The 81,482-nt window shown below is 53.7% G+C and carries 64 protein-coding genes, 1 tRNA gene and 3 pseudogenes; 23 read left to right on the top strand and 45 right to left on the bottom strand.

Going from position 1 to position 81,482, the window contains the following annotated elements; translation table 11 throughout:
• On the bottom strand, window positions 1-157 hold a 157-nt coding region (locus tag QQZ17_RS26305), incomplete at its 3' end, for a transposase (protein ID WP_284554217.1).
• Window positions 158-219: 62 nt separating this feature from the next.
• Here QQZ17_RS26305 and QQZ17_RS26300 point away from each other — a divergent pair.
• Window positions 220-1,053: pseudogene (locus QQZ17_RS26300) on the top strand (porin); the annotation flags it as partial.
• A 149-nt stretch (window positions 1,054-1,202) separates the two neighbouring features.
• On the opposite strand, the gene mnmH reads toward QQZ17_RS26300, so the two are convergent.
• The 7 genes from mnmH to ppiB form a co-directional block, all read right to left on the bottom strand.
• A complete protein-coding gene (gene mnmH / locus QQZ17_RS26295) occupies window positions 1,203-2,273 on the bottom strand; it encodes a tRNA 2-selenouridine(34) synthase MnmH (RefSeq protein ID WP_152405597.1) in 1,071 nt (356 codons plus the stop codon).
• A 97-nt stretch (window positions 2,274-2,370) separates the two neighbouring features.
• Entirely contained in the window at window positions 2,371-3,438 is a 1,068-nt protein-coding gene (gene purK / locus QQZ17_RS26290; RefSeq protein WP_152405596.1) for a 5-(carboxyamino)imidazole ribonucleotide synthase, read from the bottom strand.
• Complete coding sequence (gene purE / locus QQZ17_RS26285; protein ID WP_152405595.1) at window positions 3,435-3,944, bottom strand: 5-(carboxyamino)imidazole ribonucleotide mutase; 510 nt, start codon at window positions 3,942-3,944, stop codon at window positions 3,435-3,437. Before purE ends, purK begins: the two co-directional genes overlap by 4 nt.
• A 114-nt stretch (window positions 3,945-4,058) precedes the next feature.
• Complete coding sequence (locus QQZ17_RS26280) at window positions 4,059-5,000, bottom strand: DUF1848 domain-containing protein (RefSeq protein ID WP_152405594.1); 942 nt, start codon at window positions 4,998-5,000, stop codon at window positions 4,059-4,061.
• The gene (locus QQZ17_RS26275; protein ID WP_152405593.1) at window positions 4,997-5,833 is read right to left on the bottom strand and encodes a hypothetical protein; all 837 of its coding nucleotides are present in this window, start codon (window positions 5,831-5,833) and stop codon (window positions 4,997-4,999) included. The genes QQZ17_RS26280 and QQZ17_RS26275 overlap by 4 nt, the downstream gene beginning before the upstream one ends.
• Before the next feature lie 90 nt (window positions 5,834-5,923).
• Entirely contained in the window at window positions 5,924-6,646 is a 723-nt protein-coding gene (gene lpxH, locus QQZ17_RS26270; RefSeq protein WP_152405592.1) for a UDP-2,3-diacylglucosamine diphosphatase, read from the bottom strand.
• A 2-nt stretch (window positions 6,647-6,648) separates the two neighbouring features.
• The gene (ppiB, locus tag QQZ17_RS26265; RefSeq protein WP_042324369.1) at window positions 6,649-7,143 is read right to left on the bottom strand and encodes a peptidylprolyl isomerase B; all 495 of its coding nucleotides are present in this window, start codon (window positions 7,141-7,143) and stop codon (window positions 6,649-6,651) included.
• A gap of 174 nt (window positions 7,144-7,317) precedes the next feature.
• On the opposite strand from ppiB, the gene cysS reads away from it, so the two are divergent.
• Entirely contained in the window at window positions 7,318-8,703 is a 1,386-nt protein-coding gene (cysS, locus tag QQZ17_RS26260) for a cysteine--tRNA ligase (protein ID WP_152405591.1), read from the top strand.
• Between the two features lie 91 nt (window positions 8,704-8,794).
• Here the strand turns inward: cysS and QQZ17_RS26255 are convergent, their stop codons facing one another.
• From QQZ17_RS26255 to folD, 5 genes are all read right to left on the bottom strand, one after another.
• The gene (locus tag QQZ17_RS26255; RefSeq protein WP_152405590.1) at window positions 8,795-9,319 is read right to left on the bottom strand and encodes a metal-dependent hydrolase; all 525 of its coding nucleotides are present in this window, start codon (window positions 9,317-9,319) and stop codon (window positions 8,795-8,797) included.
• A gap of 72 nt (window positions 9,320-9,391) precedes the next feature.
• Window positions 9,392-10,408: a Mal regulon transcriptional regulator MalI gene (malI, locus tag QQZ17_RS26250; protein WP_152405589.1), complete on the bottom strand. Its 1,017-nt coding sequence runs from the start codon at window positions 10,406-10,408 to the stop codon at window positions 9,392-9,394.
• 84 nt (window positions 10,409-10,492) lie between these two features.
• Window positions 10,493-11,992, bottom strand: a complete 1,500-nt coding sequence (locus QQZ17_RS26245) for a PTS transporter subunit EIIC (protein WP_046477120.1) — start codon at window positions 11,990-11,992, stop codon at window positions 10,493-10,495.
• Window positions 11,993-12,240: 248 nt separating this feature from the next.
• On the bottom strand, window positions 12,241-12,453 hold the full coding sequence (ybcJ, locus tag QQZ17_RS26240; RefSeq protein WP_042320912.1) for a ribosome-associated protein YbcJ: 213 nt from the start codon (window positions 12,451-12,453) through the stop codon (window positions 12,241-12,243).
• A gap of 1 nt (window position 12,454) precedes the next feature.
• Window positions 12,455-13,321 carry a bifunctional methylenetetrahydrofolate dehydrogenase/methenyltetrahydrofolate cyclohydrolase FolD gene (folD, locus tag QQZ17_RS26235; RefSeq protein WP_042320909.1) on the bottom strand — a complete coding sequence of 289 codons (867 nt, stop codon included), beginning with the start codon at window positions 13,319-13,321 and terminating at the stop codon, window positions 12,455-12,457.
• Window positions 13,322-13,566: 245 nt separating this feature from the next.
• Between folD and QQZ17_RS26230 the strand changes: the two genes are divergently transcribed.
• Window positions 13,567-13,643 (top strand) — tRNA-Arg (locus tag QQZ17_RS26230).
• An 82-nt stretch (window positions 13,644-13,725) separates the two neighbouring features.
• Here QQZ17_RS26230 and QQZ17_RS26225 read toward each other — a convergent pair.
• The 8 genes from QQZ17_RS26225 to QQZ17_RS26190 form a co-directional block, all read right to left on the bottom strand.
• Window positions 13,726-13,995: a hypothetical protein gene (locus QQZ17_RS26225; RefSeq protein WP_152405588.1), complete on the bottom strand. Its 270-nt coding sequence runs from the start codon at window positions 13,993-13,995 to the stop codon at window positions 13,726-13,728.
• 188 nt (window positions 13,996-14,183) lie between these two features.
• Window positions 14,184-15,563 carry a hypothetical protein gene (locus QQZ17_RS26220; RefSeq protein ID WP_152405587.1) on the bottom strand — a complete coding sequence of 460 codons (1,380 nt, stop codon included), beginning with the start codon at window positions 15,561-15,563 and terminating at the stop codon, window positions 14,184-14,186.
• A complete protein-coding gene (locus QQZ17_RS26215; protein WP_187696678.1) occupies window positions 15,560-16,303 on the bottom strand; it encodes a fimbrial biogenesis chaperone in 744 nt (247 codons plus the stop codon). Before QQZ17_RS26215 ends, QQZ17_RS26220 begins: the two co-directional genes overlap by 4 nt.
• Window positions 16,304-16,358: 55 nt before the next feature.
• Window positions 16,359-18,956 carry a fimbria/pilus outer membrane usher protein gene (locus QQZ17_RS26210; protein WP_152405585.1) on the bottom strand — a complete coding sequence of 866 codons (2,598 nt, stop codon included), beginning with the start codon at window positions 18,954-18,956 and terminating at the stop codon, window positions 16,359-16,361.
• A gap of 88 nt (window positions 18,957-19,044) precedes the next feature.
• The gene (locus QQZ17_RS26205) at window positions 19,045-19,638 is read right to left on the bottom strand and encodes a fimbrial protein (protein ID WP_152405584.1); all 594 of its coding nucleotides are present in this window, start codon (window positions 19,636-19,638) and stop codon (window positions 19,045-19,047) included.
• 116 nt (window positions 19,639-19,754) lie between these two features.
• Complete coding sequence (locus tag QQZ17_RS26200) at window positions 19,755-20,330, bottom strand: hypothetical protein (RefSeq protein WP_152405583.1); 576 nt, start codon at window positions 20,328-20,330, stop codon at window positions 19,755-19,757.
• 816 nt (window positions 20,331-21,146) lie between these two features.
• Window positions 21,147-21,581: a VOC family protein gene (locus QQZ17_RS26195; RefSeq protein WP_152405582.1), complete on the bottom strand. Its 435-nt coding sequence runs from the start codon at window positions 21,579-21,581 to the stop codon at window positions 21,147-21,149.
• A 214-nt stretch (window positions 21,582-21,795) separates the two neighbouring features.
• Complete coding sequence (locus QQZ17_RS26190; protein WP_342395162.1) at window positions 21,796-22,215, bottom strand: glyoxalase; 420 nt, start codon at window positions 22,213-22,215, stop codon at window positions 21,796-21,798.
• A gap of 238 nt (window positions 22,216-22,453) precedes the next feature.
• Between QQZ17_RS26190 and QQZ17_RS26185 the strand changes: the two genes are divergently transcribed.
• Window positions 22,454-23,332 carry an AraC family transcriptional regulator gene (locus QQZ17_RS26185; protein WP_235922532.1) on the top strand — a complete coding sequence of 293 codons (879 nt, stop codon included), beginning with the start codon at window positions 22,454-22,456 and terminating at the stop codon, window positions 23,330-23,332.
• A gap of 106 nt (window positions 23,333-23,438) precedes the next feature.
• Here the strand turns inward: QQZ17_RS26185 and QQZ17_RS26180 are convergent.
• The 4 genes and pseudogenes from QQZ17_RS26180 to cusR form a co-directional block, all read right to left on the bottom strand.
• Window positions 23,439-23,777 (bottom strand): annotated as a pseudogene (locus tag QQZ17_RS26180) (autotransporter outer membrane beta-barrel domain-containing protein); the annotation flags it as partial.
• 369 nt (window positions 23,778-24,146) lie between these two features.
• Window positions 24,147-24,692 (bottom strand): bactofilin family protein, encoded by a 546-nt coding sequence (locus QQZ17_RS26175; RefSeq protein WP_187696677.1) that lies wholly within the window; start codon window positions 24,690-24,692, stop codon window positions 24,147-24,149.
• Window positions 24,693-25,442: 750 nt separating this feature from the next.
• A complete protein-coding gene (locus tag QQZ17_RS26170; protein ID WP_152405580.1) occupies window positions 25,443-26,882 on the bottom strand; it encodes a Cu(+)/Ag(+) sensor histidine kinase in 1,440 nt (479 codons plus the stop codon).
• The gene (cusR, locus tag QQZ17_RS26165; protein ID WP_152405579.1) at window positions 26,872-27,555 is read right to left on the bottom strand and encodes a copper response regulator transcription factor CusR; all 684 of its coding nucleotides are present in this window, start codon (window positions 27,553-27,555) and stop codon (window positions 26,872-26,874) included. Before cusR ends, QQZ17_RS26170 begins: the two co-directional genes overlap by 11 nt.
• Before the next feature lie 170 nt (window positions 27,556-27,725).
• On the opposite strand from cusR, the gene QQZ17_RS26160 reads away from it, so the two are divergent.
• From QQZ17_RS26160 to QQZ17_RS26135, 6 genes are all read left to right on the top strand, one after another.
• Window positions 27,726-29,108, top strand: coding sequence for an efflux transporter outer membrane subunit (locus QQZ17_RS26160; RefSeq protein ID WP_152405578.1), 1,383 nt, complete (start codon window positions 27,726-27,728; stop codon window positions 29,106-29,108).
• A 27-nt stretch (window positions 29,109-29,135) separates the two neighbouring features.
• Window positions 29,136-29,480 carry a cation efflux system protein CusF gene (gene cusF, locus QQZ17_RS26155; RefSeq protein ID WP_152405577.1) on the top strand — a complete coding sequence of 115 codons (345 nt, stop codon included), beginning with the start codon at window positions 29,136-29,138 and terminating at the stop codon, window positions 29,478-29,480.
• Window positions 29,481-29,512: 32 nt separating this feature from the next.
• Window positions 29,513-30,775, top strand: coding sequence for an efflux RND transporter periplasmic adaptor subunit (locus QQZ17_RS26150; protein ID WP_152405576.1), 1,263 nt, complete (start codon window positions 29,513-29,515; stop codon window positions 30,773-30,775).
• Between the two features lie 11 nt (window positions 30,776-30,786).
• The gene (locus QQZ17_RS26145; protein WP_152405575.1) at window positions 30,787-33,933 is read left to right on the top strand and encodes a CusA/CzcA family heavy metal efflux RND transporter; all 3,147 of its coding nucleotides are present in this window, start codon (window positions 30,787-30,789) and stop codon (window positions 33,931-33,933) included.
• Window positions 33,934-34,470: 537 nt separating this feature from the next.
• On the top strand, window positions 34,471-35,166 hold the full coding sequence (locus QQZ17_RS26140; RefSeq protein WP_152405574.1) for a flagellar brake protein: 696 nt from the start codon (window positions 34,471-34,473) through the stop codon (window positions 35,164-35,166).
• Between the two features lie 87 nt (window positions 35,167-35,253).
• Window positions 35,254-35,769, top strand: a complete 516-nt coding sequence (locus QQZ17_RS26135) for a helix-turn-helix transcriptional regulator (protein ID WP_284554216.1) — start codon at window positions 35,254-35,256, stop codon at window positions 35,767-35,769.
• 169 nt (window positions 35,770-35,938) lie between these two features.
• On the opposite strand, the gene QQZ17_RS26130 is transcribed toward QQZ17_RS26135, so the two are convergent.
• The 3 genes from QQZ17_RS26130 to QQZ17_RS26120 form a co-directional block, all read right to left on the bottom strand.
• Window positions 35,939-45,253, bottom strand: a complete 9,315-nt coding sequence (locus QQZ17_RS26130) for an autotransporter-associated beta strand repeat-containing protein (RefSeq protein WP_152405572.1) — start codon at window positions 45,251-45,253, stop codon at window positions 35,939-35,941.
• Window positions 45,254-45,450: 197 nt separating this feature from the next.
• Window positions 45,451-46,023 (bottom strand): helix-turn-helix transcriptional regulator, encoded by a 573-nt coding sequence (locus QQZ17_RS26125; protein ID WP_152405571.1) that lies wholly within the window; start codon window positions 46,021-46,023, stop codon window positions 45,451-45,453.
• Window positions 46,024-46,535: 512 nt separating this feature from the next.
• Window positions 46,536-47,711 carry a DnaJ family molecular chaperone gene (locus tag QQZ17_RS26120; protein WP_152405570.1) on the bottom strand — a complete coding sequence of 392 codons (1,176 nt, stop codon included), beginning with the start codon at window positions 47,709-47,711 and terminating at the stop codon, window positions 46,536-46,538.
• 298 nt (window positions 47,712-48,009) lie between these two features.
• Here QQZ17_RS26120 and QQZ17_RS26115 point away from each other — a divergent pair, with 298 nt between their 5' ends.
• The 7 genes from QQZ17_RS26115 (at window position 48,010) to QQZ17_RS26085 (ending at window position 57,499) form a co-directional block, all read left to right on the top strand.
• Window positions 48,010-49,095 (top strand): YncE family protein, encoded by a 1,086-nt coding sequence (locus QQZ17_RS26115; RefSeq protein ID WP_152405569.1) that lies wholly within the window; start codon window positions 48,010-48,012, stop codon window positions 49,093-49,095.
• A gap of 63 nt (window positions 49,096-49,158) precedes the next feature.
• The gene (locus QQZ17_RS26110; protein WP_152405568.1) at window positions 49,159-51,342 is read left to right on the top strand and encodes a TonB-dependent receptor; all 2,184 of its coding nucleotides are present in this window, start codon (window positions 49,159-49,161) and stop codon (window positions 51,340-51,342) included.
• A 116-nt stretch (window positions 51,343-51,458) separates the two neighbouring features.
• Window positions 51,459-52,847, top strand: a complete 1,389-nt coding sequence (gene pheP / locus QQZ17_RS26105) for a phenylalanine transporter (RefSeq protein ID WP_152405567.1) — start codon at window positions 51,459-51,461, stop codon at window positions 52,845-52,847.
• Window positions 52,848-53,037: 190 nt separating this feature from the next.
• Window positions 53,038-54,276 (top strand): MFS transporter, encoded by a 1,239-nt coding sequence (locus QQZ17_RS26100; RefSeq protein ID WP_152405566.1) that lies wholly within the window; start codon window positions 53,038-53,040, stop codon window positions 54,274-54,276.
• Window positions 54,277-54,291: 15 nt separating this feature from the next.
• Complete coding sequence (locus tag QQZ17_RS26095) at window positions 54,292-55,317, top strand: sugar phosphate isomerase/epimerase family protein (RefSeq protein ID WP_152405565.1); 1,026 nt, start codon at window positions 54,292-54,294, stop codon at window positions 55,315-55,317.
• Window positions 55,310-56,452 (top strand): Gfo/Idh/MocA family protein, encoded by a 1,143-nt coding sequence (locus tag QQZ17_RS26090; protein ID WP_152405564.1) that lies wholly within the window; start codon window positions 55,310-55,312, stop codon window positions 56,450-56,452. Before QQZ17_RS26095 ends, QQZ17_RS26090 begins: the two co-directional genes overlap by 8 nt.
• A gap of 75 nt (window positions 56,453-56,527) precedes the next feature.
• A complete protein-coding gene (locus QQZ17_RS26085) occupies window positions 56,528-57,499 on the top strand; it encodes a LacI family DNA-binding transcriptional regulator (protein WP_152405563.1) in 972 nt (323 codons plus the stop codon).
• A gap of 1 nt (window position 57,500) precedes the next feature.
• On the opposite strand, the gene QQZ17_RS26080 is transcribed toward QQZ17_RS26085, so the two are convergent.
• The 4 genes from QQZ17_RS26080 to QQZ17_RS26065 all read right to left on the bottom strand — a co-directional run bounded on the left by QQZ17_RS26080 (window position 57,501) and on the right by QQZ17_RS26065 (window position 60,525).
• A complete protein-coding gene (locus tag QQZ17_RS26080) occupies window positions 57,501-58,748 on the bottom strand; it encodes a mechanosensitive ion channel family protein (protein WP_152405562.1) in 1,248 nt (415 codons plus the stop codon).
• A gap of 75 nt (window positions 58,749-58,823) precedes the next feature.
• Window positions 58,824-59,477, bottom strand: a complete 654-nt coding sequence (gene nfsB, locus QQZ17_RS26075; RefSeq protein ID WP_152405561.1) for an oxygen-insensitive NAD(P)H nitroreductase — start codon at window positions 59,475-59,477, stop codon at window positions 58,824-58,826.
• Window positions 59,478-59,575: 98 nt separating this feature from the next.
• Window positions 59,576-59,944, bottom strand: a complete 369-nt coding sequence (locus QQZ17_RS26070) for an MmcQ/YjbR family DNA-binding protein (protein ID WP_152405560.1) — start codon at window positions 59,942-59,944, stop codon at window positions 59,576-59,578.
• A complete protein-coding gene (locus tag QQZ17_RS26065; RefSeq protein WP_152405559.1) occupies window positions 59,944-60,525 on the bottom strand; it encodes a TetR/AcrR family transcriptional regulator in 582 nt (193 codons plus the stop codon). Before QQZ17_RS26065 ends, QQZ17_RS26070 begins: the two co-directional genes overlap by 1 nt.
• Window positions 60,526-60,717: 192 nt before the next feature.
• Between QQZ17_RS26065 and QQZ17_RS26060 the strand changes: the two genes are divergently transcribed.
• From QQZ17_RS26060 to QQZ17_RS26050, 3 genes and pseudogenes are all read left to right on the top strand, one after another.
• Window positions 60,718-61,851 carry an MBL fold metallo-hydrolase gene (locus QQZ17_RS26060; protein WP_152405558.1) on the top strand — a complete coding sequence of 378 codons (1,134 nt, stop codon included), beginning with the start codon at window positions 60,718-60,720 and terminating at the stop codon, window positions 61,849-61,851.
• A complete protein-coding gene (locus tag QQZ17_RS26055; RefSeq protein WP_284554215.1) occupies window positions 61,848-62,189 on the top strand; it encodes a RamA family antibiotic efflux transcriptional regulator in 342 nt (113 codons plus the stop codon). Before QQZ17_RS26060 ends, QQZ17_RS26055 begins: the two co-directional genes overlap by 4 nt.
• Before the next feature lie 134 nt (window positions 62,190-62,323).
• A pseudogene (locus QQZ17_RS26050) lies at window positions 62,324-63,922 on the top strand (alpha/beta hydrolase-fold protein).
• On the opposite strand, the gene QQZ17_RS26045 reads toward QQZ17_RS26050, so the two are convergent.
• Together QQZ17_RS26045 and QQZ17_RS26040 are read right to left on the bottom strand one after the other, a co-directional pair.
• On the bottom strand, window positions 63,851-64,099 hold the full coding sequence (locus QQZ17_RS26045) for a DUF1158 domain-containing protein (RefSeq protein WP_152405557.1): 249 nt from the start codon (window positions 64,097-64,099) through the stop codon (window positions 63,851-63,853). The pseudogene QQZ17_RS26050 and the gene QQZ17_RS26045 overlap by 72 nt on opposite strands.
• A gap of 69 nt (window positions 64,100-64,168) precedes the next feature.
• Window positions 64,169-65,284, bottom strand: coding sequence for a YbdK family carboxylate-amine ligase (locus QQZ17_RS26040; protein WP_152405556.1), 1,116 nt, complete (start codon window positions 65,282-65,284; stop codon window positions 64,169-64,171).
• A gap of 142 nt (window positions 65,285-65,426) precedes the next feature.
• Between QQZ17_RS26040 and QQZ17_RS26035 the strand changes: the two genes are divergently transcribed.
• The gene (locus tag QQZ17_RS26035; RefSeq protein ID WP_152405555.1) at window positions 65,427-66,125 is read left to right on the top strand and encodes a GNAT family N-acetyltransferase; all 699 of its coding nucleotides are present in this window, start codon (window positions 65,427-65,429) and stop codon (window positions 66,123-66,125) included.
• A 43-nt stretch (window positions 66,126-66,168) separates the two neighbouring features.
• On the opposite strand, the gene betA is transcribed toward QQZ17_RS26035, so the two are convergent.
• Genes betA through betI form a run of 3 tightly spaced genes read right to left on the bottom strand, consistent with a single transcriptional unit; the run spans window position 66,169 to window position 69,939 of the window.
• Window positions 66,169-67,845: a choline dehydrogenase gene (betA, locus tag QQZ17_RS26030; protein WP_152405554.1), complete on the bottom strand. Its 1,677-nt coding sequence runs from the start codon at window positions 67,843-67,845 to the stop codon at window positions 66,169-66,171.
• Between the two features lie 13 nt (window positions 67,846-67,858).
• Entirely contained in the window at window positions 67,859-69,331 is a 1,473-nt protein-coding gene (gene betB / locus QQZ17_RS26025; RefSeq protein ID WP_152405553.1) for a betaine-aldehyde dehydrogenase, read from the bottom strand.
• A gap of 17 nt (window positions 69,332-69,348) precedes the next feature.
• On the bottom strand, window positions 69,349-69,939 hold the full coding sequence (betI, locus tag QQZ17_RS26020) for a transcriptional regulator BetI (RefSeq protein WP_102602324.1): 591 nt from the start codon (window positions 69,937-69,939) through the stop codon (window positions 69,349-69,351).
• Between the two features lie 127 nt (window positions 69,940-70,066).
• On the opposite strand from betI, the gene QQZ17_RS26015 reads away from it, so the two are divergent.
• Together QQZ17_RS26015 and QQZ17_RS26010 are read left to right on the top strand one after the other, a co-directional pair.
• Entirely contained in the window at window positions 70,067-72,100 is a 2,034-nt protein-coding gene (locus QQZ17_RS26015; protein WP_152405552.1) for a choline transporter, read from the top strand.
• Window positions 72,101-72,326: 226 nt separating this feature from the next.
• Complete coding sequence (locus QQZ17_RS26010; protein WP_046477188.1) at window positions 72,327-72,479, top strand: Hok/Gef family protein; 153 nt, start codon at window positions 72,327-72,329, stop codon at window positions 72,477-72,479.
• Between the two features lie 109 nt (window positions 72,480-72,588).
• On the opposite strand, the gene QQZ17_RS26005 is transcribed toward QQZ17_RS26010, so the two are convergent.
• From QQZ17_RS26005 to QQZ17_RS25970, 8 genes are all read right to left on the bottom strand, one after another.
• Complete coding sequence (locus tag QQZ17_RS26005) at window positions 72,589-73,374, bottom strand: SDR family oxidoreductase (RefSeq protein WP_152405551.1); 786 nt, start codon at window positions 73,372-73,374, stop codon at window positions 72,589-72,591.
• Between the two features lie 35 nt (window positions 73,375-73,409).
• The gene (locus tag QQZ17_RS26000) at window positions 73,410-74,207 is read right to left on the bottom strand and encodes an SDR family oxidoreductase (RefSeq protein WP_152405550.1); all 798 of its coding nucleotides are present in this window, start codon (window positions 74,205-74,207) and stop codon (window positions 73,410-73,412) included.
• 53 nt (window positions 74,208-74,260) lie between these two features.
• Window positions 74,261-75,328: an ABC transporter permease gene (locus tag QQZ17_RS25995; RefSeq protein WP_046477194.1), complete on the bottom strand. Its 1,068-nt coding sequence runs from the start codon at window positions 75,326-75,328 to the stop codon at window positions 74,261-74,263.
• Between the two features lie 17 nt (window positions 75,329-75,345).
• On the bottom strand, window positions 75,346-76,890 hold the full coding sequence (locus tag QQZ17_RS25990) for a sugar ABC transporter ATP-binding protein (RefSeq protein ID WP_152405549.1): 1,545 nt from the start codon (window positions 76,888-76,890) through the stop codon (window positions 75,346-75,348).
• 1 nt (window position 76,891) lies between these two features.
• On the bottom strand, window positions 76,892-77,512 hold the full coding sequence (locus tag QQZ17_RS25985; protein WP_152405548.1) for a DUF2291 family protein: 621 nt from the start codon (window positions 77,510-77,512) through the stop codon (window positions 76,892-76,894).
• Window positions 77,513-77,555: 43 nt separating this feature from the next.
• Complete coding sequence (locus QQZ17_RS25980) at window positions 77,556-78,491, bottom strand: D-ribose ABC transporter substrate-binding protein (RefSeq protein WP_042320820.1); 936 nt, start codon at window positions 78,489-78,491, stop codon at window positions 77,556-77,558.
• Window positions 78,492-78,630: 139 nt separating this feature from the next.
• Window positions 78,631-80,151 (bottom strand): FGGY family carbohydrate kinase, encoded by a 1,521-nt coding sequence (locus tag QQZ17_RS25975; protein ID WP_152405547.1) that lies wholly within the window; start codon window positions 80,149-80,151, stop codon window positions 78,631-78,633.
• A gap of 350 nt (window positions 80,152-80,501) precedes the next feature.
• A complete protein-coding gene (locus QQZ17_RS25970) occupies window positions 80,502-81,452 on the bottom strand; it encodes a sugar-binding transcriptional regulator (RefSeq protein WP_042320815.1) in 951 nt (316 codons plus the stop codon).
• Window positions 81,453-81,482 lie beyond the last annotated feature (30 nt).

Genomic DNA, 81,482 nt, shown 5'->3' with positions numbered 1-81,482 from the left:
TAGTGGAAGAATCCGGACCGTACTTCTTTATCCAGGCGTAAAGGCTGTGGGTGGTGATATCGAGACGTGTTGCAACGCTGGCAACAGAATAACCGCGATCAACAACCTGTTTGACTGCTTCAATTTTAAACTCTTCGGGATAACGCTTACCGCTCATGGGCACCTCTCTTTAAGCCATCTTAAATGACTCTGAGGTGTCTGTTAAACCCGTGGCGATTCAACATTCCGGCGCAGTTCAACTGGGACAACCACTATGCAGACGGCGCACACGACACCACCCGTCGTATGCTGTACACCGGTCTGAAGAGTAATACCTGGGGTACGCTGACCTTCGGTCAACAGAACAGCATCTACTACGATGTGGTCGGTGCAAAAACCGATATCTGGGACTACGACATGATTGGTCAGGCACCGGGTAACGGGATTAACGGCGACTACGACGGTTCTTACCGTTCCCGCAAGATGCTGAAATATAAGAAAACGGTTGGCGATGTTGATCTCTACGCTTCTTACCTGTTCAGCGATGACTACAACCCGAACAATGGTCTGAACTACAAACGTAAAGGTGGCGGTTCACTGGGTGCGGATTATCATATTACTGACGATCTGAGCTGGGGTACGGCGTGGAACTACACCCGTGCGGAAATACGTGGTAACAGCAACAAAACGTACGATCAGAACATCGTGGGTACCGCACTGAGCTGGACGCCGGATAACTGGACCTTCTCCCTGGGCGGCGGCTGGTACCAGAACTTTATGACCACCAAAAAAGTGTCTGTTAACGATTACTTTGCCGGTGATGCGTGGGGTCTGGAATACTTTGCAGGCTATAAATTCCCAATCAACCAGTATGCGTTGAAATCCGTTCAGCCGTACTTCATGGGCGATCGCATTGAATACGTGAATGGTCGCAATTACCTGCGTACCGACAACGGGGTGGGTATCAGCTTCCAGCTGGATTACGGTTTCCGTGTTGATTACGAACACGTCTTTACCTCCAGCACCGACAACCTGGGTGATATGAACCTGGTGCGTCTGCGTTACGACTTCTGAGTCTGATGCTGTGCCCGGTGACGCTGACGCTTACCGGGCCTGGAGGACTGGAGGGCGGTAGTGATTTGTGTTCCGGATGACGCTGTCCTACAGGACTGTGGTGATTTGTAGGCCGGATAAGACGCGTGCGCGTCGCCATCCGGCAATTTTTAGTGGCTCAGCCACTGAGCAACCTCTTCAAATGTCCCGCGAAAAACAACCTTCCCGGCTTTCTTATCCAACTGATAGCGATACATCGGATCGTAATACTCTTCCAGCAGCGGCACTAACCAGCTGAAATGCGTCTCGGTGCTGCCGGTTCGACGCTGCTCATCCAGCGCCACGTCCAGCTTTGCGGTCAACTCGTTGAATCGCTGTAAACCCAGACGCCGCTTAATTGCACAAAGCCCATGATGCAGATAGTCGCTGTATTCCCGCCATCCCTGCTCTTCACCATACGCATGGGTGAAATCATGATGCATTCGCACAAAATACTCTTCACGCAGGCGCTCAAGACGCCGCTCGAACGGATCGTCAATCACGGCGATAATGGCCTGGGCCATGCGCTCGCGCAGACATTCCGGCAGATGGTTAGAGCCAATCATCCGGCCTTCATCTTCCAGCACCCAGCGCGTGGCCTGCTTTTTGAGAAGCGTCACCGCCAGTAGATTTTCGAAACTTGCCTGACTGAGCTGGGGTTCCAGGGTGCGGCCAAAAGAGGAGCCGCGATGACGGGCCAGGCCCTCGAGATCCACCCCATTTTCCTGCTGTTGCACCAGCTGCGTTTTGCCATTGCCGGTGCAGCCGCCAATCAGCACAATCGGTTTTTGCACCTGTTCTTCCGTGGCGGCAATCGCGGCTTGGCGTAGCGCCTTGTAGCCGCCTTCGATCAACGGGTAATCCACGCCTGACTCGCGTAGCCATTGCTGGACAATGTGGGAGCGCTGACCGCCCCGGGCGCAGCAGAGGTAGCCCTGCGGGTGTTGCCGGCAGGCTTCGCGCCAGGCATCCAGACGCTGCTGGCGAATGTCACCGCAGACAAGTTGATGGCCGAGTTCAAGCGCGGCTTCCGGCCCCTGGCGTTTATAGCAGGTACCCACGGCGGCGCGCTCGTCATCATTCATTAAAGGCAAATTTATCGCACCCGGCATTGCGCCCTGTTGAAATTCAACCGGCGCGCGGACATCGATTAAAGGCGTATCGGCGGTAAGGATCGCGCGATAGTCCGTTCCATCGTTCATGTTAAATCCTGAAAAAAACAAACAGCAATGGGCGGGATTTTACGCGCTGAAGGAGAGGGCGGGGAAGCATAAGTTAAACTTCCCCGCGATATAAGGCTTATTTGAGCTGAGTTTGTGCCCAGAGGATACCGCTGGCGTATTCCGTCGGCAGCAGCGGGGAGAGCGCTTCCAGCGTGGCGCTCAGGCGCGCAGTGTCGCTGTCGGTCAGATTCAGGTGACCGACTTTGCGCCCCGGACGCACTTCTTTGTCGTACCAGTGCAGATGCACTAACGGCAGTTTCAGCCAGTCGTAATTGAGGTCGCTGCCAATCAGATTCACCATCACCGACGGACTGTCGACCACCGGTGCCGGTAGCGGCAGACCGGTAATCGCCCGCAGATGCAGCTCAAACTGGCTGATGCTGGCACCGTTTTGCGTCCAGTGACCGCTGTTATGCACGCGCGGGGCCAGTTCGTTGATCAGCAGCCCTTCCGGAGTGACAAAACACTCCATCGCCATCACGCCGACGTAGCCCAGTTCCTGCATGATAGCGGAAAGCATCGATTCGGCCTGCGCCTGCTGTTTCGCATCAGCCCGCGGGAAGGCGACGCTGGTGCGCAGAATGCCGTCCTGATGCAGGTTACGCGTCAGCGGGTAGAACACCGTGCTGCCGTCATGCGCGCGCGCGCCGACGAGGGACACTTCACCCGAGAAGTTGATACCCTGCTCGACAATGCATTCGCCGTAGTTGTCATCCGGCAGTTGATCGGTTTCACTGGTGCGTAAACGCCACTGACCACGGCCGTCATAACCGCCGACGCGACGTTTCACAATGGCCAGTTCGCCTAAACGGTTAAAAATGGCGGGCCATTCGCTTTTGTCCGCCAGCAGTTGCCACGGGGCGGTCGCCAGGTCGAGCTTATCGAAAAGCTGTTTTTGCGTCAGACGGTCAGCAATGATCGGGAAGACATCGCGGTTCACGAAGGCCGGATGACGTGCCAGTTCACGCGTTAAGGCGGTTTCCGGCCAGCGCTCGATTTCTGCGGTGATTACGCTCTGCTGAAAAGGGACGGCGGCCGGTTCCGCATCCAGGCCAACTGGCCAGACGGCGATGCCCAGCGGTTCACCAGCCTGACGCAGCATACGTCCTAACTGACCGTTGCCCAGTACGCAAACCTGTTTCATGCCGCACCTCGCGGATCCGGATTCTCCAGCACCTCATCCGTTTGCGCGTTGCGCCAGTCGGTCAGGCGCTGATGCAGTGCTTTATCGTGCGTCGCCAGGATCTGCGCTGCCAGCAGTGCTGCGTTAGCCGCACCCGCTTTACCAATCGCCAGCGTACCGACCGGAATGCCGCGTGGCATCTGTACGATAGAGTACAGACTGTCGACGCCGCTTAGCGCCGCGCTTTGTACAGGAACACCCAGTACCGGCACCAGCGTTTTCGCCGCAATCATACCTGGAAGATGGGCCGCGCCACCCGCGCCAGCAATAATCACCTGATAGCCGTTCTCTTCAGCGCTTTCGGCAAAGCTGAACAGTTTATCGGGGGTGCGGTGGGCAGAAACCACTTCAACGTGGTGCGGGACGTCCAGGATTTCAAAAATTTCGGCGGCGAACTGCATGGTAGCCCAGTCACTTTTGGACCCCATCACGATGGCGACACGCGCCGGATTATTGCGGGAAGACATGCGTCTGAAAACTCCTGTGGTGCGGGACACACTGCTTTTGAGGCCACAAAGAATAGCACGTTATATCGGCAAGGAAAACGGTTGCGTGCCTGGATTTTAAGGCCTTTGACGGCGTCAAAATAGTGTTGGCTGGAAACGTACCGGTTCTAGCAGAAGCGGATCAACCCCATCTGTACCCCCTAACAAAAAAGGACTCTCTGGAGAGTGCTTTTTGAAATTGCTGTTGGCTTGATTCTGATTGTAGGTCGCGTAGCAATACTGACATCCATGCAGACAGGTGTTGTAGGTACCGATGTCTATGCTCTTCACACATCCACAGGCCTCACGTTGACCTGAATCTTTGCTATTAGGTATGAATAAGCCAAATAAGTCATTAATTAGCGCCTCATCAATACACTTACCGTGCTGAATGCCTTGCCCGGTAAGATTGACTTCTTCGGCGCAGGAGTAGATATCCAGTCCGTGTTGTCGGGCAATTTCTGATAATCTTTGCGACAGCGTTAAACAGAGTTCATGGTTTTGTGTGATATCGCTGTATATGAGCGAATCAATAGCCTTAAGGTTTTTTTCCGTCTTTTGATAAAAATCAGCAAAGCTAATCACGACGCGTCGGGTATGACCTTCTAATTCGGTGGCGATCTTACTGAACAGGCGAACATGTTCGTCAAAAGGAAGAAGGTTTGAAAAAAGAATAGGGTCATAACGCCAGATGACTTTTTCAGCGCCAATCTTTTCTGACAGTCGTTTAAAAACCTCGAGTGCTTTATGCGGATTTAAGGTTTTAGACTCAATCAACCGCGGATATCCGGTGAGGGTGAACTGGAAGTAAAAACGGTGGCCGATCTCCGAGAGTTCATCAAGATAAGGGAGCAGTTTCGTAGGATTGCGTGTCCAGAATACGATCGCATCAACATCTTCAGGAAGCAATGACACCCGAGAGACCTGGTGATAGTTAAAGGGATTCCGGGTCAGCAAAAAACCCGCGCGAATGCGGTTCATTAACCACTCACTGTAGAAAGCGGGTATATCGGTGCGACGGCTGGCGCTAATGATCATCGCGTATATTCCAGTATTTGATAGTCAAGATATCTGTTCGTTAAGATAGGATAATCTCTGACCTTGCATCTACATTCATTATCTTTGTCCTGGCAAAGTACTATACATTCTTTTGGATAATCAAAGTGGACATCTATCGCTTTTAAACCCGTATTGGCATGCCCCATGTATTGAGTGACGGTGTGTTTATCCGCTGTCTGAAAATCATGGCGGATTAATTCATTATGGATGTGTTCGAAAATATTGACATGTGCACTGGTTTGATCAAGTGAAGTATTGACATAAGAATTGAGGAAGTAGAGTTTATCTTTTTTAGTTTTTGAAATTTCCTGAGCGAGGTGTTCAATATCTGATGACTGCTCAATATCCTTAATTGATTTCGGGAAAATAAACACATCAAATTTCCCCAGAATCTTAGTGCTGATTTGATTAACAGAACGCAATGTCAGATATAAATTGTCATTTCCTTCTGGCAGTAGTCGCCGAGCTTTCCAGCGACATACATCATAGCCATAATAGTTAAAGTTAATGCCATCAAGGTTATGAAGGAGGGCAAAGTAATCGGGATATAACCCACACCCCATAGAGGCAATATTGACGTCGGTTACGTTATTTTTACTTAGCCTTTTCTGAAGTGAGTTGGCTAAAATACAGTACTCAAAATAATAAGCAGGGAGGTATTTTAAAGCATATATTTTTTGGTATACCTCGTCATCATAGTTACCATTTAAAGGTAAAAGTTCTGAATGGTCACATAAAAAACCATCTCTCATTAAGCTCCGATGAAAACTAAGTACCGTAGTACGGATAAAATCCTGATCAATATTCATCATTACCCTTAATTCTTAAATTTGTTTTAGCATAGCCATCCAGACTTAGAGGGTAATGATCTGGGTCATTATTTTATAATGAGGATGTTTTTTTCAAAACGGGAAAGCGATCAGCTCCACATCGTCCGGCGTGACTTTGACCATCGATCCTTCACTATGCCAGGCACCTAATACGACGCGGAAGGCGGGTTCGCCGTTGACGGTGAGCGCGTGAACATCAGGGCGGTGGGTATGACCGTGAATCAGCCACTGGACGTGGTGTTTTTCCATCTCAGCGACAACCGTATGTTTGTTGACGTCCATGATCTCCAGTGATTTGCTGCTATTGGCGGCTTTGCTGTTGGCTCGCATCCTGGCGGCCACATGCTTACGTATAAACAGCGGCAGGGCAAGGAACAGCGTTTGCAGCCAGGGCTGATGGACTTTCGCGCGAAACGCCTGATAACCCGCATCGTCGGTACACAGCGTATCGCCGTGCATGATGAGTACCCGTCGACCGTACAGATCGAGCACGTTTTCCTGGGGGAGCAGCGTCATGCCGCTTTCACGGGCAAAGCGCTTGCCAATCAGAAAGTCACGGTTGCCGTGAATGAAAAAACAGGGGACGCCGGATTCGACAACCGCTTTAATGGCGGCGGCCATTTCATGGTGTAGCGGGTTGGGATCGTCATCGCCAATCCAGGCTTCGAACAGGTCGCCCAGGATATACAGCGCGTCAGCCTGACGGGCTTCACCGGCTAAAAAACGCAGAAAACCGGCGGTGATCGCCGGTTCTTCCGTGCAGAGATGAAGATCTGCAATAAACAGTGTCGTCACAATTACTCGCTGACGGTCACGTTTTCGATAATCACGTCTTCTTTCGGTACGTCCTGGTGCATGCCGCTGCGACCGGTAGACACGCCTTTGATTTTGTCTACAACGTCCATACCTTCAACCACTTCTGCAAATACACAGTAGCCCCAGCCCTGCATGCTTTCGGCGGAGAAGTTCAGGAAATCGTTGTCGGCTACGTTGATGAAGAACTGCGCCGTCGCGGAGTGCGGAGCCTGAGTACGCGCCATTGCCAGCGTGCCACGGGTATTTTTCAGACCGTTGTTAGCTTCGTTTTTGATAGCGTCTTTGGTGGCTTTCTGTTTCATGCCAGGTTCAAAACCGCCGCCCTGAATCATAAAACCGTTAATCACACGGTGGAAAATGGTGTTGTTGTAAAAACCTTCGCGACAGTAGTCCAGGAAGTTTTTAACTGTTTCAGGCGCTTTATCATCAAACGTTTTGATTACGATATCGCCGTGATTAGTGTGGAAAGTAACCATTTTTGCATCCTGTTCCGATATAGTGGTGCTTTAACCCAACGAAGGGTCAGAGTTAGGGAGGTGTTATAGCATAACCGCACGCTGCGATCACCTCGCAAAGTGTGCTGCTTCCCGTCCCAATTATGGGTATTATACAGACTTTGTTATCCACACACGTCTTACACGGAATCTTCGATGTTAAAAATCTTTAATACACTGACGCGCCAAAAAGAGGAATTCAAACCTATTCATGCCGGGGAAGTCGGCATGTACGTGTGTGGTATTACCGTTTACGATCTCTGTCATATTGGTCATGGCCGTACGTTTGTGGCGTTTGACGTGGTTGCTCGCTATCTGCGCTTCCTGGGCTACAAGCTGAAGTATGTGCGTAACATCACCGATATCGACGATAAAATCATTAAGCGCGCTAATGAAAATGGCGAAAGCTTTGTTGCACTGGTGGATCGTATGATCGCCGAGATGCACAACGATTTTGATGCGTTAAATATTCTGCGTCCGGACCTGGAGCCGCGCGCGACCCACCATATCGCCGAAATTATCGAAATCACTGAACAGCTGATTGCCAAAGGCCATGCCTATGTGGCGGACAACGGCGACGTGATGTTCGATGTCCCGACCGACCCGAACTACGGGCAACTGTCACGCCAGGATCTGGATCAACTGCAGGCCGGTGCGCGCGTGGACGTGGTGGATGTGAAGCACAACCCGATGGACTTCGTGTTGTGGAAAATGTCCAAAGAGGGCGAGCCGAGCTGGCCGTCACCGTGGGGCGCAGGCCGTCCTGGCTGGCACATTGAGTGTTCCGCAATGAACTGCAAACAGTTGGGTAATCACTTTGATATCCACGGCGGCGGTTCTGACCTGATGTTCCCGCACCACGAAAACGAAATTGCCCAGTCCACCTGCGCGCATGACGGTGAGTATGTGAACTACTGGATGCACTCCGGGATGGTGATGGTTGACCGCGAGAAGATGTCCAAATCGCTGGGTAACTTCTTTACCGTGCGTGACGTGCTGAAATACTACGACGCGGAAACCGTGCGCTACTTCCTGATGTCCGGCCACTATCGTAGCCAGTTGAACTACAGTGAAGAAAACCTGAAGCAGGCGCGTTCTGCGCTGGAGCGTCTGTACACCGCGCTGCGCGGGACGGATAAGTCTGTCGCACCCGCCGGTGGCGAGGCGTTTGAAGCACGTTTTGTTGAGGCGATGAACGACGATTTCAACACGCCCGAAGCATACTCCGTGCTGTTCGACATGGCGCGTGAAGTGAACCGTCTGAAGGCAGAGGATATGGCCGCAGCAAATGCGATGGCGTCTCACCTGCGTAAGATTTCTGGTGTGTTGGGGCTGCTGGAACAGGATCCGGAGCTGTTCCTGCAAAGCGGCGCACAGGCGGACGACGGAGAAGTCGCAGAAATTGAAGCGTTGATTCAACAACGCCTGGATGCCCGTAAAGCCAAAGACTGGGCGGCTGCGGATGCGGCGCGCGATCGTCTAAATGAGATGGGCATTGTGCTGGAAGATGGTCCGCAGGGAACCACCTGGCGTCGTAAGTAATTACCTGAATTGCCGGATGGCGGCTAACGCCTTATCCGGCCTACGATGGAATGATCGGTAGGCCTGATAAGCGTAGCGCCATCAGGCACTATTAATGACGTCTATACCACCACAGCACACCCATCATCATCACTCCCGGTAGCCATACCCATAATAATTCCGAAAATATCACCTGGTGCCCGTACGGCGTGGCATAACGTGATAACGCAAACGGCGCGACCTTAATCACCTGCCACGGCGCGAAGAAGCGTTCGTTTGACCACGGCCACAGCCAGCCTACGCCTTTGCCACCGGTGGTTACCGAATCCAGCAGGCTGTGCGACAACAGCGAAACCGTCAAAAATAACCAGCAGCGCATTAACCCGGCTTTAAACCATCGTCGCCCCACCCACACGCAGAGTAGCGGAACCAGTAACGCGAACAGTAGCGAATGGGTAAATCCGCGATGTCCGAACACGTTTCCATAGGACACCCCGAGTTTAAACGAAAGCACGTCGGCATCCGGCAGCATCGCAAGAGCGATCCCGACAAACAGTAAACGTGGGGGGATCACTTTCAACCCCAGACCCAGTCCAAGGCAAATCGGGACGGCGGCGTGGGTAATAATGGTTGGCATTGTCATTATCCCTGGCAAATCATAGCAATATAGCAGCGACAGGCGTGGAGGCGTGGGTGGTGAATTCCGAATTTATGCCGACTCGCGCACAACGAGTTGACCAGAAAGCGTAATACGCTGGATTTGTAGATCTGGTTCTTTCAGTTTGCGCATCATAAGGACCGCCGCCTGGCGTCCGGTCTCTTCACTGGCCGATGAAACATAGGTCAATGACGGTGACGTCAGATTTACGTGCAGCATATCTTCAAAACCAATCAGCGCCACCTGCTGGGTCAAAAATACGTCTTTACCGAGGGTACGTCCAACCTGATGAATGCCGGAGATAGAGCCAATCATCGCCGCGGGTGAGTGGCAAAGCAGAGCGGTGATCGTGTTATTTTGTTCCAACAGATGGCGGGTGGCAATGCTGGCGGCGTGGGTATCATCGTCACAAGCAGGAGTCGATTCTTCTTTATAGACCATGCCATTTTGTGCCAGCGTATTGCGAAACCCCTGTAATCTCTGTTGGCGAATCAGACAGTCTGGTCGACCGCCAATATAGCCAATGCTGCGGTGCCCGCGTTCAATCAGATAGCGAGTGGCAAGGCTCGCCGCCTGACGATTATCGCGCATTACCAGATTGCAGTTTTCTTCAATCAGCGATTGCGATACGACAACTAATGGTAAAGGGCACTGGCGCACCTGTTCAGGTAGCGCTGTACGGGTGGGGTCCGACGACAGATAAATGACGCCAGCCACACCTTGCTGCTTGAAAGAGAGAAAACAGCGCTCCAGGCTTGTCCGATCATCCTGTGGCTGACCCAGGAAAACCATAAAGCCTTGCTGTTCCAGCTCCTGAACAATGCTTGCCATCACCTTGATGGAAAAGCTGTCGCTGAAATCGCGCAGGATCAGGCCGATCAGATTGGACGTGCTGGCGCGAAGATTCGCTGCGGCGATGTTATGAACATAGCCAAGCGTATTGATGGCAGCATGGACCTTCTCAATCGTTGCCTCTGAGATTTTCCCTTTCTGGCGTAACACCAGCGAGACGGTCGAAACCGAGACGCCCGCCTGCTTTGCGACATCAATAATGCTGACTTTCTTCAAAATCGCTCCCTGAAAATTACCGGTTATCAGCCAGATACGACAACGTCTCCCAGCGTACAGGAGACGTGTCATTCAGGCATCTTATTATTTGCCAATCATCGTGGACATGGTCTGGGCGATAAACTGTGCTCTCGCACCGAAAATCACCTGGATGCCGTTGTCGCCGACAAAGACCACGCCGCGCGCGCCGAGGCCGTTGAGACCGTCTTTATCGACCTCGTCGCTTTTCGCCACTTCCAGACGCAGACGGGTGATACAGGAACCGACGGAGTCGATGTTCTGCGCGCCGCCCAGCAGGCCGATGATTTCAGTGGCAATTTCTGTATCCGTTTTGTCGTTCGCATTGGCGGTCACTTCGGTACGGCCTGGTGTTTTGATGTCGAAACGGCGAATAACAAAGCGGAAGGTAAAGTAGTAAATCAACGCCATCGGCACGCCGATGATAATGGCGTTCAGGAAGTTGGTCTGATAGCCATTGAAGGAGGGCAGGATGCCAAACGACAGGTAGTCGATGAAACCGGCAGAGAACGACTTGGCAATATGCGCATGCAGCAGGTACATGGTCATATAGGCCAGCCCCGCCATAATGGCGTTGAAGACGTACAGAATTGGCGCCACGAAGATAAAGGTGAATTCAACCGGCTCGGTAATCCCTGTCAGGAAGCAGGTAAGCGCTGCCGAAAACAGAATACCGGCCGCAATTTTCTTATTCTTCGTGTGCGCTTCGTGATACATCGCCAGACAGGCCGCAGGCAGGGCAAACAACATCAGCGGGAATTCACCCTGCATGAATTTACCGGCGTTCTGATAGGTATCACTACTGAAAGATTTGACCCCTTCCTCCAGCATTTTGAACCAGATTGTCTGGTCGCCGTGGATCACCTGACCGGCCTGAGTGGTGTAATCCCCAAAGGAGTACCAGAAGGACGGATACCAGATGTGGTGTAACCCGAGCGGGATCAGCGCACGTTCAACCAGGCCAAAGATAAAGGTTGAGACCGCCTGATTATCGCCGTTGACGACCACCGAAAGCGCATCGATACCGGACTGAATGTGTTGCCAGACGTAGGGCAGCAGCAGTCCCAGCACAAAGGAGAGAAACGCGGTGGCGATCGCCACAAAACGTTTACCGGAGAAGAAACCGAGGAACTCCGGCAATTGCATGGTGTGAAAGCGGTTATAACACCAGGCGGCGAGAATACCGCAGATCAGACCGCCAAAGACGCCCATTTGCAGGGTTGGGATACCGACCACCATGGCGTATTTTCCGCCCTGGGAGGCCATCTCCGGCGTGATGCTCAGCACCGTGCTGATGGTGATGTTAGTGACAAACACCGAGACCGCCGCCGACAGCGCCGCGATACCCGATTCAGAGGCAAGACCGACGGCAGAGCCGATGGCGAACAGCATCGGCAGGTTATCAAAGATAACGCCGCCCGCGTTCATCATCAGCGGCAGATGGAATTTATCCCCGAAGGCCAGCAGCAGGCCCGCAGCAGGAAGCAGTGAAATTGGCAGCATTAAAGCGCGGCCAATCATCGATAATTTAGACAACGATTTAACAAACCCTGATATCAGACTCATGCTGATTTCCCCCGAGTAGCGCTTTTTTAGCGCTGTTATTGTAAGTAGAACGTTATAGTAGAACGTTCTACTTATCGTGCTGAAGGAGTGAGTTTCGCGCAACTTAAATTTCACGCTTCATCAAATGAAATGGTGATTCTTTGAAGTTGATCGATAATTAACCGTTATGGTCGTAGGGAGATAAAGAAAGAGAAGAGGGGCCTCAACCCGACATCCCGGAGGAGAGATCGGGTGAGGTGTAAGATAGCTCAGGCCGTTACGGTGATCGTCTGGCCGGCAAAGCTGACGGTTTGACCGGCCACGATTTTGCAGCGTTTGCGGGTTTCCACCGCGCCATCAACCTTTACCTGCCCTTCGGCAATGGCAATTTTCGCCTGGGCGCCGCTTTCACTCCAGCCTTCCAGTTTCAGCAGATCGCACAGTTCAACGTGAGGATGCTTGCCTAAAGAAAATGTCGCCATGTTAGTTGTCCTGAGGATCGTGATATTCAACGCACGCCTGTAGCGTGTTTTCGATAAGGGTGGCGACCGTCATTGGTCCCACGCCGCCCGGTACGGGCGTAATGTACGAGGCTCGCGCGGCAGCGTCGTCAAACACTACGTCGCCGACAACCTTGCCATTTTCCAGACGATTGATGCCGACATCAACCACGATAGCGCCTTCTTTGATCCACTCACCCGGAATAAAGCCCGGTTTACCGACGGCAACAATCAGCAGATCGGCATGCTCAACGTGGTGACGCAGATTTTTGGTGAAGCGGTGGGTCACCGTGGTGGTGCAACCGGCCAGCAGCAGCTCCATGCTCATGGGGCGCCCCACGATGTTAGAGGCGCCAATCACGACCGCATTCAGACCGTAGAGATCGATGTTGTAACGCTCGAGCAGAGTGACAATCCCGCGCGGCGTGCAGGGGCGCAGACGCGGGGCGCGCTGGCACAGGCGACCGACGTTGTACGGATGAAAACCATCCACGTCTTTATCCGGATCGATACGTTCCAGCACTTTGACATTATCGATGCCTGCCGGAAGCGGCAACTGCACCAGAATACCGTCGATGGTGTTGTCGGCATTGAGCGTATCAATCAGCTCAAGCAGTTCCGCCTCGCTGGTGGTTTCCGGTAGGTCATACGAGCGGGAGACGAATCCCACCTCGTCACAGGCTTTACGCTTGCTTGCCACATAAATCTGTGAGGCCGGGTTGCTGCCTACCAGGACTACAGCCAGGCCCGGGGCTCGACGTCCGGCGGCAATACGCGCCTGAACTTTTTGAGCAACCTCAGAGCGCACCTGCTGCGCAATCGTTTTACCGTCAATAATCTTTGCTGCCATCAGAGAGAGGATTCCATCTGTTACTACACGTCAAAGGGGATGGCGCTATTTTGTCAGAAGTGAAGACGGTTGTCAGTTACCGCTTTCTGTCAGGGTGGTTTTAAGCGGCGATCCGCCTGGAGGGGGAGGGGACAGGAAAAGCAGGATGCTCACAACTCAAGCAGTTGAGAGGAAAGCCATTGACCGTTAAGGTTGTGAACGTATAATACCGACCAGTTTTGTATCAGTCCGCATTGCAGTTCACTGCTCCCTTAGCTCAGTTGGATAGAGCAACGGCCTTCTAAGCCGTCGGTCACAGGTTCGAATCCTGTAGGGGGCGCCATTTCGAACAAACGTTAGTGGTCATTCCCTCCTTAGAATAAGGCGCGAGGGTTCCATTTTAAAACAGCTTAGATCCTTGTTAACTAAAATGTTTCATTGGTTTTCTTGCACCTAAGTTGCGAAAGAGTCGGTTTTGCACCATTGGTAACCTCTTCTGAGGTGATATCAAATAAATACGCCTGTCGCTTAACTGCAGCGTCCACTCTGTACAGTGCCGTCAAATAACCAGCTTGATATTTGTCACAGCATCCCCTGCCAGAAGATTGTCTCTCTGTCATTGTTTCGGTGATTAAATCCTGTAAAATCTCTGCTGTGGTGATATAAAAACTTTCATATTTGTTAAATTCGGTCATCCCTGGAACCTCAGCCCCGTTGTCATTCGAGGAAATATAAACTCCGGCTTCATGCAGTACTGCCGAATAAAGTGTTTTGGTAGTCTGATGACAAAAATATTTTAGCCGCTCTTTACAAGTGAAAGATGACTGAGGCCGCAGGCATTGAGCGACCGGATAATATCTGAAACGTTATCGTCTACATGCCATCAATAATAGGTCACAAACATATTCACCTTTCCGGTCACCGGGCCGGTGTAGTTATTGCCACCGCGAGTAACGGGTCCCCGCTGGACATAGCGCACCCCGAAAGAAGCCGTGTCCGGACTGGTGAATCCGGTATCAGACGGGTCTGTTTTTATGTTACCTTTTGCCCCGACATTGGTTCTATATACAGTGGGAGCTTGACCTGTCTGGTGGACATCCAGTCGGTTGCCGCCGTAGGTCATCTCCAGTTCCAGTCCGTCAATTGGCTGACCGCCTGCGCTGTCATACAGACTGATATTGCGGTTTGAAAGCGGGCTGGCCCCGGTATCCTGAAAGCTGAATTCCACATTATCAACTTTACCGGAGCACTCAAGGTTAATGCCGACTGGCGTGGTGTCGCCGGTAAAGGGTAACCCACCTCCGACAGAAACAGCGGGAGACGTTCTGTTCACCCAGTATCCTATATTCACCTGATAGTCCGTTGCACCACGTAGTCTGCATGATGGAAGTTGTATCGTAATACCAGCGCCACCAAGATAAACACCTGGATTAGTGAATCCATGCTCCGTCGGAGATAATGATAAAGCCCCGGCCCCCGGGATACTTAAAGGACCTGAGTACGTAACATTTCCTGTTTTAACCAGTTCACCCCTGACCGAGAAATAAACGCGACCTGATAATATTTGCGTTATATTATAAGGACTGCCGGGAACGTTGCTGGCTGCAAAAGTACCGGAGTGCAGTTCCGCCAAAAAATAACCTCTGAGACCGTTTAGTATAATTTCACTACCCGCAGAGGGATTGTGAAGGTCCACGCTATTATAATCTCTAATATCGAGACCTGCCTCATATCCTCCGCCCGTCATTGCAAAGTTATTATTCTGGTAATACGTATCCTCTGATATTTTTACATAAATTTTTAAACCGATACCGTCCACTGATGTTTTGTAGATGCCCGGAGATGACAGGATACTACTGTCATTAATTAATAAACCTGTTATAAAAAAACGAGGAGAATTCGTTCGGACTCCGGTATTCGACCTGACAGTATTTGAGCCACTGGTCACACCGGAAGACTGACACTCAAACCCAAACCGGGGTAAAAATTCCTCGTATCCCCAGGAGTGCAGTACTGTTCCGACAGGTAGGTGATTATCCACAATGAGCGCCAGCGGCCGCTCGAAAGGCCTGTTGCTGGGGTAGGTAAACGTGCAACTACCGGCAGGTTGTCCATAGGCGGCGGGATACTGGTTGTCATCCCAGGTATAATCAAAATGATAGGTATAAGCCGCAACAGTCTCCCTGCACAACCCGGCCAGTATCAGTACCGGCAGTAGCGCCCGTGCCGGCCGCCGCCACAGCTTCATCCCTGCGTCCTTCATAACTGTACCTCTGTTGTCAGCACATCCGTCTCACCGCCGTAGTCATTCATCGCACTGTATGTCAGCGTCGCCCGTTTTCCCTTTAGCCTCTCTGGCACCGTGTAACATCGGCTTCCCAGCGGCAGTGTCATCTCTATTCTGTCCTCCGGCGTCACCCCCGCACCTCCGCCCGCCTTCAACTCAAGGCGACCGAAGCTCACATGGTACGGTGTTGGATTGTCCGCCTTCAGGCAGCTACCACCATCCTCCACCGTCCAGCGTAACGACTTCACTGCCTCTGACGCCTCTCCCTTCAGTCCCGCCGGACGCACAAACACCTTTAGTCGGTTACGGATGGCGATAATCAGCTTGTTATCCTTACTGTCCTTCGCCTTCGGCGGGATTTCCTGTATCGACAACCAGTACGCCGACTCACGGTCCTGCGGGATTTCCGCGGGGAGCACTACCAGGCGCAGACGTCCGTCCTGACCCCCACCCACCTTCATCACCGGCGGCGTCAGGACCAGGGGCAGGTTGTTCTCGTTTCCCTTCAGGTCTTCCAGCCAGGACTGGACGAGATAGCTTTCCTGGCTCTCGTTCTTCACTTCTATTGCCGTCTCTTTGTCTGCGGCATACGCCACTATCCGCGTCAGTGCTGGCCGCACCGCCGCCGCAGCATCTGCCGGAAGGATCCATACGCCTGTCAGAACGGCAATACCTGCCGCCTTCTTCATTCTGTTTACCGTTGTCTGTGACATCATTTCCTCCTTTACTGACCCTGCCACGGGGTTCCCGCTTTTCATCCGTTCTGACTCGTTACCGGCAGTTCACCGGTATCCGCGTGTGCCACTGTTCTGCTGCCGGTTTCGGCAGACTGAACCGGCACTGCCGTTTTTCCTGACCCCATGACACAATGAGCGTCTCATCCCGCCGCGCATCGAGTCCCGTCAGGTAGGTCAGCCCGTTATTGCCCACAATGCCCGCCTCTTCATTCTGACCTTCCACCCTGACCATGGCACCCACCGGCACCGTGTGCGACCCGCCGATAACCACCATCGCCCGGCGGCCCACACGTGTGGCGAAGCGCAGCAGGATCGCCGCCCCCTCCGTTGGCACCACCTTCCGTCCGGTCTCCGGCAGTTCAACCGTCTGCGCGTCCGTGGTGTCCAGACTCACAGTGTTATAACGATAAGGACTCAGATGGTTGATGATCGCACGGCCCCACCGGTCTGTTTTGTTCCCCCCCGGCACACCGATATCTGCTGCGCCCGGCGTCTCCACAATACCGATGGTGTCCCCCATCCGCGGTGCCAGAATTGCGCCTCCCTTATACAGCAGCACCCCGCCCGACATCCCCGCCGAGAACTGGTCCGCGTATGAACTGTGGCTGAGTGTGGAGTTCAATGAGGCCAGGGATGTGCGGTACCCTAGTGAGGCGGATTCACTGTAACGGTTACGCGGGTCCTTCTGCACATTCAGCCCCCAGTTGAAGGGGCTGGTCTGGCTGCTGCCTGACAACCCCAGTGACTGGCTGTAGTGCTGGTCACTGTCACGCACAAGGTTGTAACTGGCCTGGACGTTACTGCTTCCCCGGCCCAGCGGCATACTGACGCTGAGGTTGAGCATATTGTCATCATAGTCACCGCCGTTTTTGGTATACGAATATGACAGGCTGACACTCGCCTTTCCCAGCATGAAGCCATAACCGGCAGACGCGCTGGTACTCCGACGCGAGGTGCCGTAGTAACGGTCCTGACTCAGGGTAAGATACAGGCTGCCGTAGTCCTGCATCCCCTGGTTGATGTTGACCTCAAGCCGGCTCCGGCGCCGTTTGTTCCACAGGGCATCCCCCGACTCGTAGTATTCATCCGGCTTATAAAGGGTCCCATCGTAGCCGTATGCGGGTTCCCGCTTACGGTACGTATTGCGGCCGGTGAATTCGTCAAAGGAGAGAAAGTGCTCAGAGCGGTACTGGTAGCCGAGAATGCGAAGACCGGTGTTTGTGCTGTCAAACTGTCTGGCATACAGCATGCGTACCGCACTGCCGTTACGGGTTTCCCTGTCCTCTCCCCGAGTAAGTGCCAGGGAATAACGCGACTGCGCCAGGTCCAGCGCGAAAGCGCCGATGCGCCCCACGTTCCAGGCAACTCCCACGGCAAGGGACTGGTAATGCGCCGCCCCCAGTCCAGTGGTGTTGAGCGTGAATGCTTCAAACCCCCGCTCCAGACTGACTGCCCCCAGCAAGGGGCGGTCACTCCCGCCGCTGTTCCGGTATTCCCCCGCGGACAAGCTGTAACGCATTGCCCCCGGTCGTATCATGTTCGGCAGCGAGGTATAGGGCACGGTGAACTGCTGGCGAGTGCCGTCCGTTTCTTCCACCGTCACTTCGAGGTCGGCCCCCGTCTGTCCGGCGTACATGTCATCAATGGCAAAGGGACCGGGCGTCAGCGTCCGACTGTCGATAATGTGTCCTCGCTGGCGGATGATAAGTCGGGCGTTGGTGCGGGCGGTTCCGCGGATAACGGGGGCATAACTGAACTGCGATTCCAGCATCATGCGCTCGCTGGTCCGCAGGGTGACGCCCCGCAGGGGAATGACCCCCATGATATTGCCGGCGGTGTACGTGTAGATATCACCAACGGAGAGTCGTGCCCGCAAGGGTATGATGTTGCGCTCCGCATACAGCCGGTCGTGATTTTTCTGCCAACCCTGCCAGGGATTTTTGATGAAGGTGTCAAAACTGTACAATCGCCAGGGGCCGGCACTGGCCGTGCTATTCAGGCTCACGAAGGCACTATTGCGGGTATTGTGATCGTCAGAATGCCTCGAATTTTTCTGTCGGCTGCTGTAGAAATACCCGCTGTAAGCCGTTCTGAGCGCCGGCGTGCCGTCATCCCAGAGGACTGGCGGCACCATCTGAAAGCGTTGACTGCTGACCGCTTCCTGGGGCAGGGTCAGGCGCAGTTGCTGGCGCGCATCATCGTAGAATACCCGGGCGGCAGGAATGCGCTGTGCGGGATCGTCGCAGACGGCGGGGCGGGTATCGTCGTTATCGTCCTCTTTTAGTTTGGTCTGCCAGTTGTCATACAGCTCCGTCTTCACCCCTGCTTCACTAAGGAGATAGCGGGTCAGGCAGGGCCTGACCTCCCCGGATTCGTGGTCAGCGACAAAACGGATATCGCGGGCGTCCACAATGCGGTCATTCACCACCACCTCGACGTGCTTCATTCCTGGCGTCAGCGTGTTTTTGTAGCGAAAGATATCCGGCGATGCGCCGTTTTTATCCCGGCGCAGGAAAATACTCTCATACTCGCGGTCGCTTTCCTCCGCCTGGGCGACACAAGAAAACGACAGCAATACGGATGCAGCCAATAATGACAGTGTGTGCCTGGCAGCTGAGCTTCCCTGAGTCATGCACTTACTCCCTCACGAGTCTTGTCCTGTCCTCTGCCGCCGGGGTAGTCAACTGACCACCCCGGGGTATGTGTCGTGGTTACGCCTGTCAGAAATAAGAAATCACGAAATCCGCCACGCCGGTGACATTCCCGGCAGTGACGCCAGTTGACAGTGACTTGTAGGCCGCTTTGTAGTTCAGTGTCAGCGGTCCCGGAGTACCGACCGGCAGGGCCAGACCCGGGTCGGTGTTCGTCCCGCCGTTCAGGTCAATCTGGGTGACGCCACTCTGCTGCATAATGGCCACCGCAACATTGGTGGCCGGAGTGGTGGCTGCCGTATTAGCCATTACGTGTGCATCACCTGCCGGACTACTGGCGGTGGTGAACAGGGTACGGACGTTGTTCAGACCCGCAATCGCGGCGCAGCCGGTGAGTTGGATGGAGAACGGGGTCTGACCGGCGTAAGTGCCGGCTGCCGTGTTCAGCGTGTCGGCAGTGACTGGTGGCAGCGTCAGCGTGGCGTTGATGGGCGTGCCCGGTGTGCCGGCCACAGTGGAGTCTGCCGTGACAGAAGCGATGGCAGTACAGGCCGAGTTGGTCACTGTACCGTTAAAGGTGATGGTGCCGTCCGCTGCCTGAACAGCGGCGCTGCCCAGGGTCGTAGTAATGGCGGTGGCCAGAAGATATTTCGTCAATTTCATAAAACAAACTCCATGTTATTAACACACACAAATTACCTGCCGGAGACGGTTCCGGCGGGTCACATATTCCGGATGCCTGCGAGAAGCATCTTCCGGTTAACGTCGGATAATTCCCGTCATCTGCTGGTGATGAAACAACATTCCTGGCAGAAAATCCCTGTCATATCCCGGCATAGCAGAACGCCGGTGGCGTGGCCGTCACTGAGACCATACGTTTTCATGGTGCTGAGTTTCAGCGCGTAGAGGTATTTCGTGGTCACTTTCATTTTCTCCTTGAGGAGAGGAAGTGAATATCCGCGACACAGATAGTGAAACAGAAGGCGCTGTGACTGCGTAATACCCCGCTGAATAGGTTCGCTGGCAGCTGCGCGGGAAAGAATATCTGCCAGGGTATATTGTCCGGTACGAAAAGGAATTACCCAGGGGAATTTCCTTTGATTCTGATACCGTCCATCATTTTTAGTCCGCAGCAGAATAATCACCCGACAGTATGCTACCCAGGGTGACTGCAATATGTGTTGCCGTCGGGTAATATCAGCAATATTAACGACCACAACATCACCGCTCTGTGGGTGTTTTTTATCAGATAACATACCTGCGTGATGAAGAATGCGCTTTTTTCTTCCGGGGAGATTAATTCCAGAAACGCCCTGAAGAAAAAAAGAATCATCAGAGATAAAGTGATATTCCATTATAATTCTCCCTGCCCGTAATTTTCCCTGTGTCAGGGATTTTCAGACGGAAGTGTAAAACGATAATTTGCGAATTTAACAATCGTTTTAAACGATCGATACTTACCTATGCAATAGTTAACGCATATCGATCTGCGACTATCGATCGTTATAGTCGATTATTTTAAGAGCTAAAAAAAACCGATTACAAATGAGAAAATAACATGGAAAAATCTTATAAAATAGCCAAAATTATTTAATAAAAACCATGGTGTAATTTCTTAAGTCACACTCTGTAACCCCTTAAAATACAGGAGTCAGTACAGATAAAATATTCCACGGATAACCATTACGAGCAGCCACGCTGTCCGGTGGAATGTAAGGGAAGGTATTGGTGAAAAACACGACAGCAGGAGCGCGGAAAGGAAAAGTAATAATGATTAACGTTCTCAAATAAATGGATACAAAACAGAGTAATTTATTGCTGATTTCATGATATAAATCAAATTTCCATTTCTTAAATGGTTTTTCGGACGGGCATTTTTTAACAACGTTATGACGTCATTGCAGTGTCTGATTGCTGTAATCTTTATCATTTCTGGCAGGACTGTAATGGGCCGCATACCATATTATTATGTTTTCTGTTCGAATCCTGTAGGGGCGCCATTAGAACTCAACGATTAAACCATTTCCTCCAGCCTCCATATTTCCTTCATGGGACATATTTGGGGCATCGTCGTTAAAATCGAGTCAACTTGAGGCTCGAAACCGTCTAAGACCTCCAGTTTATCCAATTCCATTTGGGAAACACGGTCTGAGCAACCCTGAACCTGATACCTAAAGGCTGAAGCTGATTTCCACTGATGGTGTACTGCGCTGCGCCTCACCATGATAGACGGCTTCAATGTTGTTACCATCCGGGTCAAGTACGAAAGCCGCGTAGTACCCAGAGTGGTAACGGCGTTCGCCAGGTGCTCCGTTGTCACGTCCCCCATGCGTCATTGCTGCATGATAAAAGGCATCCACCATCTCACGATCGTTGGCCTGGAAGGCCAGATGATGACGTCCTGTCGGTACTCCCAGTGCTCCTGCGCTTTTCACCGACGATACGACCAGTTCGTCTGCCCAGAAATAATCGTCCGTTGTGCTTACGATCGGGATTTCCAGTGTCGCCAGGACGGCAGTGTAAAACGCTTTGCTGGCGTTAAAGTCGTTAACCACGAGCTGGATATGGTCGATAAGTCTGCCACGATGGAGTTGATACGTTTTCATAAATTCATTTCCCTTCCTTTTACCGTCATTTTTGCTGGTATTTATTCTTTATCAGGAAAAAACAAATCTCAATTTTATCTTTCGGCGATTTCTTATCTGTTCCTATTAATACGGAGAGTTAAACGTTCATCACCATGACAGAAAGACCATCCGGAAAACCGGATAGTCTTTTTGCGCTTTGGAGATATAGAGGCACGTAGCCCGCATTTACTCGCTATTCCGGTTCTGACGCCTTGCGTAAAAACGGGGTATACGATACTGCCATGATGATCCCTTCCGGACTGAGAAAGCGGGTGACCGTTTGTTCCCAGGGTTCCTCCTGCATACAGGTCAACAAGTTACATCCACTTTCCTTTAAAATATCGGAGGCGGATTGTATGTCGTCAACTTCAAATTCGAGCCAGGCCTGGGGAACAGGTAAACTGGCAGGCCATTCAGATGAACCAAAACAAGAGAGGGCCACTTTATCCAGCGGCCAGACGGCAAAATACTTCATGCCAGGGATGTTTTGCGAATGCAGATATCCGTCATAACCGTCAATAGTTTCAAGCGGCAGTTGCAGTATGTCTTTATATAAAGACGCACTTTCCTCTGGATTTGTCGTGACGGGACCAAACCCGGCGACAAATAACACATTAATTCCTTTCAGGATGCTGGACATAGTCACCTCATAGTTTTGAAGCGTGATTACATTGTTATGCACGAACCGCACAATAATAAAATTTCTGCAGTTGATGAGGAGAAAGGTACAATATAATCCTGACTCCTCGTTGTAAAAAAGGGACATTTCTATGAGGGAATATCAAAATTTACCGCGTCGCCGCCCAGAGGCTGCATCAACAACGCGTTGCTACCGCGTCATCTGAACCGCAATGAACACCTTCTCAGGCGGACTGAAACACATTGTCGGTAACCGACACTGCGCGGCGACGCAGCTCTTTTTCGCGCCGTCTGAGCCGTTACGTCACATCGTTTCCCACTATACCGTGCAATTACGCTGCGATTGTGAGCCACAGCCACAGCAGCCATTGACGATTGTTCCTGACGCCAGCGGCTGCCTTGTTTTCACTCTAACTAACGGGCGTCTCCAGCAGCTCTTTTGGGGGCCTGGCAGCCAACCGCACCAGGTTTCGCGGGACTTCAACACGATCGCCATGCGGATTCTGGTTGAGTTTCTGCCCGGTGGCGCGTTTGGGCTTTTGGGCAGTATGCCTTTATATGAATTACAAAACAGGCAGTATCTTCTGGGGACCATCGCCCCTTCTCTGGAACGGTTATTTCTTCCTGTTATCGAATTGCATCACGAATCTTACCCGCTTCTGCTTCAGGCCATCGACGAAGTATTAGTCCGTCATGCAGGCATAGCCACTGAAAACATGCTATTGCAGCAGGTACTTGCTTGTTCTTCCTCCGTGTATGGCATGCTTCGTCTTAATGCTCTGAGCGATATAACATCTTACAGCACCCGACATATCAATCGGTTATGCCAGGCGAGAATCGGCTTGTCGTGGAAGTCGTTTGTCAGAATCCTCAGAATCAACGAAGCGTGTCGTCGCATCAATCGGGGAGGGGATGTGCTCCGAACTCTTGCCTGTGATCTGGACTATCACGATCAGGCTCACTTTACCAAAGACTTCAAAGCGCTCTGTGGGGTAACGCCATCCGACTATCAACGGAACCTGTCGGACTTTTATCACGAAGAAACGAAATTGTGTGCGCATTTGCCTGACAGGTATGCCCATTGCAAATAATCAAGACGGCATAACCCGCTTTTTATACCTCATGCGGATAAACCCCCTTTGACCCGCAATGAAGAGGGGGCGAAGGATCCGCCCCCTGGTTCATCAATGTCGTTTATCAGAACGACGCTTTAATGCCCAGTATCGCTGAGGTATCGCTACAGCCCTTATCACCCACCTGCTGCGCAACGTTACCCCACAGCGTCACATTTTTAGTCAACTGGCCTTCAACACCGGCTTTCACTTCACCAATGTTGCGGCTGCCGGCTAAATTCACATCCTGACTGCTCAGCGAGGCGCCGAAGTCTTTGGTGTTGTGGATCCAGTTCACCTCCACAAACGGCTGGACGTTGCGGTCTTTGCCCGCATCCAGCCTGTTGTGACCGTGACCATACAGACGGACGCCGACATGAGACTGCAAATTACCATCGCCTTTGCCTTCAACACGGGTACCGTTGGCTTCCTTTACAAGAGACGGGTATCGCGTTTAATTAACAACGCTGTGGAGCCACCTCATTTCAGGATGATACCTGGGCTGATTCTGCTGCAGAGCAAAAGAAAAGGAGGGGGATCGGTGTTGTTGCCAGGCGATTTGTTCGTAGAGGGGGTATTAACATAGGCTTCTCGCTCAATGCGACCTGTATAAGAAGTCTTAGCGTAAGATCTTATCCGTTACCCAAGAGGCCTCTGGTGGGGTCAGGGGTATTTGGTTTTGCTATTACTCATCAATCCGTTGTTGTCTAAACTGGAAAGAGGTAGGGCTTGTCTTTCTGGGCTGCGTAGGCCGGATAAGGCGTCGCCGGCATCCGGCATACCGATAAATACATTATTCTCTATGAAAATTTGAGATATCGATCGTATTTTCTTTCACTGCATCCATCGCAGAAATAAACGCATTTTCATGATCTTCCTCTTCCGCACGCGGTAGAGAGTTACCGTAAAAACGCCCATTTTTATGGATAGCCAGAGAATCACTTTTCACCTGACCATTCACAACACCCTGTGCATTAATACTGACCTCGCCACCAATACAGTTTCCATTCAGCACGCCATCAACGGCGATAGCGTAAGCAATAATGTCACCTTCAACGTGTCCACTTTTTAGAATATGGACAGTTTTCTCTGAGCGAATAATGCCGTCTATACGACCGTTAACGTGAATATCGCTGGTTGAGTTCAGTTCGCCCTTAATAATGCAGGTTTCAGGAATGACAGCAACGGAGGGACTCATCTGCACATTGTGCGAGGGTTTTACGGTGAGTTCAACGTCGTCGCCCAGGTAGGAAACCTGGGATGAATCAAGAGAAGATGCAATGTTAATATCTGCGTTGGTATCAGCAAACGCTGTGTTTTGCGCTTTACGTTTAAACATGGTTCGGATCCTCATCGATGATGAAAGTAAATAAACGGCATAAATTAAACCGCAGCTTAAAATAATTACAGCAATAATCTTCCATCGCGATTTTAACGTGATGTAAAAGTGTTGATCACCTACGCCGTAATGTATAATGAGGTAAAGCCAAAGCCCCCAAACAAGCCACAGGAGGTTATATTGCATAATCTTTCACGTAATCTCCTGTTTGTATTTATCACTGTTAATATGTATTGCAACGGTACCATTCAGCGATTCATTCCACAATGAAAAACAAACTATGTTTTATTTTGGTTGCAATAATTAAAATTTCATCTATTTAAAAAATATCAACGCAACATTAACAATAATGAAAAAAAAGAGGGCTGAATAGTAAGCTCCTGATTGTTCATTGCAAGGTCTGAGATAATTTTTCCCAGGATGCTTAAGGATTATTAAAAGAGTAATTTTTCGGATTTTTTTTCTTTTTCAGTAAAAAATTTTGTGCAGTAGTTTGAAGTTTTGGCGATGAAGTACCGTCAGGGCAGGGATTGCCCGCTGGATACCGTGCAATTTTTCTCGGGCAGAAGAGCGAAGAATGACGGTCAACCACGTTGCCACAGAGGCTGATTTGCAAAGGTCAGAATGTGATTTAAATGTGATAAAAATGTAGTGATGAAAAATGAGTCAAGATAAGCGGCTGTTTTTTTAGGATGAATCCTGGAGTCTACAGTGCTTAAGATGGGCGCAGCGTGAAGAGGTGCAGGCCAGTCAGACCTGCTCTTTCGGCAAACTCAGAATAAAACGGGTAACGCTGGCATCCGAGGTCACCGACACTTTTCCGTGGTGCGCTGTCACAATGGATTTCACGATGGCCAGGCCAATACCGCTCCCTTCTCCTTTGCGCTGGCGGGACGGATCGACGCGATAAAAGCGATCAAATAACCGTGGCAGATGTTCGGCGGGAATAGGCGTTCCCGGGTTTTCAATGATGATGTGCACCTGGTCGTCCGCCTCTTTCAGTCGGACGGTGATCGTCTGACCCGGCGGCGTGTAACGCATCGCGTTGGAGAGGAGATTGCTTATCGCCCGGCGCAGCATACCGGGATCGCCGGAAACCAGGCAGGGACTCCCTTCAAAATGCAGTCCGACCTCCCGCTCTTCCGCCAGCGCTTCAAAAAAGTCGAACACTTTACCGACTTCATCTGCCAGATTGAGCGCTTTTTTCTCCGGGATCAGTTGGTTGTTATCGGCCTGCGCCAGAAACAGCATATCGCTGACCATTTTCGCCATATGACTAAATTCTTCGAGGTTGGAATAGAGCACCTCTTCCAGTTCCTTCTGACTACGGGGCTGGCTGAGAACAATTTCCGTCTGCGTCACCAGGTTGGTGATAGGGGTTCGGATCTCATGGGCAATATCGGCAGAGAAATTGGACTGGCGGGTAAAAACGTCCTCAATACGCTCGATCATGTGATTAAAAGAGAGCACCAACCGTTCCAGTTCAATAGGGACCGATTGGGGATCCAGACGTACGTCGAGATCTTTCGAAGTGATGTTTTGAATTTGCCGACTGACGCTGCGGATCGGTTCGTGGCCTTTATAAACGGCAAACAGCACGATAAAAATGATCAACATGCTGATGATCGAGGCGGTCATGATCAGCTTGTTTTTCAGGTCGTTAATGTAATGCAGATGAAAATCGATCGATAGCGCCAGATACAGGGTATAGGCCGGTTTACCCTCAACCAGCGGCCCGACCGGCAGGCGGATCATGCGCCAGGTGGAATGCGTACCGTGGCCTGCCATCTGCATCGACGGACCATTAATTAAATAAACATTGCCACCCGGAACAGTTTTATCCGGCGTGGCTTGGGTAAGAAACTGCCGGATATCCGGCACATGAGGGGAATGAAAGAGCGCCTGCTGGTTGGCATCTTCCAGCGAAATGATCACGTTTGAGTAACCGGCCACGACGTTTTTCAGGATCTCCAGACGACGGGATTCCGGTTCGTCGGAAGGGCTGAGGATACGTTCAAGGGTGGCGCTAATTTCGGTTAAGTCGTTAATGTCCTGTTCGGCAAAATGCACTTTTACTGACTGGACCATTATCCAGGTAAAGGCAAAAAAGGAGGCAATGGTCGCGAGGCTGATAAAAAAAGTCAGACGCGTCGCCAGCGAAAAAGGTCGGGAAAGTCGCTTACTGACCATCCGGCACCTCGAGCACATACCCCACGCCACGCACGGTCTGAATCAGCTTAGGTTCAAAGTCGTTATCAATCTTACCGCGCAGACGCTTCACGGCCACGTCAATGGCGTTGGTGTCGCTATCGAAATTCATGTCCCACACCTGAGAGGCAATCAGCGAGCGGGGCAACACCTCTCCCTGGTGGCGCAGAAAAAACTCCAGCAGGGTAAATTCTTTGCTGGTGAGCGTGATGCGCGTTCCGCTACGACTCACTTTGCGACTCACCAGGTCAACCGTCAGATCGGCCACCTGAAACTGGCTTTCGACAATCACCGCCGCTCCCCGGCGCAGCAGCGTTCTGACGCGCGCCAGCAGTTCGGCAAAAGCAAATGGCTTAACCAGATAATCATCTGCCCCTAACTCCAGTCCTTTCACCCGGTGTTCGATCGTGCCCAGCGCGGTAAGCAGCAGAATCGGCATACCTTTATTGGCGGTGCGCAGCATCCGGACGATGTCCCAGCCGTTGACGTCGGGCAGCATGATGTCAAGAATGAGCAGGTCGTATTCACCGGTCATCGCCAGGTGGTAACCATTCAGACCATTGTCGGCAAGATCGACAACAAAGCCTGCTTCCGTCAGCCCTTTGGTCAGGTATTCACCGGTCTTTTTCTCATCTTCGACAATCAAAATCTTCAACACGTCCTCCTTCACCACGCGAATGTCATGGGGCCCCTCAATTCTAGAGAAGCCAGATCGGATAGCAATCGCATTCTGGGAAAATGACAGCTTTGTCATTTTGCTGTCACGGGTTGAACAGAGAGCACCAGGTAAAGTTGCTGATATCAACCCACATGAAAATCAGGCTTATGCGTAATTTTAAGCTCCTCACGCTCTCGATGGCGTTACTGCTGGCAGGATGTTCACTCGCACCAGACTATCAGCGTCCGGCGCTCCCGGTGCCGCAACAGTTTTCTCTGAGTCAGAACCAACTGGTGGCGTCGCCAGCGGGTTATCAGGACAGCGGTTGGCGGCAGTTTTTCGTCGATCCGCAGGTGAAAACGTTGATTGATGAGGCGCTGCGCAGCAACCGTGATTTACGCATGGCGACGCTGAAAGTGCAGGAGGCGAGGGCGCAATATCGGGTGACCGATGCCGATCGCTATCCGCAACTGAACGCAGAAAGCAGCGGGAAATGGAGTGGAAAGCTCAAGGGCGACACCCGCAGTACGCGTGAATACGAGGCCGGGCTGAATCTGAGCTTTGATCTGGATTTCTTTGGTCGACTGAAAAACATGAGTGAAGCCGACCGACAGAACTTTTTTGCCAGCGAAGAGGCGCGCCGGGCGGTGCATATCCTGTTGGTGTCCAACGTGGCGCAGAGCTATTTCAATCAGCGTCTGGCCTTTGCACAGCTCCAGGTGGCGCAAGAAACGCTGAGTAATTACGAGCGCGCGTATGCGCTGGTGGAAAAACAGCTGGTCACCGGCAGTACTAACGTGCTGGCGCTGGAGCAGGCGCGCGGCGTGATCGAAAGTACCCGCAGTGACATCGCCAGGCGTCAGGGGGAACTGGCGCAGGCAAACAACGCGTTGCAGCTGTTGCTGGGGAGCTACGGCACGCTGCCGGACGATACGCGACACAACGTCGGCGATCTCAACGGCGTGACGTTACCGCCGTCGCTCTCATCACAAATCCTGTTGCAGCGTCCGGACATTATGGAAGCCGAACATGCGCTGATGGCGGCGAATGCCAATATCGGCGCGGCGCGGGCGGCATTTTTTCCCTCTATTACGCTGACCAGCGGGATCTCCGGCAGCAGCAGCGATCTCTCTACGCTGTTTTCAGCGGCAGGCGGGATGTGGAATTTCATTCCGAAGGTGGAGTTACCCATCTTCAACGCCGGGCGTAATCAGGCCAACCTCGATCTGGCTGAAATCCGCCAGCAGCAGTCGGTGGTCAATTACGAGCAGAAGATCCAGAACGCCTTCAAAGAGGTTGCCGATGCGCTGGCGCTGCGCCAGAGCCTGGCCGATCAGATTCGCGGTCAGCAGCGTTACCTGTCTTCGCTACAAATCACCCTTCAGCGTGCCAGAGCGCTCTATCGCAACGGGGCGGTGAGCTATATCGAAGTGCTGGACGCCGAACGTTCGCTCTTTGCGACGCAACAAACCCTGCTTGACCTTAATTACGCCCGGCAGGTTAACGAAATTACGCTCTATACCGCGCTTGGTGGCGGTTGGCTGGAATAAATCAAATGACATCATGGGAGATTAAAAATGAACACGGTATTTAAAGCAGTCGTATTCGCGGTTTTCTCTACGCTGGCGATTAACGCCCAGGCCAATGAACATCATCACGGCGATATGATGAGCGCCATGCCTGCCGCTGAACAAAGCCCAGTGGTCAGCGCCAGCGGCGTGGTGAAAAGCGTTGATATGGAAAGTAAAAAAGTCACCATTGAACATGGTCCCATTCCCGCGCTGAACTGGCCGGCAATGACCATGCGTTTTACCATCACGCCGCAAACGCAGCTCAACGATATAAAAGCGGGCGATAACGTGGCGTTTACGTTTATCCAGCAGGGCAATCTCTCTTTATTGCAGGATATTAAAAGCCAGTAATTTTCTCTTATTTTAACGTTGAGCATGACCTCATGAAAAATATCGCGCTAATTATCGGCAGCATGATGGCGGGCGGCATTATCGCCGTGGCCGGCTATATGTATTTCGCCGCCGCGCACCCGTCGGCGAATACACCACCTGCCGCGGAAAAAGAAGCCCGCAACGTGCTGTTCTGGTACGACCCGATGTACCCGAATACCCGCTTCGATAAACCCGGCAAATCGCCCTTTATGGATATGGATCTGGTACCGAAATATGCCGATGAAGAGTCTGCCAGCACCGCTGCGCCGGGAGTCCGGATCGATCCGACGCAAACGCAAAACCTCGGTGTGAAAACCGAGGCCGTGCGCCGGGGTCCTCTCACGTTTGCACAAACGTTCCCGGCCAACGTCAGCTTCAACGAGTATCAGTTTGTCATCATGCAGGCGCGGGCCGCCGGATTTATCGATAAAGTCTGGCCGCTGACCGTGGGCGATAAGGTGAAAAAAGGCGCGCCGCTGCTCGAGCTCACCATTCCTGACTGGGTGGAAGCACAGAGTGAATATCTGCTGCTCAAAGAGACCGGCGGTACGGCAACCCAGGTTGAGGGGATTCTGGAGCGACTGCGTCTGGCCGGGATGCCGGATGCGGATATTCGGCGTCTGACCACAACACGCAAAATTCAGACCCGTTTTACCCTTACGGCACCCATTGACGGGGTGATTACCGCCTTTGATTTACGCGCCGGCATGAACATCGCCAAAGATAACGTAGTGGCGAAAATTCAGGGGATGGACCCGGTGTGGGTCACTGCCGCCGTGCCTGAATCCATCGCGTGGCTGATTAAGGACACGTCACAGTTTTCGCTGACCGTTCCGGCGCGTCCGGATAAGTCATTCACCGTCCGCAAGTGGACGCTGCTGCCCAGTGCTGATGCCACCACCCGAACGCTGCAACTGCGTCTGGAAGTAGAGAATCCTGACGAAGCGCTGAAACCGGGGATGAACGCCTGGCTCAATCTGCAAACGGCCAGCGAGCCGATGTTGCTGATCCCGTCTAAAGCGCTGATCGATACTGGCAGCGAACAGCGGGTGATCACGGTGGACGGTGAAGGCCGTTTTGTTCCGAAGACAGTCTCTGTCTTCCAGGCTTCGCAGGGGATGACGGCGATCCGTTCCGGGCTGGACGAAGGCGAGAAGGTGGTTGCCAGCGGCCTGTTCCTGATTGATTCAGAAGCCAACATCTCCGGTGCGTTGGATCGCATGCGCGCACAGCAGCCGTCGGCGACGCCCGTTCATGCGGCCCATGCGCACTGAGGAGAACGCAGATGATTGAATGGATTATTCGTCGCTCGGTTGCCAACCGCTTTCTGGTGATCATTGGCGCGCTCTTTCTCAGCGTCTGGGGCACCTGGACTATCGTCAATACGCCGGTGGATGCGCTGCCCGATCTGTCCGATGTGCAGGTGATCGTCAAAACCAGCTATCCGGGGCAGGCGCCGCAGATTGTCGAGAATCAGGTCACCTATCCGCTGACCACCACCATGTTGTCCGTGCCGGGCGCGAAGACGGTGCGCGGCTTCTCGCAGTTTGGCGACTCGTATGTCTATGTCATTTTTGAAGATGGCACCGATCCGTACTGGGCCCGTTCGCGCGTGCTGGAATATCTCAACCAGGTGCAGGGTAAGCTCCCGGCGGGCGTCAGCGCGGAAATGGGGCCGGACGCCACCGGCGTGGGCTGGATATTCGAGTATGCGCTGGTCGATCGCAGCGGTAAGCACGACCTGGCGGAGCTGCGATCGCTGCAGGACTGGTTCCTGAAATATGAGTTGAAAACCATCCCCAACGTGTCTGAAGTGGCCTCCGTAGGCGGCGTGGTGAAAGAGTATCAGGTGGTGATCGACCCGATGAAACTCGCTCAGTACGGCATCAGCCTGTCGGAGGTGAAGGGCGCGCTGGATGCCTCTAACCAGGAGGCGGGCGGCTCGTCGGTGGAACTGTCGGAAGCGGAATACATGGTCCGCGCCAGTGGGTATCTACAAACGCTGGATGACTTTAATCACATCGTCCTGAAGTCAGGGGAAAACGGTGTGCCGGTGTATCTACGCGATGTGGCGAGAGTGCAGATTGGCCCGGAAATGCGCCGGGGGATCGCTGAACTCAACGGTGATGGTGAAGTGGCCGGCGGGGTGGTCATATTGCGTTCCGGTAAAAACGCGCGTGAGGTGATTTCGGCGGTTAAAAGTAAACTTGAGACGCTGAAAAGTAGCCTGCCGGAAGGCGTGGAAGTGGTGACCACCTACGATCGCAGTCAGTTGATTGACCGCGCCATCGACAACCTCAGCACTAAGCTGCTGGAAGAGTTTATCGTCGTGGCGCTGGTCTGCGCGCTGTTTCTCTGGCACGTGCGTTCCGCGCTGGTGGCGATCATCTCGCTACCGCTGGGGTTGTGCATCGCTTTTATCGTGATGCATTTCCAGGGGCTGAACGCCAACATTATGTCGCTTGGTGGGATCGCAATCGCAGTGGGGGCAATGGTGGATGCCGCCATTGTGATGATCGAAAACGCGCATAAACGACTGGAAGAGTGGGAACATCTGCATCCGGGCGAAACACTTGATAACGAGACGCGCTGGAAGGTGATCACCAACGCCTCCGTGGAGGTTGGCCCGGCGCTGTTTATCAGTTTGCTGATCATCACGCTCTCTTTTATTCCCATCTTTACCCTTGAGGGGCAGGAAGGACGCCTGTTCGGTCCACTGGCGTTCACCAAAACGTATGCAATGGCGGGCGCGGCGTTTCTGGCGATCGTGGTGATCCCTATTCTGATGGGGCTGTGGATCCGCGGTAAAATTCCGGCGGAAAGCAGCAACCCGCTCAACCGTTTTTTGATCCGCATCTACCATCCGCTATTGCTGAAAGTGCTGCACTGGCCGAAAACCACACTGCTGGTGGCGGTGCTCTCGATCCTGACGGTTGCCTGGCCGCTGAGTAAAGTGGGAGGCGAGTTCTTACCGCAGATTAACGAAGGCGACCTGCTGTACATGCCTTCCACGCTGCCGGGGATTTCGGCGGCAGAAGCGGCAAGTATGTTACAGAAAACCGACAGGCTTATCATGACCGTTCCGGAAGTTGCCAGAGTCTTTGGTAAAACCGGGAAAGCGGAGACCGCCACGGATTCGGCACCGCTGGAAATGGTGGAAACCACCATTCAGCTTAAACCGCAGGATCAGTGGCGTCCGGGCATGACGATGGACAAAATCATTGAGGAACTGGACAAAACCGTCCGTCTGCCGGGGCTGGCAAACCTGTGGGTGCCGCCGATTCGTAACCGTATTGATATGCTCTCGACCGGGATTAAGAGTCCGATTGGGATTAAAGTCTCCGGTAACGTACTGGCCGATATTGATGCAATGGCCGAGCAGATTGAAGAGGTCGCCCGAACCGTTCCTGGCGTGACGTCCGCGCTGGCCGAGCGTCTGCAAGGCGGTCGCTATCTCAACATCGACATTAACCGTGAAAAGGCTGCCCGTTACGGCATGACGGTGGGGGACGTGCAGTTGTTTATTACCTCCGCCATCGGCGGGGCGATGGTGGGGGAGACCGTTGAGGGGATTGCCCGTTATCCCATCAATCTACGTTATCCGCAAAGCTACCGTGACAGCCCGCAGGCGCTGCGCCAGTTACCGATCCTGACGCCGATGAAGCAGCAAATTACGCTGGGAGATGTGGCCACAATCAACATCAAGCCGGGACCCTCGATGTTGAAAACCGAGAATGCACGACCCACCGGCTGGATCTACATTGACGCGCGTGACAGGGATATGGTTTCCGTGGTCAACGACCTGAAAAAGGCGATTGCCGATAACGTCCAGTTGAAGCCCGGTACCAGCGTCGCGTTTTCTGGTCAGTTTGAGTTGCTGGAGCGGGCGAACCATAAGCTGAAGCTGATGGTACCCATGACGCTGATGATCATCTTCGTCCTGTTGTATCTGGCGTTCCGCCGCGTCGGGGAAGCGCTGCTGATCATCACCAGCGTGCCGTTTGCGCTGGTGGGCGGGATCTGGTTCCTGTACTGGATGGGGTTCCATCTGTCGGTCGCGACAGGAACCGGGTTTATCGCGCTGGCGGGGGTGGCAGCGGAATTTGGCGTGGTAATGCTGATGTACCTGCGCCATGCCATTGAGGCCGATCCGGCGCTGGACAATCCGCAGACGTTTAGCGCAGAGAAACTGGATGAGGCGTTGTATCACGGCGCGGTGTTACGGGTACGGCCCAAAGCGATGACCGTGGCGGTGATCATTGCCGGTCTGCTGCCTATTTTATGGGGCACAGGGGCCGGTTCGGAAGTCATGAGCCGGATTGCTGCGCCCATGATCGGCGGCATGATTACGGCTCCGTTGCTGTCGCTGTTTATTATCCCAGCAGCTTATAAGTTGATGTGGATGCGTCGTCACCGCAAAATATCACATTAATACCTGCATTATCCGGCCTGTTGTAATCGAGCAGGCCGGATAAAATCACACCTTATGGTATACTTTTTATTCTATCCGACATATTCCGCAATACTGTAAGATGCTTTTTCTGATGATGACGTTTATCCCTTTCTGAATCCCCATCTATTATTTTCTTATTCCCCTGATATTTAATTTTACCGTTACTCCTCAGCAGGTTGTGCATAAAAAACACAAACGTTCATCTTTTATTACGAAAGGTGTAAACCTCTATTTTATATTTCAGGATCGTGCTGTTCATCGCATTTCATTCATTTTTATTATCAAATTTTCGTTAAGTTAGTCCTCTTTTGCGCATAATGCGGGCCACTTTTACACTTCTCTGAATGTTTTTACATATCAATTAATCAGTAAAAATAGCTAAAAACTTAATATCATGCGAAATATCTGAAAGATAATCCCTTATGGTAATCAAAAACCATGAATCGGAGTCATTTTTAGCCATTTATCATTAAACATGAATGAGAAATACCTGAAATATAAAATAAGGATTTTACTATGGGATTTGGGATGGCAAAGGACAATAAATTTGAGATCGTGGCCATTATTCGTGAAGAGCTTCTCAGAAAAACCAAGGTGGAACTGAAATTTAAAGATACCAGCGTGGTCACTCAATTAGAAAAGGTTGACTTCGACTACTTTGTGATTGCCAACAATAGCGAAATCCCACTCTCTCCCATTCAGTCTTTTATCTTGCACAGTAACAGCGGCATTATCAGGTTTAATGCCAGATTCAGTCAGTCACTGACCGATAAACTGGAGTGCGGGCTGGCGTATCGCATCCCGGAGGTGATCTTATTAGTTCAGCGCCGCCAGCACCAACGCTTCTCCTTTTTAAAAGGGTATCAATTTTACTGTTCTGGGCGCTATAAAAATGGTGAGAATTACTCGCTGCAGATTAAAAATATCTCTCGCGGCGGTTGTGCACTGATTGCACAAAAAGTGAATGCCCGCTTTCTTTATAAAAATGCGCTGATCAAAGGGGCATCCCTCGATTTTGAACAATTTGGTTGTCTGCATAGCGATCTCCGGGTTGTCAATGTCGTTACCATTAATGAATTTGATGATAATAATCAGCTTTATTCCTGTCAGCAGATCTCCTGCAAATTTGAATTTAAACATCCCCGTGAGGCGTTGGATGTCGAGAAGGTTATTATTCATTTTTTGATGAGTAACAAATTGAAAAGTTTATAAGGGAGGGTGAACTTTATGTTGATGTGTGGAAATGAAGATTTCGTCGGCAGCAGTGTTTCAACGTATTTAAAGAGTAAAAATGCTGAGGTGACGAGTGTACCCTGGCAGGTGATGGTGGATTACTCCGCACGTTATCGCCATCGGTTGATGATTTTTAATATCATCAGCCACGAACAGTCTTACGCGGATTTTGTGAGTTATTTAAATAAGAGCCGTTTTAAACTCTACGATAATGCGGTGGTGGTGATTGCTGATAGCCGTCTGGCCGCGTTGTGCATTGAGTTGCTGTATGTCGAAAAGGCCATTGTGTTGACCGATAAATCACCACTGCGTGATTTTGGTCGACTGACAACCCTGACGGAGGAGTGCTGGAATCCCCGCGTATTCCGTTCGCAAAAACGACTCAGCGATCGTGAACAACAAATCCTCAGTTTGTTGGTGAGCGGGTATTCGCCAAACGAGATATCGGATCTGATCAGCGTGAGCTATAAAACGATACAGACCCATAAAATGAGGATCATTGTTAAGTTGGGTCTGGCCCATTCTACTGCACTGAATAAACAGATCGTCAGATTCAACCATCCGTTGTCTTTTTTATCCTGAGTTTGTTATCAGCCTGATGGCGCTTCGCTTATCAGGCCTACAGGTGTCACGAGTAACGTGTTGATATTCCAAAGCCTGTAGGCCGGGTAAGGCATAGTCCCAGTTCGACACGTTGTCAGCAATCTGAAATCCCTCCGTATCACAGAGGGATTTTTCATATCAGACGCTATCAGAACGACTTTTTAAAGCCAATGGAGGCATTGACTGGCGCTTCCACCTGCGACTTATGCCCACCGTTGTTGAACTGCGTTCCCAGTTCGCCGTACACCTGCAGGTCGCGGTCGATGTTCCAGCTCAGACCCGCTGCCACTTCGGTACTGGAATACTGCTGCGAGGATTCCAGCGTCGTGGTCGCAACCGCATTGCTGAAGTGCGTTTTGTCTTTCGATCCCAGTCCCTGCCACAGGTTGACGCGACCATAAGGCTGAATCTTGCCGTGGCGGGTGTCATAGTCGGCCTTCAGTCGCAACCCTACGCGGGCGGTAAAGGCATCGGCGGTATCGAGTCTGACTTTCGTCTTCGTCGCACCGCCCAGCGTGCTGTCATCAAAATCGCTGTACTGATAGATCAACTGCGCCTGTGGTTCCAGACTCCACGCGCTTGCCCCTAAACGGAACGCTTTTCCGATTTCCGTCGAGGCGGTCAGCGTGTGGCCCTTCACGGTATGGGAACCATTGTTTCCGGATGCTGACAGGCGAGCATCATGGTTTCCGTATTGCAGGACGTTATCAATGTACATGCCATTAGTGGAGAACCAGGTGGCATAACCGCCCAGGTAAAACGCGTTGTCGTCAATATTACCGCCTTTACCCGCGCTGCCCGCCTTACTGCCTTTGACGCTGCTGTCGATATCCAGAATGCTGGTGTACACACCGGCTTTCCAACTGGCATCCGCGTAGAGGTCAACCCCCGCCTGAATCCCCATCGTGTGGCTGGTGGTTTGCGTGCCGGTGACATCGTCCAGTTTGGTTTTACCGGAGTAGCCGATCATTCTCGCCCACGCTCGGTTGTCGTCATCCAGACCCGGTCGCACATCATCCCCCATTCGCTGGTGCATGTTACCTAACAGGCTCAGGTCACCCTGACGCACCACGCTGGCGAGACCCGAGTAGAGCATGGTTTCCGGACGATATGCGCTGCGCAGATACCAGTTTTCGCCCTGTCCCTTCGTGTTGCCGGCGTACAGCTGGTATTCAAACGCCCCGGCGGACATACGGTGACTGGCCAGATGGAAACCGTCGCGGGTCGATTGCGCCGTGGTGGTGGCACCGTTCTTCGCCGTCACCACTTCGATCCCGTCACCTACCGTCGGTGCGCCCAATCCGGAACCGTCCACCTTCAGCAGCGTGCTGCCGCTCACCTTACCGCCATCGATCACCAGTCGATCCGCAATGCCCTGACCGCTGTTGCTCTGCGCGGCGGCTAATTCAAGCGTCCCGTTTTTGCCGCTGTAATCGCCTTTTACCGTTAACGCGGAGCCAACCGCCACGCCCGTCAGCGACACGTTGCCGCTGTTGGTTAATCCGGCGACCGTCTGGTCGTACCCTTGCGTTTTCAGCGCGGTGTCGCTTGCCACATAGTGATGAGACGCGGCGCTCAGCGTATTGGCGCCACCGGCTTGCAGAACGCCACTGGCGACAAGCGTTGCCCCTTTGTAGCTATTCGTTCCTTCCAGCGTGGTGGTGCCGCTGCCGGTCTGGTGGAACTGTCCTTCGCCGCTGATGTTGCCACTCAGGGTGTAGCTGTTGCAGCGTTTCACATTCAGTATGCCGTCAGCGATGATATCGCCCTGTACGCTGCCGATCTCACCGCCGTTACCCAACTGCAACGTTCCCTGCACGACGTGGGTACCGCCGGTGTAGGAGGTGTCCAGCGTGAGCATCAGCGTGCCCTGACCCGTTTTTGTTAACTGACCGCTGCCTTCAACGTCGGTCAACAGCGCGACGTTGAAGCCGTTGGTGTCGAAGGTCCCGCCGCCGGATTCCAGCGTCACCTGACGCGCGGTATTAAACGCATCGCCATATTTCAGCGTGCCGCCATTAAAGGCGATCCCGGTATTGGCAGCGCCGAGGTTTTTATCGCCGGAAACCTGCAGTGTCCCTGCCGTAATGGTCGTGCCGCCGCCGTAAAGGTTATCGCCGGTCAGGATCAGCGTACCAAGATCGCTCTTATTGATGCCGCCAGTGCCGCGGATCTGGCTGTCGATGGTGGCGGTATAGCCTGCGCCATCGACGGTGCCGTCGCCGACGCGAATCAGCGTATTGGCGGTGTCGGTGGTGATGGCATCACCCGCCACGCGATAGCCATCGGTGGCAAACTGCGCGCCGCTGATGATCACATCGCTCAGGCTGTTATCCACGGTGACGTTGCCTGCCTCCCCCTGGAAGACGGCAAAAGCGGCATCGGTGAACGGGGCGTTCAGGGCGCCTTCCGGCGTGGATTCATCGGTGGTCCAGTTGTCGTTGCCATGGCTGGATTGCCAGATACCATCGCCGCCGTTGATCACGCCGTTGTTTTTCAGTTCGCCGTTTTCACCGCCGGTGCCGTCCCAGAAACGCAGGGTCAGACCGCCGTGATTCACCAGGTTGACCTGATTTTTCACCGACGTCTGCACGTACAAACTGTCCGCCGCCGCCGGGGCGTTGGCAATGTCCATTACGTTGTTGGTCAGCGCGCCGGAGTAGTTAATGACGCGATAAACACCGACATCGAAACTGCCGCCGGGTGAGGTTGCAATGTTGAGCTTGCCGTCGAGCACCAGATCGCCGTTGACGTTAATCAGGTCGTTGAAGGCGCCGCCTGGGGTGTACGCCTGACCAAACTGATAGTCCAGTTGCGACAGGTCATTCAGGGTCAGCGAACCGGTGGTCAGTTTGCCGACGCTGTTGATCGTGGAACCGGCTGTAATATGGCCGTTATCCGCCACGTTCACCGCGCCGCCAATAATGCCGTTACCGCCGAGCGTCGCACCCGTTTTGACCGTTACGTCACCGGTCGCCGCCGCCTGGTTACCGTTGACCAGCAGTACCCCTTCATCGACCGATGTGGTGCCGGTGTAAGTGTTGTCGCCCGTTACGGTCAGCGTCCCGTCACCGATTTTCACCAGGTTGCCGTGGTCACCGCTGATGATGCCGCTGATGGTGTCATCCAGCGCCAGATTGCCGAGGGAGAGGGTTTTATCGCCCAGTTCAACGTTACCCGCGCCGGAAAGCGAACCGATAGCGGTCGCGCTGTCGACGTGGCTGACATCGACGTTGCCGCCGGACTGGTTTTTCACCGTGGTCATTTGTGCCAGCGCGCGACCGGCAAAGGACATCAGTCCGTGGTTGGTCACGGTTGCATTACCGCCGCTGGCATTCTCTTCCAGCGCCAGCGTACTCTCTTCAGACACGTTAATGGTCGACTGTCCTGCCGTTGCATTGTCTGCGATCAGCGCCTTTGCTTTGCCATTCAGATTCAGCGTCGCACCTGCCGCAGTGACCGTGTCTTTCAGCGTTAACAGGCTGTTGGTAATATCCAGCGTCAGCGATTGCAGGCTGGTTGCTGCGCCGCTGACGTTCAGCGTTGCGCCTTTCGTCACGCTCACCGTGCTGCTGGCATTGCTGCCAAATACGCCGGTCTGGCTGGCATTCACCGTGACGTTATGAGTCTCACCGGTACCTTCAATCAGCGTCGTGCCCTGGTAGCTGTTGGCCCGATCGAGCGACAGCGTGCTGGCCGCATCACGGGTACTACTGGTGACTTTCAGGTTGCCTGCACCGACTATCTCGCCGACAGGGGAGAAGTGATGCGAATTCAGATCGAACACGGCAGCCGCGCCAGAGGTGCCCAGGGTGAGGGTGCGCTGGGTGGTGAAATCTGCGCCCAGCTGTAACGTTGAACCGTTGTTGATGGTGACGCCGGTCCCGGTCTGGCCCAGGTTGTTATCCGCCGAGATTTGCAGCGTACCGCCGTCAATGCGCGTGCCGCCACGATACGTGTTGTCACCGCTCAGAATCAGACGGCCCTGGTCGGTCTTGACCAGCACCAGACTATCCGCACTGTCACCTTCGCGGATCGTTGATTCGATCGTCGCGGTAAAGTTTGCACCCGCACCGCCAGAACCGACGCGCAGCATCAGCTCATCGCTGCCCGCAGTGGTCGCCCACGCGTTCAGCGCGTCGCCTTTGATGATATAGCCGTCCGCGTCAAACTGTGCGCCGGAGAACTGAACGTTACCCGCACTCCTGTCGACCTCGACCGTGCCGGCGTTGCCGGTAAAGACGGCGAAGGCTTTTTGCGCCCACGGTGCGTTGCCGATTCCGTCCTGTTGCGTCCAGTTGTTATCGCCCTGGCTTCCGATCGCCATCCATTTGCCATCGCCACCGTCGATTTTTCCGTTGCCTTCAATCCCGGTTTTACCGTGGTTTTCACCCGTCTGCGCGCCGTCCCAGAACTGCAGCGTGACGCCGTTGGCATTGACCAGGTTGACCTGTTTATCCAGCACCGTCTGGACAAAAATGTTGCTCTTATCCTGACCCGCCGGGACGTCGCCAAGCTCCAGCGTCTGGTTGTCGAGCGTGCCGCCATAGTTATAGAGACGGTAGACGCCCGGTCCAAACGTGCCGCCAGCGCTTTGGCTGACGTTCAGCGTCCCGTCAAGCAGCAGATTGCCGGCAACATCGACCAGATCGTTTTGTGCGCCGCCAGGCACGAAGGCCTGCCCCAGCTCAAATGCAGAGGTGGTTTTGTTGCCCAGTTGCAGGCTTCCGTTGATCTTCAGCGTACCCGCGCCGCCGTCGCCTGCGCTGAGCGTGGTGGCATCATTCATCACGACGTCGCCGCCGAGGGTTCCGGTGCCACCCAGTGTTGCAATGCCATTCACGGTTGTCATGCCCGTTGCGGCTGACTGATTACCGTTGATCAACAGCGTGCCGTTGTCGACGGTGGTCTCCCCTTTATAGCGGTTGGCGCCGGTTAAACGCGTAATGCCTTTACCGATTTGTTCCAGCGCGCCGATACCGGAAATCACCCCGTTAAGCAGAACGTTGTTACTGCGGTTAACGGTCAGAATACCGTCATCAACGATCTGCGAAACCGGGTTGATACCGCCCGTCGTGCCTCCCTGACCCAGATGTAATACACCGCCCTGATTGATGGTGGTCGAACCGCTGTAGCTGTTGTCGGTGGTGAAAACCGTCGTGCCGCCCGTTGCGCGGACAAAGTTGCCGCTACCGCTGATAGTCCCCTGATAAATCTGGCTGTCGGCACCAGTGCCCTGGGTATCAAAGATGATATTGCTGGCGTTGCCGCTGGTGGTGATGTTGTAGTTGCCAATGGTTGCGCTGGTATTACTCACGTCCCGATGGTCACCTGTGCGCAGCGTCGCACCGTTGTTAACGGCGAGGGTGCCGTCGGTCAGCGTCAGACTTTCAACGATACGCATATCCGCCTGCGCGCCCGTCAGCGTTAACGTATTCCAGCCGCTGCCGATGTTGGTTCCCAGGCTGAGGTCATCCGCCAGCAGCGAACCGACATTACCCGTGGTATTCGTGAAGGTGAGGGCGTTGCCCGTCCCGGCGAGCGTGGTGATGTGACGCGTGTTCGTCAGCGATACATTACCGATGTTGGCCTTGTTGTTGGTTGTCCCCGCGAAGTTCACCTCTCCGGCAAACGTTCCGCTGTTCCAGATAAAGCGGTCGCTACCGGCACCGGTATTGATGACGCCGCGCGTATTGCCGCCGCTGATGTTGATGGTGTCGTTGCCGTTGCCGGACTGAATCGCGACGGCCTGGTCTGTAGCGGCGAGGATCGTCCCGGTATTGGTGATAGTTTTGCCGTTGTTACCGCTGGCATCCACCACCGGACCGTTCAGGCTGTTGGAGGTGATGTTGCCGCTGTTGGTAAGGGTGGAAACGTCTTTTGCCAGAATCGCCGAACCGCCCGTCGCGTCCTGAACGGTGATATTGGCGCGGGTGGTCAGACTGCCGTTGGTACGAGCATCGATCCCGTTCCCTGTGGCATCGTCGTTGTCGTTGTGCACCAGTACCGTGTAACCGGTGCCGATAGTCAAATCGCCGGTAGCGTTGTCGCCGTTCTCCTTCATGAAGGCAAAGCCTGAACCAGAGCCGGTGACGTTGAGCATATTGTTGGCGCCATCTTTCACGTTCAGCGCCACGCTGGTGCGGATCCCTGGGCCGTTGTTGGCGTTAATCGTGACGTCGTTTAGCGTGATATCCGAGCTTTCGGCATGGTTCTGAATCCCTGCGCCGCTGCCCAATGCGCTGATGGTGACGCCTTTGGCCGTCAGCGATCCGGCCCCCGCTTCAAGACGAATACCGTCCGCCGTGCCGTTGGTCGTAATGGTATCGGCTAAGCCACCGCTTCCCGCAGTCATATTCAGCGTTGCGCCATTGGTCAGCAGCACGCCAGCAGTGCCGTCATCGACCTCTATTGCACCCAGCTTTTTGATTTGTGCGTCTTTACCGGAGGCGCGAACGCCAATCCCGTTGCTGACGTGCAATACCTGGGAGGCGTTGTTGCTCAACCGTCCCCCTTCCTGCACGTCGACGCCGATACTGTTTTTACTGGCGAGATCGATAACCGCGTCCTGTTGCAGAACGATATTGCCCAGATTTTTCGCCACATAGGCGATGACGTTCAGCCCATCCACGGCGGATCGAATGGTGGCACTGGTGTTGAGAACGGTCTCGACGGGGGCGTTCTGTTTGCTACCGTTCAACTGATGCGCCTGCCCATCGACAATCCCGGCGGTGGTGTTTGAGCCGGTCAGTTCGATAAGGGTCTTATCGCTGATGGTACCTGCTGCGCCCCCTTCCAGCAGCAGGGCAGCAGCCCCGTTACCGCTAACGGTGAACGTCGCTTCACCCGTATCTACGGTGCTGCCTGTACCGGTTGCATAGACGCCAATGGATTTTTCACCGGTTAAGGTCATCTTGAGTGTAGACGACTGATTATTCTCCGGATTGATCGTATCGCCGGCAAAGTTTGCACCGTTAGCAATGCGGAACAGCGTCGTGCGCGCCTGGCCGTTGTCATTCATATCGGCTTTGCCGATATTGGCGGTCGCACCGTTGCCGTACAGGTAGTAGCCAATTTGATCGCTATTTTTGAACAACGGACTGCTGGTGCTGTTAATGTTTGCCACCGCATTATCGCGGACGTGAACGCCAATATTGCCGATGGCTTCCAGCGTGATCGTGGAAAGCACATCGACGACAGCCTGAGAAGTCGTACTCCCCTCAGCCCAGATCGCATAGTTACGGTTCGACGTGCCGCCGTCGCCTGCAACCGTGATTGTTCCCGTATCGCTGGACGTGACATGCGCGTTCTTCGAGCTGGCGGTCAGATGGATACCGATGTTGTTGTGGCCATTGACGTTAATCTCGCCGTCGTTGCGGATCTGCTGGCCGTTTTCGCTGCCGCTGTCGCGTACCGAAATACCGAAGTTCGGGCTGGTGCCGGACGACGAGTCACCATTGAGGGTGATTTTACCCGTGTTGATCACGTTCCCGGTGGCGTTGCCGACCAGGATCCCGGCGGCGTTACGTACCCCTTTTCCAAGGGTGATCGTTCCGTCATTGGTGACATCGCCTGAGCTTCTGGTCAGGATCCCGGCGCTGGGACTTGCGCCGCCTGCCATATTGACATCCTGCGAGAGGTCACTGGCCTTACGCCCAAGATAAATGGTGGCACCAGGAGCGTTTGCGAAGGTGGCATTACCAGACACTTCAACGCCGTAAGCCGTCCCCTTACCGAAAGCGTCGCCGTTACTCCGTCCCTCCACGACGTTAATCTCACCCTTGTTGGTCCCATGGGTTTCACCGGATAACTGCATACCGATAGCGAGCGTCAGAGAACTGTTGGGTTTATCCGTAGACCACGGATCGGCTGCCGCCGCAGTCCCGTAGTTGTTGGTCGTAATCGCCTGGTTAATCGTCCCTTCGTTTACCACGGTGCTGTTTCCCAGCCCCTGCATGCCGTAGGCGCCGTAACTGTTTACGTTCTGATTACCATCTTTATCGATAAACAATCCGGAATTGATCGTGCCACGGTTCGTGGCACTGGCGTCACTGGCCAGCATGCCAATCGCCAGCCCCTGCCCGGTAGAGGTCCGCAGAACGTTCAGTGCACCCTCATTGAAGATAGAACCACCGTCATCGGCCTTCATTGCCCCATTGATACTGCCATCGACAGCCAGAATTGCTCCCGGGGCCAATGTGCCGGTGGTGTTTTGTCCATTGGCGTAGATAGCATGCAGTTCCCCTGTGCCTGCCGTGGTGTTGTTGGTGTGTGCCAGCCCGTCAGTCCAGACATCGTAATCCCAGGTTAACAGGTCGGCATTGGTGCTGGAGGTCAGCAGTTGATTGATGAGACTGGCGTAGTAAGTCTGTGCGTCAGAAACTTTACTGATTGCACCAGAATCCAGCCACAGCTGGATCTGGCTGATATTTTGCCCGTCGGGTGTTTTGGCGCTCTCACTGCCAGCGCCAATCAGCCAGTTGTTGAAATTCGCCAGATCCGCCGTGTTTTTAATGGAAAAGGTGCGGTTACCTGTTTCAACAACCTTGCCTTCTTCATCGTAGCCGTAGGTCATTAAGGTAATGTCTTCGCCAAACACGGTGGTTTGTTTTGAGCCGGCGTAGGTTTTGGTCGGTACGACCGGTGCCGCACCAAACTGGATGTAGTTATCGGATTGCCAGTTGACCTTGCTGTTTGGTTCCTGTGCTTTGAGCAGAGAAGAGTCTTTTGCCAGCAGACGGATATCATTTTCTCTTACTTTCAGTGTGTTATCACCAATGTTGAGATTGGCGGTTGCGCCATTTTTGGCAAGGGCAAAGCCAAACTGCTTATAGATTTGCGACACATTGGCATCAAACGTGTTGAGCACCGCATCACCAATCTGCGAGACGCTAATGAAACTTGCCAGGCTTGCGGTATCAAACACCTTCAGGGTTGAGGTTTTTTCTGGATCGGCCGGGTCAATCACCTGAAATTCCACGCTTTGCTGTGGGGTAGACGACTGTGTATGACTGAGGTATTCCGCCAGTTCCTCAATGGTGGTGATAGATTTTTGCTCGTTGGTGAGGCTGGTGGCGGTGAGCGTAATTTTGCCGCTTTCCAGCAGATCCCGGATGGTGGACGACTCCACAATGCCGGTCTGTCCGTAGGCGATGTTGGGGATCGCGCCGGTAACATTCAGTTCGCTGCCGCCGGTGTGGTTTTCATATAAAAAACCGTAGTTGAAGACGTCCTGATGGACGCCGGCGGAGATGCCATCCTGGTAATCCACGGCGATATCGCGAGTACCATCGGTCACGATCGGCGCAGCGACGGCTGTGAGCGAAACGCCAGCGAATAAACCGGCAACGATCTGCAGTCCGGTTTTACGTGAGCGACTTTTTTTCTTCCCCTTTGATAATTCGGAGGCGACAACCCAAAGCCCGAGTGCCGCATTCCATATAATATTGTAAACCTTATTCATAATAACCTCGTCTGCATTTCTGTTTTTTTGTTGGTTGGTGCGCTACGCTTGTGGTTAGGGTTGGCTCACGATGAGTGCTGCCTGGGTTGTCAAATTTTGGGAAAAGGAGACCCTTCCGCAGGGCGGAATAATTCTTAGTGATTGAACGCGCCTTAAATAATCGTCATTCGTCCGTGTCTTATTTCCTCGGTTGATGGTTAACGATAATGGAAAAGCCTGTATTTCAGATGGGTGTTGCTGTGACCCAGTTTTTTGGCAATATTGCTTTTATAAGTACCGATTGTTTTTTCGCTTTTATGTGCAATATTGGCGATTCTGGTCAGCGACCAGCCCCGGGAATACATCATCATGACGTTAAATTCATTAATGCTCATGGCATTGTCCAGCGGACGGCTCACGTTCGTGTTCTTGCTGCTAATGAGGTGAATCACCCGGCGGTGCAGTGCGTCAAGGCTCAACGCGTGGTCGAGAAAATGCATCTGCATGCCGCAAATAGCCTGGAACACCGCAAAGGTTTCGGCATCCGTCAGCACGAAAAGCATCAATGATGAACGCGAGGAGAGACGGCGAATGATGCTGGCGTATTTCAGAATATCTGTCCGTTCGGGATGAATGATGAGGTAATCATTATTCTGGACCGAAGGAATAGAGGAGGGCGGTAAGTGGGTTGCGTAATACTGCATGCCATAATAGATTGATGTCCCGCGCAGGATATTTTTCATGCCAAGCCAGGTGTAATAATTGTCACCGAAGAAAATAGCTTTTGACATAAAATTCTCCTTGAATTGGCTATAGCATCCTGCCCCTCTTGACATTAAAGAAAAGGGTTTATTCCCTTGTCCGGGAATCAGTTTAAATTCACATTTTTTATTGGGATTATTCTCAATTGAAATATTACGCTTTGTTAAAATTTAAGATAAATCGTTTATTTCGACTTCGGGAGAATGATTGATAGTTTTCACTTATTGATTGATGTAAACAGGAGGGAAAATAATGAGGAATATGCGGGGTTGTCTTAAAAAATAACGGAAACAAAAGAGGAGGGAAGGTGCGCTGTCAGGTGGGGTGGGATAAGCGTGACGATCCAGAGTATCGTGCGTTAAGAATATTCCTGGTTAATGTTGCAATGGAGAAGTTCAGATAGGTGGTAACGGTTGAATATTTTACATTTATTGGTTGATTGTTTTGGTAAATTACTTTTAATGTGAAATTAAATTTCTAAATTATCGTGATTATCATGATTAAGCTTTGTTTTTGATTATTTGTGCTGAGCAGGCAGGCCTTAACCCGCCAACAGATCCTGCTCAACGTGTTTGACCTGATTCTCCAGCGTGTCGCGCAGCTCAGCCAGTGCACGCTCCTGCTCCGAAAAGTACGCCTCTTTATCGCGAAGCGATGTCGCCAGACGCCAGGCATTTTCCGCTTCCAGCTCGGCTATCTCTTTCAGCAGCGCGTCAATCTGGATCCGCAACTGTTGGATTTTCTGCCGCAGATGGTCGAGATTGTTCAGCCGATCGCTGGCCATCATCGGCTCAAGACCGCTTTGTAGCTGGGTGAGCAGGGCACGAATGGCCGCCAGATCGGCGTTTTGTCGTGCCAGATTAAGCTGCACCATCATCTGATGCGCTTTTTCTTTCAGTTCGTCGGCGACAACGTCCGGATGACACAGACGGCTGGCCTGACGCCACAGGCGCTTAAGTTCATTGCGCTCGTCTGCGGAAAGACGTTGATCGCGTGCGAAGCGGTGCTGGGCATCCTGCTGCTGTTCCTGATATTCCTCATATTCATGCGCCGCTTCTTCCTGCGCCTGCCGCGTGTCACTGTCGTCCTGGCGGGAAAAATCGGCTTCCAGTTCACGGATCTCGGCGAGCAGATCGGTAATCAGCTCCGTTTGCTGCTGGATGCGCTGACGAATGTCGACCGCAGAACGAGAGGTCGAGTCCATGCCCATCCACTGCTGCTTGAGCTGTGCTAACCGATCGATTGCCAGCGAGATGTACTGCTGACAGGAGAGGTAATCTTTCTCGCGGCGTCTGCGCTCCGCTTCTTGTCGGCGCTGGGCGCTAGCCGCGAGCTGTTTACGCAGCTCCAGAATACGGCTCATTAACGGCCCGAGGCGCAAATGATACTGGTCGTTGAATTCATCCAGAATCTGAATACGGGTATTGCGGGTGTCGATCAGCTCGCGCAACTGACTTTCCAGCGCTTTAAGCTCCAGTTTGCTGGCAGCAATCGCCGGATCCTGCCAGCTGGTTATTGCGCGCTGATTTTGCAACCAGGTGGCAATTTCACGCATTGCATCACTGAATCGGCGCGTCTCGATAGCCTGGGCAATTGCCGTTATTACGGGATCGCCAGATTCCCGCTGCAGATGCACAAGCTGCTGCTGGATTATCTCTTCATCCTCAAGTTCGATGGCGCTTTTAATGATTTCGAGTCGTTTGATGATTTTATTCATGACACCGTTGCCTGGCGTGACCGACACATGAATGACAATATTTAGGTTAAGTCATTCGTTTGAAAAATATAAAAAAAGTGCAAATCGCATTCTGTGGCCTGCGGGGCCTGTTCGTCCAGAATAATTCGCAGAAATTATCGTTCATCTACCATTTTCGTTTGAGCTCTCACAATTCGAACCTCTGTTTCATTAAGGGTATTTTTTGTGCGAAATACGCTTGCTTCGAAAAAGAGAATAAGTATAGTTCTCATTCTCTTTATTGTTTAATGCGTATCTTTTTTTGGTAAGGAACCCAGGAATGAAAAAAAACATAACCGCCCTGGCAGTGCTGATCGCGGCGGCATTAAGCGGTTGCGCGGCCACAACGCCCGCCACCACGGCGACAAATACCGTTGAAAAAGTGGAGACGCCAGCAGTGGCGACCGATACGTTAAAACGCGCTCTGGCGGATGGCCTGTATGAGATGGCGTTAAATCCAGCCGGGGACGCGCTGTATGTCGCCAGTGCCGAAGGTTTTAAAGATGTTCAGGGCGGGGTGGTCTATAAACTGGATGCCAAAACGCTTAAGACAATCGGGCGCAGCCATACGGATCTGAAAAACTTTGGCATGGCCATTTCACCAGACGGCAAAACGGTGTACGTCACCAACTCGCTGGACGGTGGCCTGAGCGCGTTGAATACCGCGGACGGCAAAGTCAAAAATCGCGTCCTGTTCCCGGAGCGGAACCCGGAAGGTTTCCCGTATGGCGCCCGTCAGGTGCTGCTGCATAACGGTCTGCTGTATATCGGCGCGGTCGCCGATCCCGCAGTGATCTGGGTGGTCGATGCCGAAACGCTGAAGCTGAAAACGCGCATCAAAAACACCGGTAAATGGATGACCGGTCTGCACTACTCCGAAACGACTCAGCGCATCTACGCCGCGAATGGCGGTGGCGAGATCCTGGTCATCAACCCGCGTAACCAGCGCGTTGAAAAACGCTGGAAGCCGCTGGGCGACAAACCGGCGCTGCTGTTGAATATGGCGGAAGATCCGCAAACCGGGCGTCTGTTCGTGACCGACAATTCCAAAGCGAAAACCACGCTGGTGCTCGATATCCACACCGGCAAGGTGCTGAAACAACTGGAAGTGGGTGACTCGCTATCCGTTAAATTCAACGCCAAACGCCACGAGATTTACATCACCCAGCGTGATTCCGGGAAACTGCTTAGCCTCAACGCGACCGATTACAGCGTGAAGAAAAGCTGGGATCTGCCGCCGAATCCAAACAGCCTGCTGCTCTCAGCTGATGGTCAGACGCTGTATGTCACTGTGAAACAGAAATTTAATAAAGATCACTCAACCGATGCGCCGGACAGCGTCGTACGTATTGAGCTGAATAAATAATAAAAACCAGCCGGGGGACGCCTGTCGCCCCCCGGCACATTGACTCCTTTTGATGGCATTCACATGAACAACACCAAAACAATTCTGGCGCTGACGATTGGCGCGATCTCTGGCACGGCCTGGGCGGCGGACACCGCGAAAAAAGCGGAAGAGACCATCGTGGTCCAGGCGACAACCAATAATGATTTCAAACCGGGTGGCGACACGCTGCTACCCGCGTTTCTCGACGGGCAGGTTGCCAACGGCGGTAGGCTGGGGATGCTAGGCCAACAGAGCGCGATGGATGTGCCCTTCAACGTCATCAGCTACACCTCTAAACTGGTTGAAGATCAGCAGGCAAAAACCATCGCCGATGTCGTAGCAAACGATGCGGGCGTGCAGTATGTCCAGGGCTACGGCAACAGTGCGGAAAGTTTCCGTATCCGCGGCCTGAAGTTTGATGGCGATGACATGACCTTTGGCGGCCTTTCCGGCATCTTACCGCGTCAGGTGGTGGATGCGCAGATGGTGGATCGCATCGAAATCTTCAAAGGGGCAAACGCCCTGATGAACGGTGCTGCAAGCTCCGCCGTCGGTGGGATGATCAACCTTGAACCGAAACATGCAGGCGATATCCCGCAGGCCAAAGTGGGCGTGGATTACACCTCAGATTCACAGATTGGCACCACGCTGGATGCCGGTCGTCGCTTTGGCGACAACGACCAGTTTGGCGCACGGGTGAATCTGGTCCACCGTGAAGGCGAAACCCGAATTCAGGACGATCGCCGCCGTACTACGCTGCTCTCCACCGGTCTGGACTACAAAGGCGATAACTTCCGCACCTCGCTGGACGTGGGTTATCAGAAGAAAACCTTCCACGGCAGCCCAACCAGCGTCAACATTTCTGCGGTCGATTTCATCCCGACGCCGCCGAAAAATGACCGCAACTTCTCGCAGAAGTGGGCGTACAGCGATATCGAAAACGAGTTCGGTATGTGGCGTAGTGAATACGACATCACCGACAACTGGACTGCCTATACCGGTCTTGGCGCTCAGCACGCGCACGAGGAAGGTCTCTACAGCGCGCCGAAACTGCTGGATAAGAGCGGTACGGCCACTGCCAGCCGTCTTGATACTAACCGTATCAGCGACACGGTGAGCGGCATGGCGGGGATTCGCGGCAACTTCGATACTGGCTTTGTCTCGCACAAAGTGAACGTCGGCTACTCGGCGCAAAGCAAAAACGAAAAAATCGCGTGGAAGATGTCCAAAGCGGCGGATAACCCGTATACCAACATCTACCATAACAGCGGCGTTGATGCGCCAGCCAGTACCAACTCAAACGGCAAGGGCGGCAACTATAGCGATCCACTGACCAGCGGACGTACCCGCACTCAGGGCTGGTTGCTAAGTGATACGTTGGGCGTGCTGGATGACACACTGCTGTTTACCGTCGGGGCACGCCATCAGAAAGTGGTCATCCGGGGTTATGACAAAGTCACCGGCGCGGAAAATGTCGCCGACGGTTTCGACGGTAGCCGCTGGATGCCTACTTACGGTGTCGTCTACAAACCGTGGGAGGAGATCGCTTTCTACGCCAACCACACCGAAGCGCTGCAGCCGGGTAAAACGGCGCCCAACACCGCAACCAACTATGGCCAGAGCACCGGTATCGTCCATTCTAAACAAAATGAAGTGGGCGTGAAGGCGGACTTCGGGCGCGTAGGCGGCTCGCTGGCGCTGTTTGAGATCAAGATGCCTTCGGCGATCCTTGACAGTGAAACCAAACATTATGGTCTGGATGCTGAACAGCGTAACCGTGGCGTTGAGCTGAATGTCTTCGGCGAACCAATGCTGGGAATGCGTCTGAACGCCAGCGCCACCTGGCTGCAGGCGGAGATGACCAAAACCAACAATGGCCTGAATCAGGGCAACGATGTTATCGGCGTGCCGAACTTTTACGCCGTGCTGGGCGCCGAGTATGACATCAAACCGATTGAGGGGCTGACCGCCACGGCTCGCGTGAACCACTCTGGTTCTCAGTATGCAGACCTGGCCAATACCAAAAAGCTCGACAGCTTCACCACTCTGGATCTGGGCATGCGTTATCGCTTCGCGCTTAACCAGAACCAAAATCAGATGACCGTTCGCGCGGGCATCGACAACGTCACCAACGAAAACTACTGGGCCAGTGTTGATGATTCCGGCACGTACGTCACCCAGGGCGAACCGCGCACCGTTAAAGTGTCCGTTGGTTACGAGTTCTGAGTTCCACCTCGTTATCAGGGGCAAGGATGCCCCATCCATTCCCACGCCTTTAACTTGCTACCTCCAGCATGAAGTGTTAAAACGTGCCCCTTCTAAAAAAGAGACAGGGGTAGGACGTGAGAGACGCGTCATCCGCTTCAGGCAACGGTCGTTCTGAAGCGTCGTCGGAACAGACTCCGACGCTGCAACGTGGTTTGCAAAATCGACATATCCAGTTAATCGCCCTCGGCGGCGCAATTGGTACCGGGCTGTTTTTGGGTATCGGTCCGGCGATTCAGATGGCGGGTCCGGCAGTACTGCTGGGTTATGGCATCGCCGGGGTTATTGCCTTTCTGATCATGCGCCAGCTCGGCGAAATGGTCGTCGAAGAGCCGGTATCGGGCTCTTTCGCTCACTTTGCCTATAAATACTGGGGGCCGTTTGCGGGCTTCCTGTCAGGCTGGAACTACTGGGTGATGTTTGTGCTGGTCGGGATGGCTGAACTGACGGCCGCCGGTATCTATATGCAGTACTGGTTACCCGACGTTCCCACCTGGGTCTGGGCCGCGGCCTTCTTTATTATCATTAACGCCGTCAATCTGGTGAACGTCCGTCTGTACGGCGAAACTGAATTCTGGTTTGCGCTCATTAAAGTACTGGCGATTATCGGCATGATCGGCTTTGGCCTGTGGCTGCTGTTCTCGGGTCACGGCGGCGAGCGGGCGACCATCGACAACCTGTGGCAGCACGGCGGTTTTCTGGCGACGGGCTGGAAGGGGCTGATTCTGTCGCTGGCGGTCATTATGTTCTCTTTTGGCGGGCTGGAGCTTATCGGGATCACTGCGGCAGAAGCCCGTGATCCGCATAAAAGCATCCCCAAAGCCGTCAATCAGGTGGTGTACCGTATTTTGCTGTTTTACATCGGTTCGCTGGTGGTTCTGCTGGCGCTCTATCCGTGGGTGGAAGTGAAATCCGACAGTAGCCCGTTTGTGATGATTTTCCACGATCTGAACAGCAACGTGGTGGCTTCAGCACTGAACTTCGTGATTCTGGTGGCATCTCTGTCTGTTTATAACAGTGGCGTTTATTCCAACAGTCGTATGCTGTTTGGTCTGTCAGTTCAGGGCAACGCCCCGAAATTTCTGACCCGCGTCAGCCGTCGTGGCGTGCCGGTGAACTCACTGCTGCTCTCGGGCGCTATCACTTCGCTGGTGGTGCTGATTAACTACCTGCTGCCGAAAGAGGCTTTTGGCCTGCTGATGGCACTGGTGGTGGCAACGCTGCTGCTGAACTGGATCATGATCTGTCTGGCGCATCTTCGTTTTCGTGCTGCGATGCGTCGCAAAGGGCGCGACACCCAGTTCAAGGCGTTGCTCTATCCGGCGGGGAACTACATCTGTATTGCCTTCCTGGCGATGATCCTCGTGCTGATGTGCACTATCGACGACATGCGTCTGTCAGCCATGCTGCTGCCGGTGTGGGTCATCTTCCTGTTTGTGGCGTTTAAGCTCTCCCGCAAAAAGTAACCCTGTTGATGCCCGGTGGCGCTTTGCTTGCCGGGCAGACAAAACTGTTACCCGCCACCACCGCTCTCCACCTTTATCGTGACCCTTCTCTCAATTCTGTTTCGATCCACAGGATCTTTATTTTGTAATCGATTACTTTTCATCTGATGGCAATTTGTAATCGATTACTTTTTAAAGGGCGAGGCTCAAAATGGTGTCAACAACGGAAAGTAGTGGAAAGGCGATAGGGCAGCACCGGCTGCTGGTACCCCGACTGTCGCTGATGATGTTCTTACAGTTTTTTATCTGGGGAAGCTGGTCGGTGACGCTTGGTCTGGTCATGACGCAGCACGACATGTCTTTACTGATTGGCGATGCGTTTTCCGCAGGGCCGATCGCCTCTATTCTTTCACCGTTTGTGCTCGGTATGCTGGTGGATCGCTTCTTTGCCTCGCAAAAGGTGATGGCGGTGATGCATCTGGCCGGGGCGGTGATTCTGTGGTTTGTGCCGGGGGCATTGATTGCCCAAAACGGTGCGCTGCTGATTGGCCTGCTGTTCGGCTATACGCTGTGCTATATGCCAACGCTGGCGCTGACCAATAACATCGCGTTTCACAGCCTGACGAATGTCGATAAAACCTTCCCGGTGGTGCGCGTGTTCGGCACGATCGGCTGGATCGTGGCGGGGATTTTTATCGGCGTCACCGGCGTTGCGTCCAGCATTACCATCTTCCAGGTGGCGGCGGTCAGTTCCGTGATACTGGCGTTGTATAGTCTGACGCTGCCGCATACGCCAGCCCCTGCGAAGGGACTGCCGGTACAGGTGCGCGATCTGTTCTGCGCCGATGCGTTTGCGCTGCTCAAAACGCGCCACTTCTTTATCTTTTCGCTTTGCGCGATGTTGATCTCGGTACCGCTCGGCACCTATTACGCTTACACCGCCTCTTATCTGGCGGATGCCGGTATTGCGGATGTTAGCACCGCCATGTCGTTCGGGCAGATGTCAGAAATCGTCTTCATGTTGGTGATCCCGCTGCTGTTCCGCCGCCTGGGCGTGAAATACATGCTGCTGATCGGCATGCTGGCGTGGTTCGTTCGCTATGCGTTTTTTGCGCTTGGCGTGAGTGAAGAGGGGCGTTTCCTGCTGTATCTCGGCATTCTGCTGCACGGTGTGTGCTATGACTTTTTCTTTGTTGTCGGCTTTATCTACACCGACCGCGTGGCGGGTGAAAAGGTAAAAGGCCAGGCGCAGAGCATGATCGTGATGTTTACCTACGGTATTGGGATGCTGCTGGGCTCGCAGATCTCCGGCGCGCTGTATAACCGGTTGGTTGCCGGACAAACCGTGCCGCAGGCATGGGTGACATTCTGGTGGATCCCGGCGGTGGCGGCCGCGGTGATTGCCCTGATTTTCCTGTTCTCGTTCAAGTATGACGATGACAAGGCGTAATTTTCTGGAGGTGGTATGAGGACGATTAAAGGGCCGGGTATTTTTCTGTCGCAGTTTATCGGGGAGCAAGCGCCGTTTAACTCGCTGGAGGGGCTGGCAGGTTGGGCGGCCGGCAAGGGCTATAAAGCGGTGCAGATCCCCTGCCATCAGCCGCAGATTTTCGATCTGGCAAAGGCGGCGCAGAGTCAGGCCTATTGCGACGACATAAGCGGTAAGCTGGCGGAGCACGGTCTGGTCATCAGCGAACTATCGACCCATCTGGAAGGGCAACTGATGGCGGTAAACCCGGTTTACAGCGACGCCTTCGACCACTTTGCGCCAGCGGCGGTGCGTGGCAACGATGTGGCACGCCGGGCGTGGGCCGCGAAGACGCTGAAACAGGCGGCGGCCGCATCGGCAAAGCTGGGGCTCCGCGCGCATGCTACGTTTTCCGGTTCGCTGGCCTGGCCGTTTTTCTACCCGTGGCCACCACACAATGAAGCGCGTTTTCAGGAAGCATTCAGCGAACTGGCAAACCGCTGGCGACCGATTCTGGATACCTTCGATGCGCACGGGGTGGACGTCTGTTTTGAGCTGCATCCTGGTGAGGATTTGCACGATGGCGTCACGTTCGAACGTTTCTTGCATCTTCTGGACAACCATCCGCGCTGCAACATTCTTTATGATCCCAGCCATATGCTGTTGCAACAGATGGATTACCTGGCCTTTATCGACATCTACCATTCGCGTATCAAAGCGTTTCACGTGAAGGATGCGGAGTTCCGGGCGAACGGGCGCAGTGGGGTATACGGCGGCTATCAGTCGTGGATCAACCGGGCAGGGCGATTTCGCTCGCTGGGGGATGGGCAGATCGACTTCAACGGTATTTTTAGCAAGCTGACGCAGTATGACTTTGACGGCTGGGCGGTGCTGGAGTGGGAGTGTTGCCTGAAAGACAGTGATACCGGGGCCAGCGAAGGCAGCGAATTTATCCGCCGCCATATCATTCCGGTCTCCGGACGGGCGTTTGATGATTTTGCCGCCGGGGGTGCCAATGATTAACGTCGGCATTATTGGCAGCGGATTTATCGGTCCAGCGCATATCGACGCGCTGCGCCGACTCGGGTTTGTGCAGGTGGTAGCGCTGTGCGACGGCAGTCTTTCCCAGGCCCAGGAAAAAGCACTGGCGCTGAACGTGCCGTATGCCTACGGCAGCGTTGAGGAACTGCTTGCGCATCCGAATCTGCAGGTGGTGCATAACTGCACGCCAAACCATCTGCATGCGCAGATCAACCGGCAGATAGTGCAGGCAGGCAAGCATGTCTTCTCTGAAAAGCCATTGTGCATGACGCCAGAAGAGGCGCGCGAACTGGTGGCGCTGGCGGAAGAGGCTGGCGTGGTACATGGCGTCAGCTTTGTCTATCGCCAGTTTGCCATGGTGCGCCAGGCGGCCAGCATGATGCACGCAGGAAGCATCGGGCGACTGTTTGCTACTCATGGCAGCTATCTGCAGGACTGGATGTTGCTGGAAACCGACTACAACTGGCGCGTGGACGCCGCACTCGGCGGGGCGTCGCGCGCGGTGGCGGACATTGGTTCCCACTGGTGTGACACGGTGCAGTTTGTTACCGGACGACGCATCACGGAGGTGATGGCCGATCTCGCGATTGTCTGGCCGACGCGCAAGGAGAACGTCGCGGGTAACCAGACCTTTGCTCACGACCCGAACGCCCGGTATGAAGATAAACCGGTGAACACGGAAGATTTCGGCTCGGTGCTGTTCCGCTTTGACGATGGCAGCAAGGGCAGTTTTCGCGTCTCACAGGTGAGCGCCGGGCGTAAAAATCGCCTGACGTTTGAAATCAACGGCAGCGAGCGGTCCGTGGCGTGGGATCAGGAGGTACCGCAGCAGTTGTGGGTGGGGCATCGCGCGCAGGCGAATCAGATCCTGACCGATGATCCTGCACTGATGAACCGTGATGTCGCCGACAGCGCCCATTTCCCCGGTGGGCATATTGAAGGCTGGCCTGATGCCTTCAAAAATATGATGGCGCAGTTCTACCGGGCCGTTCAGGCAGGCGAAATGGCGAAAACGCCGCAGTTTGCCACCTTCCACGACGGTGCGGATGTGATGTATATCATTGATGCGATAGTGAAAAGCCATCAGCAGCAGCGCTGGGTGCGCATTGAGCGATGACGCGTTGCCCGGTTCGCCGGGCAACAAATTTATGATAGCCTGCATAAAACGCTAACCGCAGGATGTGTCGTCGTTATGTCTATTCAGAAAATCGCTCAGTTGGCCGGGGTTTCGGTGGCGACGGTGTCGCGTGTGTTGAACAACAGCGACAGTGTGAAAGCGAAAAACCGTGAGCGGGTTTTGCAGGCAATCAAGGAGAGTAACTACCAGCCCAATCTGCTGGCACGTCAACTTCGCACCGCGCGTAGCCATATGATTCTGGTGATGGTGTCCAACATCGCCAACCCGTTCTGCGCGGAGGTGGTCAAGGGCATTGAAGCGGAGGCCGAGAAAAACGGCTACCGTATCCTGTTGTGCAATTCAGGTTCTGATATCGATCGTTCCCGCTCAGGGTTAAGCCTGCTATCGGGTAAAATCGTCGACGGTATTATCACCATGGACGCCTTCTCCCGGCTGCCGGAACTTGCCGAGTTAATCGGTAACGCTGCCTGGGTTCAGTGTGCGGAGTATGCCGATGCAGGGAGCGTTTCCTGTGTCGGGATCAACGATGTGGACGCGTCGCAGTATGTGGTGAGTCAGCTCGCCGACAGCGGGCGTACGCGGATTGCCTTGATTAATCACGACTTAAGCTACAAATATGCCCGTCTGCGCGAGCGCGGTTATAAGAGCGTGATTCATCTGCGCGAGCTGGATTATCAGGCGGTGGAATATGCCAGCGACCTCAGCTCAGCGGCCGGAATGGCGGCGATGCAAAAGCTGCTGAAGGAGAACCCGCCGGATGCGGTGTTTGCCGTTTCCGATACGCTGGCGGCAGGGGCGTTGCGCGCTATTGAGCAGGCGGGACTCCGCGTACCGCAGGATATTGCCGTGGTTGGGTTTGACGGCACTGAACTGTCTGAGATGGTGTCGCTTACCACTATTGAACAGCCGTCGCGGGAGATTGGCCGCAAAGCGGTCACCTTACTGCTCAACAAAATTGATAATCCGGATGCCCCAACGGAAAGGGTCATGATGGACTGGCGCTTTATTTCGCGCGCCAGTACCTGATCTATTGGGTGAAGGCTCCCGCCAGCGAGCGAATGTCATTGCCGGTGGGCGACTGGTGAATACGTAAGCCGAACTCTTCCACCACCGCAAAAATATGGTCGAAAATATCGGCTTGAATACTTTCATATTCCAGCCAGACGACGGTATTGGTAAAGGCGTAAATTTCGATGGGCAGACCGTGATCGTCCGGTGCCAGTTGACGCACCATTAAGGTCATATCTTGACGAATGCGCGGATGGTTGCGCAGATATTCGTTCAGGTAGGCGCGGAAAGTCCCGATATTGGTCATCCGGCGATGGTTTAATACCGATTCTGGCGCATCCAGTTGTTGATTCCATTCGTCGATTTCCTGATGGCGCGTATCCAGATAAGGCTTCAGCAGGCGCGCTTTATACAGTCGCTGCTTTTCATCATCATCCAGAAAATGAATGCTGGTGGCGTCAATACTGATGCTACGTTTAATACGCCGACCGCCGGAGGCCGACATGCCGCTCCAGTTTTTAAAGGAATCAGAAACCAGTGACCAGGTGGGAATGGTGGTGATGGTATTGTCCCAGTTGCGGACTTTCACCGTTGTCAGACCAATATCAATCACCGCGCCGTCAGCGCCGTATTTCGGCATCTCCAGCCAGTCACCCAGTTTCAGCATGTCGTTAGCGGAAAGCTGAATACCGGCAACCAGCCCAAGAATCGGGTCTTTAAATACTAACATCAGCACGGCCGCCATCGCGCCCAGACCGCTAATCAGAATCGCCGGGGACTGACCCATTAACAGCGAGATCACCAGAATGCCAACGATAATCGCGCTAATCAGTTTAATACCCTGAAATATGCCTTTGAGCGGAAGCTGAGAGGCTGCTGGGAATTTTTGCGCCAGATTTAAGATGACATCCAGTAATGAAAACAGCGACAGCAGGGCATACATCATGATCCACAATTGCGCGCAGGTGGTCAGAATTTCTGCCGCTTCACTGCCTTTTTGCAACCATAGCGCCGCCTGAATATTGACGATAATCCCCTGCAGGGTAAACGCCAGACGATGGAATAACTTGTTCTGGGTAATTATTTGTAGCCACAGACGGGAACTGGCGATGGCACGTTTTTCGAATGTGCGCAGTACCACCCAGTGCAAAATAATATGCACAATGACGGCGGTGAGAAAAATAATACCGAAAATCACCACCAGCGAGGTGGTGTGATTCATTTCAATACCCGCTAAATCTTCAACCTGGGTAATTAATTCCTGCATAATTTCTCCTTTATAAAACAGCGGTCAATGATGACCGCTGAGGGGAAATTATGCAAATGCAGGGCGCTGGGTGAATTACACCTCTGTCAGCGTGGTTTCCAGCGGCAGGCGAGATTTTGGCAGCGAGGCGTTGAAATCTTCGACGCTGTGATGACCCACAGGAACCACGACCACACTGGTGAAGCCTTTTTCTTTCAGGCCAAATTCCGCATCGAGTATGGCGGCGTCGAACCCTTCGATCGGTACCGCGTCCAGACCCAGTGCGCCAACACCTAACAGGAAGTTACCGACGTTCAGATAAACCTGTTTTGCCATCCAGTGCGCATCATCTTTCAGGTCTTTACGGTGCATGTCGGCAAAGAATGTCCGACCTTTGTGGTTGGCGGCTTTCGCTTCGGCAGAGGCAAAACGACCATCGGCCTCTTCCTGATCGACTACACGCTCCAGCCACGCATCGTCCATCGCCGTTTTAGCGCAGAACACCACAACGTGCGAGGCATCGAGCATTTTACGCTCGTTGAAGACATAGCTACCGGTGGCAGATTTTGCCACGCGCGCTTTGCCTTCCTCGGTGCTGGCAACGATAAAGTGCCACGGCTGAGAGTTAGTGCTGGACGGACTGAACTGCAGCAGCGTTTTGATTTTTTCTGCTTCTTCAGCGGTCAGTTTTTTACTAGGGTCGAATGCCTTGGTGGAGTGACGCTTTAAGGCCACTGAAACGATATCCATAACTACTCCCGGTTGGTTTTAATACCCGCAGGTTACAAGGTTCTCTGGAAGATGATAAGAGAGAAAATGCGAAAACAGTTATCGGCTTTCGCGACCAATCAGGCAGGGCGGATCCGTTTTTGGTCGCGTTTGGCCAGGCCATCGACCACTAAATTCCACGAATCATTAACCAGTTCGTCCAGTAATGACTCACTGATATCATCGCCGGGGGCGACGGAAATCCAGTGCTTTTTGTTCATATGGTAACCGGGGGTAATGCTGGGGTAAATTTGCTGATTTAGCAGCGATTTCTCCGGATCGGCTTTCAGATTAATCACCGCGCGGCGGTTAAATTCGGTAACGATCATAAAGATCTTGCCGCCGACTTTAAACACGTCGTACTCCGGACCGAACGGCCAGCAGTGTTCGGTAAACGGAAACGCCAGCGCCAGACGGCGCGCGCATTCGTACAGCGTTTTTTCATCCATTATGCTTCCTCACGGGTGAGGGCGCGCCACATCGCTTCAAAGCCCAGGGAGATAAATTCGCTGGCGCGAGCCGGTTCGCGAGCGGCAAATTCCATTGTCGTTTCTGCCAGCGTTAAAAATAGCGCATCGCCGAAGGCGCGATAATCATCGGACATAAAGACCGGCAGCACCGAACGGTGGCAGAGATCGCGTAGCTCAGGAAACAGATCGTCGGCTTTCTGTTCCGTCTCTTTGGTGATTTTTTCGCTGACCGCTAACTGGCGAATGGCGCGATGCCCCAGCGTATGGTTGAGACCCCAACTGATATAGTTGCTCCAGATGTAAAAGGTCAGCACTTTGGTATCCGTCAGTGAACGATCGAGGTTCTCGATCAGCGACTGGCAAAGACCTTGTTTAAGATGAAGATAAAGTTCGTTGATTAACTCGTCTTTTGTCGCGAAATAGCGAAACAACGTTCCTTCTGCCACGCCTGCGTTGCGGGCTATCACAGCGGTCGATGCCGCGATCCCGGATTGCGCAATGGCCGTGGTTGCAGCCTCCAGTAATGCCTGTTTTTTGTCTTCACTCTTCGGACGAGCCACTACACTTTACCCTTAAGATTGTTTAAAAAGATGATTGAAACACGGCCTTTGCAGCGCCGCAACGGTGAATGTCAAAGATTGAAAATCATCTTGACGCGAAACTTCCGATTTCTATAATGAGTGCTTACTCACTCATAATCAAGAGTCAGCCGCGCAAACCATCGGACAGGGGCGCGTTTTACAGGTCAGGATATGAAGCCTCTCTCCGTGTGTGTGGTCGTTATTATGCTCATTGCCAGTGCAGCAACGTTACCGTTTGTCCTTAATGCGGGCTTCGGCCAGGCGCCACAGGGCGCTCAGCTTAGTCAGGTAGAGCAATCTGCGAACTACCGTGATGGGCAATTTCATAATCAGGTGCCAACGCCGGGCTATACCGGAAACAAAAGTATGCTCGCAGCATGGTGGGAGTTTCTGGTCGCGAAGCGTGAAAATGCGCGGCCAGCCCGGCCATTACCCCTGGTTGCCACCGATCTCGCCAGCCTGCCGGTTGAGCAGAATACCCTGATCTGGATGGGGCACTCCTCGTGGTATCTGCAACTGGGCGGCAAACGTATTCTGATTGACCCGGTTTTCAGCAGCTATGCCGCACCGTTTTCGTTTCTCAACAAAGCGTTCGCCGGGGAGTATCCGTGGACGGCGCAGGCGATGCCGGAGATCGACCTGCTGATCATTTCTCACGATCACTATGACCATCTGGATTACGCCACCATCACCGCGTTAATGCCGAAGGTGAAGCGCGTGCTCACGCCACTGGGCGTTGGCTCGCATCTGCGTTACTGGGGAATGAATGGCGACATTATTGAAGAACGTGACTGGAATCAGTCTGTCAGGGTCGACGATTCACTGATGATTCACGTGCTGCCCGCGCGGCATTTCTCCGGGCGCGGTATCAAGCGCAATCAGACGCTGTGGGCCAGTTTTCTGTTCGAAACACCGGAACAGAAAATTTATTACAGCGGCGACTCGGGCTATGGGCCGCATTTCAGGGCAATTGGCGAACAGTTTGGCGGCATCGATCTCGCCATCATGGAGAACGGCCAATACGATCAGGACTGGAAGTACATTCACATGATGCCGGAAGAGACCGCGCAGGCCGCTCTGGATTTGCGGGCAAAAGCGATTTTACCCGGTCATGCCGGACGCTTTGTGCTGGCAAAGCATAGCTGGGATGACCCCTACAAACGTCTGGCACTGGCCAGTCGAAATAAAGCGTACCGTCTGCTTACCCCGATGCAGGGTGAACCGGTGAAGCTGGACGATTCAGCGCAACGGTTCACAACATGGTGGGAAAAGGCAACACATTTGCAGGAGAGGAGTTCCGAATGACCATTTCTGCTCAGGTTATCGACAGCATTGTCGAGTGGATTGATGATAATTTGAATCAGCCGCTGCGTATTGACGAGATCGCACGGCATGCGGGCTACTCCAAGTGGCACTTGCAGCGTCTGTTTTTGCAGTACAAAGGGGAGAGCCTGGGGCGCTACATTCGCGAGCGTAAACTGCTGCTGGCGGCGCGGGATCTGCGCGAATCCGACGCAAAAGTGTATGACATTTGTCTGCGCTACGGGTTTGACTCCCAGCAGACCTTTACCCGTATTTTTACCCGCACGTTTAACCAGCCGCCGGGTGCCTACCGCAAAAAAAACCACAGTCGGGCGCACTGATCCTTTCCTGGTAGCGAGAGCTATCAGGAAAGGTTTCCCCTGCCTTAGCGTCTCTGCACTTGCCTAAATATTATTGCAAATAATTCCCATTTACATTAGCGTGGCTAACAAATTTCATAAGGAATGGTTGGCCAATGAAGATGGCATGGAGTGGTTTGCTTCTTGGGCTGGGGACGGTGTCGGCTCAGGCAATGCCGTGTTCGACACCCTCGGTGCAGGGGGAGCAGCAAGGGAAGTTTGATGCCAGTGGGGAAATCTGTTTTGTTCTCCCCGCCCTGAATGAAAACTATGTCTCCGCAACGCTTTCCGGCATTACCGATGCCCGGTTGCTCGATGGTCAAAATCGACGCATTCGTACCCTGCTGGAAGGTGGTCCTGCCGATGGTGAGCATCAACTGCTGTTTTCACTGCCTCAACAACAGGTTACCTCGCTGGTGCTGCACGGCAACGAAGGGATGCGCTGGCGTTTCTCCTGGCAGATGAAAGAGACGCCGCCATTACCGCGTACTCAGCGTGTGGCCCCGGTCAGTCCCGTTTTGCAGCAACTGGAAAAAGCCCTTGAGGCGGGAGCAGGCACCACGGAATTCTGGCAGGACCGTCAGCGTTACGGTACACCGCTGGTGGAACCCTTTGATGCCGATCATAAGCGCGTGACCTTTCTCTGGCGTGGCGCAAAACAGAACGTTTTTCTTTTTGGCTCACCGGCGGGCGATCACGAGCCGCTGTTCCGCTTAGGCCATTCCGACGTCTGGTTCCGTAGCTATGTTGTCCCGGCGGATACGGTTATGCAGTATAAGCTGGCGCCGGATGTTCCGCGGGTCAGCGGCTCGCCACGCGATCAGCGCTCAGACCGATCCGTTCAATCCGCTGACGATCGGTGCGAAGTCTGCCGATCGCTGGAATCAGTCGTCTTTGCTCGATCTCAGTCCATCCCGTTTTTGTTCCGCGCAGGCCATCTCGCAGCCGTTGCGTCACGGCGCGTTGACGCGAAAAATGCTCACCAGCGCGCGGTTGGGCAATACGCGTGAAGTGGCCGTTTATCGCCCTCGCACCGCGCAACCCGCGCGCTGGACGCTGATCCTGTTTGACGGCAAGACCTATCTGGATGAATACCATGTCGACCGGGTTATCGACGGACTGATTGCCCGCCATCAACTCCCGCCCATCAACGTAGTGTTTGTGGATTCTCTCGATCACTCACGGCGCGGTAAAGAGCTGCCGCCAAACCCGACGTTTGCCGATTTTATGGCTTACGAACTGGTGCCCTGGCTACGCCAGCAGGGTATTGCTCTCCCGCGACAAAAAACGGTGCTGGCGGGTTCCAGCTATGGCGGATTAGCGTCGTCATGGGTGGCGCTGCGCCATCCGCGCTTGTTTGGCAACGTGCTGAGCCTTCCTACTGGTGGGCACCCAAAGGAGAGGAGGCCAGTTGGCTGACGCAGCAGTATCAGGCGTCGCCGCGTTATCCGGTGAAATTCTGGTTGCAGGCCGGACGCTTTGAAACGCAGGGGCCAAACGGCGGGATTTATCGCAATACGCTGGCGTTTGAAAAGGTGCTCCGGGAGAAAGGCTACACGGTCAGCTTTCACCCGTGGTCAAGCGGTCACGACTATGCCGCGTGGTGTGAAGCGCTGGTCTATGGAATGCGGGATTTCACCGGCTTAGCGAGCCAGCGAAAACCATCGACGCCAGACGTAGCGAAGCACGAAATATTCAACAGCGCCAAGCGCTAAGAACCACAGACAAAACAGCAGCGTATAGAGCTGGTTGAGGTCCATCAGATGAAAGGTCGCAACCAGCTTTTGCGCCAGTACCCGTCCCAGCGACGGCGCCGGAAGCAGCAGGCAGGAGAGAAAAGCCAGCAGCAGAATACCGGCGGCGGTCATCAGGGATTCAAGCGGGTGTTTCATGGCATTGTTAAACTTGAGTTAAAAAAGCCATTGTCCGGGATCTTCCCGGCTAACGCAAACCCGCTCCGCTTACCCTGCCCAGATCTCACAATGTTTTTTCACCAGTCCGATGAGCGAACCGCCCCCGGTGACAAACTCACGCATTGTCTGCGCTTCATTGAGGTCGTTTTTCACCTGGCGGGTTAACGCCTCGATGGCGCTGGTCGCGCCCACTTTATCTGCCGATGGCGCCACGTTTTCCAGCAGGCGCAGGGTGTCCTCTGACAACGGATGGCGATCGCCGGTATGCACATCGGTCAGAATGCCTTCCAGCCCATAGCGGCAGGCCTGAAAGCGGTTGAATTTATACAGCAGGTAATCTCGTTCCTGATGCTTAAACGGACGCTCGGTTAGCAGCCAGTGGGCGGTAGCCTGGATTAATCCGGCGATATTTACCGCATGTGACAGGGTCAGCGGCGTATCCATCACCCGCACTTCGACGGTACCAAAATGCGGGCTGGGGCGAATATCCCAGTGCAAATCCTTAATGCTGTCGATCATGTTCGTATAGCTGAGTCGCCGGAATAAACCCTCAAATTCCTGCCAGTTGCTGACCCACGGCATCGGTCCATTATCGGGAAAGCCGGAGAAGATATTCAGGCGCGACGAGGCAAAGCGGGTGTCAGATCCCTGCATATAGGGTGACGCCGCCGAGAGCGCAATGAAGTGTGGGACAAAGCGTGACAGCCCGTGCAGCAGATAAATGGCGTCATCTCCGCTGGGACAGCCGACGTGGACGTGCTGTCCAAACACGGTGGCCTGTTGGATGAGATAGCCAAAGCGTTCGAGCGTGCGCTGATAGCGCTCGTTGTCGCATACCTGCTGGCGCTGCCATTTCTGAAACGGATGTGTGCCGCCGCCGCAAATTTCAAGGTGATGCTCAGCCGCCGCCTGCAGGATCACCTGCTGCATGGCGGAAAACTGCGTGGCGGCCTGATCGATGCTGTGGCAGACGTCGGTGGCCATCTCCAGCATGCTTTCAGTGATATCGTGCTTCACCTCTCCGGCGCTCACCCGGTCTTTCACCGCGGCAATCAGCGTCGAAGAGTCCTGACTCAGGTCATAACCTGGTGGATTCACCACTTGCATTTCCAGTTCAATTCCGAGGGTATACGGTTCCGAGACGTGAAAATCGGGTAGTGGCATGGCGTTCGTTTCCCAGGTGATTTGCTTTCAGTATAGAAGCGATGGGGAGATCCGCAGCGGTAGAAGAAATCTGAAAGTGGCGCTTTGAAGACGAATCGGGAACTGCTATAACCAGATTTTATCGTTGCGTAAGGAGTGAGCTGTGCCGGAAATGAATCAGTATGGTCAGACGGTTGGCGACGCGCTGCCGGACTGGCATGGCGCGTCGGTTCTGGAACGAACCGTGCTGGAAGGCCGCTGGTGTCGTCTTGAGCCGCTTGACCCGGAACGTCATGCTGGCGATCTGTTCGACGCCTATGCGCAGGCCGACGACGAGCGGGACTGGACGTGGCTGGCGAGCAGTCGGCCCGACAGCGTTGCGGCGACGTTCCACTGGCTTTGCGGGAAAGCGAACGATGACGCGCTGGTGCCTTTCACTGTCGTGGATACCCGCGCTGAACGTGCGGTGGGGCTGGTCTGCTTTATGGCGATCGAACGGGAGCACGGCAGCGTTGAAATCGGCCATGTCACCTGGTCGCCGCGGATGAAAAACAGTGTACTGGGTACGGAAGCCGTCTGGCTCTTGTTGCGGTATGCGTTTGCGCTGGGGTATCGCCGCGTGGAGTGGAAATGTGACTCTCTGAACCTGGCGTCGCGTCGGGCGGCAGAGCGGTTAGGGTTTGTATTCGAAGGCCGCTTTCGCCAGAAAATTGTGCGCAAAGGCCGCAATCGGGACAGCGACTGGTTGTCGATGATTGATGGTGAGTGGCCTGTGTGTGACCGCGCATTGCAGCGCTGGTTAGCGCCGGAGAATTTTGACGAACACGGTCAACAACGGCAGACCCTGGCGCAGTGTCGGTAGCGATAAGCGAAACTCCGCTCTGCCATCAGAGCGGAAATCACGATTAGCGCAGTGCCGGTTTGCGTACCGGCGCATCGCCCGCCACGTAATAGCGCGCGGTGCTTTTTGCCAGCGGTGCGCGACCGCGAATGGCATCGGCGATTTTCTCGCCAATCATGATGGTCGTGGCATTCAAATTGCCGGTGATAATTTGCGGCATGATCGACGCATCCACCACGCGCAGATTTTCCACGCCGTGCACGATGCCTTCGCCATCGACCACGGCCATCTCATCAACGCCCATTTTACAGGTGCCACAGGGGTGAAACGCGGTTTCCGCGTGGTTACGCACAAACGCATCCAACTGTTCGTCGCTCTGACAGTCAATGCCTGGGCTTATCTCCCGCCCACGGAATTTATCCAGCGCCGGCTGGTTGATGATTTCACGGGTAAGGCGAATCGCATCGCGGAATTCCTGCCAGTCCTGCTCCGTTGACATGTAGTTAAACAGAATCGCCGGATGCTCGCGCGGATCGCGCGATTTTATCTGCACATGACCGCGACTCGGCGAGCGCATCGAGCCGACGTGACACTGAAAACCGTGCTCTTTCACCGCGTTCGAACCGTTATAGTTAATGGCTACCGGCAGGCAATGGTACTGAATATTCGGCCAGCTAAATTCTTTACGGCTGCGAATAAATCCGCCCGCTTCAAAATGGTTACTGGCCCCAACGCCAGTCCCGCCAAACAGCCATTCGGCACCGATCTTTGGCTGGTTCCACCACTGCAGGGCAGGGTAGAGAGAGACCGGCTCTTTACACGCATACTGGAGGTACATCTCCAGGTGATCCTGTAGATTTTCACCGACGCCAGGCAAATGGTGAACCAGCGGAATCGCATGCGCTTTTAACAGCGCGGCATCACCCACGCCGGAGCGTTGCAGGATCTGCGGCGAGGCAATCGCGCCCGCGCACAGCAGCACTTCTTTTCGGGCCGTCGCGCTGACGGGGATGGTGCTGTCGCCTTCGAGCCACTCCACGCCGACCGCTTTTTTACCGTCAAAAATGATGTGGTCGGTCAGGGCATGAGTCACGATAGTGAGGTTCGGGCGCTTTTTCGCCTGATCCAGATAACCCCGGGCGGTGCTGGCGCGACGCCCCTGTGGTGTCACGGTGCGGTCCATCGGGCCAAAGCCTTCCTGCTGATAGCCGTTCAGGTCATCGGTTCGCGGGTAACCCGCCTGGACACCCGCCTCGATCATCGCTGCAAACAGCGGGTTTACCCCCGGTTTTGACGTGGTCACGCTGACCGGGCCATCGCCGCCGTGATAGTCATTGGCACCCACATCGCGGGTTTCCGCTTTGCGGTAATAGGGCAGGCAGTTGAGATAGCTCCAGTGCTCAAGTCCGGGTTCTTCCGCCCAGCGATCGAGATCCAGGGCGTTGCCACGGATGTAGCACATGCCGTTAATCAGCGAGGAACCGCCCAGCCCTTTGCCACGTCCGCACTCCATACGGCGGTAGTTCATGTGCGGTTCAGGTTCGGTCTCATACGCCCAGTTATAGCGCCTTCCCTGCAACGGGAAGGCCAGCGCTGCCGGCATCTGGGTGCGGAAATCTGCACGGTAATCCGGACCGCCTGCTTCCAAAAGCAGAACGGTGGTATTGCTGTCTTCTGTCAGTCGTGTTGCCAGTACATTGCCAGCGGAGCCGGCACCAATAATGATGTAGTCAAAATGCAATGAAACCTCCTGCTTAAAATACAGACTGGAAGGGCGCCATCTCGAGCTGGATGGATTTCACCTGGGTGTAGCTTTGCAGCGTCATTACGCCATTTTCACGCCCGATGCCGGAATGCTTGTAGCCGCCAACCGGCATTTCTGCGGGGGATTCGCCCCAGGTGTTGATCCAGCAGATCCCGGCTTCAAGCTGGTGAATGACGCGATGTGCGCGGTTGAGATCCTGGGTGACGACGCCCGCCGCCAGACCGTAATCGGTGTTGTTGGCGCGGCGAATGACCTCGTCTTCGCTCTCGTAAGTCAGGATCGCCATTACCGGGCCGAAAATTTCTTCGCGTACGATGGTCATCTCATCGTGGCAGTCGGTGAACACCGTAGGAGCAACCCAGGCGCCGTGGTCGAACGCGCTGCCCTTCAGCACATCGCCACCGCAAAGCAGCGTTGCGCCTTCGTTTTTACCGCTTTCGATATAGCGCAGGACATTTTCGCGATGCGGGAAGCTGACCAGCGGGCCAAAATTGGTGGCGGGATCGAATAAATCGCCTGCGCGGATCCGCGCCACGCGAGACAGAATGGTTTGCTCGAACGCGCTTTTCATCCGCGCCGGAATAAACACGCGAGTTCCGTTGGTACAGACCTGGCCCGTGCTGTAGAAATTCGCCATCATCGCAATATCGGCGGCGAGATTAACGTTGGCATCCTCGAAAACGATCAGCGGCGATTTACCGCCCAGTTCCATCGTCACCGCTTTCAGCGAGGAGGCGGCAGAGTTCGCCATCACTTTTTTACCGCTGGCGACGCCGCCGGTGAAGGAGACTTTGGCAATGCCCGGATGCTCGGTCAGATAGTGGCCCGTTTCCGCCCCTTCACCCGGCAGGACATTAAAGACGCCGTCCGGTAAACCGGCTTCGCTGTAGATCTCCGCCAGCTTCAGGGCGGTTAGCGGAGTGACTTCGCTGGGTTTGAAGATCATCGCATTGCCCGCCGCCAGCGCCGGCGCGGATTTCCACAGCGCGATTTGAATCGGGTAGTTCCATGCGCCAATCCCGGCGACGACGCCCAACGGCTCACGTCGGGTGTAAACGAAGGCGGTCTCGCGCAGGGGGATTTGGCTTCCTTCCAGCGCGGGGATCAGCCCGGCGTAGTATTCCAGTACATCTGCGCCGGTCACGATATCGACGCTGGCGGTTTCGCTGAACGGTTTGCCGGTATCCAGCGTTTCCAGCTTCGCCAGTTCGTCATTGCGCTCGCGCAGTATCTCCACCGCCCGACGCAGAATGCGCGAGCGTTCCATGGCGGTCATCGCCGCCCAGATTTTTTGTCCGCGCTGCGCGCTTTTCACCGCGCGGTCGACATCCTCACGGCCTGCGGCCTGTACGGTGGCAAGGACCTCACCACTGGCAGGGTTGATCGTCTCGAAAGTCCGACCGCTGGTGGCGGCCGTATAACCACCATCAATATAAAGCTGTTGTTCTGCCATTCGGGACATGCATTCTCCTCACTGAGTCAGTGGCTTTTTTGTAAGTGCTGACTGATGAAATGGGTGGTCAGCGCCTGGGCGAGACTGAGGTTAAACGGCTTACCGCTTAATGCCGCACGGAGCCACAGCCCGTCTATCAGCGCCGCTAATCCGTAACCCGCCTGTTGCGCCTGTTCACGCGGCAGCTCGCGCTTAAATTCGGCAACAATGTTCGACAGCAGGCGTTTGCTGGCGACCTGTTGCAGTCGGTACAGCATCGGTTGGTGCATGCTGCTGGCCCAGAACGCCAGCCAGGCTTTCATTGCGGCATGACTTATCTGGGTCTCGTCAAAGTTTCCCGCCACGATGGCGCGCAATCGTAGTTCCGCGCGCGCCCCCGGTAGCGCATGGAGTCGATGCAAAACGGCGTGACGCAGCTGGCTGGTGATGTCGCGCATCGTCGCCTCCAGCAATCCATTCTTATCCTTAAAGTAATGGCTAATGATCCCGGTTGAGACCCCGGCGCGACGGGCGATTTGCGCAATCGTCGCATCGTGCATCCCGACTTCATTTATCGCTTCCAGCGTGGCGTCAATCAGCTGCCGCTGCCGTATCGGCTGCATCCCCAGTTTGGGCATTTTGGGACTCCATTCATCAGTTTTGTTTAACCATTAAAGCGGTTTTTGATTGGACGTTCAATATAAAATGTGTCTTAATTGTTGCGAATTTGATTTTTAATAGTTACAAAAAATGTGAGGATACTGGATGTCAGACCTTCCACAGTGCAGAGAAAAGGACAAAATCAATCCGGTGGTTTTCTACACGTCCGCCGGGCTGATTTTGTTGTTTTCCCTGACCACCATCTTTTTTAGCGATTTCTCCGCCGTCTGGATTGGCCGGACGTTGAACTGGGTTTCAAAAACCTTCGGCTGGTACTATTTGCTGGCGGCCACGTTGTACATCGTCTTTGTTGTTTTCATCGCCTGCTCGCGCTTTGGCTCGGTCAAACTCGGGCCGGAGCAGTCGAAACCGGAATTCAGCCTGCTCAGTTGGGCCGCCATGCTGTTCGCCGCCGGGATTGGTATCGACCTGATGTTCTTTTCCGTGGCGGAGCCGGTAACACAATATATGCAGCCGCCGGAAGGCGCGGGGCAGACGATTGAAGCGGCGCGTCAGTCGATGGTCTGGACGTTATTCCACTACGGCCTGACCGGCTGGTCGATGTATGCCCTGATGGGCATGGCGCTGGGATACTTCAGCTATCGCTATAACCTGCCGTTGACTATCCGTTCCGCGCTCTATCCCATCTTTGGTAAACGCATTAACGGGCCGATCGGGCATAGCGTTGATATCGCCGCCGTCATTGGCACCATTTTTGGTATCGCCACGACGCTGGGAATTGGTGTGGTTCAGCTCAACTATGGCCTGAGCGTGTTGTTTGATATTCCGGATTCGATGGCGGCGAAAGCGGCGTTGATTGTGCTGTCGGTGGTGATTGCCACGATTTCGGTCACTTCCGGGGTGGATAAGGGCATCCGCGTGCTTTCAGAGCTTAACGTTCTGCTGGCGCTGGGGCTGATCCTTTTCGTCCTGTTTATGGGCGATACCTCATTCCTGCTCAATGCCCTGGTGCTGAACGTGGGCGACTATGTGAATCGCTTTATGGGCATGACGCTCAACAGCTTTGCCTTCGATCGCCCGGTTGAGTGGATGAATAACTGGACGCTGTTTTTCTGGGCGTGGTGGGTGGCCTGGTCGCCGTTTGTCGGCCTGTTTCTTGCGCGAATCTCGCGTGGGCGTACCATCCGTCAGTTTGTCTTCGGAACGCTGATTATTCCGTTCACCTTTACCCTGCTGTGGCTATCGGTGTTCGGCAACAGCGCGTTGTATGAAATCATTCACGGCGATGCGGGCTTTGCCCAGGAGGCGATGGCGCATCCGGAACGCGGATTCTACAGCCTGCTGGCGCAGTATCCGGCGTTTACCTTCAGCGCGTCGGTGGCCACCATCACGGGCCTGCTGTTTTATGTCACGTCAGCGGATTCCGGCGCGCTGGTGCTGGGGAATTTCACCTCGAAACTGAAGGATATCAACAGTGATGCCCCGTCATGGCTGCGCGTCTTCTGGTCGGTGGCGATCGGTTTGCTGACGCTGGGAATGTTGATGACGAACGGGATTTCAGCCTTGCAGAACACGACGGTGATCATGGGACTGCCGTTCAGCTTTGTCATTTTCTTTATTATGGCGGGATTGTATAAGTCGCTGAAGGTGGAAGATTATCGCCGTGAGAGCGCTAACCGGAATACTGCGCCGCGACCCATGGGCGTGCAGGATCGGTTGAGCTGGAAAAAACGCCTGTCGCGGCTGATGAACTATCCCGGTACGCGCTATACCCGCGAAATGATGGAGAACGTGTGCTTCCCGGCGATGGAAGAGGTGGCGCAGGAGTTAACACTGCGTGGCGCGCATGTCGAACTGAAAAGTCTGCCGCCTGTGGAAGGCGAAAGTCTGGGACACCTCGATTTGCGGGTGCACATGGGCGATGAACGTAACTTTATCTACCAAATCTGGCCGCAGAAATATGCGATACCGGGCTTTACCTATCGCGCGCGCAGCGGGAAATCGACCTATTACCGTCTGGAGACGTTCCTGCTGGAAGGCAGTCAGGGTAATGACCTGATGGACTACAGCAAAGAGCAGGTGATTACCGATATTCTCGACCAGTATGAACGCCATCTGAACTTCATCCATCTGGATCGCGAAGCGCCGGGAAATGGCGTGCTGTTCCCGGGTATGTAGGACTGTCTAAATGTTTTCCGAAAATGAAGTTTAGCTGTGTAAATATACAGTGTCGGGATAGAAGAAGAGTACGATAACGGCGGGTGCCTGATGCTTTCCAGCTTCAGGCCGTTGCTGAGGTCTGGAAAGAAGAAAGCCCCAAGGAGATAGTGCTATCAACCTTGAGGCTACCAATCCAAACCTGAACAATTCGGATGGTAGTCTCTTCTTCGCATGGAGGCAATACATGCTGACGAAATATGCCTTAATGGCAGTCATCGCACTCTGCATTACAGTGCTGGGATTCACACTCCTCGTGCGGGATTCACTCTGTGAGTTCAGCGTCAGGGAGCGTGGTATTGAGTTTAAGGCCGTTCTCGCTTACGAATCGAAGAAGTAGCCGTTATGCGGGGAGCTATCCCCGCATATCCGCTTGTCAGGTCTGGATGAGACGGCACCCGCTTTATCACATCGCCCGCAGTCAGTTACGGCTGCGGGCGAATTTCTGTTTACCAGCAGATAAATCCGCCATCAACGACGAGATCGACGCCGGTACAAAATGAGGCCGCATCACTGGCGAGGAACAGCGCCGGACCGGCCATCTCTTCAACTTTTGCCATTCGCTGGATTGGCGTCTGGCTCTCAAATTCACGCGTCTGATGAACCATTTCAGGGCGGGTGTTCATCGGCGTGGCGGTGTATCCTGGGCTGATTGAGTTCACGCGAATGCCTTTCTCAATCCATTCCATCGCCAGACTCTTCGAGAGATGAATAACCCCCGCTTTCGAGCTGTTGTAATGCGCTTGTTCAAGACCACGGTTAACGATGATTCCGGACATCGAGGCGATGTTGATGATTGAGCCGCCGCCAGATTCCAGCATCAGTTCTGCTTCGGCCTTACAGGAGTTCCATACGCCCGTGAGGTTGATGTCGATAACGCGCTGCCACTGTTCGCTTTCCATTTCCAGCGCCGGATTGGCGTTGGCTATACCGGCGGCATTCACCGCGATATCCAGACGACCAAACCGTTCTTTGGTCAGGGCGACGGCGGCGCGAAGGTCGCTAAGCTGGCGAACATCTCCCGTATAGAGCGCCGCCTGGCCGCCAATCGCGTCGATATGATTAGCCGTCTCTTTCAGTCCGCCGTCTTCGCGCAGATCAAAACAGACGACCCGCGCGCCCGCGCTGGCCAGCGCCCAGGCAATGGTCTGACCGATGCCGCTCCCTGCGCCAGTGACGAAAGCAACGCGTCCTTGCAGGTTAAACAGTTGTTGAGCAAAATCTTTTGCGATCATAGTGATAACTCTCTTCACAAATACCCCGTCGGGTATTACGACATAATCAGGCCACCATCAATGTTGATGGTTTGTCCGGTAAGATAGCGTGCATCGTCAGAAGCGAGGAAGGCGACCAGCCCGGCGACATCTTCTGGTTTACCCGCGCGTTTCATGGGGATGCCTTTAACCCATTCCGCCATCAGTTCACCTTTGTCATAGCGTTTTTCATCGGTGCTGAGGATCTGCCCCCATACGCGGTCGTTGTAATCCCACATTTCGCTTTCGATGATCCCCGGACAGAAGGCGTTGACGGTAATGTTCCACGGTGCCAGTTCATGCGCCAGGCTTTGCGTGATGCCAATCACGCCCATTTTGCTTGCGGCGTAGTGCGGGGTATAGATAAAGCCCTGACGTCCCTGGCCGGAAGAGGTATTAATCAGGCAGCCGTGATTCTGTTTAACCATATATTTCGCCGCTTCCCGACAACAGAGCCATACGCCTGTGGTATTGACGGCGAGGGTTTTCTCAAAATCCGCTTTCGGCATTCGGTCAAAGTAATCGATGGTGATCACGCCCGCGTTCTGGATGGAGACATCAATCGAGCCAAAGCGCGCAGCCGCCTGCTCATACAATGCCTGTACCTGCTCTTCGTTAGTGACATCAACCTGTAGCGATAAAATGTCAGCCTGGTAACGCTGGCGCAGCTGTTCTGCCGTTTCGTGAACGCGCTCAGCGTTGGAGACCATCACCAGGTTCGCGCCGTCCCGGGCGAAACGTTCGGCGATGCCTGCGCCAATCCCCCGGCATGCACCGGTGATGACGACCGTCTTACCATGAAAATCACGTTGCATATTTCTTTCCCCTGTATAAGCCGGACAGTCGATGCCCGGCGCAGTGATGCTACTTAACTGGATACGGTATTTGCCGAGGGTGCAGTCGCCTGTTTCTCTTCATGGCGACGCATCAGAATGACTTTGTTCTGTAGCTTTTGCTGGAACTGGTCAACAACCACGGCGGTGACAATAACGACGCCCTTAATGACCATTTGCCAGAAATCGCTGACGCCCATCATCACCATGCCATCGGCCAGAAAGACGATGACGAAGGCCCCGATGATGGATCCGGATACCCGTCCGCGACCGCCGGCGAGTGCGGTTCCACCCAGAACGGTGGCCCCGATGGCGTCCATCTCAAACATGTTGCCGGTCATCGGGTGCGACGTTTGTAACTGAGACGCGACAATCAGCCCAACAAAGGCGGCGCACAACCCGGAGAAGGCGTAGACGAAAATTTTCGCTTTGACGATAGGCACGCCGGCGAGTCGCGCGGCGGATTCGTTACCGCCAATCGCGTAGATATAGCGACCGAGCGGGGTTTTGGTGGTTATCCAGTAGCCCAGGACCAGGAAGGCGATCATCAGCCAGATGGGCAGGTAAATCCCGAGCAGCGTGCCGGAGCCCAGGGTGGCAAAACCGGTATTGCCCAGCGCCTCCATACCGTTAAGGTTGGGGTAGGTGCTGCCGTCGTTAAACAGCAGGGCAGAGCCCCTGGCAACGTACATCATGCCGAGGGTACAGATGAAAGGCGCAACGCCAAAGCGGGTGATGACCGCGCCATTGACGAATCCAACGAGAACGCCAAAGATGGCGACGCAGAGGATAACTTCCGGCACGTTGAAGAAGATGATGTTCCCGCCCCAGATGGGCAAACCATTGGTGAGTAACGCGCCCGCCACCATGCCGCAGATGCCGGCAACGGCGCCGACCGACAGGTCAATGCCGCCAGTCAGGATAACCAGCGTCATCCCAATCGCCAGTAAGCCGGTAATGGCAACGTGCTGGGTCATAATCAGCAGGTTAGATGTGGTCAGGAAATTCGGTACCATCACGCTGAAGAATGCGATGACCAGCAGCAGAGCGATAAACGTTCTGGCCTTCAGCAGGTACATGTAAATCATATATTTCTGGTTCATGATGGATTCCAGCCTGATTAATCTTGCGGTGTAGAAGCCGCGATCAACTTCTCGCGGGTGACTGCATGACGGGGGACATCAGCGGTGATCCGGCCATCAGCCATCACCAGAATGCGGTCCGCCAGCGCCATCACTTCGTCCAGCTCTGATGAAGAGAACATCACTGCCAGCCCTTGTTGCGCCATTTTGCCGATAAGGTGATACACATCCGTTTTCGCCCCCACGTCGATGCCGCGGGTCGGCTCATCAAGGAACACCACCTGCGGCTGCGTCATTAACGCTTTACCCAGCACCACCTTTTGCTGGTTTCCACCGCTGAGTGAGGTGATGGGCAGTTCGGGATCGCTCACTTTGATGGCAAGTTGCTGAATCATCTCCTTCACGCTGTCCTGTTCTTTGTGCGGGTTCAGCCATTTCCAGGCCCGGCGAAAACCCTGCAGGCTGAGGTCAGAGAGCGTCATATTGGACTGAATCGACATCATCTGAACGACGCCTTCGCCCTGTCTGTCTTCCGGCACCAGCGCCAGCCCTTTTTTTAGTCGTGACTGAAAGTGGGCGTTATCGATGCACTCGCCGTTGAGTTGAACGCTGCCGCTCTGGCAGGGCATCAGGCCCACCAGACCTTTGAACAGTTCGGTACGTCCGGCGCCCAGCAGACCGTAGATCCCAATCACCTCGCCTTTATTCAGGCTAAACGACACGTCATTGAGCTTATAGCCGCCGCTGGAATGGAGCGCTGTCAGTCCCTGCACCGCGAGAACCGTGTCGCCTTGCGGGGCCGGTTGATAATCGAAGTGTTTTTTCTTATCACCCACCATCTGTTCGATGATCCACGGAATGCTGGCATCGCTGACCGGACGCTCGCTAATAAAACGGCCGTCGCGGAAAATGGTGATGTAGTCACCAATTTCCATGAGTTCTTCCAGGCGATGGGAAATATAGATAATGGTGACGCCGCGGCGCTTGAGCTGTTCAATCACGTTGAACAGGATTTTGACTTCAGACTGGCTCAGCGCGGAGGTCGGTTCATCCATGATTAAGACGCGCGTATCTTTCGAGAGCGCGCGGGCAATCTCGACCAGTTGCTGATGGCCGATCCCCAGTTCTTCTAAGGGTGTATACGGATCAACATCCAGTTCCAGTCGCTTGAGCAGGCTTTGCGCCAGCGCGTACTGATATTTTTCATTAATTTTCCCTTTCTGAAAAAACTCATTAGCCATGAAAATATTGTCCATGACATTCATATTCGGGAATAAATTCAACTCCTGAAAAATAATACTGATACCCAATTTTTCGGCCTGATGCGTCGAATTCATCGAAACAGGGGTACCATCCAGAAAAATTTGACCGGAGGATGGGGTTTCGACACCAGCAAGCATTTTCATCATGGTGGATTTACCCGCACCATTTTCTCCGATCAGAACATTCACTTTATTCCGATATACCCGATAATTGACGTTATCTAATGCCACCACGCCAGGATAGACACGAGACAGGCTATGGGTTTCGATAATCACTTCCGATTCGGCGGGCTGGGGAGCGACGATATCTTGCTGTTGCATGTTATTGTCCTCCTGCCGGTTCAATTTTTGCGGGCGTAATATCAGGGATCGTCTGAGGAATATCCCAGGCAGAAAATACGCCATACACTTGCGTGGGTTCGCCGGTTTTAAGTTGGGTTGCCTGAATCATTTTTATCGCCTGGTCGTTAATGGCGCGGCCATACTCGCCAAATAAGACCTGGTCGTTAAAATCACCATAAGTCGCGCCTTTATAGGCGTCACGTAATTGTGTGCCGCGTAGCGTTGGACCAATCTGAACAATAATATTGCTACCGCTTTTATCCGCGACGGTCATTTTCCCGCTGCGGGAGGCGGTATCGATCGTGCCAATTTTGCCTTCGACTTTGACGTAAAAGATGCAGGGGTTCTCTTCCTGAGCGCGATAGCCCAGCTTTTTACAGGCACTATCGAAATCCTTCTCGGCCTGTAAAGCAGCCATTAAATCTGCCACCGGACGAGCCTGCCCAACAATTTGCGGCACAATTTTGTTTTGCCACGTTTGGTCTATATTGGACATATGGGGATTAGGCGGAGATTTGAGATCCGCAAGCTCCTGCTGCGAGACAATGCGGCATCCCCCTACGGTCAATACGACCAGCGCCAGCCAGGCTTTTTTAGACATAATGTTCTCCTCTGCGCCTCCTAAGAGGCGCAACTACCCGAGATCAGGACTTGATATTGAAATCCTGTACTTTATCTGCGTTATCTTTGGTGATGAGAATGCCGCGGAACATGACGCGCTGTTTCTCTGGTTTCACCCCTTTTTGCAGGTAGTTATCCAGATCGGTCACGCCTTGTGCGGCGATAGCCTGAGCCTGCAGCATGACGGTGGCCTGCAATGTACCGGCTTTCACCGCATCGCGTTCATCGTTGCTGCCGTCAATGCCGACGACCACAACGTCATTGCGATTTGCGGCTTTCAACGCGGCGATTGCGCCCAGCGCAACAGGACCGTTACCGCAGATGACGCCTTTCACATCCGGGTGGGCTTGCAGAATGCTGTCCATGATTCGCTTACCGTCGATAAGCGTGCCTTTCGCATCCTGTTTGGCGACGCTGACCATATCCGGGAACTGGTCAATAACCTGGTGGAAAGATTTCGAACGGGTAACACAGTTATTATCGGCGAGGTTACAGGTCAGCTCGGCGTATTTCCCTTTTTCCCCCATTTTCTCAACGAAAACGTTGGCAACTTCAGAACCTGCCTGGAAGTTATTATGGGTAATTTGCACTAGCGCCACATCATCAACGGGAATTTCGCGGTTGATTAATATGACGGGAATACCGGCTTTTTTCGCTTTTTCAATGGCTGCAACACTGGCCGTTGAATCCGCATTATCCAGAACGATGCCCTGAACTTTTTTGCCGATAGCGGTATCAATCAATTCATTTTGTTTTTTTACATCTTCGCTGTGCGACAAAATTGTGGTTTTGTAGCCTAACTCCTGAGCTTTTTCACTGGCGCCTTTGGCTTCCGACGCGTAATACGGATTATCCAGTGAATTCACCATAATCATAATTGTCCCTTTCTCTGCAGCATGGGCAGTAAAAGACAAAGCGGTCAGGGTTGCAGCGGTTAACAGCGTTAAACGTAATTTCATGACAATGTTCTCTCTGTGTTGTTATTGTCGGGTACGGTGAAACAACGTAAAGCATGAATTCTTATAAAGCAGGGCTAATGGTCCGGAGTTCTCCTTCTGTTAATGAGTCGGGGTGTCACGCATCTTCCCTGGTGAGGCGTCAGGCGGACGGGGCCGGTTTCCATAGTGTTCTGTTCACCGCATTACGCCACTCCTGCCATCTTTTTTGCAGGCGATGATGGCGGGCCATATCGGGCTGAAATGCGCTGTGTACGGTTAAAAAGGCTTTTAAATCAGTGAGCGAGCCAGGGTGGAGCGCTTTGCGTGCCAGTAACGCGGCGCCAATGGCCGACAGTTCAGGCACATCGCTGCGCATCACCGGACAACCCAGCAGGTCTGCCTGGTACTGCATTAACCAGTCATTCTTTGTCGGGCCGCCGTCAACCATCAGCGCCGACAAACTGAAGTCTTCATGTTGCTGCATGGCGACCACGACATCGGCGATTTGATAGGTAATCGACTCAAGGGCCGCGCGGATCAGATGGGCTCGTTTGACGCCGCGACTCAGTCCGCAGATCACGCCGCGCGCGCTGTCATCCCACCAGGGGGCGCCGAGCCCGGTTAATGCCGGGACGAAGTACACGCCCAGGGTTGACTCAACGGAGGCGGGGAGCGTATTCAGTTCATGAGCCAGTTCGGCGTCAGAAAGTTCGCTCAGGCCGGTGCTATCTGCCATCCACGCCACCGCATCGCCGGTGTGCGGAATATTGCCTTCCAGGCCGTAAATGATGTTCTCACCATCGTGCCAGGCAATGGTGGTCGCCAGCGCGCCAATATCGCACTGGGCAGAAGTCACCGGCGCCATTACGGAGGATCCGGTGCCGTAAGTGGCCTTGACGCACCCCATCTCGCCGAGGGCATGACCAAACAGCGCGGCGTGCGAGTCACCGACCATCGACATCACCGGGATACCATCCGGAATGCCGTTCAGGCCACGGGTATAACCAAATAATCCACTGGAGGGTTTAATTTCCGGTAGCGCGGCGCGAGGGATGTGGAACAGTTCCAGCATAGTGTCATCCCACTGCCCGGTGTGCAGATTGAGCAACTGGGTGCGGGCCGCGTTAGAGTAGTCGCAGCTGAAGGCCTCGCCGCCGGTTAAATTCCACAGCAGCCAGCTGTCGATAGTGCCCAGACAGATTTTCCCCTGGGCCGCAAGCTGCGGGCCATCCGCTACCGACTCCAGCAGCCAGCGCATTTTTGAGGCGGAAAAAAGCGGCGCAATTGGCAGGCCGGTGGTGGTCTTGATCAGGTGTTCTTTGTGCTCGTGACGCAATTCTTCGCAGTACGCCGCACTGCGTGTGCACTGCCAGGTGATGGCGGAATTCAGCGGTTTACCCGTCTGGCGATACCAGCCAATGGCGGTTTCACGTTGATTACTGATAGCCAGGGCCACGACGTTGTCGGCGCCGACGTGACTTATTGCTTTCGCAATCACATCGAGCGATGCATCAATCAATACCTCGCCGGATTGTTCAACCCAGCCTTCACGCGGAGTCTGAATGGCCAGCGGTTGAGAAAATTTGGCGACCACCACGCCCTGAGCGTCCAGGGCGACCGCTTTGGCGTTGGTGGTACCTTCATCCAGCGCAATGATGAACTCTTTCTTTGCTGCACACATAGATTGATTATCTCCTGAGTCACATTGCGTCCCGGCGTTAAAGGGAAAAGGGCCTCCCTCACTGTCGCGTCATTACTTAATCAGGCTTGATTGTGACATCGTGTATTTTTACTGTCTGAATATATATTCGATGCTGATTATTTATTTAATACCTTAGCCAGAATCTTTCAGTTGGGCTATAGAAAAAATCATCAATTGTGCTGAGAATCACACTTACACAGCGGGAAGAATATCAGGTTCACGCGATAGTAGCGCGGAGGTGAATCCTTTCAGTTTGTTGAAATATAGGGATTTTTATACGGTCTTTGCGGCGAACTCTTTTTTCGCAAAGACCGAATATGTGGGAGGGATCAGGCTGTTACTAACATCCGCGCGGTAGGATAATCGGTGATCAATACGTCGATATAGCCCCCGTTCAGCGCTCCTTTGATGGCAGCAACTTTGTCAGTTCCTCCCGCCAACGCCACGACATTGGGGCATTTTTTGACTTTATCTAGCGCCATGCCAATGACCGGATCTTCATCATCCTGTAAGACCGGCTGACCGTTTTTGTCGTAGTAGTGCAGGCAGATATCTCCTACGGCACCGCGATCGGCCAGTACCTGTAACATATCTTCGTGGTAGTAGTTACCCGACGTTTTAAGCAACTGGGACGGTTCCAGGATCCCCACCCCCACGATGGCGATATCGACATTATCGAAACGCGAGATCACCTCGGCGACATCCTTGCTGGCGATAAGCCGATTTTTCTCCTCAACCGATCCCTCAATGCTTTGCGAAGGGAGCAGCCAGGCCTCGCAGTTAAGATGTTGCGCCAGCGTCTGGGTTAAAATGGTGGCCTGCACATTGCCGTTTGGCCCGACGCCGCCGAGTAGCTGGATAACGCCGCCGGCTTTCAGATTCTGGGTATGCACTTCGTCAACCATTGCCCGGATGGTTGAACTCCATGAGGAGACGCCCACCAGATCTTTGGGCCGCAGGCGGGTTTCAAGATAATGGGCGGCGGCGGAACCGATGGCGCGTTTGATACTGTGGTCGGTGGCATCGTCTTCGGTATCCACCACGATCGCCTGTTTGAGTCCGTAACGATCTTCGATCCCTTTCTCAAGATTCAGGAAGATATTTGAGGGCTGTACGACGCTGATTTTTACCACCCCTTCTTTCTGACAGCGGGTAATGGCTCGGGAGATAAACGACTGAGAAAGCGAGAGAAGCTGAGCGATATCGGACTGTTTACGTCCTTCAAGATAGTAAAGGGTGGCGATTTTAACCAATAGCCGTTGTTCGTCCTGCTTAGCCATATATTTCCCCGAAAATCATTTACGTACAGC

Origin of the sequence: Citrobacter sp. T1.2D-1 (genome assembly GCF_950098555.1) — a bacterium.
GTDB classification, from domain to species: Bacteria; Pseudomonadota; Gammaproteobacteria; order Enterobacterales; family Enterobacteriaceae; genus Citrobacter_A; species Citrobacter_A telavivensis.
This window is presented reverse-complemented; position numbering and strand designations above follow the sequence as displayed.

What these genes read in the sequence shown, in the direction of transcription:
- mnmH (WP_152405597.1), bottom strand. Translation starts at nt 2,273, where the DNA reads ATGAACGATGGAACGGACTATCGCGCGATCCTTACCGCCGATACGCCT.
- purK (WP_152405596.1), bottom strand. Translation starts at nt 3,438, where the DNA reads ATGAAACAGGTTTGCGTACTGGGCAACGGTCAGTTAGGACGTATGCTG.
- purE (WP_152405595.1), bottom strand. Translation starts at nt 3,944, where the DNA reads ATGTCTTCCCGCAATAATCCGGCGCGTGTCGCCATCGTGATGGGGTCC.
- QQZ17_RS26280 (WP_152405594.1), bottom strand. Translation starts at nt 5,000, where the DNA reads ATGATCATTAGCGCCAGCCGTCGCACCGATATACCCGCTTTCTACAGT.
- QQZ17_RS26275 (WP_152405593.1), bottom strand. Translation starts at nt 5,833, where the DNA reads ATGATGAATATTGATCAGGATTTTATCCGTACTACGGTACTTAGTTTT.
- ppiB (WP_042324369.1), bottom strand. Translation starts at nt 7,143, where the DNA reads ATGGTTACTTTCCACACTAATCACGGCGATATCGTAATCAAAACGTTT.
- cysS (WP_152405591.1), top strand. Translation starts at nt 7,318, where the DNA reads ATGTTAAAAATCTTTAATACACTGACGCGCCAAAAAGAGGAATTCAAA.
- QQZ17_RS26255 (WP_152405590.1), bottom strand. Translation starts at nt 9,319, where the DNA reads ATGCCAACCATTATTACCCACGCCGCCGTCCCGATTTGCCTTGGACTG.
- QQZ17_RS26245 (WP_046477120.1), bottom strand. Translation starts at nt 11,992, where the DNA reads ATGAGTCTGATATCAGGGTTTGTTAAATCGTTGTCTAAATTATCGATG.
- ybcJ (WP_042320912.1), bottom strand. Translation starts at nt 12,453, where the DNA reads ATGGCGACATTTTCTTTAGGCAAGCATCCTCACGTTGAACTGTGCGAT.
- folD (WP_042320909.1), bottom strand. Translation starts at nt 13,321, where the DNA reads ATGGCAGCAAAGATTATTGACGGTAAAACGATTGCGCAGCAGGTGCGC.
- QQZ17_RS26225 (WP_152405588.1), bottom strand. Translation starts at nt 13,995, where the DNA reads ATGACCGAATTTAACAAATATGAAAGTTTTTATATCACCACAGCAGAG.
- QQZ17_RS26220 (WP_152405587.1), bottom strand. Translation starts at nt 15,563, where the DNA reads ATGAAGGACGCAGGGATGAAGCTGTGGCGGCGGCCGGCACGGGCGCTA.
- QQZ17_RS26215 (WP_187696678.1), bottom strand. Translation starts at nt 16,303, where the DNA reads ATGATGTCACAGACAACGGTAAACAGAATGAAGAAGGCGGCAGGTATT.
- QQZ17_RS26210 (WP_152405585.1), bottom strand. Translation starts at nt 18,956, where the DNA reads ATGACTCAGGGAAGCTCAGCTGCCAGGCACACACTGTCATTATTGGCT.
- QQZ17_RS26205 (WP_152405584.1), bottom strand. Translation starts at nt 19,638, where the DNA reads ATGAAATTGACGAAATATCTTCTGGCCACCGCCATTACTACGACCCTG.
- QQZ17_RS26200 (WP_152405583.1), bottom strand. Translation starts at nt 20,330, where the DNA reads ATGGAATATCACTTTATCTCTGATGATTCTTTTTTTCTTCAGGGCGTT.
- QQZ17_RS26195 (WP_152405582.1), bottom strand. Translation starts at nt 21,581, where the DNA reads ATGAAAACGTATCAACTCCATCGTGGCAGACTTATCGACCATATCCAG.
- QQZ17_RS26185 (WP_235922532.1), top strand. Translation starts at nt 22,454, where the DNA reads ATGAACACCTTCTCAGGCGGACTGAAACACATTGTCGGTAACCGACAC.
- QQZ17_RS26175 (WP_187696677.1), bottom strand. Translation starts at nt 24,692, where the DNA reads ATGTTTAAACGTAAAGCGCAAAACACAGCGTTTGCTGATACCAACGCA.
- QQZ17_RS26170 (WP_152405580.1), bottom strand. Translation starts at nt 26,882, where the DNA reads ATGGTCAGTAAGCGACTTTCCCGACCTTTTTCGCTGGCGACGCGTCTG.
- QQZ17_RS26160 (WP_152405578.1), top strand. Translation starts at nt 27,726, where the DNA reads ATGCGTAATTTTAAGCTCCTCACGCTCTCGATGGCGTTACTGCTGGCA.
- cusF (WP_152405577.1), top strand. Translation starts at nt 29,136, where the DNA reads ATGAACACGGTATTTAAAGCAGTCGTATTCGCGGTTTTCTCTACGCTG.
- QQZ17_RS26150 (WP_152405576.1), top strand. Translation starts at nt 29,513, where the DNA reads ATGAAAAATATCGCGCTAATTATCGGCAGCATGATGGCGGGCGGCATT.
- QQZ17_RS26145 (WP_152405575.1), top strand. Translation starts at nt 30,787, where the DNA reads ATGATTGAATGGATTATTCGTCGCTCGGTTGCCAACCGCTTTCTGGTG.
- QQZ17_RS26140 (WP_152405574.1), top strand. Translation starts at nt 34,471, where the DNA reads ATGGGATTTGGGATGGCAAAGGACAATAAATTTGAGATCGTGGCCATT.
- QQZ17_RS26130 (WP_152405572.1), bottom strand. Translation starts at nt 45,253, where the DNA reads ATGAATAAGGTTTACAATATTATATGGAATGCGGCACTCGGGCTTTGG.
- QQZ17_RS26125 (WP_152405571.1), bottom strand. Translation starts at nt 46,023, where the DNA reads ATGTCAAAAGCTATTTTCTTCGGTGACAATTATTACACCTGGCTTGGC.
- QQZ17_RS26120 (WP_152405570.1), bottom strand. Translation starts at nt 47,711, where the DNA reads ATGAATAAAATCATCAAACGACTCGAAATCATTAAAAGCGCCATCGAA.
- QQZ17_RS26115 (WP_152405569.1), top strand. Translation starts at nt 48,010, where the DNA reads ATGAAAAAAAACATAACCGCCCTGGCAGTGCTGATCGCGGCGGCATTA.
- QQZ17_RS26110 (WP_152405568.1), top strand. Translation starts at nt 49,159, where the DNA reads ATGAACAACACCAAAACAATTCTGGCGCTGACGATTGGCGCGATCTCT.
- QQZ17_RS26100 (WP_152405566.1), top strand. Translation starts at nt 53,038, where the DNA reads ATGGTGTCAACAACGGAAAGTAGTGGAAAGGCGATAGGGCAGCACCGG.
- QQZ17_RS26095 (WP_152405565.1), top strand. Translation starts at nt 54,292, where the DNA reads ATGAGGACGATTAAAGGGCCGGGTATTTTTCTGTCGCAGTTTATCGGG.
- QQZ17_RS26090 (WP_152405564.1), top strand. Translation starts at nt 55,310, where the DNA reads ATGATTAACGTCGGCATTATTGGCAGCGGATTTATCGGTCCAGCGCAT.
- QQZ17_RS26085 (WP_152405563.1), top strand. Translation starts at nt 56,528, where the DNA reads ATGTCTATTCAGAAAATCGCTCAGTTGGCCGGGGTTTCGGTGGCGACG.
- QQZ17_RS26080 (WP_152405562.1), bottom strand. Translation starts at nt 58,748, where the DNA reads ATGCAGGAATTAATTACCCAGGTTGAAGATTTAGCGGGTATTGAAATG.
- nfsB (WP_152405561.1), bottom strand. Translation starts at nt 59,477, where the DNA reads ATGGATATCGTTTCAGTGGCCTTAAAGCGTCACTCCACCAAGGCATTC.
- QQZ17_RS26070 (WP_152405560.1), bottom strand. Translation starts at nt 59,944, where the DNA reads ATGGATGAAAAAACGCTGTACGAATGCGCGCGCCGTCTGGCGCTGGCG.
- QQZ17_RS26060 (WP_152405558.1), top strand. Translation starts at nt 60,718, where the DNA reads ATGAAGCCTCTCTCCGTGTGTGTGGTCGTTATTATGCTCATTGCCAGT.
- QQZ17_RS26055 (WP_284554215.1), top strand. Translation starts at nt 61,848, where the DNA reads ATGACCATTTCTGCTCAGGTTATCGACAGCATTGTCGAGTGGATTGAT.
- QQZ17_RS26045 (WP_152405557.1), bottom strand. Translation starts at nt 64,099, where the DNA reads ATGAAACACCCGCTTGAATCCCTGATGACCGCCGCCGGTATTCTGCTG.
- QQZ17_RS26040 (WP_152405556.1), bottom strand. Translation starts at nt 65,284, where the DNA reads ATGCCACTACCCGATTTTCACGTCTCGGAACCGTATACCCTCGGAATT.
- betB (WP_152405553.1), bottom strand. Translation starts at nt 69,331, where the DNA reads ATGTCCCGAATGGCAGAACAACAGCTTTATATTGATGGTGGTTATACG.
- betI (WP_102602324.1), bottom strand. Translation starts at nt 69,939, where the DNA reads ATGCCCAAACTGGGGATGCAGCCGATACGGCAGCGGCAGCTGATTGAC.
- QQZ17_RS26015 (WP_152405552.1), top strand. Translation starts at nt 70,067, where the DNA reads ATGTCAGACCTTCCACAGTGCAGAGAAAAGGACAAAATCAATCCGGTG.
- QQZ17_RS26010 (WP_046477188.1), top strand. Translation starts at nt 72,327, where the DNA reads ATGCTGACGAAATATGCCTTAATGGCAGTCATCGCACTCTGCATTACA.
- QQZ17_RS26005 (WP_152405551.1), bottom strand. Translation starts at nt 73,374, where the DNA reads ATGATCGCAAAAGATTTTGCTCAACAACTGTTTAACCTGCAAGGACGC.
- QQZ17_RS26000 (WP_152405550.1), bottom strand. Translation starts at nt 74,207, where the DNA reads ATGCAACGTGATTTTCATGGTAAGACGGTCGTCATCACCGGTGCATGC.
- QQZ17_RS25995 (WP_046477194.1), bottom strand. Translation starts at nt 75,328, where the DNA reads ATGAACCAGAAATATATGATTTACATGTACCTGCTGAAGGCCAGAACG.
- QQZ17_RS25990 (WP_152405549.1), bottom strand. Translation starts at nt 76,890, where the DNA reads ATGCAACAGCAAGATATCGTCGCTCCCCAGCCCGCCGAATCGGAAGTG.
- QQZ17_RS25985 (WP_152405548.1), bottom strand. Translation starts at nt 77,512, where the DNA reads ATGTCTAAAAAAGCCTGGCTGGCGCTGGTCGTATTGACCGTAGGGGGA.
- QQZ17_RS25980 (WP_042320820.1), bottom strand. Translation starts at nt 78,491, where the DNA reads ATGAAATTACGTTTAACGCTGTTAACCGCTGCAACCCTGACCGCTTTG.
- QQZ17_RS25975 (WP_152405547.1), bottom strand. Translation starts at nt 80,151, where the DNA reads ATGTGTGCAGCAAAGAAAGAGTTCATCATTGCGCTGGATGAAGGTACC.
- QQZ17_RS25970 (WP_042320815.1), bottom strand. Translation starts at nt 81,452, where the DNA reads ATGGCTAAGCAGGACGAACAACGGCTATTGGTTAAAATCGCCACCCTT.